105 protein-coding genes, 1 tRNA gene and 1 pseudogene (2 of these 107 only partly in view) are annotated in these 113,838 nt (G+C 70.8%); 47 read left to right on the forward strand and 60 right to left on the reverse strand.

Going from position 1 to position 113,838, the window contains the following annotated elements:
• Window positions 1-738 carry the 5' portion of a stage II sporulation protein M gene (locus SH922_RS15060; protein WP_393058468.1) on the reverse strand. 270 nt of this gene lie to the left of the window's left edge, so the window shows 738 of its 1,008 coding nt (coding positions 1-738); the start codon lies at window positions 736-738; its stop codon lies beyond the left edge, outside the window.
• A gap of 119 nt (window positions 739-857) precedes the next feature.
• Between SH922_RS15060 and SH922_RS15065 the strand changes: the two genes are divergently transcribed.
• Window positions 858-1,829 (forward strand): RDD family protein, encoded by a 972-nt coding sequence (locus SH922_RS15065; protein ID WP_393058469.1) that lies wholly within the window; start codon window positions 858-860, stop codon window positions 1,827-1,829.
• Here SH922_RS15065 and SH922_RS15070 read toward each other — a convergent pair.
• The 8 genes from SH922_RS15070 to SH922_RS15105 form a co-directional block, all read right to left on the reverse strand.
• Entirely contained in the window at window positions 1,826-2,437 is a 612-nt protein-coding gene (locus SH922_RS15070; RefSeq protein ID WP_393058470.1) for a hypothetical protein, read from the reverse strand. The two genes, SH922_RS15065 and SH922_RS15070, sit on opposite strands and share 4 nt — an antisense overlap.
• 215 nt (window positions 2,438-2,652) lie before the next feature.
• Window positions 2,653-4,110, reverse strand: a complete 1,458-nt coding sequence (gene ahcY / locus SH922_RS15075; RefSeq protein ID WP_393058471.1) for an adenosylhomocysteinase — start codon at window positions 4,108-4,110, stop codon at window positions 2,653-2,655.
• A gap of 251 nt (window positions 4,111-4,361) precedes the next feature.
• Window positions 4,362-5,396: a cation diffusion facilitator family transporter gene (locus SH922_RS15080; RefSeq protein WP_393058472.1), complete on the reverse strand. Its 1,035-nt coding sequence runs from the start codon at window positions 5,394-5,396 to the stop codon at window positions 4,362-4,364.
• An 88-nt stretch (window positions 5,397-5,484) separates the two neighbouring features.
• Window positions 5,485-6,687, reverse strand: a complete 1,203-nt coding sequence (gene manA, locus SH922_RS15085) for a mannose-6-phosphate isomerase, class I (protein WP_393058473.1) — start codon at window positions 6,685-6,687, stop codon at window positions 5,485-5,487.
• 136 nt (window positions 6,688-6,823) lie between these two features.
• A complete protein-coding gene (locus SH922_RS15090) occupies window positions 6,824-7,960 on the reverse strand; it encodes an SIS domain-containing protein (protein ID WP_393058474.1) in 1,137 nt (378 codons plus the stop codon).
• Between the two features lie 51 nt (window positions 7,961-8,011).
• Window positions 8,012-8,194 carry a Trm112 family protein gene (locus tag SH922_RS15095; protein ID WP_030927015.1) on the reverse strand — a complete coding sequence of 61 codons (183 nt, stop codon included), beginning with the start codon at window positions 8,192-8,194 and terminating at the stop codon, window positions 8,012-8,014.
• A gap of 845 nt (window positions 8,195-9,039) precedes the next feature.
• The gene (locus SH922_RS15100) at window positions 9,040-10,416 is read right to left on the reverse strand and encodes a phosphomannomutase/phosphoglucomutase (RefSeq protein WP_393058475.1); all 1,377 of its coding nucleotides are present in this window, start codon (window positions 10,414-10,416) and stop codon (window positions 9,040-9,042) included.
• 84 nt (window positions 10,417-10,500) lie between these two features.
• Window positions 10,501-10,878 (reverse strand): DUF3499 domain-containing protein, encoded by a 378-nt coding sequence (locus SH922_RS15105; protein ID WP_393058476.1) that lies wholly within the window; start codon window positions 10,876-10,878, stop codon window positions 10,501-10,503.
• A 344-nt stretch (window positions 10,879-11,222) separates the two neighbouring features.
• Between SH922_RS15105 and SH922_RS15110 the strand changes: the two genes are divergently transcribed.
• Entirely contained in the window at window positions 11,223-11,651 is a 429-nt protein-coding gene (locus tag SH922_RS15110; protein WP_362553231.1) for a metallopeptidase family protein, read from the forward strand.
• Between the two features lie 68 nt (window positions 11,652-11,719).
• Here the strand turns inward: SH922_RS15110 and SH922_RS15115 are convergent, their stop codons facing one another.
• The 3 genes from SH922_RS15115 to SH922_RS15125 all read right to left on the reverse strand — a co-directional run bounded on the left by SH922_RS15115 (window position 11,720) and on the right by SH922_RS15125 (window position 17,781).
• The gene (locus SH922_RS15115; protein ID WP_393058477.1) at window positions 11,720-13,249 is read right to left on the reverse strand and encodes a DUF5719 family protein; all 1,530 of its coding nucleotides are present in this window, start codon (window positions 13,247-13,249) and stop codon (window positions 11,720-11,722) included.
• A complete protein-coding gene (locus SH922_RS15120; protein ID WP_393058478.1) occupies window positions 13,246-17,142 on the reverse strand; it encodes a glycosyltransferase in 3,897 nt (1,298 codons plus the stop codon). The genes SH922_RS15115 and SH922_RS15120 overlap by 4 nt, the downstream gene beginning before the upstream one ends.
• Before the next feature lie 375 nt (window positions 17,143-17,517).
• Window positions 17,518-17,781, reverse strand: a complete 264-nt coding sequence (locus tag SH922_RS15125) for a WhiB family transcriptional regulator (RefSeq protein WP_018103995.1) — start codon at window positions 17,779-17,781, stop codon at window positions 17,518-17,520.
• Window positions 17,782-18,487: 706 nt separating this feature from the next.
• Here SH922_RS15125 and SH922_RS15130 point away from each other — a divergent pair.
• The 3 genes from SH922_RS15130 to SH922_RS15140 all read left to right on the forward strand — a co-directional run bounded on the left by SH922_RS15130 (window position 18,488) and on the right by SH922_RS15140 (window position 21,381).
• A complete protein-coding gene (locus tag SH922_RS15130; protein WP_393058479.1) occupies window positions 18,488-18,979 on the forward strand; it encodes a cysteine dioxygenase in 492 nt (163 codons plus the stop codon).
• Window positions 18,980-19,108: 129 nt separating this feature from the next.
• Complete coding sequence (cofD, locus tag SH922_RS15135; RefSeq protein WP_393058480.1) at window positions 19,109-20,065, forward strand: 2-phospho-L-lactate transferase; 957 nt, start codon at window positions 19,109-19,111, stop codon at window positions 20,063-20,065.
• Entirely contained in the window at window positions 20,062-21,381 is a 1,320-nt protein-coding gene (locus SH922_RS15140) for a coenzyme F420-0:L-glutamate ligase (protein ID WP_393058481.1), read from the forward strand. The genes cofD and SH922_RS15140 overlap by 4 nt, the downstream gene beginning before the upstream one ends.
• A gap of 107 nt (window positions 21,382-21,488) precedes the next feature.
• On the opposite strand, the gene SH922_RS15145 is transcribed toward SH922_RS15140, so the two are convergent.
• The 3 genes from SH922_RS15145 to SH922_RS15155 all read right to left on the reverse strand — a co-directional run bounded on the left by SH922_RS15145 (window position 21,489) and on the right by SH922_RS15155 (window position 25,162).
• Window positions 21,489-22,469, reverse strand: coding sequence for a DNA-3-methyladenine glycosylase family protein (locus tag SH922_RS15145; RefSeq protein ID WP_393058482.1), 981 nt, complete (start codon window positions 22,467-22,469; stop codon window positions 21,489-21,491).
• 89 nt (window positions 22,470-22,558) lie between these two features.
• On the reverse strand, window positions 22,559-23,650 hold the full coding sequence (locus SH922_RS15150) for a sugar phosphate nucleotidyltransferase (RefSeq protein WP_393058483.1): 1,092 nt from the start codon (window positions 23,648-23,650) through the stop codon (window positions 22,559-22,561).
• 138 nt (window positions 23,651-23,788) lie between these two features.
• Window positions 23,789-25,162 carry a peptidoglycan recognition protein gene (locus SH922_RS15155; protein WP_393058484.1) on the reverse strand — a complete coding sequence of 458 codons (1,374 nt, stop codon included), beginning with the start codon at window positions 25,160-25,162 and terminating at the stop codon, window positions 23,789-23,791.
• Between the two features lie 138 nt (window positions 25,163-25,300).
• On the opposite strand from SH922_RS15155, the gene SH922_RS15160 reads away from it, so the two are divergent.
• From SH922_RS15160 to SH922_RS15175, 4 genes are all read left to right on the forward strand, one after another.
• Entirely contained in the window at window positions 25,301-26,050 is a 750-nt protein-coding gene (locus SH922_RS15160) for a TIGR03089 family protein (protein WP_393058485.1), read from the forward strand.
• A 275-nt stretch (window positions 26,051-26,325) separates the two neighbouring features.
• Window positions 26,326-27,681, forward strand: a complete 1,356-nt coding sequence (locus tag SH922_RS15165) for an LCP family protein (protein WP_393058486.1) — start codon at window positions 26,326-26,328, stop codon at window positions 27,679-27,681.
• A 223-nt stretch (window positions 27,682-27,904) separates the two neighbouring features.
• The gene (locus SH922_RS15170) at window positions 27,905-29,671 is read left to right on the forward strand and encodes an LCP family protein (RefSeq protein ID WP_393058487.1); all 1,767 of its coding nucleotides are present in this window, start codon (window positions 27,905-27,907) and stop codon (window positions 29,669-29,671) included.
• Between the two features lie 49 nt (window positions 29,672-29,720).
• Window positions 29,721-31,433: an LCP family protein gene (locus tag SH922_RS15175; protein WP_393058488.1), complete on the forward strand. Its 1,713-nt coding sequence runs from the start codon at window positions 29,721-29,723 to the stop codon at window positions 31,431-31,433.
• An 82-nt stretch (window positions 31,434-31,515) separates the two neighbouring features.
• Here the strand turns inward: SH922_RS15175 and SH922_RS15180 are convergent, their stop codons facing one another.
• Window positions 31,516-32,547, reverse strand: a complete 1,032-nt coding sequence (locus SH922_RS15180; RefSeq protein WP_393058489.1) for a glycosyltransferase family 2 protein — start codon at window positions 32,545-32,547, stop codon at window positions 31,516-31,518.
• Between the two features lie 283 nt (window positions 32,548-32,830).
• Here SH922_RS15180 and SH922_RS15185 point away from each other — a divergent pair, with 283 nt between their 5' ends.
• Window positions 32,831-34,195: an LCP family protein gene (locus SH922_RS15185; protein ID WP_393063573.1), complete on the forward strand. Its 1,365-nt coding sequence runs from the start codon at window positions 32,831-32,833 to the stop codon at window positions 34,193-34,195.
• Window positions 34,196-34,244: 49 nt separating this feature from the next.
• Here the strand turns inward: SH922_RS15185 and SH922_RS15190 are convergent, their stop codons facing one another.
• Window positions 34,245-34,793, reverse strand: a complete 549-nt coding sequence (locus tag SH922_RS15190) for an acyl-CoA thioesterase (protein ID WP_393058490.1) — start codon at window positions 34,791-34,793, stop codon at window positions 34,245-34,247.
• Window positions 34,794-34,912: 119 nt separating this feature from the next.
• Between SH922_RS15190 and SH922_RS15195 the strand changes: the two genes are divergently transcribed.
• Entirely contained in the window at window positions 34,913-36,205 is a 1,293-nt protein-coding gene (locus SH922_RS15195) for an LCP family protein (RefSeq protein WP_393058491.1), read from the forward strand.
• Window positions 36,206-36,285: 80 nt separating this feature from the next.
• Here SH922_RS15195 and SH922_RS15200 read toward each other — a convergent pair whose 3' ends face one another.
• The 6 genes from SH922_RS15200 to SH922_RS15225 all read right to left on the reverse strand — a co-directional run bounded on the left by SH922_RS15200 (window position 36,286) and on the right by SH922_RS15225 (window position 40,127).
• A complete protein-coding gene (locus SH922_RS15200) occupies window positions 36,286-37,092 on the reverse strand; it encodes a class I SAM-dependent methyltransferase (protein ID WP_393058492.1) in 807 nt (268 codons plus the stop codon).
• The gene (locus SH922_RS15205) at window positions 37,089-37,565 is read right to left on the reverse strand and encodes a hypothetical protein (protein ID WP_393058493.1); all 477 of its coding nucleotides are present in this window, start codon (window positions 37,563-37,565) and stop codon (window positions 37,089-37,091) included. Before SH922_RS15205 ends, SH922_RS15200 begins: the two co-directional genes overlap by 4 nt.
• A gap of 45 nt (window positions 37,566-37,610) precedes the next feature.
• Entirely contained in the window at window positions 37,611-38,060 is a 450-nt protein-coding gene (locus SH922_RS15210) for a hypothetical protein (RefSeq protein WP_393058494.1), read from the reverse strand.
• Window positions 38,061-38,369: 309 nt separating this feature from the next.
• Entirely contained in the window at window positions 38,370-38,963 is a 594-nt protein-coding gene (locus SH922_RS15215) for a GrpB family protein (protein WP_393058495.1), read from the reverse strand.
• A 79-nt stretch (window positions 38,964-39,042) separates the two neighbouring features.
• Window positions 39,043-39,252 carry a DUF397 domain-containing protein gene (locus SH922_RS15220; protein WP_393058496.1) on the reverse strand — a complete coding sequence of 70 codons (210 nt, stop codon included), beginning with the start codon at window positions 39,250-39,252 and terminating at the stop codon, window positions 39,043-39,045.
• Window positions 39,249-40,127, reverse strand: a complete 879-nt coding sequence (locus SH922_RS15225; RefSeq protein ID WP_393063574.1) for a helix-turn-helix domain-containing protein — start codon at window positions 40,125-40,127, stop codon at window positions 39,249-39,251. Before SH922_RS15225 ends, SH922_RS15220 begins: the two co-directional genes overlap by 4 nt.
• Window positions 40,128-40,581: 454 nt before the next feature.
• On the opposite strand from SH922_RS15225, the gene SH922_RS15230 reads away from it, so the two are divergent.
• The 3 genes from SH922_RS15230 (at window position 40,582) to SH922_RS15240 (ending at window position 44,069) form a co-directional block, all read left to right on the forward strand.
• Window positions 40,582-41,538, forward strand: a complete 957-nt coding sequence (locus tag SH922_RS15230) for a helix-turn-helix domain-containing protein (protein ID WP_393058497.1) — start codon at window positions 40,582-40,584, stop codon at window positions 41,536-41,538.
• Window positions 41,539-41,754: 216 nt separating this feature from the next.
• Window positions 41,755-42,312 carry a TetR/AcrR family transcriptional regulator gene (locus SH922_RS15235; protein ID WP_393058498.1) on the forward strand — a complete coding sequence of 186 codons (558 nt, stop codon included), beginning with the start codon at window positions 41,755-41,757 and terminating at the stop codon, window positions 42,310-42,312.
• A 71-nt stretch (window positions 42,313-42,383) separates the two neighbouring features.
• A complete protein-coding gene (locus tag SH922_RS15240; protein WP_393058499.1) occupies window positions 42,384-44,069 on the forward strand; it encodes an alpha/beta fold hydrolase in 1,686 nt (561 codons plus the stop codon).
• 122 nt (window positions 44,070-44,191) lie between these two features.
• Here the strand turns inward: SH922_RS15240 and SH922_RS15245 are convergent, their stop codons facing one another.
• On the reverse strand, window positions 44,192-45,349 hold the full coding sequence (locus SH922_RS15245) for an acyl-CoA dehydrogenase family protein (RefSeq protein WP_363067658.1): 1,158 nt from the start codon (window positions 45,347-45,349) through the stop codon (window positions 44,192-44,194).
• A gap of 174 nt (window positions 45,350-45,523) precedes the next feature.
• Here SH922_RS15245 and SH922_RS15250 point away from each other — a divergent pair, with 174 nt between their 5' ends.
• The gene (locus SH922_RS15250) at window positions 45,524-46,867 is read left to right on the forward strand and encodes a UDP-glucose dehydrogenase family protein (RefSeq protein WP_393058500.1); all 1,344 of its coding nucleotides are present in this window, start codon (window positions 45,524-45,526) and stop codon (window positions 46,865-46,867) included.
• A 65-nt stretch (window positions 46,868-46,932) separates the two neighbouring features.
• On the forward strand, window positions 46,933-47,304 hold the full coding sequence (locus SH922_RS15255; RefSeq protein WP_393058501.1) for a VOC family protein: 372 nt from the start codon (window positions 46,933-46,935) through the stop codon (window positions 47,302-47,304).
• Window positions 47,305-47,323: 19 nt separating this feature from the next.
• Here SH922_RS15255 and SH922_RS15260 read toward each other — a convergent pair whose 3' ends face one another.
• Genes SH922_RS15260 through SH922_RS15270 form a run of 3 tightly spaced genes read right to left on the reverse strand, consistent with a single transcriptional unit; the run spans window position 47,324 to window position 50,201 of the window.
• Window positions 47,324-48,520, reverse strand: coding sequence for a dipeptidase (locus SH922_RS15260; protein WP_393058502.1), 1,197 nt, complete (start codon window positions 48,518-48,520; stop codon window positions 47,324-47,326).
• Between the two features lie 5 nt (window positions 48,521-48,525).
• Window positions 48,526-49,065, reverse strand: coding sequence for a 5-(carboxyamino)imidazole ribonucleotide mutase (purE, locus tag SH922_RS15265; protein WP_393058503.1), 540 nt, complete (start codon window positions 49,063-49,065; stop codon window positions 48,526-48,528).
• Window positions 49,062-50,201: a 5-(carboxyamino)imidazole ribonucleotide synthase gene (locus tag SH922_RS15270; RefSeq protein ID WP_393058504.1), complete on the reverse strand. Its 1,140-nt coding sequence runs from the start codon at window positions 50,199-50,201 to the stop codon at window positions 49,062-49,064. The genes purE and SH922_RS15270 overlap by 4 nt, the downstream gene beginning before the upstream one ends.
• Window positions 50,202-50,416: 215 nt before the next feature.
• On the opposite strand from SH922_RS15270, the gene SH922_RS15275 reads away from it, so the two are divergent.
• Entirely contained in the window at window positions 50,417-51,007 is a 591-nt protein-coding gene (locus SH922_RS15275; RefSeq protein ID WP_393058505.1) for a GtrA family protein, read from the forward strand.
• Between the two features lie 59 nt (window positions 51,008-51,066).
• On the opposite strand, the gene SH922_RS15280 is transcribed toward SH922_RS15275, so the two are convergent.
• Window positions 51,067-52,332: an ATP-binding protein gene (locus SH922_RS15280; protein WP_393058506.1), complete on the reverse strand. Its 1,266-nt coding sequence runs from the start codon at window positions 52,330-52,332 to the stop codon at window positions 51,067-51,069.
• 15 nt (window positions 52,333-52,347) lie between these two features.
• Window positions 52,348-53,025, reverse strand: a complete 678-nt coding sequence (locus SH922_RS15285; RefSeq protein WP_018524728.1) for a response regulator transcription factor — start codon at window positions 53,023-53,025, stop codon at window positions 52,348-52,350.
• Between the two features lie 421 nt (window positions 53,026-53,446).
• Between SH922_RS15285 and SH922_RS15290 the strand changes: the two genes are divergently transcribed.
• On the forward strand, window positions 53,447-54,943 hold the full coding sequence (locus SH922_RS15290; protein WP_393058507.1) for a peptide MFS transporter: 1,497 nt from the start codon (window positions 53,447-53,449) through the stop codon (window positions 54,941-54,943).
• 79 nt (window positions 54,944-55,022) lie between these two features.
• Here SH922_RS15290 and SH922_RS15295 read toward each other — a convergent pair whose 3' ends face one another.
• From SH922_RS15295 to SH922_RS15320, 6 genes are all read right to left on the reverse strand, one after another.
• Window positions 55,023-56,366 carry a hypothetical protein gene (locus SH922_RS15295; RefSeq protein WP_393063575.1) on the reverse strand — a complete coding sequence of 448 codons (1,344 nt, stop codon included), beginning with the start codon at window positions 56,364-56,366 and terminating at the stop codon, window positions 55,023-55,025.
• 38 nt (window positions 56,367-56,404) lie between these two features.
• Window positions 56,405-57,538: a hypothetical protein gene (locus tag SH922_RS15300; protein WP_393058508.1), complete on the reverse strand. Its 1,134-nt coding sequence runs from the start codon at window positions 57,536-57,538 to the stop codon at window positions 56,405-56,407.
• Complete coding sequence (locus SH922_RS15305; protein WP_393058509.1) at window positions 57,535-58,575, reverse strand: hypothetical protein; 1,041 nt, start codon at window positions 58,573-58,575, stop codon at window positions 57,535-57,537. Before SH922_RS15305 ends, SH922_RS15300 begins: the two co-directional genes overlap by 4 nt.
• A gap of 45 nt (window positions 58,576-58,620) precedes the next feature.
• Window positions 58,621-59,286: a peptidase gene (locus SH922_RS15310; RefSeq protein WP_393058510.1), complete on the reverse strand. Its 666-nt coding sequence runs from the start codon at window positions 59,284-59,286 to the stop codon at window positions 58,621-58,623.
• Between the two features lie 192 nt (window positions 59,287-59,478).
• Window positions 59,479-60,027, reverse strand: coding sequence for an ATP-binding protein (locus SH922_RS15315; RefSeq protein WP_393058511.1), 549 nt, complete (start codon window positions 60,025-60,027; stop codon window positions 59,479-59,481).
• Window positions 60,028-60,254: 227 nt separating this feature from the next.
• Window positions 60,255-60,623: an STAS domain-containing protein gene (locus tag SH922_RS15320; protein ID WP_393058512.1), complete on the reverse strand. Its 369-nt coding sequence runs from the start codon at window positions 60,621-60,623 to the stop codon at window positions 60,255-60,257.
• A 281-nt stretch (window positions 60,624-60,904) separates the two neighbouring features.
• Here SH922_RS15320 and SH922_RS15325 point away from each other — a divergent pair, with 281 nt between their 5' ends.
• On the forward strand, window positions 60,905-61,888 hold the full coding sequence (locus SH922_RS15325) for an RNA polymerase sigma factor SigF (RefSeq protein WP_393063576.1): 984 nt from the start codon (window positions 60,905-60,907) through the stop codon (window positions 61,886-61,888).
• Window positions 61,889-61,977: 89 nt separating this feature from the next.
• Here SH922_RS15325 and hutI read toward each other — a convergent pair whose 3' ends face one another.
• From hutI to SH922_RS15380, 11 genes are all read right to left on the reverse strand, one after another.
• Entirely contained in the window at window positions 61,978-63,165 is a 1,188-nt protein-coding gene (hutI, locus tag SH922_RS15330) for an imidazolonepropionase (protein WP_393058513.1), read from the reverse strand.
• Between the two features lie 53 nt (window positions 63,166-63,218).
• Entirely contained in the window at window positions 63,219-64,619 is a 1,401-nt protein-coding gene (locus SH922_RS15335) for a formimidoylglutamate deiminase (protein WP_393058514.1), read from the reverse strand.
• The gene (locus SH922_RS15340; RefSeq protein WP_393063577.1) at window positions 64,610-65,824 is read right to left on the reverse strand and encodes an allantoate amidohydrolase; all 1,215 of its coding nucleotides are present in this window, start codon (window positions 65,822-65,824) and stop codon (window positions 64,610-64,612) included. Before SH922_RS15340 ends, SH922_RS15335 begins: the two co-directional genes overlap by 10 nt.
• Before the next feature lie 17 nt (window positions 65,825-65,841).
• Entirely contained in the window at window positions 65,842-67,608 is a 1,767-nt protein-coding gene (hutU, locus tag SH922_RS15345) for a urocanate hydratase (RefSeq protein WP_393058515.1), read from the reverse strand.
• A 138-nt stretch (window positions 67,609-67,746) separates the two neighbouring features.
• Complete coding sequence (locus SH922_RS15350) at window positions 67,747-68,172, reverse strand: organic hydroperoxide resistance protein (protein WP_393058516.1); 426 nt, start codon at window positions 68,170-68,172, stop codon at window positions 67,747-67,749.
• Window positions 68,173-68,215: 43 nt separating this feature from the next.
• Window positions 68,216-69,661: a DHA2 family efflux MFS transporter permease subunit gene (locus tag SH922_RS15355; protein WP_393058517.1), complete on the reverse strand. Its 1,446-nt coding sequence runs from the start codon at window positions 69,659-69,661 to the stop codon at window positions 68,216-68,218.
• A gap of 221 nt (window positions 69,662-69,882) precedes the next feature.
• A complete protein-coding gene (locus SH922_RS15360) occupies window positions 69,883-71,007 on the reverse strand; it encodes a ferritin-like domain-containing protein (RefSeq protein ID WP_393058518.1) in 1,125 nt (374 codons plus the stop codon).
• 47 nt (window positions 71,008-71,054) lie between these two features.
• The gene (locus SH922_RS15365) at window positions 71,055-72,011 is read right to left on the reverse strand and encodes a diacylglycerol/lipid kinase family protein (RefSeq protein WP_393058519.1); all 957 of its coding nucleotides are present in this window, start codon (window positions 72,009-72,011) and stop codon (window positions 71,055-71,057) included.
• A gap of 38 nt (window positions 72,012-72,049) precedes the next feature.
• A tRNA-Leu gene (locus SH922_RS15370) sits at window positions 72,050-72,142 on the reverse strand.
• A gap of 90 nt (window positions 72,143-72,232) precedes the next feature.
• Window positions 72,233-72,940, reverse strand: a complete 708-nt coding sequence (locus SH922_RS15375; protein WP_393058520.1) for an SGNH/GDSL hydrolase family protein — start codon at window positions 72,938-72,940, stop codon at window positions 72,233-72,235.
• On the reverse strand, window positions 72,937-73,845 hold the full coding sequence (locus tag SH922_RS15380; protein ID WP_393058521.1) for a class I SAM-dependent methyltransferase: 909 nt from the start codon (window positions 73,843-73,845) through the stop codon (window positions 72,937-72,939). Before SH922_RS15380 ends, SH922_RS15375 begins: the two co-directional genes overlap by 4 nt.
• Window positions 73,846-74,078: 233 nt before the next feature.
• Here SH922_RS15380 and SH922_RS15385 point away from each other — a divergent pair, with 233 nt between their 5' ends.
• Entirely contained in the window at window positions 74,079-75,560 is a 1,482-nt protein-coding gene (locus SH922_RS15385) for an MmgE/PrpD family protein (RefSeq protein WP_393058522.1), read from the forward strand.
• A gap of 15 nt (window positions 75,561-75,575) precedes the next feature.
• Here SH922_RS15385 and SH922_RS15390 read toward each other — a convergent pair whose 3' ends face one another.
• Window positions 75,576-76,091: an RNA polymerase sigma factor gene (locus SH922_RS15390; protein WP_393058523.1), complete on the reverse strand. Its 516-nt coding sequence runs from the start codon at window positions 76,089-76,091 to the stop codon at window positions 75,576-75,578.
• A 206-nt stretch (window positions 76,092-76,297) separates the two neighbouring features.
• Here SH922_RS15390 and SH922_RS15395 point away from each other — a divergent pair, with 206 nt between their 5' ends.
• Window positions 76,298-76,903 (forward strand): TetR/AcrR family transcriptional regulator, encoded by a 606-nt coding sequence (locus tag SH922_RS15395; protein WP_393058524.1) that lies wholly within the window; start codon window positions 76,298-76,300, stop codon window positions 76,901-76,903.
• Between the two features lie 6 nt (window positions 76,904-76,909).
• On the opposite strand, the gene SH922_RS15400 is transcribed toward SH922_RS15395, so the two are convergent.
• The gene (locus SH922_RS15400; RefSeq protein ID WP_393058525.1) at window positions 76,910-77,614 is read right to left on the reverse strand and encodes an SGNH/GDSL hydrolase family protein; all 705 of its coding nucleotides are present in this window, start codon (window positions 77,612-77,614) and stop codon (window positions 76,910-76,912) included.
• A 117-nt stretch (window positions 77,615-77,731) separates the two neighbouring features.
• Complete coding sequence (locus SH922_RS15405) at window positions 77,732-78,691, reverse strand: bifunctional lysylphosphatidylglycerol flippase/synthetase MprF (protein ID WP_393063578.1); 960 nt, start codon at window positions 78,689-78,691, stop codon at window positions 77,732-77,734.
• Window positions 78,692-78,992: 301 nt separating this feature from the next.
• Between SH922_RS15405 and SH922_RS15410 the strand changes: the two genes are divergently transcribed.
• The 10 genes from SH922_RS15410 (at window position 78,993) to SH922_RS15455 (ending at window position 88,233) form a co-directional block, all read left to right on the forward strand.
• Window positions 78,993-80,606, forward strand: a complete 1,614-nt coding sequence (locus SH922_RS15410; protein ID WP_393063579.1) for an aldehyde dehydrogenase family protein — start codon at window positions 78,993-78,995, stop codon at window positions 80,604-80,606.
• 32 nt (window positions 80,607-80,638) lie between these two features.
• Window positions 80,639-81,781, forward strand: coding sequence for an acyl-CoA dehydrogenase family protein (locus SH922_RS15415; protein ID WP_393058526.1), 1,143 nt, complete (start codon window positions 80,639-80,641; stop codon window positions 81,779-81,781).
• A 14-nt stretch (window positions 81,782-81,795) separates the two neighbouring features.
• On the forward strand, window positions 81,796-83,100 hold the full coding sequence (locus SH922_RS15420; RefSeq protein WP_393058527.1) for an aspartate aminotransferase family protein: 1,305 nt from the start codon (window positions 81,796-81,798) through the stop codon (window positions 83,098-83,100).
• Window positions 83,093-83,602: a type II toxin-antitoxin system RatA family toxin gene (locus SH922_RS15425; protein ID WP_393058528.1), complete on the forward strand. Its 510-nt coding sequence runs from the start codon at window positions 83,093-83,095 to the stop codon at window positions 83,600-83,602. The genes SH922_RS15420 and SH922_RS15425 overlap by 8 nt, the downstream gene beginning before the upstream one ends.
• Window positions 83,602-84,087, forward strand: a complete 486-nt coding sequence (locus SH922_RS15430) for a hypothetical protein (RefSeq protein ID WP_393058529.1) — start codon at window positions 83,602-83,604, stop codon at window positions 84,085-84,087. Before SH922_RS15425 ends, SH922_RS15430 begins: the two co-directional genes overlap by 1 nt.
• A complete protein-coding gene (locus SH922_RS15435; protein WP_393058530.1) occupies window positions 84,084-84,644 on the forward strand; it encodes a flavin reductase family protein in 561 nt (186 codons plus the stop codon). Before SH922_RS15430 ends, SH922_RS15435 begins: the two co-directional genes overlap by 4 nt.
• Window positions 84,645-84,992: 348 nt before the next feature.
• Window positions 84,993-85,604 carry a hypothetical protein gene (locus tag SH922_RS15440; protein WP_393058531.1) on the forward strand — a complete coding sequence of 204 codons (612 nt, stop codon included), beginning with the start codon at window positions 84,993-84,995 and terminating at the stop codon, window positions 85,602-85,604.
• Window positions 85,605-85,665: 61 nt separating this feature from the next.
• Window positions 85,666-86,667: a beta-ketoacyl-ACP synthase III gene (locus SH922_RS15445; RefSeq protein WP_393058532.1), complete on the forward strand. Its 1,002-nt coding sequence runs from the start codon at window positions 85,666-85,668 to the stop codon at window positions 86,665-86,667.
• A gap of 73 nt (window positions 86,668-86,740) precedes the next feature.
• Entirely contained in the window at window positions 86,741-86,995 is a 255-nt protein-coding gene (locus SH922_RS15450) for an acyl carrier protein (RefSeq protein WP_393058533.1), read from the forward strand.
• Window positions 86,995-88,233 carry a beta-ketoacyl-[acyl-carrier-protein] synthase family protein gene (locus tag SH922_RS15455; RefSeq protein ID WP_393058534.1) on the forward strand — a complete coding sequence of 413 codons (1,239 nt, stop codon included), beginning with the start codon at window positions 86,995-86,997 and terminating at the stop codon, window positions 88,231-88,233. Before SH922_RS15450 ends, SH922_RS15455 begins: the two co-directional genes overlap by 1 nt.
• A 20-nt stretch (window positions 88,234-88,253) precedes the next feature.
• Here the strand turns inward: SH922_RS15455 and SH922_RS15460 are convergent, their stop codons facing one another.
• The 5 genes from SH922_RS15460 to SH922_RS15480 all read right to left on the reverse strand — a co-directional run bounded on the left by SH922_RS15460 (window position 88,254) and on the right by SH922_RS15480 (window position 93,788).
• Window positions 88,254-89,006, reverse strand: coding sequence for a BTAD domain-containing putative transcriptional regulator (locus tag SH922_RS15460; protein WP_393058535.1), 753 nt, complete (start codon window positions 89,004-89,006; stop codon window positions 88,254-88,256).
• A 71-nt stretch (window positions 89,007-89,077) separates the two neighbouring features.
• The gene (locus SH922_RS15465) at window positions 89,078-90,769 is read right to left on the reverse strand and encodes a nitrite/sulfite reductase (protein WP_393058536.1); all 1,692 of its coding nucleotides are present in this window, start codon (window positions 90,767-90,769) and stop codon (window positions 89,078-89,080) included.
• A 97-nt stretch (window positions 90,770-90,866) separates the two neighbouring features.
• Window positions 90,867-92,096 carry a hypothetical protein gene (locus tag SH922_RS15470; protein WP_393058537.1) on the reverse strand — a complete coding sequence of 410 codons (1,230 nt, stop codon included), beginning with the start codon at window positions 92,094-92,096 and terminating at the stop codon, window positions 90,867-90,869.
• On the reverse strand, window positions 92,093-93,103 hold the full coding sequence (locus SH922_RS15475; protein WP_393058538.1) for a hypothetical protein: 1,011 nt from the start codon (window positions 93,101-93,103) through the stop codon (window positions 92,093-92,095). The genes SH922_RS15470 and SH922_RS15475 overlap by 4 nt, the downstream gene beginning before the upstream one ends.
• A complete protein-coding gene (locus SH922_RS15480) occupies window positions 93,057-93,788 on the reverse strand; it encodes a hypothetical protein (protein WP_393058539.1) in 732 nt (243 codons plus the stop codon). The genes SH922_RS15475 and SH922_RS15480 overlap by 47 nt, the downstream gene beginning before the upstream one ends.
• Window positions 93,789-94,452: 664 nt before the next feature.
• Here SH922_RS15480 and SH922_RS15485 point away from each other — a divergent pair.
• From SH922_RS15485 to SH922_RS15515, 7 genes and pseudogenes are all read left to right on the forward strand, one after another.
• Complete coding sequence (locus SH922_RS15485) at window positions 94,453-95,136, forward strand: phosphoadenylyl-sulfate reductase (protein WP_393058540.1); 684 nt, start codon at window positions 94,453-94,455, stop codon at window positions 95,134-95,136.
• A gap of 88 nt (window positions 95,137-95,224) precedes the next feature.
• Window positions 95,225-96,142 carry a sulfate adenylyltransferase subunit CysD gene (cysD, locus tag SH922_RS15490; RefSeq protein WP_393058541.1) on the forward strand — a complete coding sequence of 306 codons (918 nt, stop codon included), beginning with the start codon at window positions 95,225-95,227 and terminating at the stop codon, window positions 96,140-96,142.
• Window position 96,143: 1 nt separating this feature from the next.
• Complete coding sequence (locus tag SH922_RS15495; RefSeq protein ID WP_393058542.1) at window positions 96,144-97,460, forward strand: sulfate adenylyltransferase subunit 1; 1,317 nt, start codon at window positions 96,144-96,146, stop codon at window positions 97,458-97,460.
• 11 nt (window positions 97,461-97,471) lie between these two features.
• Window positions 97,472-97,651: pseudogene (locus SH922_RS15500) on the forward strand (sulfate ABC transporter substrate-binding protein); the annotation flags it as partial.
• A gap of 33 nt (window positions 97,652-97,684) precedes the next feature.
• Window positions 97,685-98,485, forward strand: coding sequence for an ABC transporter ATP-binding protein (locus SH922_RS15505; protein WP_393058543.1), 801 nt, complete (start codon window positions 97,685-97,687; stop codon window positions 98,483-98,485).
• The gene (locus tag SH922_RS15510; RefSeq protein WP_393058544.1) at window positions 98,472-99,392 is read left to right on the forward strand and encodes an ABC transporter permease; all 921 of its coding nucleotides are present in this window, start codon (window positions 98,472-98,474) and stop codon (window positions 99,390-99,392) included. Before SH922_RS15505 ends, SH922_RS15510 begins: the two co-directional genes overlap by 14 nt.
• Window positions 99,389-100,177: a sirohydrochlorin chelatase gene (locus SH922_RS15515; RefSeq protein WP_393058545.1), complete on the forward strand. Its 789-nt coding sequence runs from the start codon at window positions 99,389-99,391 to the stop codon at window positions 100,175-100,177. Before SH922_RS15510 ends, SH922_RS15515 begins: the two co-directional genes overlap by 4 nt.
• Here the strand turns inward: SH922_RS15515 and SH922_RS15520 are convergent.
• Window positions 100,152-100,943, reverse strand: coding sequence for a BTAD domain-containing putative transcriptional regulator (locus SH922_RS15520; RefSeq protein WP_393058546.1), 792 nt, complete (start codon window positions 100,941-100,943; stop codon window positions 100,152-100,154). The genes SH922_RS15515 and SH922_RS15520 overlap by 26 nt on opposite strands.
• Window positions 100,944-101,644: 701 nt before the next feature.
• Between SH922_RS15520 and SH922_RS15525 the strand changes: the two genes are divergently transcribed.
• From SH922_RS15525 to SH922_RS15540, 4 genes are all read left to right on the forward strand, one after another.
• Window positions 101,645-102,067 carry a hypothetical protein gene (locus tag SH922_RS15525; protein WP_393058547.1) on the forward strand — a complete coding sequence of 141 codons (423 nt, stop codon included), beginning with the start codon at window positions 101,645-101,647 and terminating at the stop codon, window positions 102,065-102,067.
• On the forward strand, window positions 102,064-102,855 hold the full coding sequence (locus SH922_RS15530) for a transcriptional regulator (protein WP_393058548.1): 792 nt from the start codon (window positions 102,064-102,066) through the stop codon (window positions 102,853-102,855). The genes SH922_RS15525 and SH922_RS15530 overlap by 4 nt, the downstream gene beginning before the upstream one ends.
• 38 nt (window positions 102,856-102,893) lie before the next feature.
• Window positions 102,894-103,364, forward strand: coding sequence for a roadblock/LC7 domain-containing protein (locus SH922_RS15535; RefSeq protein WP_393058549.1), 471 nt, complete (start codon window positions 102,894-102,896; stop codon window positions 103,362-103,364).
• 85 nt (window positions 103,365-103,449) lie between these two features.
• On the forward strand, window positions 103,450-103,824 hold the full coding sequence (locus SH922_RS15540; RefSeq protein ID WP_393058550.1) for a hypothetical protein: 375 nt from the start codon (window positions 103,450-103,452) through the stop codon (window positions 103,822-103,824).
• A 456-nt stretch (window positions 103,825-104,280) separates the two neighbouring features.
• On the opposite strand, the gene SH922_RS15545 is transcribed toward SH922_RS15540, so the two are convergent.
• The 3 genes from SH922_RS15545 to SH922_RS15555 all read right to left on the reverse strand — a co-directional run bounded on the left by SH922_RS15545 (window position 104,281) and on the right by SH922_RS15555 (window position 106,479).
• Entirely contained in the window at window positions 104,281-105,126 is an 846-nt protein-coding gene (locus SH922_RS15545) for a MurR/RpiR family transcriptional regulator (RefSeq protein ID WP_393058551.1), read from the reverse strand.
• Window positions 105,127-105,275: 149 nt separating this feature from the next.
• Window positions 105,276-105,959 (reverse strand): hypothetical protein, encoded by a 684-nt coding sequence (locus SH922_RS15550; protein ID WP_393058552.1) that lies wholly within the window; start codon window positions 105,957-105,959, stop codon window positions 105,276-105,278.
• Window positions 105,952-106,479, reverse strand: coding sequence for a SigE family RNA polymerase sigma factor (locus SH922_RS15555; protein ID WP_393058553.1), 528 nt, complete (start codon window positions 106,477-106,479; stop codon window positions 105,952-105,954). Before SH922_RS15555 ends, SH922_RS15550 begins: the two co-directional genes overlap by 8 nt.
• Window positions 106,480-106,639: 160 nt before the next feature.
• Between SH922_RS15555 and SH922_RS15560 the strand changes: the two genes are divergently transcribed.
• Complete coding sequence (locus tag SH922_RS15560; protein ID WP_393058554.1) at window positions 106,640-107,068, forward strand: hypothetical protein; 429 nt, start codon at window positions 106,640-106,642, stop codon at window positions 107,066-107,068.
• A 19-nt stretch (window positions 107,069-107,087) separates the two neighbouring features.
• Here SH922_RS15560 and SH922_RS15565 read toward each other — a convergent pair whose 3' ends face one another.
• Window positions 107,088-107,849 carry an SDR family oxidoreductase gene (locus SH922_RS15565; RefSeq protein ID WP_393058555.1) on the reverse strand — a complete coding sequence of 254 codons (762 nt, stop codon included), beginning with the start codon at window positions 107,847-107,849 and terminating at the stop codon, window positions 107,088-107,090.
• A 147-nt stretch (window positions 107,850-107,996) separates the two neighbouring features.
• On the opposite strand from SH922_RS15565, the gene SH922_RS15570 reads away from it, so the two are divergent.
• Window positions 107,997-108,872, forward strand: a complete 876-nt coding sequence (locus SH922_RS15570) for a helix-turn-helix transcriptional regulator (RefSeq protein WP_393058556.1) — start codon at window positions 107,997-107,999, stop codon at window positions 108,870-108,872.
• 275 nt (window positions 108,873-109,147) lie between these two features.
• Here the strand turns inward: SH922_RS15570 and SH922_RS15575 are convergent, their stop codons facing one another.
• Window positions 109,148-110,563: a cystathionine beta-synthase gene (locus SH922_RS15575; protein WP_393058557.1), complete on the reverse strand. Its 1,416-nt coding sequence runs from the start codon at window positions 110,561-110,563 to the stop codon at window positions 109,148-109,150.
• Window positions 110,564-110,726: 163 nt separating this feature from the next.
• Here SH922_RS15575 and SH922_RS15580 point away from each other — a divergent pair, with 163 nt between their 5' ends.
• From SH922_RS15580 to SH922_RS15590, 3 genes are all read left to right on the forward strand, one after another.
• Window positions 110,727-111,782, forward strand: a complete 1,056-nt coding sequence (locus tag SH922_RS15580) for an SGNH/GDSL hydrolase family protein (RefSeq protein WP_393063580.1) — start codon at window positions 110,727-110,729, stop codon at window positions 111,780-111,782.
• Between the two features lie 246 nt (window positions 111,783-112,028).
• A complete protein-coding gene (locus tag SH922_RS15585; RefSeq protein ID WP_393058558.1) occupies window positions 112,029-113,249 on the forward strand; it encodes an acetyl-CoA C-acetyltransferase in 1,221 nt (406 codons plus the stop codon).
• Between the two features lie 394 nt (window positions 113,250-113,643).
• On the forward strand, window positions 113,644-113,838 hold the 5' end (the start) of the coding sequence (locus SH922_RS15590) for a hypothetical protein (protein WP_393058559.1). The gene runs 675 nt beyond the window's last position; only the first 195 of its 870 coding nucleotides appear in the window; it begins with the start codon at window positions 113,644-113,646; the stop codon falls past the right edge of the window.

Consider the following 113,838-nt stretch of genomic DNA (forward strand, 5'->3'; position numbering starts at 1 on the left):
CGGGCCTGGGTCGATGACCGTCCAGCCCAGGCGGAGGCCTGTGCCGGCCGCCACGAAGACCGCAGTGAGCTCCAGCAGCCCGTGCGGAAGGATCAGGCCGAGGAAGGTGTCGAGCCGGCCCGCCGACGACATCAGCCCGATGCCCACCGCGAGGTTGAGCACGTTGACGAAGAGGATCCAGATCACCGGGACGCAGAGGAACGCGCCCAGCACCAGGCACATGGCGGCGGCCTGAGCGTTGTTCGTCCAGACCTGGGCGGCGAACGAGGCCGCCGGGTGGCTGGAGTAGTACGTCTCGTACTCCCCTCCCGGGCTGGTCAGGCGGCGGAGATCCTCCGGGGCGGCGATGGCCGACTGAACCTCCGGATGGGTGCCGATCCACCAGCCCATCAGCGCGGCCAGGAGCACGGAGAGGACGGCGGTGGGTATCCACCAGTACCTGGAGCGGTAGACCGCCGCGGGAAAGCCCGCCGTGAGGAAGTGCGCGGCGTCGCGCCAGGAGGCGCGGCGGGTGCCGGTCACCGTCGAGCGGGCGCGGGCCACCAGCTGTGTGAGGCGCGCGGTGAGCAGCGGGTCGGGGGCGCTGGACTGGATCAGGGAGAGATGGGTCGCCGTGCGCTGGTAGAGGTCGACCAGCTCGTCGGCTTCCGCGCCCGTGAGCCTGCGCCCGCGGTGCAGGAGGTGGTCCAGACGGTCCCACTCGATGCGATGGGCGTTGACGAAGACGTCGAGGTCCATGGGCGGCTGCTGCTCCTGGCATGGGTGTGTACGGGTGCGTACAACTGCGGCGCGTTGCGGGTCAGCTTGGCAGACTGTGGCCCCGAGGGGCAGGGATGGTCGGCGAAGGGTGGGCGGCGATGAGTGAGCTCGTGACCGGGGACGCGGTCGTGCTGGGGTTGAGGACGGCGAAATTGCCGAGCCGGGCACTGGCTCTGGTCATCGATCTGGTGGCGGTCGGGACCGTGTTCGTGCTGGTGTCGATCGGGGTGGCCATCGCGACGGCCACGCTCGACGACGCAGCGGTGGCCGCGGTGACCGTCGCGACCTTCCTGCTTGTTCTGGTGGGAGCGCCCATCGCGGTGGAGACGTTCAGCCACGGCCGTTCGCTCGGGAAGCTCGCGTGCGGGCTTCGGGTGGTGCGGGACGACGGGGGTCCCATCCGGTTCCGGCATGCGCTGGTGCGCGGGGCGATGGGCGTGGTGGAGATCCTCGCGACGCTTGGCGTGGTCGCCTCCGTCGCGTCGCTGGTCTCGGCGCGCGGGCGGCGGCTCGGGGATGTCTTCGCGGGGACGCTCGTCATACGGGAGCGGGTTCCCGCGGGCAGGGCGGCCGCCGTGCCGCCTCCGCCGCCCTGGCTGGTCGGACGGTTCGCCGGACTGGATCTGTCGGCGGTCCCTGACGATCTGTGGCTTGCGGTGCGGCAGTACCTGACGCGGATGCACCAGCTGGATGCCGCCGTGGGACGGGTCATGGCGGAGCGGCTGGCCGGTGAACTCGCCGCGCGGACCGGGGTTCCGGCGCCGGCGGGTGTGCCCGCCGCAGCGTTCCTGGCCGCCGTGGTGAACGAACGGCAGGCGCGGGATGCGCGCCTGCCGTTCGCCGCAGCCCCTGGAACTGTCGGCGGTCCTGTCATTGCGAGGCCGCAGACCTGGACGGCGGACGCCACCGGCGTATCCGGCACGGTCGGTGCGGGTGCGGACGTGCCGTGGGGCTCCAACCGCGCTGCGGCCCCCGTGACTCACCCCGCTGCCGGGCCGGACAGTGCGGCAGCGGCTCCCGGGGTGGATCCGGGGCGGCCCTCCACTACCGGATTCGCGCCGCCCGCCTAGCGGTCCGAGGGCGGGGACTCCAGCTCTTCGAGCTCGATACCGGGGGCCGAGAGGACCACGTCGCCGGCGATGTGGACGGTGTGCTGCTCACCGGTGTCCAGGGCGCTGACCTGGTACGCGTCCACGGTCAGCAGGCCGTTGTCAGTGGGGTGCGCTTCACTGTTCACCAGGGCCCAGGACTGGTCGACGGTACGGGGGGCGAGCACCGGGTCCGTGAAGGTGACGATACGGAGTCGGGTCGGCGGGGAGGCGGGGGTGAGGCGCAGCAGGCGTGCGGTGGCGATGAGGAATGCGGGGGACGTGCCGCTGAAGGCGTGCGCGCGGACATTGCCTTCGGTGGCGTGGGCGCCGGTCGGGTCGGTGCGTACCCAGGTGACGCCTTCGAGGGCGGCGCCACGGACCTGCCAGCTCGCGGCATGGAGTTCGAGACGGATGGGGCGGCCGAGCTCGTCGAGAGTGAGGTCCACGGATCCGAGGTGATCGCCGGACGGGGCGGTCGTCTGGGAGACGTAGCGCCAGCCGGACGGGCCTGGTGCGCAGTGGAAGTGTTCTTCACCGAGGGGGGTGTGGTCGTGGAGATCGTGGAGCGAATATCGGCCGCGTGGCATGGGGTCCTTCGGGTTCCTCGGGCTGTGCGGGTGCGGTACGGCGCAGGCCCCCGACACGGGGGTGCGGGGGCCTGCGTTCGTAGCTGCTGCTGAGTCACCGGAGCTGCTGACGCGTGTGCGTCCGCAGGCACTGCGGGGTCTGCCGGTGGCCGGTCGTCACTGACCGGTGGTGGAGTGACCGGTCACCGGCGGACCGTCGCGAGTGGTGACGGGGCTCAGTAGCGGTAGTGGTCGGACTTGTACGGGCCGTCGACCTCGACGCCGATGTAGGCGGCCTGCTCGGGGCGGAGCGTCGTGAGCTTCACGCCGAGTGCGTCGAGGTGGAGGCGGGCGACCTTCTCGTCGAGGTGCTTGGGCAGCACGTAGACGTCGGTCGGGTACTCCTCCGGCTTCGTGAACAGCTCGATCTGGGCCAGGGTCTGGTCCGCGAACGAGTTGGACATCACGAAGGACGGGTGACCCGTCGCGTTGCCCAGGTTCAGCAGGCGGCCCTCGGACAGCACGATGAGGACCTTGCCGTCGGCGAATGTCCAGGTGTGGACCTGCGGCTTGACCTCGTCCTTGACGATTCCGTCGATCTTGGCCAGGCCGGCCATGTCGATCTCGTTGTCGAAGTGGCCGATGTTCCCGACGATCGCCTGGTGCTTCATCCTGGCCATGTCGGCGGCCATGATGATGTCCTTGTTGCCCGTCGTGGTGACGAAGATGTCGGCCTGCTCGACGACGTCGTCGAGGGTGGCGACCTGGTATCCGTCCATCGCCGCCTGCAGCGCGCAGATCGGGTCGATCTCCGTGATGATCACCCGTGCGCCCTGACCGCGCAGCGACTCCGCGCAGCCCTTGCCCACGTCGCCGTAGCCGCAGACGACGGCGGTCTTGCCGCCGATCAGGACGTCGGTGGCACGGTTGATGCCGTCGATCAGCGAGTGGCGGCAGCCGTACTTGTTGTCGAACTTCGACTTGGTGACCGCGTCGTTGACGTTGATCGCCGGGAACAGGAGGGTGCCGTCGCGGTGCATCTCGTAAAGCCGGTGCACACCGGTCGTGGTCTCCTCCGTGACACCACGGATCTCCGAGGCCAGCTGCGTCCACTTCTGCGGGGACTCACCGAGGGTGCGGTTCAGCAGGGTGAGGATGTACGCGTACTCCTCGCTGTCCGCCGTCGACGGATCCGGAGCCGCGCCCGCCTTCTCGAACTCCACGCCCTTGTGAACGAGGAGAGTGGCGTCGCCACCGTCGTCGAGAATCATGTTCGGACCACCGGTGGGGGTGTTCGGCCAGGTCAGAGCCTGCTCCGTGCACCACCAGTACTCCTCCAGCGTCTCGCCCTTCCAGGCGAAGACGGGGACGCCCGCGGGGGCCTCCGGGGTTCCGGCGGGGCCGACCGCGATGGCCGCTGCGGCGTGGTCCTGGGTGGAGAAGATGTTGCAGGAGGCCCAGCGGACCTCGGCGCCGAGGGCGACCAGGGTCTCGATCAGCACGGCCGTCTGCACGGTCATGTGCAGCGAGCCGGTGATGCGGGCGCCGGCCAGCGGCTGCGTGGCGGCGTACTCCTTGCGGATCGACATCAGGCCGGGCATCTCGTGCTCGGCGAGGGTGATCTCCTTGCGGCCGAAGGCTGCGAGGGAGAGGTCGGCGACCTTGAAGTCCTGTCGATTGGCGACCGTCGTCATAACGGGCTGCTCCTCGTGATGGGTCGAGGGTGGGTAGGGCGGCTCTGCGGCACGCGGTGGGCACACGAATGCCCGGGCGGCTCGCAGCGCAGTCCGTCGGAGGCCCTCTCTCCCTCGGCCGGTCCGGCGTACGGACCGATCGACCGCCATCAGCAGCGACGTCTGACACTGTCGTCGAATCTACACCGAACGGCCCAGCCGCTCCCAGCCCACCAGGGCCGGCAGCGGCCACAGAGGCCTGTCGGGTGCGGTCAGTGGCCGGATTCCGTGGGGTCGGCCGGGGTGTCGGGGGTGTCGCCGGGGGTGGCGTCGGCCGTCGGTTCGGCCGGTGCTCCGCCCAGCTGCTTGGCCGGGTTGACGCCGGCCGCGGCCGCTGCCGCGTTGTAGATGTCCGGCTCCAAGTAGATGACCCGGGCGATCGGGACCGCCTCGCGGATGCGGGACTCTGCGGCGTTGATGGCGTTGGCGACCTCGGTGGCCGTGTCGTCGTGCTGGACCGCGATCTTGGCGGCTACCAGCAGCTCCTCCGGGCCGAGGTGGAGCGTACGCATATGGATGACGCCGGTGACGGTTTCACCGTCGACGACCGCTGCCTTGATCTTCTCGACCTGGTCGGCGCCGGCGGCCTCGCCGAGCAGCAGGGACTTGGTCTCGGCTGCCAGGACGATCGCGATGACGATCAGCAGGATGCCGATGCAGAGGGTGCCGATGCCGTCCCACACACCGTTGCCGGTGCCGAGGGCCAGGCCGACGCCGGCGAGCGCGAGGACGAGGCCGATGAGCGCGCCCAGGTCCTCGAGCAGCACGACAGGCAGTTCCGGCGCCTTCGCGCGGCGGACGAACTGGGTCCAGGAGAGCGAGCCGCGGGTCTCGTTGGACTCCCTGATCGCCGTACGGAAGGAGAAGCTCTCGGCGATGATCGCGAAGACGAGGACGCCGACCGGCCAGTACCAGGCCTCGATCGCGTGCGGGTGCTTGATCTTCTCGTAGCCCTCGTACACCGCGAACATGCCACCGACCGAGAACAGGACGATGGAGACGAGGAAGGCGTAGATGTAGCGCTCGCGCCCGTACCCGAAGGGGTGCTGGGGGGTGGCCTCGCGCTTGGCCTTCTTGCCGCCGAGCAGCAACAGCCCCTGGTTGCCCGAGTCGGCCAACGAGTGGACGCTCTCCGCGAGCATCGACGACGAGCCACTGAACAGGAACGCCACGAATTTGGCCACTGCGATCGCGAGGTTGGCGGCGAGTGCCGCCACGATCGCCTTGGTTCCGCCTGACGCACTCATGGGTGCCTGGTGTCCCTTCTTCGGTGCTGCGGCTCCGGCGGCCGCGGTACGGCCGGACATTGTTGCAGTCGCTGGTGCGGACGGTACGTCAGGCCACCACAGTGGCACGGAACAAGGTGCCCGAACCGGACACTTCGGCCCTCTCGCCGGCCGGCACGAAGACCGATTCGCCCGGCACGAGGCCGAACTCGCCGGCCTTCGGCGCGCCTGCCGTGCAGAGCAGGATCTGGGGCGTGGCCGCGGTCAGGTCGACCGGGGCGGCGCCTGGCGAGAGGTCGAAGCGGGAGAGCCGGAACTCGTCGACCGGCGTCTCGTACAACTCCTCGCCGGACGGAGAAGCCTCGGGGCGCAGGACCCCCGGTTCGGTCGCCTCGAAGCGGACGACGCGCAGGAGTTCGGGCACGTCGATGTGCTTCGGAGTCAGTCCGCAACGCAGCACGTTGTCCGAGTTCGCCATGATTTCGACGCCCAGTCCGTCGAGGTAGGCGTGCGGAACACCGGCGCCCAGGAACAGGGCCTCTCCGGGCTGGAGTTGTACATAGTTCAGCAGCATGGCCGCGATGACCCCGGCGTCACCGGGGAAGTGGTGGGCGATGCGGGCGTACGGGGCGTAGGAGCCGCCGATCCGTTCGGCGGCGGCCGCCGCGGCCGCGACCGTCTCCGCCATCCCATCCGGGTCCGCGGTGAGGATCGCGGTGAGGACCTCGCGCAGGGCGGCCTCTTCCGGGCGGGCGCGCAGCAGGTCTGCGTACGGCTTGAGGGAGTCGACGCCCAGCCCCTCCATCGCCTCGGCCGCCTCGACGGGCCGGCGGAAGCCGCACAGGCCGTCGAAGGGGGTGAGCGCGCAGATCAGCTCGGGCTTGTGGTTGGCGTCCTTGTACGTGCGGTGGGTGGCGTCGATCGGCACGGACCGGCGCTCCTCGTCCGCGTAGCCCTGCCGGGCCTGGGCGAGGTCCGGGTGGACCTGGAGGGAGAGCGGTGCCCCGGCCGCGAGGAGCTTGAGGAGGAAGGGGAGGCGGGGGCCGAACTTCTCGACGGTGGCCGGGCCGAGTTCGCGGGCCGGGTCGGCGGCGATGACTTCGGTGAGGGCTTGTTCGACGAGTGCCGCCGCGGGGGCGTTCGGGACCTCGGCGGCGGCATCGGTGCGGGTTATCCGGGAAGGGGCTCCGGGATGGGCGCCCATCCACATCTCCGCCTGCGGCTCGCCGGTGGGGGCGACGCCGAGCAGGGTCGGGATGAGAGTGGTGGAGCCCCAGGCGTACGGGCGCACGGTGTTGGAGAGCCGGTCCATGGAATTCGTCCTCGGGCTGTGTGAGATGCGTGCGGTGCGAGATGCGTGTTCTGGGTGGTGCGGGGGGGGTGGTGCGTGAGTCTTCGCGGTCTGTGTGGGCTGGTCGCGGGGGCTGCGCCGGGCCGCGTCGCAGGGGTCAGGCGCGGGCTGACGAGGCCAGGGCCAGGTAGACGGCGGCGAAGTCGGTGACCGCGAGGAGTTCGGCGAGGGCTTCGAGCCTGCTGCCCTCCTCCGGTTCCAGCTCGCTGATCGCCGTGTCGTGGCCCAGGGCCAGCTCGCGGGCCGCGGGAGCTGCGCTCAGGCCGCCGGTGGGCCGGTCGCGGAGCAGGACGACCCGGGCGTGGAGGGGTTCGGACTCCTCGACCCGGTCGCGGAAGAAGTCGTCGGGGTCGGCCCCGGCGGCAAAGGCCCCGGCCAGCAGGGCACCGTGGGCGGGGAGCGCTTCCGGAAGTTCGGCCGCGAGTGCCGGACGGCCGGAGAGCTCGGCCAGGACTGCGGCGAACCTGCGCCCGACCGGGCCCGCGGCGTCACCCTCCGTCCAGACGAGAGGCAGGGTGTCCGCGAGTTCGGCGGCCAGCGTCTTGGCCGGATTGCTGTACGTGGCGATGGCGGGTCCGCAGCGCTCTGCCGTGCGGTCCAGGCGGTCCGCGACGCTCTGCAGCGTCTCCGGGGGCGCGGTGACCAGGCCGACCCTGTCGAGCAGGGCGAGCAGCGGGGTGAACAGGGCCCAGAGTGTGCCCGGGCCCGCCGCCGACGTCTCCGCGTCGTACTCGCCGTGCGGGGCGGAGGCCATCGGCACGACGAGGCCGTGCACGCCGTCGACCGCCTCGCGCAGCGGGGACTGCCGGGGGGCGACGGCCACGACGGTGCAGCCGCGGCGGTACGCCTGCTCGGCGAGGAGGGCGAGGCCCGGTTCGGACCCGTCCGCCGTGACGATGAGGAGCAGGTCGACGGAGCCGGCCCAGCCGGGCAGCGTCCATCGCATCGCGCCTGCGGCGGGGGCGACGCCGGTCGGGTGGATACGCGTGACCGGGGCGGAGGCCCCGGCCAGGGCCGCGATCAGGTCGGCGACGCCGGATGCGGCGGTGCCGGAGCCTGCGACCAGAACGGCGCGCGGGCGGCCCTCCGGGTTCAGCTCGGTGATCCCGGCCTCCGTCGCGTGGCGGGCGGCGGTACGGACCCGGGCCCCGGCCTCGGCGGCGCTGCGGAGCAGACCGCGGCGGTCGGCTCGGGCCAGGGCTTCCGGGGCGTCGAGCAACGACTCGTCGAGCATGGGGACGGTCCTCCGATCACGTGCCGATCACCGTGCGGGGTGGGGCCGGGTTTACGCGGGGCGGCGGGCCTCGTCGACGAGGAGGACGGGGATGCCGTCCCGTACGGGGTAGGCCAGGCCGCAGTCCGTGCCGGTGCAGACCAGTTCGGGGCTGTCGGCCGCCGACCGGTCGTCGAGGGGGGAGTGACAGGCCGGGCAGGCCAGGATCTCCAGGAGGCCGGCTTCGAGCGGCATGGAATGGGTCCCTTCGGGAGGGCAGGCGGGCGGGTGCGGTGTGAGTGGTGCGTGTTCCGGCTTTGCAGTTGATCTTGTTCGTGCTTCGCGCTTCGTGACTTGCGCTTCGTGCCTCGTGCCTCGTGGATCGGGCGAGGTCAGCCTACCGCTGGGGTGGCGGGGGCGCGGCCTGGCCCGGCCGGGTGGGCGGTGCGGGTGGCGGGGGCGGCGGAAGTCGCGGTGCGGTGTGTCGGGTGGGTGGGGTCGGGTGGGGTGCGCCTGCGGCGGGCCTTCCCCTACCCGCCCCTTCCCGTAACCGGGGCTCCGCCCCGGACCTCGCTCCTCAAACGCCGGAGGGGCTTGAGGGGGGCGGAGGGGCTGGTAGGGCATGAAGGCTAGAGGGGCCGGAGAGGCCCGGGGGTGGAATGGTTCAGAGGGCCGGAGGACCAGAGGCGGCAGCCCGGCCGAGCAGCCGAGCGGCCGAGCGGCCAGAGGCAGCAGACCGGCCGAGCGGCCGAGCGGCCAGAACTGCCGAGGGACCAGAGGAAGTGGAGCGCAAGGCCGCGGAGCGCAGGCGTGGTAGAGCGCAAGGCCGCGGAGCGCAGCGTGGTGGAGCGCAAGGGCCGCGGAGCGCAGCGTGGTGGAGCGCAGGGGCCGCGGAGCGCAGCCCGACCCTGAGCACCGGACAGCGCAGCACAGGCGGCCCTGAGTACCGGACCACGCAACGCAGGCGGCCCTGAGCACCGGACAGCGCAGCGCAGAGCCGCATAACAGCACAGAGCTGCCGAGCGCAGAAAAGGTGGACCGCAGAGCCGCGGAACGGCCGGGAGGGCGGAAGGGCACAGCTGTGCCCCGGAGGCGCTGGATCAGGCGGTCGGTGTGCGGCGGATCAGGGCCAGGACCTCGTCGCGTACCGCCGTCATCGTCTTGTCGTCGCCGGCCTCGACGTTCAGGCGCAGCAAGGGTTCCGTGTTGGAGGGGCGGAGGTTGAACCACCAGTCCGGGGACGTGACCGTGAGGCCGTCCAGGTCGTCGGTGGTCACGTTCTCGCGGGCGGCGAACGCTGCCCGTACGTCTGCGGTGCGGGCCTGCTGGTCGTCGACCGTGGAGTTGATCTCGCCCGAGTCGGTGTATCGGTCGTACTGGGCCACCAGGGCCGAGAGGGGTTCCTCCTGGCCTCCGAGGGCGGCCAGGACATGGAGGGCGGCGAGCATGCCCGTATCGGCGTTCCAGAAGTCGCGGAAGTAGTAGTGGGCGGAGTGCTCGCCGCCGAAGATCGCGCCGTGTGCGGCCATCTCCGCCTTGATGAAGGAATGACCGACCCGCGTACGGACCGGGGTGCCGCCGTGTTCGCGTACGACCTCCGGGACCGAGAGGGAGGAGATCAGGTTGTGGATGACCGTGCCCCGGCCACCGTTGCGGGCCAGTTCCCGGGCCGCGACCAGGGCGGTGATCGCCGACGGGGAGACGCCGGCGCCCCGCTCGTCCACGACGAAGCAGCGGTCCGCGTCGCCGTCGAAGGCCAGACCGAGATCGGCGCCCTCGGCCACGACCCTGGCCTGGAGGTCGACGATGTTCTTCGGGTCGAGCGGATTGGCCTCGTGGTTCGGGAACCTGCCGTCCAGCTCGAAGTACATCGGTACGAGTTCCAGCGGCAGGCCCGCGAAGACCGTCGGGACCGTGTGACCGCCCATGCCGTTGCCCGCGTCCACGACCACCTTCAGGGGGCGGATCGTCGACAGGTCGACCAGGGACAGCAGGTGGGCGGCGTAGTCGCTGAGCGTGTCGCGTTCGGTGACCGTGCCGGGGGTGGCGGCCGGCTGCGGTGCGCCGGTCTCCGACCACTTCTCGACCAGGGTGCGGATCTCGGCGAGGCCGGTGTCCTGACCCACCGGGGCCGCGCCGGCCCGGCACATCTTGATGCCGTTGTACTGCGCCGGATTGTGCGACGCCGTGAACATCGCGCCCGGCAGGTCCAGTGACCCCGACGCGTAGTACAGCTGGTCGGTCGAACAGAGACCGATCAGGGTGACGTCGGCTCCGCGGGCCGCCGCACCCCGGGCGAAGGCTCCCGACAGGGTGGGTGACGTCGGACGCATGTCGTGACCGATCACGATCGCGTCCGCGGACGTCACCTCGACGAACGCCGCCCCGAACAGCTCGGCCAGCGCCTCGTCCCACTGGTCGGGCACGACACCGCGCACGTCGTACGCCTTCACGAGCTGCGACAGATCTGCGGTCACGGGCCGGGCCTCCTGAGGTCTCTTCGGACCGCCAAACTACCCGGCGCCCGAGAACGCCTCATGCTCCGGGGAGGCGGTCCCGGCTCAGGAGTCGGGCGAGCGCAGCACGCGGAGGTGGCCCCTGCGGCCGACCTCCATCGGATCCGCGGTGCGCGGACCGCCGCCCCTGGGACCGTCGCCGCGGTCCTGCGGACGCGCTGCTTCCCGTACGGCGTTGGCCAGCGCTTCGAGATCGTCACCGCTGGGCCGGGTGGGGGCGGAAGGGTCGGAGAGCCGCACGACCTCCCAGCCGCGGGGCGCGGTCAGGCGCTCACTGTGCTCGGCACAGAGGTCGTAGCAATGGGGCTCGGCATAGGTGGCGAGCGGGCCGAGGACCGCAGTCGAGTCGGCATAGACGTACGTCAGTGTCGCGACGGCAGGGCGGCCGCACGCAGTGCGCGAACATCGACGTACAGGGCTCACGATGTTGGACGGTACCGCACTCTTGAGCGGGCTGCGACGACTCTCCCCCGGCTCACCCCACCGTGTCGCCCTGTGAGCTCGGGCACAGGCTCTTGCCGGGCAACTCGCCTGACCTGCACGGGAGGAGAGGGGCGCAGGTCCTGACCGCGACGATTCCGGTCATCACCCGGCACAAAAGCTGTCACGCGACAGGAAAACAGCGATCAGGAGCGGGGCCTGAAACGGGTCATCCCTTGGCCGGATCGTTCAGCAACGGACAGGGCGGCCTTCAGTAACGGACAGGCCGGCTCCCTCCCGGACAGTCACAGGCCCCTCACCCGGCGGAGGGTTACGCTGCGTCAGTGATGGACAGTCCCGTACCGCCCCACCCGTCCGAGCCCCGACCGCGACGCCGAGACCGGCACGGCCGCGGCATGCGTGGCCCCGTCGCCCCTCCCCAGGTGCCTCTGTCGGCCAGCAGAGCGGACAGCTTCCGCGATCTGGTGCAGGACTCGGTGGAGCGGCTGGAGCGGCGCTGGCCGCAGCTGGCCGAGGTCGACTTCGTGGTCCTCGACGTACCGGGGACCGTGGAGGAGACCGTTCCGCTGGGGAGCGCGCTGTCCGCCGAGAAGGAGCGGCCCGCGCAGATCGTCATCTACCGGCGCCCCGTCGAGATCCGTACCAAGAATCGTGACGAGCGTGCGCTGCTGGTGCACGAGGTCGTGGTCGAGCAGGTCGCTGAGCTGCTCGGGCTCTCGCCGGAGTCGGTCGATCCGCGGTACGGGCAGGAGTAGCCCCCGCATAACGGCGGGGGCGGCCCGGTTTCGCGGCCCGCCCCACGCAGTTCGCTCGTCGCGGCCCCTCAGTCGTCCAGGACCGACAGGTCCTGTTGGGCGGCCGGTACCTCGACCGTTCCCCGGTCGTCCGGCAGCGTCTGCACCGTGAACATCGGGATGCCGTCCATCGGGACCGTGAGCGTGCGGGCGGCGTGGACCGGGCCGCCCGACTGCGTCTCGACGGTCAGCGCGTACGTGCCCTTGAGTCCTGCCGGTACGGGCGGGGTGACCGCGACGGTCGTACCGGCGGCGACCTCGTACGTCTTGCTGACCGGTGTGCCGCCCTTGCTGCCCGCGGACGCCGTGACCTTCACGGTGCCGGCGGCGCCGGGGGCGGTGAGTGAGAGGACCGAACCCTTCGCCCGGTTGTCGGCGGCGGTCGCCTGCGCGCCCACCGGGCCGGTCGCCGGAATGTAGCCGACCTCCTGGTTGTCGCCCTTGCCACGGACCACCCGCAGTGCGGCCACCACCGGGGTGGCCTTGCCGTCCTCGGCGGGGCTCAGGACCAGGGAGCCCGCCTCGCCCCTGGTCAGGTCCTTCAGGTCGACTCCGGCGGTCATCTGCGACTTGACGTGAAGTTCCTCGTGGCCCGCCGGTGAGATCGCACCCGTCTTGCCGAGCAGCATGATCTTGAGGTCGGCGTCGTCCTCGCCGGGGGCGAAGGCCACGAGCCGCACCGAGGTCGCGTCCGCCGGGATGCCGGGCAGGACGAGGGTGCCCGCCGGCTCGGTGGAGGCGGCGAGCCAGTCGCTGCCGGTCTTGCTGTCCGCGGACCTCACGACCGCGCCGACGCGGCCGGTCCTGGCGGTGACGTGGACGGTCACGTCGTCTGCGGCCTTGCTGGTCAGCGTCGAGATGAGGACGCGGACACCGGACCGGGCGGGCACCGTGATGCCTTCGCCCACGTCGGACTTGAGCGTGCCGTCGGGGCCGTACAGCTCGATGTCGGCGAGGGCGGCGGTGTCGTCCGGATTGGTGAGGTGGACGTAGTCCTCGCGGGACTTCGCCGTGCTCGCGGCCGGGAACCAGAAGTCGGTGTCGGGTGCGGTACAGCTGACCCCGAGCAGGCCTCGGGAGTCGCCCGCCTCGACGGTGGTGGTCTGCTGGGCGGTCCAGCCGGGGGCCAGCCGGCCGGTGGCGGTGCCGACGAGTGCGGGGGCCTCCGCGCCGGACACCTCGGCGGTGGCCGGCTTGCCGGACTCCTTGAGGAGAACGACCGGCTTGTCCGGGTCCGCCTTCTTGGTCTTCTTGTTCTTGCTCTTCCCGGAGTCCTTCTCGTCGTCCTTCGCGGCCGTGGACGACAGGAGTTCGGCCGTACCGGCCGGTTCCGCCGCGGCACCGCTCTTCGCGGCCGGGGTGAAGGAGGTGTACTGCGTCTCCGCGAGGTCGGACAGGCCGGGGGCCGGGCAGAGCAGGCTGGAGCGCTCCACGGGCAGCCGTACGGCCGGCTTCGCCGTCGTCGTGCCCCCGTCGTCCGGCGCGGTGACCGCGGCGAATCCGGTGACGGCTGCGAGGGCGACGGCCCCGGCGATGAGGGACAGGCTGGTGGACTTCACTCGGACTCGCCTCGCGATGCGTTACCGGTCGGCCACGGGTTCTGGCCCGGGGCGGGGTTCCCGTCGGGGTTCTCGTCGGGGTTCTGCGGGTCGTACGCGCCCTGGTCGCCGTACGCCTGGGTGCCGTACTGGTCCGCGCCGTACTGGCCGGTGGTGTCGTACTGGCCGGGTTCGTACGGGGCGTTGCCGTACTGGGCGTTGGGGTCGTACGCCCCGCTGTTGTCCTGCTGGGCGTTGGGGTACTGGCCCTGGGTGTACGGGGCGTACTCGCCCTGCGGCTGCTGATAGCCGTACGGGTCGTAGCCGGCGGCCCCGTCGGGCTGCTGCTGCGGCGCGGCGCCGTACTGGCCCTCCTGGTACTGGCCCTCCTGGTACTGCGGGTAGCCGGCGCCCTGGTACTGCTGGGCGTCCCAGTCCCCGTACTGCTGCTCGGGCACCGCCGCGTACTCGCCGGTGTCGCCGTCGGCCTGCTGGGGGACGAAGACGCCCTGGCCGTCGTCGGCGCCGGGCGGCTCCGACGCTGTGGCCTGCGGACCGCTCTGCTGGGCGGGGATGTGCTCCGCCCGCTCCCCCGCTTCGGCGGACGCGCCTGCGTCGAAGGCCTCGCCGTCGTCGCCCTCGCCCTCCGCCAGCGCGGCCGCACGCAGCCTGCGGGCCCGGCGCCCCTCGCCGGCGACCGGCTCGGCGGGGACCGCCACATCCTCCTCGGGCAGGTCGTCGTCGATCTCCCGCCGGCGGCCCGGCAGGGCCAGCACCAGCAGGACCACGGTGAGCGCGCCCTGGACCCAGATCCACACGGAGTGCGTGAAGGGCGCCTCGTACGTGAGGTCCAGGGTGCCGCCCTCGGTGGGGAGCTCGAAGCCCTGCGCCCAGCCGTCGACGGTCTTGCGGGTCAGTGCCCGTCCGTCGAGCGTGGCCTGCCATCCGGGGTCGGCGGCGTCGGCGATCCGCAGCACACGGCCCGCCTTGCCCGGCGGGATCTTGGTGTGCGCCTCGACGGACTGGGAACCCACCGGGAGCGGTTCGTCACCGGCGGCCGACGGGACGATCATGATCCGGGCGACCTGGCGGTCCACCCACCAGAGCGCGCTGCCGTCCAGCTGGCTGAGGCGGCGGAGACCGGGGGTCGCGTCGAGGACCCGGCTCATCTGCTTCGGCGCCCCGTCCCGCACGAGCACGTAACGGATCGCGAAGCCGCTGAGCTGGGTGCCCTGGTCGGCGCCGGAGCCCGCGACCAGATTGGCGACGACCTTGTCGAGCTGGCTGTTGCCGCCGCCGGCCGCGGCCAGTTCGGCATCACCAAGCCGTGCGCCGGAGCCGCGGACCAGGGTGTACGAGACGGAGGTGGGCGAGGTGCCGCCGAGCACCAGGGTGCGCGACTGGTCCCGGTTGCTGCTCTCCTCGGCGACGAACGCGGGCACCTGCACCGGGTCGCGGCGCTCCAGGGGCCCCGCGGCGCCGCCGATCATCCAGCCGGCGGCGGCCAGCACGGGGGCCACCCCGGCCGCCAGCGCGATCAGGACCGCGACCGGCTGGCGCCAGCCGAAGCTGAGCTCGGCCACCCGGACCCGGGCACCGTCCGCGCCGACCACTGCGGCGGCGATGAGCGCGGCGCCGTAGACGAGCGTGGCGGGCCCCGCCCAGCCCGAGCCGTTGGCCAGCCCGGCGAAGGCCAGGGCCACCAGAGCGACGGCCCAGGCGCTCCGTACGGCGAACTGCCGCTCCCCGCGCAGCAGCGCGGCCAGTGCCGCGAGCACGATGCCGAGGAGCAGGACGCCGCCGGCCGCCTTGGGCCCGCCGGGGCTGATCCCGAGCAGGTCCAGTGCGGAGGCCGAGCCCGAACCGGTCTCCAGTCCCGCTTCCTTCAGGAAGGAGGAGGGGCTGGACAGGAGCGAGAGCGACCAGGGCGCGAGAACCAGCAGCGGGGTGCCGACCGCGGCGAGGAAGCGGAGACCGTAGGCGGTGATGTCGTTGCGGCGCAGCGCCAGCACACCGATGCCGAGGACCACGGCGAGCGGCCACACGATGGGGGTGAACGCCATCGCCGGCGTGAGCAGCAGGGTGTACGCCCAGGTGGCGCGCCAGCTGCCGCGGCTGTCGCCGCTGCCCCGCATGCCGTGTGCGGACACGGCCGCGCGGGCGATCAGCGGGAGCAGGACGGCGAGGACCGCGGTGCCCAGGCGGCCGGTCGCCAGGGCGCCGGTCGCGGCGGGCAGGAAGGCGTACGCGACGCTCGCCCAGGCCCGCAGCAGCCGCGAGGGGAGCAGCGGGCGGGAGACGAAGTACGCGGTGAGTCCGGCGAGCGGGACCGAGCAGACCAGCAGCAGGGTGAGCGCGAAGCCGGTGGAGCCGAGGAACAGCGCGGACAGCGCGGAGATCACGGCCAGGTAGGGCGGTGCGGTCTGGGTGCCGCCGGTGCCGACGGTGTGCCAGCCGTCCGCGTAGCGGCCCCACAGGTCGGAGACGTCACCGGGCGCGGGCAGCAGGACGCCGCCGGCCAGCGCGCCGCCGCCCAGGAGGCTGCGGCAGGCGACGAGGGAGACCAGGAGCAGGACGGCGAAGAGCACCGGGCCCGGCTTGCGCCCGACGCGCTTCAGCTTGGCGAACTGGTCGATCTCCAGGAAGTCGGCGTCGTCGCCGCCGGGACCGGACTCGACGGCGCCGTGCCGCGAGCCGCCGGACTCGGCCTCCGCGCCGCCGCCGAAGTTCCCGGCGACCTGCTCGACCGTCGCACGGACGGTGGCGCCGGGGGCGGGGAAGAGTCCGCGCAACTCGGCCGGGTCGACGACCCCCTTGCCGCGGCTGCGCCGCGCGCCGAGGATGCGGCCGGGCCTCAGCAGGGTGCCGAGGAGGCCGGTGACCTCGTCGAGCGCCTGGCCCGGCACCTTGCCGACGAGGTAGGCGAGCGTACGCAGCAGCGTGCCGAGCAGGAGCCGGAGCAGCACCCAGGGCAGCCGTTTGCCGGGGGCGTTGACCAGCATGGTGTAGACGGCGCCGGCCTTGTCGACACGGTGCGGGCTGGAGACGGAGCGGCCCGCGCAGTCGATGGGGCGGCGTTCGCGGGCGGACGCCTCGGCGTGCCGCAGGACGGCGTCGGGGGCGACCAGCACCCGGTGTCCGGCCATGTGGGCGCGCCAGCACAGGTCGACGTCGTCACGCATCAGGGGCAGCCTGCGGTCGAAGCCGCCGAGCTCCTCCCAGACGTCCCGGCGGATCAGCATGCCCGCGGTGGAGACGGACAGGACGGTGCGGACCTGGTCGTGCTGGCCCTGGTCCTGCTCGCGCCGGTCGAGGCCGGTCCAGCGGCGCCCGCTGTTGGCGATCGAGACGCCGACTTCGAGGAGTTGGCGGCGGTCGTACCAGCCGCGGAGCTTGGGGCCGACGATCGCGGCGTGCTGGTCGTTGTCGACGACGCGCAGCATCTCGGCGAGGGCGTCGGGTTCGGGGGCGCAGTCGTCGTGGAGCAGCCAGAGCCACTGCACCGGTTCGCCGTGCGGCAGCTCCGGCAGGTCGTAGGCGTCGTCGCGCCAGGACCTGGTGACGGGGTCCCAGCCGCTCGGACGCTTCAGGTACGGCAGGTCGTCCGGGGTGAGGACGCCGGCGGTGCGGCTCGCCTCGTCGACGGCGGTGCCGAAGCTCGTACGCCGCGCGAGGTGCAGGACGCGGTCGGCGCCGAGCGCCTCGGTGACCAGTCGCGCGGAGTCGTCGGCGCTGCCGGTGTCGGCGGCGACGACGTTCTGTACGGGGCGTTCCTGCCCGAGCAGCCCGGCGAGCGCGTCGGGCAGCCAGCGTGCGCCGTCGTGGGAGACGAGCACGGCGGTGACGACGTGCCGGGGGAACTCTGGGGCGGCGGCAGCCGCGTACGGCGCCGTTGCTTGGCTGTGCACGGACATCGAGGTACGGGCCCTCCGGCCGGGTCCGGGGGACGTCCCCCGGGGGCTGCATCGGTGTACACGCGCGCCCTGTCGGGTCGTTGGCGCGTCTCGGACGGGGCCCCACACTAACGGTACGGATAACCGGGGTGGCGCGGAGCGGTTGAACGAGGGCGGCGGCACAGCGGTGGAGGGCGGTCGGTGCCCAGGTCCGGCACGGTGGCGGAAGGGGCCGGAAGCGGGTCCGGGGGTACCTCCGCCGCAGTGCCGGAGGTACGGCGATGGCCCGCCGCCTGCGGGCAGGGTGCAGGCGGCGGGCCATGGACAGCCGGTCCGGGGAGCGGCACGCCCTCGGGGTTCGGCTTCTTGCGCCCGGGGCGTCTCGGAGCGGCCGGGTCAGACCGCGGCCTTCTTCAGGCGCCGTCGCTCACGCTCGGAAAGACCGCCCCAGATACCGAATCGCTCGTCCTTGGAAAGGGCGTACTCAAGGCATTCGGACCGGACTTCACAGGCGAGGCAGACCTTCTTGGCCTCGCGGGTCGATCCGCCCTTCTCGGGGAAGAAGGACTCGGGATCGGTCTGGGCGCACAGTGCGCGCTCCTGCCAGCCGAGTTCCTCGTCCGCGTCCTCGACCAGCAGTTGCTGGAACAGCTCGGTCATGTGCGCCCCTCGTCTGTCTCTTGCGTCCCCGTGATGCGGCCGTTATCGAATCGGCCGAACGACACGAGTGAAATTACAAGTGTGTAACTCCGGGCCAGTCAAGCTCAGATCTGCTATTAGGCCCGGGATTCACTCTGCGGAACCAAGCGTATGCGTAAAGTGTGCAAATCACCAAAAACCTGACATATGCCACGGTCTCGGCGGCGGCTTCACCTGCCACAGGGAAGAACCCCCGGAAGGGCGGACACGTTGCGATGCGATCACCGAAGCGATCAAGATCACAGTCGGGTCACAGGGGCGCGACTGCGTTTGCCACAGCGGTTGTTGCGCCACCTCTCCGGCGCGGGGGCTGCATAAACCTTTCTCCGCATGGAGTAACCGGATGAGGTGAAACATTACCCCCAAATCGGGCATTGGGTTGACATTCGGAGGTTCTCCGGTTCTCCTTGATGTCATGCCAGCGACCTCAGCCATGCGCATCACCCACGTCCGTGGGTTCCGCAGCGCTGTTCAGGCCCGCTGTTGCTGTTCCAGCTGTCTCAGCTGTTGAAGCCCCCGCGCTCCAGCCCGACACAGCTCATCCCGGACCCCCGGACCCTCCCCCACGCGGCTTCCCGCCTCTGCGGTCACCCGGTCCCTCAGGTCCTGCGACACCCCTGCATCCGCACTGCACGACTTGCACCCCTGCCGAGGAACCACCGCACCCATGAACAGCGACAGCGACCTCCAGATCGCCGGAGACCTCCTTGAGGTCCAGCACCTCCTGCGTCCCGCCCGCGAACACCCCGCCACAGTGGCGGAATTCGTCGGGCTCGCCCGCACCATCGCCGCCGACCGCTCCCAGTGGGCCCCGCTCGTCCGGTACGACACCACCACCCGCTGGTACCACCGGCTCCGCACCGGACCCGGCTACGAGGTCTGGCTGCTCAGCTGGATCCCCGGCCAGGGCAGCGGCCTGCACGACCACGGCCCGTCCTCCGGCGTACTGACCGTCCTGGACGGCGAACTGACCGAGCGTACGGAGCGCGGAATGCGGACGCTGAACGCCGGCTCGCAGCGCGTCTTCGCCCCCGGCTACATCCACGAGGTGGTCAACGGCTCCCTCGAACCCGCCGTCAGCCTGCACGTCTACTACCCGGGCCTGACCGACATGCCGATGCACGCCGCGCAGTGCGCCGCGGTGCCCGCCACCGCCTGACGACCCGCGGCCGGTTGCCGGGACGCGCCTGACTTCCCGCCGCCAATCGTCGGGCCCCGCCCGGCAGTCCCACCCGTCACCCGCCACCACCCCGACAACGATCGGGCGGCGCCTGACAGACTGTTTCGCATGCGCATTGTGGTTCTGGCCGGCGGTATCGGTGGTGCTCGTTTTCTGCGTGGCCTCAAGGAGGCCGCGCCCGACGCGGACATCACGGTGATCGGCAACACCGGTGACGACATCCATTTGTTCGGCCTCAAGGTCTGCCCCGACCTCGACACCGTGATGTACACCCTTGGCGGTGGCATCAACGAGGAGCAGGGCTGGGGCCGTACCGACGAGACCTTCCACGTCAAGGAGGAACTCGCGGCGTACGGCGTCGGCCCCGAGTGGTTCGGGCTCGGCGACCGGGACTTCGCCACCCACATCGTCCGTACGCAGATGCTCGGCGCGGGCTATCCGCTGAGCGCCGTCACCGAGGCGCTCTGTGCGCGCTGGAAGCCGGGGGTCCGGCTGCTGCCGATGTCCGACGACCGGGTCGAGACGCATGTGGCGGTCGATGTCGACGGCGAGAGCAGGGCCATTCACTTCCAGGAGTACTGGGTGAGACTGCGCGCCTCCGTCCCGGCACAGGCCATCGTGCCCGTCGGCGCCGAACAGGCCAAGCCGGCTCCGGGCGTCCTGGAGGCCATCGCCGGTGCCGACGTCATCCTCTTCCCGCCGTCGAACCCCGTCGTGTCCGTCGGGACCATCCTCGCCGTGCCCGGGATCAGGGAAGCCATCGCCGAGGCCGGGGTGCCGGTCGTCGGCCTCTCCCCCATCGTCGGTGACGCACCGGTGCGCGGGATGGCGGACAAGGTCCTCGCCGCGGTGGGTGTCGAGTCGACGGCCGCGGCGGTCGCCCGGCACTACGGTTCCGGGCTGCTCGACGGCTGGCTCGTCGACACCGTGGACGCGGGCGCCGTGGAGGAGGTGGAGTCCGCGGGCATCCGCTGCCGCTCCGTGCCGCTGATGATGACCGACGTCCCCGCCACGGCCGAGATGGCGCGGCAGGCGCTGGCCCTCGCCGAGGAGGTACGCGCATGAGCACCACTGCCCCGGACGCCGCGCCCTCCTTCCGGGTGTGGGCGCTGCCCGGCATGCCCGAGGTGCGGGCCGGGGACGACCTCGCGAAGCTGATCGCCACCACCGAGCCCGGACTGGCCGACGGTGACGTGCTGCTCGTCACCTCGAAGATCGTCTCCAAGGCGGAGGGCCGGATCGTCGAGGCCACCGACCGGGAGGCGGCGATCGACGCCGAGACGGTACGGGTGGTGGCGCGGCGCGGCACGCTGCGGATCGTGGAGAACCGGCAGGGCCTGGTGATGGCCGCCGCCGGGGTCGACGCGTCGAACACCCCCGCAGGGACCGTCCTGTTGCTGCCCGAGGACCCGGACGCCTCGGCGCGGGCGATCAGGGAGGGGCTGCGGGACACGCTCGGCGTCGATGTCGGCGTCGTCGTCACGGACACCTTCGGGCGGCCGTGGCGCAATGGGCTGACCGACGTCGCGATCGGCGCGGCCGGGGTGCGGGTGCTGGACGATCTGCGGGGCGGCCGCGACGCGTACGGCAATCCGCTGAGCGCGACCGTGGTCGCCACCGCCGACGAACTCGCCTCGGCCGGTGACCTGGTCAAGGGCAAGGCGGACGGGCTGCCCGTCGCGGTCGTGCGGGGGCTCGGCCATGTCCTGGACCCGGCCGACGCCGGTGGGGCCCGGGCGATGGTGCGGGTCGCGGCCGACGACATGTTCCGGCTGGGGACGTCCGAGGCGGTACGGGAGGCGGTGACCCAGCGGCGTACGGTCCGCGAGTTCACCGACGAACCGGTGGACCCGGGGGCGGTGCGGCGTGCCGTGGCCGCGGCGGTGACGGCCCCGGCCCCGCACCACACGACACCCTGGCGGTTCGTCCTGCTGGAGTCGCCGGAGTCGCGGACCCGGCTGCTGGACGCGATGCGGGACGCGTGGATCGCGGACCTGCGGCGCGACGGCAAGAGCGAGGAGTCGGTCGCCAAGCGGGTGCGGCGGGGCGATGTACTGCGCCGGGCGCCGTATCTGGTGGTGCCGTGTCTGGTGATGGACGGCTCCCACACGTACGGGGACGCGCGGCGGGACGGCGCGGAGCGCGAGATGTTCGTGGTCGCCGCGGGCGCCGGGATCCAGAACTTCCTGGTGGCCCTGGCGGGCGAGCGGCTGGGCTCGGCCTGGGTGTCCTCGACGATGTTCTGCCGGGACGTCGTGCGGGAGGTGCTGGAGCTGCCCGCGTCGTGGGACCCGCTGGGGGCGGTGGCCGTGGGGCGGGCCGCGGTGTCGCCTCCGGCGCGGGCCGGACGGGACGCGGAGGGGTTTGTCGCGGTGCGGTGAGGGTGCGGCCGGCGCGGGGGTGGTTTCGGGGCGCCGCCCCGGACCCCGGTCCTCAGTCGCCGGACGGGCTTGATTCGCCCTGGTACGCGAAGGGACCTGCCGGCTCGCTACAGCCGTGCGATGTTGCGCGGCTGCATGCGGGGCGCGCGGCGGGCCGGGGTGTTGTCCGAGAGCAGGATGAGGCGGGTGGCCCTGTGGCGCTGGCCCTCGTACGGTGCGAGCAGGGACAGCATCTCCTCGTCGTCGGCGTTACGGTTGCCGACCAGCGCATGGCCGACGATGCCGGGCAGGTGGAGGTCGCCGACCGTCACCGCGTCCGCCGCGCCGTTCGCCCGTTGCAGGGTCTCCGCGGCCGTCCAGGGGCCGATGCCGGGGATCGCCTGAAGGCGGGTCATGGCCTCGGTCAGCTCCATGGCTGCCGCCTCCTCCATGCGGCGGGCCACCCGGACCGCGCGCAGGATCGTCGCCGAGCGCTTGCTGTCCACACCCGCGCGGTGCCACTCCCAGGACGGGATCAGCGACCAGGTGCGGGCGTCCGGCATGACGTAGAGGCCGTACTCCTGCGGGCCGGGCGCCGGCTCTCCGTAGGTGCGCACCAGCAGCCGCCAGGCGCGGTACGCCTCGTCCGTGGTGACCTTCTGTTCCAGGACCGACGGGATCAGGGACTCCATCACCAGACCGGTGCGCAGCAGCCGCAGGCCCGGGCGGCGGTGGTGGGTCACGGCGAGCAGGCGGTGGCGCGGGGTGAACGCCGCCGGGTCGTCCGCCTCGCCGAGCAGGGTGGGCAGCTGGTCCAGCAGCCAGGACGCGCCCGGACCCCAGGCCGCCGCCTCGATCCGGCCCCCGCGGGCGACGACGTGGAGTGTGCCGGGGCCCTCGGGGGTGCGGCTGGCCCGGCGGACCGAGCCGTCGGCGGACATCCGGAACGTGGGGTCGGCGGGGCCGCGGCGCAGCGGCCCGAGGACGAGCCGCAGGTCGAGCGGGCCCTGCGGGGTCCAGTCACGGGTCAGCGGCGCCGGTACGGGCGTCGCCGTCTGGTGCGGGACGGCCGCGCGCGGGGCGCTGCGGGGAGCGAATCGTCCTGCCACGGGTGAGGTCCTCGGTAGTCGGGGCTGCCTGTCGAGGGTACGGCTGATTCAGGCCACTCGGGGAGTCCACGAGGGGGTGGCCGGTCCGGTCATTCGTCCGAGGAGAACCGCACCGAAGCGGCGGGCAGGTGCGCCCCGCACCAGATGCGGACGCCGTCGCGCAGTTCGTTGTCGGCGCCGACCTTGGCCCCGTCACCGACGACCGCACCCGCCAGCACCGTACGGCTGCCGATTCTGGCACCCGCTCCGACCAGCGAGTCCGTGATCACGGCACCCGGTTCGACGATGGCGCCCGCGAGCACGGTGGAGCCGTCGATTCTGGCGCCCGCGCCGATCACGGCGTCGGCGCCGATGACCGTACCGCCGGAGAGTTTGGCGTCGGGGGCGACGGATGCGGTGGGCAGAACAAGGCGGTCGCCGCACCGGCCGGGGACGGCCGGGGAGGGGGCGCGGCCGAGGACGAGGTCGGCGGAGCCGCGTATGAACGCCTGCGGGGTGCCGAGATCCAGCCAGTACGTGGAGTCGACCATGCCCTGAAGGTGTGCGCCGTCGGCGAGCAGTCCGGGGAAGGTCTCGCGTTCCACGGAGACCGGGCGGCCGGCCGGGATCGTGTCGATGACCGACCTGCGGAAGATGTACGCCCCCGCGTTGACCTGGTCGGTGACGATCTCCTCGGGCGTCTGGGGCTTCTCCAGGAACGCGGTGACCCGGCCGGTGTCGTCCGTCGGCACGAGGCCGAAGGCGCGTGGGTCGTCGACCCGGGTGAGGTGGAGGGAGACATCCGCTCCGGAGTCGGCGTGCGTGGTGACCAGGGCCCGGATGTCGAGCCCGGTGAGGATGTCGCCGTTGAAGATGAGGACCGGTTCATCCGGGCCGGAGGTGAGCCGCCGGGCGACGTTGCGGATGGCGCCGCCGGTGCCGAGCGGTTCGCGTTCGGTGACGTACTCGATGTGGAGGCCGAGCGACGAACCGTCACCGAAGTACGGCTCGAAGACCTCCGCCAGGTACGACGTCGCGAGGACGATGTGCTCGACCCCGGCGGCCCGGGCACGCGCCAGCTGGTGCGTGAGGAAGGGGACGCCTGCTGCCGGAACCATGGGTTTCGGGGTGTGCACCGTGAGCGGGCGCAGCCGGGTTCCCTTGCCGCCGACCAGGAGAATCGCTTCTTTTGCCTCTGTCACAGCACTGTCTCTGCTTCCTGCTGGGGCCGGGCCTGGTTTCGGCTGGCCAGTGTATGCAGACCGGTGGTGGGGTCCCTCGGTCAGCAGCCCGCAGCAGGTCTCCGGCGCGGCCGGCGCCGGTTCACGGCTCCTTGCGCGTCAGCGGCCCTGCAGCTTGGCCGAACTGGTCCGGGCCGTGCCGAGCTTCTTGTAGAGACGCGCTCCGGGGCATTCGGTTGCGAATCCGTCCCGGTGGCCGGAGATGACGTTGAGTTTGACCTTCTTGCCCTTCTTGTACTTGTTGCTGCCGCCCGAGGTCAGGGTGACCTTGCCCTTCGGGTTGGCGCCGAACAGGCCGAGCTTCCAGGCGGTGAGCTTGGAGACGGCGTTGACGGCGGCGGCCGGCGGGTTCGACTTGCTGAAGGTCCCGAGCACGGCGATGCCCATGGTGTTGGTGTTGAAGCCGAGCGTGTGTGCGCCCATGACGGCCTTCGTCACGCCTCCGGCGCGGCCCTCGTAGATGTTTCCGCACTTGTCGACGGCGAAGTTGTAGCCGATGTCGCGCCAGCCGCTGCTCTTGACGTGGTAGCGGTAGATGCCGCGCAGGACCGAGGGCGCCTGGGAGCACTTGTAGTTGTTGCCGGTGGCGCTGTGGTGGATGAAGGCGGCCTTGACGGTCTTGGTGTACGCGAAGCCGCTTTCGCGGAGCTTCTCGTCGGCGCCCCAGCCCTTACGGGTGATGATGCGCGGCCGGGGCCCGATGTACGGCTTGGCGGCGGGCGCGAAGCCGGCGGCCTCGTCGGTCTCGGCCCTGCTCAGGGCGGGGAGCACGGTGGCGTCGAGCAAGCCGGCCCGGTCGGCGCCCGCCGCTCCGGTGGCGGGGCTTTCCAGGGGGTCCGTGGCGGGCGTTTCCGCCGGCTCCGTGCCGGGGACCTGCTGCGGGTCCTTGCCGGGGTCGACGAGTTCGAGGTGCAGCCCGGCGGGCAGCGGTACGACCTCGGCGGCCTCGCCGGGGCCGGGGGTCTCGGGTCGCACCCGTACCTCGACGCCGTCGGAGTCGCCCACCCAGAGCGGGGCGGTGGAGCCGCGGGCGCCGGCGGAGTCGCGTTCGGCAGTGCCGACGTCGGCGGAGTGCTCGGCGTTGTGCGTCTCCAGGTCCTGCCAGTCGGACCACTGGCCGGTGCCGGTGGCACGGGTGCGGACCTGGGCGGTGCCGTGGAGTTCGGTGTTGACGTCGTCCCAGACGACGCCGACCAGGGAGAACGGCTGGACGTCACGCTCGGGCAGCCCTTGTTCGGCGGCTGCGGCGGAAGGTGCGCCGGTGGCCCGTACGGAGGGGGAGGCCAGCGGAGCCATGGCCAGGGACTGCGTCGAACCGGGCACTCCGGCCGGTTCGGACGCCTCGGCGGGAACGGATCCCGCAGTTGCCGGATGGGCGGGGGTGTCGGGGGCGGCGCCCGCGGGCGCGGCGAGCGGCAGTACGAGAGCTGCCGCGCAGGTGACACCAATGGAGGATGCAATGAAGGCACGCATACATATGATCCTGGGCATAAGCGAACCACTCCGGCGACCGGGATCTATCGAGGCAATTGACGACTCGTCTGCCGAACCGGTGTACCCGGCCGCGGCCGCACCCGGCCCCTCCCGGCACCGCCGCGTACCCTTCTGCGAATGAACGCCAGCGACCGCACCCCTGCCGACCTGCTGCGTTCCGCGCTCGCCGCGGACCCGGCCCGCCCCATGGTCACTTTCTACGACGACGCCACCGGAGAGCGCGTCGAACTGTCGGTGGCCACCTTCGCCAATTGGGTGGCCAAGACGGCGAACCTGCTTCAGGGCGACCTCGCCGCGGAGCCCGGTGACCGGCTCGCGCTGCTGCTGCCCGCGCACTGGCAGTCCGCGGTCTGGCTGCTGGCCTGCGCCTCGGTCGGCGTGGCCGTCGATGTACAGGGGGATCCCGCCGCCGCGGACCTCGTCGTCTCCGGGCCGGAGAGTCTGGACGCCGCACGGGCCTGCCGCGGCGAGCGGATCGCGCTGGCGCTGCGCCCGCTGGGCGGCAGGTTCCCGCAGGCCCCCGAGGGCTTCGCGGACTACGCCGTCGAGGTGCCGGGCCAGGGCGACCGGTTCGCCCCGTTCGCGCCCGTCGACCCGGATGCCCCGGCGCTGACCGTGGGAGGTGTCGGGTTCACCGGGACGGAGCTGGTCGCGCGGGCACGCGCGGACGGTGCCGCGCTGGGTCTCGGCGCCGGTTCGCGGCTGCTGTCGGGGCGTACCTACGACACCTGGGACGGCCTCAGTGCCGGGCTCTTCGCACCGCTCGCCACCGGGGGTTCCGTGGTGCTGTGCCGGCACATCGGACAGCTGGGCGAGGACGGGCTGGCCCAGCGCGTGGAGAGCGAGCGGGTCACCCGGACCGTGTGACGGCCGGGCGGACGGGCGCGCCGGGCCCGCGGCATCCTGCGCCCCGCGCCCCGTTCACCTGCGCGGGTCCGTCCCGTCTCAACACCGCAGTATGACAAGCGGCCTGAGGGCCACCCGTCCGGCCCAGCCTGGGCCGAGCCCTCCGGCCTGAGGACCGACTCCGGTACATGATCTGCGGTACAGACCACTCAGGCACAACCAAGCGTGAGGTTCAGCCGTCTACTTCTGCAACCGGCGGCCCAGCGCGCTGCCGAATATGAAGGATGGACGCAGACGTGACCGAAAGCTCCGGCACGCCGGCCGACCCCGACGACTCGGCCACAGGCGGGAACCGGACGCCCGACAAGTCGGCCGCGGACGGGTCGCCCGGTGAGGGACCCGGCGAGAAGCAGGTCCCGGGCAACGACTCCGAGGGCGCCCCGGGCGGTGAGACGCGCAGCGGGTCGGGCAGCGGGTCGTCGCACGGACCGCTGCCCGAAGGCTCCGGACCGGAACCGGCCCCGGACATCGTCGTCAAGCGCAGGCGTCACTGGCTGCGTTGGACCGCGCTCGGCGCCTCGTTCGTCGTGCTCGTCGCCGCGGGCGCCGGCTGGTGGCTGTACAAGAAGCTGGACGGCAACATCAGGACGGACACCTCCGCGGCCGCCGAACTCAAGGCGTACGAGAAGGAGCGTCCCGCCTCCGTCGTCCACGACGCGCAGAACATCCTGCTCATCGGCTCCGACAGCCGGGCCGGGGACAACCGCAAGTACGGCCGCGACGACGGCGGCAGCCAGCGCTCGGACACCACGATCCTTCTGCACCTGGCCGCGAACCGGAAAAGCGCCACGGCGATGTCCCTCCCGCGCGACCTGATGGTGAACATCCCGGAGTGCCACAAGCCGGACAAAACCGTGAGCAAGCCGCAGTTCGCGCAGTTCAACTGGGCCTTCGAGTTCGGCGGAACCGCCTGCACCATCCGCACGGTCGAGAAAATGACCGGCATCCGCATCGACCACCACATGGTCGTCGACTTCAACGGCTTCAAGAACATGGTCGACGCGGTGGACGGGGTCGAGATCTGCCTCAAGAAGCCGATCAACGACAGCGCCGCACACCTCAAGCTCCCGGAGGGCCGCCAGAAGCTCAACGGCGAGCAGGCCCTGGGGTACGTACGGGCCCGCAAGTCCATCGGCAACGGCAGCGACACCGAACGAATGGACCGCCAGCAGCAGTTCCTCGGCGCGCTGGTGAACAAGGTGCAGAGCAACGGGGTCCTGCTCAACCCCACCCGGCTCTACCCGGTACTGGACGCGGCCACCAAGGCGCTGACCACCGACCCGGGACTGGACAGCCTGAAGGACCTCTACGACCTGGTGCGCGGCATGCGCAACGTACCGACCGACAAGGTGCAGTTCCTGACCGTCCCCCGGCAGCCGTACAGCGCCAACAGGAACCGGGACGAACTGGTGCAGCCCGACGCGGACAGGCTCTTCAAGCAGCTGCGCGACGACAAGCCCGTCGCCGTCGTGCCCGCGGACCAGCTGAAGGATGACGGCGGAAAGAACGCTGACACCACCGACGCCTCCGGCCCGACCCCCACACCCACCTACTCGGGGAACAATGCGGCAACCGACCTGTGCAAGCAGTAAAGCAATGACCAAGCCGACATCAACGTTCGGCGTGCAATGGGAAGAATGCCCGGTTGTAAGGGGCGTGGAATATGTCACGCCCGTCGCCCGATACCGAACGAGACGGATAGTGTGACGCGATCCGGTGCTACCGGCCACCTGGCCGCGCACTTCCGGAGCGAAAGACTGAGCGCCTTATCGGGGGAGGCGCCTCGCGTGGCACCGACGGAGGACTCAAGCGACCGTGGATGCACAAGGCCGTGGGCGGGCGGAAGAAATCGATCCCGCAGACCAATGGGTTCTCAACCCGGACACCGGCGACTACGAACTGCGACTGAATCATTCCGGAGGGGATTCGGGCAGGGCGTCGGGAGTTTCGGCTCCGCGGAGTTCCGGGCGCAGAGGTGCTGTCCGTGAGGGCGACGGCGAGCGTCGCGGTGCGACGGGCGAGGGTGCGCGCCGCAGCCGTGAGGTGCCGCGCCAGGGCGGCCGCCGTTCGGCCTCCGGCCCGCGCGGCCAGGCGCCCTCCGATTCCGCCGAGAACAGCACGGGCCGGCGCAAGCGCAAGGCCCCGAAGGCCCGCCGCAAGAAGGCGCTGCTCTGGACGGGCGGAGTGATGGCCTTCCTGCTCGTCGGTGTCTCGGCCGGCGGATACATGCTGTACCAGCACTTCAACGGCAACCTGAGCACCGTGGACATCGGCGACCGCGGCAACAAGGACGTCATCACGGCCAACGCGCCCCTCAACATATTGGTCATCGGTACGGACAAGCGCACGGGCAAGGGCAACGAGGGGTACGGCGACTCGGGCAGCGTCGGCCACGCGGACACCAACATCCTGTTCCACGTGTCCAAGGACCGCACCAACGCCACGGCGATGAGCATCCCCCGCGACCTCATGACCAACATCCCGGACTGCAGGACCAAGCAGGAGGACGGCTCGGAGAAGACCATCCCGGGCACCCAGAACGTCCGCTTCAACACCAGCCTCGGACAGGACGGCCGCGACCCGGGCTGCACGATGGACACCGTCAAGGAGCTCACCGGGCTGACCGTCGACCACTTCATGATGGTCGACTTCAACGCGGTCAAGGAACTGTCCACGGCGGTCGGCGGCGTCGACATCTGCCTGGCCCACGCGGTCAAGGACGAGAAGTCGCACCTCGACCTGCCGGCGGGCCCGAGCACCGTTCAGGGCGAGCAGGCACTGGCGTTCGTACGGACCCGGCACGCCTACGCCAACGGGAGCGACCTCGACCGGATCAAGGGCCAGCAGCAGTTCATCGGCTCGATGATCCGGCAGATGAAGTCGGACGACACGCTCACCAGCCCGACGAAGCTGTTCAAGCTGGCGGACTCGGCGACCAAGGCGCTGACGGTCGACTCCGCGATCGGCTCGGTGCCGAAGCTGAGCAAGCTCGCCAAGGAACTCACCAAGATCGACACGAAGAACATCACGTTCGTCACGCTGCCGGTGATCGACAACCCGGCGGAGCCCACGCCGATCACGGTGGTCGTGGACCCGGTGAAGTCGCCTCAGTTGCTCACGATGATGCAGGAGGACACCTCGCTGACCGAGGTGGCCGCGCAGAAGAAGGCCGCCAAGAGCAAGCAGGACGCACTCCTCAAGGGAACCAAGGCGGCAGCGGCCGACGTCCGTGTCGATGTCTACAACGGCGGCGAGATCGGCGGCGCTGCTCAGCAGACCGTCAACTGGCTGCAGAACGACGAGGGCGTCCTGAAGTCCACGAACAAGGCCAACGCCCCGGCGAAGGCCGCCAAGACGACGCTCGAGTACGCGCCGAACCAGGCCGACCAGGCCCGGGCGCTCGCCGAGATGATGGGGCTTCCCGCCTCGGCGATGAAGCCGGGCACCAAGGACGCCGTAGGTCTGCAGGCGATGGTGCTGACACTGGGGGCGGACTTCAAGGGCGCGGGCACCCCCATCACCGGACCGGCGAAGATCGACATTCCGAAGGCCAGCGCCGACAAGGCAGAGTGCGCCAAGTGACACCAGGTCACTGCGCGATACCGCGAGTCTGAACAGCAGGGGGGTCCTGGTGGGACGGAGCAGTACGCCCGGGGAGGGGACGCGACCACGCGTCCGGCATGCCGGCCAACTCGGCTGGGACGACGGCCTGTACGAGGGCGAGGGCAGGGACGGGGACAGCGGCGGAGATGCCGCGAAACCGGACGCCGGTGAGAGCGGGAGCGGGGGCGGCGGCCATCGCGCCGCGAGCCACGGCGGACGCCGCGGCCGGCCCCGCCGCGCCCCCAAGCGGAAGAAGCACGGCGTACTGCGCTGGATAGCGTTCTCCCTCGCGTTCCTCATACTCGGAACCGGCGCGGCCGGTTATCTCTGGTACGAGCACCTGAACAGCAACCTCCGCAAGGGGGAGCGGAGTGCGGGCAACAGCGGGGCGAAGAAGAAGGCGCCGAACGCCGCGGGCCAGACCCCGCTGAACATCCTGCTGATCGGTTCCGACAGCCGCAACAGCGCGGAGAACCTGAAGCTCGGCGGCTCGAAGAAGAGCGTCGGCAACACCCCGCTCGCCGATGTGCAGATGCTGCTCCACGTGTCGGCCGACCGGAAGAACGCCTCGGTCATCAGCATCCCGCGGGACACCCGGGTGGACATCCCGGCCTGCGAGAACCCCGATACCCACCAGAAGTACGCCGCCACCAACGGCATCATCAATGAGTCGCTCCGCGGCGGCCCCGGGTGCACGCTGGACACCTGGGAGCAGCTCACCAAGGTCTACATCGACCACTGGATGATGGTCGACTTCGCCGGTGTGGTGGACATGGCGGACGCCGTGGGCGGCGCCTGGGTGTGTGTGAAGCAGAACGTCAACGACGTGTCCAAGCCGAACGTGCCCGGTGGCTCCCATCTGCGGCTGACGGCGGGCAAGCACAAGATCAAGGGCGAGGTCGCCCTGCAGTGGCTGCGCACCCGGCACGCCTTCGAGAGCGACTTCGGCCGGTCCAAGGCCCAGCACATGTATCTGAACTCCGTCATGCGTGAGCTGAAGAATCAGAACGCGTTCACGGACACCGGGCGCCTGATGAACCTCGCCGAGACCGCGACCAAGTCGCTCCAGGTCTCGGAGGAGATCGGTACGGTGAAGAAGCTGTTCGACCTCGGCATGCAGCTCAAGAACGTGCCGATGGACAAGCTGAACATGCTGACGATGCCGCGGATCCCCGACCCGAAGAACCCCGAGGCGCACGTCCTGCCGAAGCCCGGCGCCTCCGAAAAGCTCTGGGCGCTGCTGCGCGACGACCAGTCGCTCGATCCCAAGGACCGCGCCGCGGCGGCGAAGAAGGTGAAGGCCGGCCCGAAGGCCGGCGCTCCCGCCTCGCTCGGTGTGACCGTCGTCAACGGCACCCCCGGCGATGGCCAGGCGGCCACCGAGGGCCGTGCCGGGGTCGTCCGGGACATGCTGAAGGCCAAGGGCTTCACCGAGGCGGACACCTCGACCGAGCTCGGGTCCGCGCTGACGACCGAGGTGACCTATCCGCACAGCGCCGGCGCCCAGGGCAAGTCGGACGCACTGTCGGTCGCCAAGGCGCTGGGGATGCCGACCAGCGCCGTGACGGAGACACCGGACGGCGCGGGGCTGACGCTCACGGTCGGCTCGGACTGGCGGACCGGCTCCACGTTCCCCAAGACCGTGGAGGACGACAGCGACCCGCTGGAGGGCACCGAGTCGGTCAACGGCGCCAAGACGGACGACTGCATGGACGTGTACTGGCCGTACCGCCAGATGTAACGGACGCACGGGACATGTGAGAGGGGGCACCCGGTGAACCGGGTGCCCCCTCTCGTACGTCCGGGTGCGGTGTGCCGGCCGCTCAGGCCACCGGGGCGCCCGGCTCACGGACCGCCGGGCGGCGGCTGGCGATGACGCGCTTCGCCAGGGAGCGCGGGCTGGTCAGGAAGCCGTAGCCCCACGACATGTGCATGGTCGCCAGCGCGACCGGGATCTGTGCGCGCGCCTTCAGCGGCAGGCCCTTGCCCGCCGGGAGCGAGCCCGCGACGATGGCCGCGACGTAACCGGCCGGGACGACCAGCGCCCACGGGGTGACGGCGGCGCCCACCACGAGACCCGCCGCGATCGCGACGACCGCGGTCGGCGGGGCCAGGTAGCGCAGGTTGATCGAGCCGGAGTGGTAGCGGGCGACGACGTGGCGCCAGCGGCCGTAGTCCTTGTACTGCTTGGCGAGCGCCCGGACGGAGGGGCGCGGACGGTACTGCACCCGAAGCTCGGGCGAGAACCAGATCAGGCCGCCGGCCTCGCGGATGCGGAAGTTCAGCTCCCAGTCCTGGGCGCGGATGAACTCGACGTTGTAGCCGTCCGCCTGCTCCAGGGCCTCCCGGCGGAAGACGCCCAGGTACACGGTCTCGGCCGGTCCCGCCTGGCCGCCCGTGTGGAAGGCCGCGTTGCCGACGCCGATCTTCGACGTCATGGCGGCGGCGACGGCGTCCTCCCAGGCGTTCTCGCCCTCGGCGTGCATGATGCCGCCGACGTTCTGGGCGCCCGTCTCCTCCAGGAGCCGGACGGCGGTCGCGATGTAGTTCGGCGACAGCATTCCGTGGCCGTCGACGCGCACGACGACGGGGTGGCGGGAGGCCTTGATCGCGGCGTTGAGCGCGGCGGGGGTGCGGCCGGTGGGATTCGGCACGGTCTGGACCCGGGGGTCCTCCGCGACCAGCTCGGCGGCGATCTCGTCCGTACGGTCCGTGGACGGGCCGAGCGCGATCACCACCTCCATCTCTCCGGCGTACTCCTGCTCCAGGATGTGCCGGACGGAGTTCCGGAGGTGCCGCTCCTCATTGAGTACCGGCATGATCACGGAGACGGCGGGGTGCTGCGCGGCAGACATGTGGTCCTCGGGGGGTCCTCGGGGGCGCCGGGGGTCTCGCACCCCACCAGGCGGCGGTATTCGGCCGCCACGTTACCGCGAATGGGGGACGGCGGCGCGCGCCGCCCGCCTGCTGCCCGGGATGCAGATCCTATGGGCCTACCGTACGAACGGTCCCCCTTGCACCGCGGAGGTGTCCCCCGTGCCCACGCCGCACCGCTCCCCCCGTCCGCCGAGGCCGCGCGCCGCGCCCCCGCAGCCCGGACGGTCCAGGAAGAAGCAGGACGAGAGGCCACGCTGGGGCATGCGGGTGGCGACCACTCTCTCCGTCCTCGTGCTCGGCGCCGGCGGCATCGGCCACGCCGTGGTGACCAACCTGGAGTCCGGGATCGACCGGATCGACCCGTTCAAGGACATGAAGAACCGTCCCGCGGGCGGCAACGGCATGAATCTGCTGCTGGTGGGCACCGACGGCCGCGACAGGATCACCGCGGAGGAGAAGAAGAAGTACCGGCTGGGCGGTGCACCCTGCCACTGCACCGACACGATCATGCTGGTGCACCTGTCGGCGGACAAGGAGCGCGCCAGCGTCGTCAGCCTGCCGCGCGACAGCTACGCCGAGATCCCCGCGTACCGGGACCGGTCGACCGGCAAGGAGCGCGCCGCCCACCCGGTGAAACTGAACGCCGCGTACGCCGAGGGCGGGCCGAATCTCACCGTGCAGACGGTCGAGCACATGACGGGCGTAAAGATCGACCACTATCTGGAGGTCGACTTCACCAGCTTCATGACGACCGTCGACACCCTCGGCGGGGTGAAAATCTGCACCGCCCGGCCGATGAAGGACTCCTACACCGGTCTCGACCTCGCGGCCGGCACCCATGAGCTGGACGGCGGCCAGGCGCTCCAGTACGTGCGCTCCCGGCACATCGACGGCGCCGCCGACCTGGGCCGGATGCAGCGCCAGCAGAAGTTCATGGCCTCGCTGATCAAGCAGGCGACAAGCAGCGGGGTACTGCTGAACCCGGTGAAGTTCCGTGACGTCGCCTCGACCATGCTGCAGTCGGTACGGGCCGACAAGGGCTTCGGTACGGAGCAGATGCTGGACCTCGGCCAGGCGATGCGGGGCTTCACCGCGGCCTCGTCCGAATTCACCTCGGTGCCGATGGGCAACGTCGCGTACCAGGTCAAGGGCATCGGCTCGACGGTCAAATGGGACCCGAAGAAGTCGAAGCAGCTGTTCCAGGCGCTGCGGGACGACAAGCCGCTGACCGTCGCGCGGCCCAAGCAGGCGCCGGCGAAGAAGGTCGACGTCGCCCCGCAGCAGATCCGGGTCCAGGTCTACAACGGGACCCCGAAGGACGGCCTCGGCTCCACGGTCGACGCGGCGCTGCACGCCACCGGCTTCAACACCACCCGCGCCCCGCTCACCGCGACGCAGCGCGACCTCAAGCACACCCTGGTCACGTACGACCCGCGCTGGGACCGGTCCGCGAAGACGCTGGCGGCGGCGCTGCCGGGGGCCGAGCTGAAGGCCGTGAAGGGGCAGGGCGGCACGATGAAGGTGACGGCGGGTGCGGACTTCCGGAAGGTCGAGCGGGTCCGGGCCGAGGAGCCGGATCCGGGCAGGTTCGGTGCGGTGAAGGGCGACGAGGTGGTCTGCCCGTAGGGGCCCGGGGGCTGGTCCCGGGGGCCCCCGGGACCCAGGCCCGCCCTGTTCAGTCCTCGATGCCGTCGGCCGCGCGCTTCTCGCGCAGTTCCCTGATCGCGCGGCGCCTGGCCAGGCGGTGGGTGCGACGGATCTGCGCCTCCTGGTAGCGCCGGTTGTCGCGCTCCGTCTCCGGGAGGACGGGCGGCACCCGGCGGGGCTTGCCGTCCGCGTCGACCGCGGCGAACACCAGGTACGCGCTGCCGACCTGCTGGGCCGGGGTCGACTCGTTCCACCGCTCGGCCATGACCCGGACGCCGACCTCCATGGAGGAGCGGCCGGTCCAGTTCACCTGGGCGCGGACGTGAACAAGGTCACCGACGCGGACCGGCTCCAGGAAGACCATCTCGTCCATCGAGGCCGTCACAGCGGGGCCGCCGGAGTGCCGGCCCGCCACCGCGCCCGCCGCGTCGTCGACCAGCTTCATGATCACGCCGCCGTGCACCGTACCCAGCAGGTTCGTGTCGCTGCCGGTCATGATGTGGCTGAGGGTGGTCCGGGAGGCTGCGGTGGGCTTGCCCGGAATGTCGCTCTCCGGGCGCGGAGCCTGATCTGTCATGCCGTCCACCTTATGCGGGGGCTCGGAGCGCGTCGCAATGCATCAGCTTCGCAACAGCCCTGGTCCGATTTCCCTCACACCCTGTAATAGCAGTGGCCCCGACCTGCACACTGGATGGCATGAACGATTGGCCCGAGGGTTGGACCGACGACAACCGCAGCGGAAACCGCTACGGGCAGGGCAGCGCGAGCGACCGGCCCGAGAGCGCCCGCTCGATGCCGCACGTCCAGCGCCGCCCCGCCCCGCCCCAGCAGCGCCCCGCGCCGCCGAGGCAGCGGCCGGTGCCGCAGCAGCCCAGCGGCTACGGCGACGCCCCTGAGTACGACAGCGGCTACAACACCGGCCAGGTCTACGGCGGCGGCCAGGGCGGCCGCGGCGGTGGTCACGGCGGCGGACCCGGCGACGGCGGATACGTCCAGGGCCGGCCGGGGGCAGCGCCCGACTGGCGCCGCCGGATCAAGATCGGCGCACTGAGCCTCGTGGTCGTGGTGCTCGCCGTCTCCATCGGTACGTACTTCTGGGCGGACTCCAAGCTGAAGCGCGAGGTCGACCTCTCCAAGGTCATCGAGCGGCCGGAGTCGGGCGACGGCACGAACTACCTGATCGTCGGTTCCGACAGCCGCGAAGGCATGACGGCCGAGGACAAGAAGAAGCTGCACACCGGTTCCGCCGAGGGCAAGCGGACCGACTCGATGATGATCCTGCACGACGGCTCCAACGGCCCGACGCTGGTCTCCCTGCCCCGTGACTCGAACGTCGAGATCCCGTCCTTCGTCGGCTCCGACTCCGGCAAGAAGTACGAGGGCAGGGGCCGTACGACCAAGCTGAACGCCGCGTACGCCGAGGACGGTCCCGAACTCCTCGTCCGTACGGTCGAGTTCAACACCGGGCTGCACATCGACCACTACGTCGAGATCGGCTTCGGCGGCTTCGCCAAGATCGTGGACGCGATCGGCGGCGTGGAGCTGGACATCCCCAAGGCGTTCAAGGACAAGTACTCCGGCGCCGACTTCCCGGCCGGCAAGCAGACCCTCGACGGCCAGCAGGCCCTCGCCTTCGTCCGGACCCGGCACGCCTTCACCTCGGACCTGGACCGTACGAAGAACCAGCAGAAGTTCCTCGCGGCGCTGGCGAGCCAGACGGCGACGCCGTCGACGATCATCAACCCGTTCAAGCTGTACCCGACGATGGGTGCCGGTCTCGACACCCTCGTCGTCGACAAGGACATGTCCCTCTGGGACCTGGGCCAGATGTTCTTCGCGATGAAGGGCGTCACGGGCGGTGACGGCGCGTCGCTGAACATGCCGATCTCCGGCTCCTCGGGCGGCAACCTCCTCTGGGACAAGGCCAAGGTCAAGCAGCTGGTCGAGCAGCTCAACAACGACGAGAAGGTCACGGTCTCCGGCAGCTGAGACGGACGCACGACAGGCCCGGACGGTTCGCCGTCCGGGCCTGTGCCGTACGTGGCGGGTCCGCCCCCGCCCGAGAGGCCCTACACCCTCCCGTGAGCCAGCACGGCCACGTGCGGCAGCGCCAACAGCCCGTCCTCCGCGGCGAACTCCTTGCACATCACCTCGTACTTCTGCCTCGCCGCCGCCACACCCTCCGGTCCACGACTGGTGACCAGCCGGCCGGTCGCGGCGACGCCGGACGCGGGCCCGGCCCACCAGTCGTCGGCGTCGGCCCGGTGGTTCCAGGACAGCGATTCGCTCTGTACGTCACCGAGTCCGGCCGCCGTCAGCAGGGCGCCCAGCCCCTCCGGGGTACGCGGGAAGTTGTGTTCCTCGTCGACCGTGGCCAGCCAGCCGGGCCGGGTCAGTCCGGCGGCCTCGGCGGCGCGGCCGATCAACGCCTGGCCCGGGGCGTTCGGCACCTGCCAGATCGTGACAGCGATCCGGCCTCCGGGGCGGGTGATCCGGCGCAGTTCCACGAGGGAGTCCAGCGGCCGGCCGACGTGGTTGAGCACGAAGTTCGCCACGGCGGCGTCGAACTCGCCGTCGGGGTAGGGCAACTGGGGCAGCGAGCCGGTGCGCACCTCGACTCCGGGCGCCGCCCGCCGGGTGGCCGCGACCATGCCCGGTTCGGCGTCCACGGCCCGTACGACCGCGCCCCGTCCGACGGCCGCCACCGTCACGCTGCCGCTGCCGCACCCCACGTCGAGCAGCCGCGTCCCGGCGCCGGTGGACGCGGCGTCCAGCAGGGCGGGCACGGTATGGGCGCAGAGGTGGGCGAAGGTGCGGGCGTAGCTCTCGGCGCGTCCGTCCCAGATCCGCCGCTCGCTCACGTCGAACGCGGTCACCCGGCACCTCCGGTCGGGCCTTGCGGCTCCACTTCGTCCAGGTCCTCGTAGAGCGCGTCCAGAATCCGCCCCGTCGGCTTCCCCTCCGGCGACAGTTCGGCCAGACACCATCCGGGCAGTTGCGCCTCGGTCTCCGGCGGCAGTTCACCGTCCGCCGGATCGGCCAGCCCATAGAGGAGACCGAACGCGGTCTCCTTCGCCACCTCCCGGGCTATCTCCCCCAGTTCACCAGGGGTCAGCCCGAGCCGCACCGCCCGCTCCACGGCCCCGCTCGCCAGGCCCGCCTTCCGATAGGCCTGAACCCAGTCGGGGGCCGCCGAGCTCCACGCGTCGATGTCCTGCCAGACCATGCGCAGGAACCGGTACCGGGCCAGCTGAGGGATGTTCTCCTCGGCCTCCGAGTCGGCCCAGCCCGCGGCGTCGTCTGCTCCCAGCTCCTCGAACAGGCCGGTGAGCTTGTCGATGTCCGTCATGGACAGGGAAGGTACGCCACCGGGGCGCCCCGCCCGTCACTCGGTTCAGCCGAGCATGGAAGCGGCGATCAGCCCGACAACGACAGCGGCACACACCAGCACGGTCACGCCCCGTCCGCGCCTGCCCTTCCGGGTCCCCTGCCGCGGCCGGGCAGTCATCGGTGAGGGCCTCGCCCCCTCCGCCGCCCTCGAACCGGCCGTTTCGGCCAGCAGGCCGCGGCAGCAGGCCGCGAGACGGGTCATGTCGCCGTCGAGGGGGACGGTGGTCTCGGCGCGGGCCGGAGCGGTGGTTCCGCCGTCCAGGATGCGTCCGGCACGGATTCGCACCCGCCCGGACCCGTGGGAGGCGAGACTGATCCACCTGCCTGCGTCCTCGCCCCGGATCACCACGGTTCCGCCCCGTTCGCGGTAGACGGTGTGCCGCCGCCAGAGCAGCTTCCCCAGCGGTTCGGGGAGGTCGGACAGCATCGTCGCCTGCCGTCTGTCGTCGCTCAACGGCATGAGGCCGCCCGTCGGCTCATGGCGCGGGGACGCGTACGGGTGTGTCCCGTCCGCCTTCCGCGGGCCTCCACGGCCACGGCGGTACGTCTGTCGTTCGACCGGGGTCTGTGCCCCGGTATGTGCGTGGTCAACTCGCCGGTCCTTTCGGTCCACGCCGGTCGGCGTGATCACCGCTGGATTGTAGGCGTGAAGCAACCACGCACGCCTGCACGGAAATTGAGCGCCCGTGAGTCCTCTGTCACGGTTGCCCGGAGCTTCGGACGAACGCCCCCGACCGGGACCGGCTGAAGGTCCGTCCCGGCCCTACGGCCGCCAGCCCGTCGCCTGCGCCCAGCGCTCCGCCACAGTGACCACGAGGTCCACGACCGGGTCCTTGACGTCCGCGTACGTCCCCGTGTCCGGGACCGACGCGGCGAGCGTGCGTTTGAACGTCGCGTAGGCAGGCACGGACTCCGGGTGGCTCCGGAACCAGTCGCGGAAGAGCAGCGCGAGGCGCTCATTGGGCGAACCGGCCACCCGCACATGCAGGTTGACGTCCTCGGCAGCCGCCCCCGAACCCCCACGCCGCACCCACAGCCGCTTGCCCCAGCGCGCCGGACTGTCATCCAGGCCTGCGGGCACGTGGTCGCGCTCATACGGAGAGCGCCCGAACCCGAGTCGCGCCAAGGGCAGTTCGAAAGCGAGTGCCGCCGCCCCGAGATCCTCGACGCTCGCCTGGAGGTCGAAGACGGGCTTGGCCGTCATGCCGGGAATGGCGGTGGAGCCGATGTGCTCGACGCGCAGGGCCAGGGGGCCCATCTCCGCGCGCAGCCGGTCGGCCAATGCCTGGCCACGGCGCTCCCATGCAGGGTCGGCGGGGACGACTACGGGGCGGTCGGAGCTGGTTTCGTGGATCACCCGGCCGATTCTAGAAGGTCTCGGACGCCGCTGGACGACGCGGCGGGACGGCACTCATCGGCCGTGCGGGGCCGGCGGCTCAGCCCTCCGAGACGTACGCCGCGAAGTCCGTCCAGGCTCGCGGCTCGAAGGTGAGCCTGGGGCCGTGCGCGTTCTTGGAGTCGCGGACGTGGACCGTGTGGGGGGCGGCGGCGACCTCGACGCACTCGCTGCCGTTACTGCTGTCGCTGTAGCTGCTCTTGACCCACTTCAATGCGGAAGCATCCCCGGCAGACGACTTGCGGATCATGTCTCTCCCAGTACTTGCTCGATGAAGGCCATCGACTCCCGAGGGCTGAGAGCCTGGGCCCGGATCATGCCATACCGCAGCTCAAGGATTCGGAGCTGCTTCGGATCGGAGACGGGCCGGCCGCTGAAGGCCCCATCGGAGCGCCCCACCGCCGTACCGTCCCTGAACTTCAGCACCTGGATCTCCCCGTCGATTCCCGCATGCTCCTCGCGGTCCATCGGCATCACCTGAACCGTGACGTTGCGGGACTCGCCAACCTCCAGGAGGTGTTCGAGCTGGCGACGCAGAACCAACTTGCCTCCAAGCGGGCGCCGGAGCGTCACTTCTTCCTGGACAAACCCGAGCGTCGGGATGGGCGACCGCTGAAAGATTGCCTGCCGGGCCACCCGGGCGGCCACACCTCGCTCGACTTCATCCTGCGGGTACGCCGGCTGCCGCATCTCAAACAGCGCACGCGCGTACTCAGCCGTCTGCAACAGGCCGTGAAAGCTGCTGTTTCCGTAGGCCAGCAACTCCACCGCCTGAGCCTCCAGCTTCGCAAGCTCCCGCACCTTCTTCGGGTACCGGACCTCCGCCACGTCTCGCTTCATCGCCGCGACCTTCCCGCCCGCGCCGACTGCCTCGTCCACCCGGTCCAGGAACTCCGGCCGCGGGATCCGCCGCCCGCCCTCCACCTTGTAGACCAGGTCCTCCCCGTACCCGGTCGCGGCCGCGAGGTCGCCGGCCCGCATGCCCGCCGCCTCCCGCCAGGCCTTGATCTGGCGCCCCACCGCGGCGACCACCGCAGCCCCCGACTCGTCATCAGGATCAACCGCCCAGCCGGGCTCGTCCGCCCCGCCGTCACGCTGCTCCGTACCGTCGCCAACCACGCTCATGCGTGCCCCACTTCCGACGTGCGTGCCGTTCTTCCTCAACCGCTTCTGTTCCCGCACGTCACTCCGGACAGCCGGGACAGCACTGGACAAGACCCGGACAATCACCGTACGCAAGGGCTCGGTTGCCGGGCACGGTACGCAGATCAGTACCGTGACCGAATCCACCGGGTCGTGGACGCCCACGACTCCCTCGCCCACGACGCGGTGACCCACGACGCGGCTGCCCACGACGTCTAAAGGCTTTTAAAGAACTCAGGGAAATAACCCAACCAAACCCCACCCCACCCCCGTCCTGACCTGCGTCACTCGCGCGGGTGACAAATGGCAACTGGGCTGGATTTGGGACGGGTTGGCTGGCATATGCTCGCCGCGACAACCACAGAACTGAGACGGCCCCGGCCGGGACTGAGAATCCCGAGCAGGGGCCTGACCACGAGGAAGAAGACCCTTCCCGATGGATACCCCGCAGGTTATCGCGCCCCCGTGCGCCCCGCCCGGCTCCCCCGGCCCCCTTCCCGACGTCACGCCGACATCCGGCGTCATCCACGTCAACGTCCGCCACAGCTCCGGCTTCGTGATCATCGGCAACCACCTCGCCCAGCACGACGGCCTCTCCCTCATCGCGATCGGACTAGCCGTCCACATCCAGTCGCTGCCCGCCGGAGCGAAGGTCGGCATCAAGGTCCTCACCGACCGCTTCCCGGAAAGCGAAGCCCGCATCACGGCCGCCCTGCACGAGCTCGAAGCGACGGGCTACCTCCACCGCAGCCGCGTACGCCTCCCCGACGGCCGCGTCGTCACCCGCACGGTCTCGTACAACCGCCCGGACACCGCAGCACCGCCGGTCAGCACGCCGCGAACCGCACCCGAACAGGCCCCGAAAGCCGCCCAAACCCCTCCCGAATCCCCAACGGTGGCCCCGCCCCCGGATGAACCCTCACCGGCACCCGCCGCCACCGTCCGCGTACCGGCTCCCACCGCCCCCAGGACACCGCCCCCGCCGCTCCCCCAGCCGCACGCGCCCACCGCGCAGCTGACTCAGACGGCCGCAGCCGTCCTCGCCGACCTCCGTCGCCACGCGCCCCAACTCACCATCGCCGAACGCGACATCGAGGCCCTGACCCCCGGCATCGCCACCTGGCTCGAACGCCACACCCACCCCGCCACCATCCGCCACGCCCTCACCAACGACCTCCCCAACCCCGTCAAACACCCCGCCAAGTTCCTCCGCCACCGCATCACCACCCTCCTGCCACCCCCACTCCCCGGCACCACGGACCTCACATCCCCACCCCACCGCAGGACCATCACCATCCCGCTCCAGAACTGCGACACCTGCGACCGCGCCTTCCGCGCCACCGACCCCGGACACTGCCGCGACTGCCGAACCGATCTCCGGGAGACCGCTTAGCATGAACGTGACGCCCCTTGCCTCCGGGCACAGACGAGGAGCGCACGCCATGGCCATCGCCTCAGACGATGCACAGCGGGACTCGGCCCGTATCGGGCCATGCGCGAGATCGTCGAACCGCTGCAGGACAGCGTTCCCGGAAAGCTTGAGATCGCCAAGGAAGGGATCGACCGCCCCACGGTTGAAAGAATATGTAGATCGGTCTAGTTTGGCGGCATGGGACAGAAGGGCGCCGAGACGCGGGACCGACTACTGGACGCGACGCAGGAGTTGATCGAGGCCGGGGGCTACTTCGGCGCCGGGCTGAACAAGGTGATCGCCACCAGTGGCGCACCGCGCGGGTCGCTCTACTTCCACTTCCCCGGCGGCAAGGACCAGTTGGTCGGCGAGTCCGTCCGACGGGCAGGCCGGACGATCGGCGACGCACTGGGCGACCTGGCCGGCTCCGGCCCGTCGGCGGCCGAGTTCGTGGGCGGGATGCTGCGGCACCTGGGCGACCGGCTGGAGGAGTCGGACTGGCGCAAGGGATGCCCGGTGGCCGCGGTGGCGCTGGAGACGGCCGCCACGAACGACCCGCTCCAGGAGGCCTGTTCCGAGGTGTACGCCTCCTGGGAGGCCGCCCTGCGTGCGCAACTGGCGGGCCGTCCGGACGCCGACGACCTCGCCGTCACCGTCCTGGCCCTGATCGAGGGGGCCCTCCTGCTGGCCCAGGCGCATCGAAGCAGGAGGCCGCTGGACAGCGTCGCCCGCCAGATCGGCACCCTGTTGACCTGACACGGCCCGCCGCAACCGGCGGGCCGTTGCGCTGTCCAGAAAATATGTAGACCGATCTATTGAGGAGTTCCATGGATGCGATCGTCTTCGGTGCGACCGGCTTCATCGGCCGCAGCCTCGTGGCCGAACTGCTCACCCGGGGGCAGCGGGTGGCGGCAGTCGTACGCAACGACACCCTCACGCCCTGGCTGACCGCCCAGGGCGTTGACACCGGCGGGCTGGAACTCGTCGCCGCCGACATCACGCGACCGCTCTCGGGGCTGCCCGAGGTGCGCGACGTCTACAACGCCGCCGCCCGCTACGCCTTCGGCCTCGGTGTGGAGGAGGCGCGGGCCGCCAACGTCACCGGGGCGCTCAACGTGCTCGACTGGGCCGCCGTGCTGCCCGGGCTGCGGCGGCTGGTACACATCAGCGGGTACCGGGTGAGCGCGGGCGACGGACGTCCGGACCATGCCGCGCTGGGAGCGTACGAGGCGTCGAAGGCGGAGGGTGACTTCGCGGTGCGCGAGCGGGCCCGCGAGTCGGGGGTCCCGCTGACCGTCGTCAATCCCAGCACCGTGATCGGGCCCGGCCAGTATCTCGGTCTGGCCACCCTCGTCGAGGACCTGTGGAACGGCCGGCTGCCCGCGGTGCCCGGCGGCCCGGACACCTTCCTGCCGATCGTCACCATCGACTACTTCGTACGGTTCCTGGCGGAGGTCCCCGCATCTCCCCCGGGGGAGCACTACTGGGTGCTCGACGACACCACTCCCCTCCTGCCCGAGCTGATCGCCACAGTCGCCCGCCACACAGGAGTGAGGGCGCCTCGCCGAACCGTTCCCGTCGGCCTGCTGCGCCGCCTGCCGCGCACGTTGACCGGCGCCGATCCCGAGACGCTGTCCTTCCTGTCGGCCGACCGCTACCCGACATCCTCGGCCCGCGCGTTCGCCGCGAGCGCCGGTCTGGAGATGCCTCCGGCCGCCGACGCCCTGGGCGCCTGGGCCGACGACCTGGTGGCCGCCCGCTTCGGTGCCGGGTCGCCCCGGCTGAGCCCGTACGGCTTCCGCGACGTGGCAGGCAGCCGTACCTGGGTGGCCGGAGAGCGGCACGACCCCGCACACGTCCTGCTGCACGGGCTGCCGATGAACGCCGACCTCTGGGCACCCCTCGCCGCCCGGCTCCCCGGCCCTGTCCTGGCCGCCGACCTGCCGGGGCTCGGCCGCTCGGCGGCCACGAGCCGGTCGGTGGACGCGTGGCTGGCCGGCCTGATGAGCCCGGTCCGGACCCGCCCGGTGCTGGTCGCGCACTCCCTGGCCTGCGGGCCCGCGCTGCGCTTCGCCGTCGGCCACCCGGACCGCGTCAGCGGGCTCGTCCTCGTCTCTCCGTCGTTCCTGCAGGCGCCCGCCCCGCGGCGCGTCCGCTCGGGGCTCGCCGCGGCGATGATGCGGCGTATGTCCGCCGCCCGGCTGGCTCGGTCGCTCGGTGTCCCCGAGGGGCCCGAGGTGGAGAGCGCCGCAGCGGACCTGCGTCGTCGCGGGGTGGCGCGCCGGGTGGTCGCCGCGGTGCGCGCGGACGTCGCCGGGCGCCGGCAGTCACGGGCTCTGCTGGACCGGGTGAGTGTCCCGGTCCGGATCGTCGTCGGTTCGGCCGACCCCCTGGTCGTGCCGGCCGCACACCCGGTGGGCGAGATCGCCGGAGCTGGTCACTATCCCCAGCTGACCCACCCGTCCCAGCTCGCCCGTCACCTCGGGGCCGGTTCCGATCGCGTCGGGCGATGACACGCGATCCATGGGCCGGACCGGAGTTCCCCGAACAGCAGGACGCTGACCGGGGTTCCCCGAACAGCAGGACGCCCCGCACCCGGGACGATCCGGGTGCGGGGCGCGGGAACCGCTTGCCGCTACGGGAGGTTGCGGGCCATGACGATCCGCTGGACCTGGTTCGTGCCCTCGTAGATCTGCGTGATCTTCGCGTCGCGCATCATCCGCTCCACGGGGTAGTCCCGCGTGTAGCCGTAGCCGCCGAGCAGCTGGACCGCGTCCGTGGTGATCTCCATCGCGACGTCGGAGGCGAAGCACTTGGCCGCGGCGCCGAAGAACGTGAGGTCGCCGTCGAGGCGCTCGGACTTGGCGGCGGCCGAGTAGGTGAGCTGGCGGGCCGCCTCCAGCTTCATGGCCATGTCGGCGAGCATGAACTGGACGCCCTGGAAGTCGCCGATCGGCTTGCCGAACTGCTTGCGCTCCTGGACGTAGCCCTTGGCGTAGTCCAGCGCGCCCTGGGCGACGCCGAGCGCCTGGGCCGCGATCGTGATGCGGGTGTGGTCCAGGGTCTTCATCGCGGTGGCGAAGCCGGTGCCCTCCTCGCCGATCATGCGGTCGGCGGGGATGCGGACGTTGTCGAAGTAGACCTCGCGGGTCGGGGAGCCCTTGATGCCGAGCTTCTTCTCCGGGGCGCCGAAGGAGACGCCCTCGTCCGACTTCTCGACGACGAAGGCCGAGATGCCCTTGGAGCGCTTGGTCGGGTCGGTGACCGCCATGACCGTGTAGTACTCGGAGACGCCCGCGTTGGTGATCCAGCGCTTCACGCCGTTGAGGACCCAGAAGTCGCCGTCGCGCACGGCCCTGGTCTTCATGCCGGCGGCGTCGGAACCCGCGTCCGGCTCGGAGAGGGCGTACGAGAACATCGCGTCACCCTTGGCGAGCGGGCCCAGGTACTTCTTCTTCAGGTCCTCGGAGCCGGAGAGGATCACCGGGAGCGAGCCGAGCTTGTTCACGGCCGGGATGAGGGAGGAGGACACGCAGGCGCGGGCCACCTCCTCGATCACGATGACCGTGGCGAGCGCGTCGGCGCCGGCGCCGCCGTACTCCTCCGGTACGTGGACCGCGTGCAGGTCGGCGGCGGTGAGGGCGTCCAGCGCCTCCTGCGGGAAGCGGGCCTCCTCGTCGACCGCGGCCGCGAACGGGGCGATCTTCGCCTCGGCGAGCGCACGCACCGTCTCACGGAGCATGTCGTGCTCCTCGGCCGGACGGTACAGGTCGAAATCGGTCGAACCCGCCAAGACGCTCACTCCCCAAGATGCTAACTACCGTTAAGTAACCCAATTTTAGGCGCCTGCCCCGGCAAAGGCATACGCGCGCGGGCCGTGAGCTTCACGACAGCCTGAATGGGACGTTTCAAAGGCAGGACTATGCTCGTTCACCGCACGTCTGTCCGCATCTCACTGGAGCACTACATGGCCCTCAGGATCACTGTGATCGGCACCGGCTATCTCGGCGCCACCCACGCCGCGGCCATGGCGGAACTGGGCTTCGAGGTCATGGGGCTCGACATCGTGCCCGAGAAGATCGAGATGCTGTCCGCCGGCCGGGTCCCGATGTACGAGCCGGGACTCGAGGAGATCCTGGAGAAGCACGTCGCGGGCATCGAGGGCTCCACCGGGCGGCTGCGGTTCACCACTTCGTGGGAGGAGGTGGCGGAGTTCGGCGATGTGCACTTCGTCTGCGTGAACACCCCGCAGAAGCACGGCGAGTACGCCTGCGACATGAGCTACGTCGACAGCGCCTTCGACTCGCTCGCACCCCTCCTGACCAGGCCCGCCCTGGTCGTCGGCAAGTCCACCGTCCCGGTCGGCTCCGCGGCCCGGCTCGCGGCGCGGCTCGTCGAGCTCGCGCCCGTGGGTGAGGGTGCCGAGCTGGCCTGGAACCCGGAGTTCCTGCGCGAGGGCTTCGCCGTCAACGACACCCTGCACCCCGACCGGATCGTCGTCGGTGTGGAGAGCGAGCGGGCCGAGAAGCTGCTGCGCGAGGTGTACGCCGTGCCGGTCGCGGAGGGGTCCCCGTTCGTGGTGACGGACTTCCCGACCGCCGAGCTGGTGAAGACCTCCGCCAACTCCTTCCTCGCCACCAAGATCTCGTTCATCAACGCCATGGCGGAGGTCTGCGAGGCCGCCGACGGCGACGTGGTGAAGCTGGCCGAGGCGATCGGCCACGACGAGCGCATCGGGAAGAAGTTCCTGCGGGCCGGCATCGGCTTCGGCGGCGGCTGCCTCCCCAAGGACATCCGCGCCTTCATGGCGCGCGCCGGCGAGCTGGGTGCCGACCAGGCCCTGACCTTCCTCCGCGAGGTCGACTCCATCAACATGCGCCGTCGCGGCCACATGGTGGAGCTGGCCCGGGAGGCCGTGGGCGGCGACTCCTTCCTCGGCAAGCGGGTCGCCGTGCTGGGCGCGACGTTCAAGCCGGACTCGGACGACGTACGCGACTCACCGGCACTGAACGTCGCCGGCCAGATCCATCTCCAGGGCGGCCAGGTCACGGTCTTCGACCCGAAGGGCATGGACAACGCCCGGCGGCTCTTCCCCACCCTCGGTTACGCCGGCACCGCCCTGGACGCCGTGCGCGGCGCGGACGTGGTGCTGCACCTGACGGAGTGGCGCGAGTTCCGCGAGCTGGACCCGGAGGCGCTGGGCGAGGTCGCCGGCCGCCGCATCATCCTGGACGGGCGCAACGCCCTGGACCCGGCCGTGTGGCGCGAGGCCGGGTGGACCTACCGGGCGATGGGGCGGCCGAAGGCCTGAGCCGCACCCGCGCGCCGTCTCCGCCTCTCAGCCGACCGATCAGATCCGCCCAAGGAGGAAACGTCATGGCCATCGCCACACTGGGTGCAGTCGTCCTGGACTGTCCGGACCCCCTGGCCCTCGCCGGCTTCTACGCCGGGCTGCTGGGCGGAAAGGTCACCGTGATGGAGGACAACGACGACAGGTGGGTCGACCTCACCGGCGGCTTCGGCACGCCGCTCGCCTTCCAGGCCGCGCCCGGCTTCGTACCACCGCGGTGGCCGAGTGCGGACGGCTCGCAGCAGTTCCACCTCGATCTGAAGGTGGAGGATCTGGACGCGGCGGAGCGGGAGGTGCTGGCGCTGGGTGCGACGGTGCTCGACGCCTCCGACCGGAAGCGGAGTTTCCGGGTGTACGCCGATCCGGCGGGGCACCCGTTCTGTCTCTGCGCCAATTAGACGCCCGGCGCCCCAGGACTCAGACCGCCGGGCCGTCCAGCTGCTCGATCGTGGCGTGGGACGGGCTGCGGCGGGTGCGCAGGTCCCGGGCCACGTCCTCGGCGGCGCGCAGTACCCGTACCGCGTTCTGCCAGGTGAGCTTGGCCAGGTCGGCGGCGGACCAGCCGCGGCCCAGGAGCTCCGCGATCAGGTTCGGGTAGCCCGCGACGTCCTCGAGGCCCTGCGGGAGGAACGCGGTGCCGTCGTAGTCGCCGCCGATGCCGATGTGGTCGATCCCGGCGACCTCGCGCATGTGGTCGAGGTGGTCGGCGATCGTGGCCACGGTCGCCATCGGGCGGGGGTTCGCCGCCTCGAACGCGGCGTGGATCTTCATCGCCCGCTCGGTGGTGTCGAGGTGGTGCAGGCCCTGGGCGCGCATGTTCTCGTCCGCGGCCCGCGTCCAGGCGACGGCCTCCGGCAGGACGAACTTCGGTACGAAGGTCGCCATGGCGATGCCCCCGTTGGCCGGGAGCTGCGCGAGGACGTCGTCGGGGATGTTGCGCGGGTGGTCGCAGATCGCCCGCGCCGAGGAGTGCGAGAAGATCACCGGCGCGGTCGAGGTGGCGAGCGCGTCGCGCATCGTCGTCGCCGCGACGTGCGAGAGGTCGACCAGCATGCCGGTGCGGTTCATCTCCCGTACGACCTCGTGGCCGAAGGGCGAGAGCCCGCCGACGCCCGGGTCGTCCGTCGCCGAGTCCGCCCAGGCGATGTTGTCGTTGTGGGTGAGCGTCATGTAGCGGACGCCGAGGGTGTGCAGGGCGCGCAGGGTGCCCAGCGAGTTGTGGATGGAGTGGCCGCCCTCGGCCCCCATCAGGGAGGCGATGCGGCCCTCGGAGCGGGCCGTCTCCATGTCGTCGGCCGTCAGCGCGCGGCGCAGGTCGGCGGGGTGGCGCTCCAGGAGTTCGGCGACCGCGTCGATCTGCTCCAGGGTGGCGCTCACGGCGTCGTCGCCCGCCATGTCGGACCGTACGTACACGGACCAGAACTGGGCTCCGACTCCCCCGGCGCGCAGCCGGGGGATGTCGGTGTGCAGGTGGGCCGACTGGTCGGTGGCGATGTCTCGCGCGTCCAGGTCGTAGTTGACCTGTTCGCGCAGCGCCCACGGCAGGTCGTTGTGACCGTCGACGACGGGGTACTCGGCGAGGAGTTCCCGGGCCCGGTCCAGTCGGTCCGTCACCGTTCCTACTTTCCGAAGCCGAAGGAGTCGGGGCTCTGGACCTTGCTGCGCAGGCGCTTGCCCTTCTCGGTGGCCTGGTCGTTGAGGTCCTGCAGGAATTCGGTCATGCGGGTCTGCAGTTCGCTGTCGTGGGCGGCGAGGATGCGGACGGCCAGCAGACCCGCGTTGCGCGCGCCCGCGATGGACACGGTGGCGACCGGGATGCCGGCGGGCATCTGGACGATGGACATGAGGCTGTCCATGCCGTCCAGGTACTTCAGCGGGACCGGCACGCCGATGACGGGCAGCGGGGTGACCGAGGCGAGCATGCCGGGCAGGTGGGCGGCGCCGCCCGCACCGGCGATGATCGCCCGGAGGCCGCGGCCCGCGGCGTTCTCGCCGTACGCGATCATTTCGCGCGGCATGCGGTGGGCGGAGACGACGTCGACCTCGTAGGGGATCTCGAACTCGTCGAGGGCCTTGGCCGCTGCTTCCATGACGGGCCAGTCGGAGTCCGAGCCCATGACGATGCCGACGACCGGCGCGGTGGAGGCGGGGGAAGTCATTCGGTGATCGTTCCTCGCAGGTAGTCGGCCGCGTGCCGGGCGCGCTCCCGCACGTCCGCCAGATCGTCGCCGTAGGTGTTGACGTGGCCGACCTTGCGGCCGGGCTTCACGTCCTTGCCGTACATGTGGATCTTGAGCTGCGGATCGCGGGCCATGCAGTGCAGGTATGCCTGGTACATGTCCGGGAAGTCGCCGCCCAGCACGTTGGACATGACCGTCCAGGTGGCGCGCGGGCGCGGGTCGCCGAGCGGGAGGTCCAGGACGGCCCGGACGTGGTTGGCGAACTGCGAGGTGATCGCGCCGTCCTGGGTCCAGTGCCCGGAGTTGTGCGGGCGCATCGCCAGTTCGTTGACGAGGATCTGCCCGTCGCGGGTCTCGAAGAGCTCGACGGCGAGGTGACCGACCACGCCGAGCTCCGCGGCGATACGGAGGGCGAGCTGCTGGGCCTCGCCGGCGAGCTTCTCGCTCAGGTCGGGGGCCGGGGCGATGACCGTGTCGCAGACGCCGTCGACCTGGATGGACTCGACGACCGGGTAGGCGACGGCCTGGCCGTGCGGCGAGCGGACGATGTTGGCCGCCAGCTCCCGTACGAAGTCGACCTTCTCCTCCGCGAGGACCGGGACGCCGGCTCGGAAGGGGTCGGCGGCGTCCGCCTCGGAGCGGACCACCCACACGCCCTTGCCGTCGTAGCCGCCGCGCACGGTCTTGAGGATGACCGGGAAGCCGCCCACCTCCTCGGCGAAGGCGGCGGCGTCGGCCGGGTCCTCCACGATGCGGTGGCGGGGGCAGGGCGCGCCGATCTCGGTGAGCTTCGCGCGCATCACCCCCTTGTCCTGGGCGTGCACCAGGGCATCGGGGCCGGGGCGCACGGGGATGCCGTCCGCCTCCAGGGCCCGCAGATGCTCGGTGGGCACGTGCTCGTGATCGAAGGTGATCACGTCACAGCCGCGCGCGAAGGCTCGCAGCGTCTCCAGGTCGCGATAGTCGCCTACGACGACTTCATTCACGACCTGGGCCGCCGAGTCCTGAGCGGTGTCACTGAGGAGCTTGAACTTGATGCCGAGGGGGATGCCCGCCTCGTGGGTCATACGGGCGAGCTGACCGCCACCGACCATGCCGACTACCGGGAACGTCACTCCTCCAGGGTATCCGCACCGTCCGGGGCCACCCGACGATGCCCTGGGCCATGCCGTCCCGGCCGGTCCGCCGGACCGTCCCGGAAGGGGCTGTGGGGTGTCACGGCCTCGCCACACCTGTATCCCTACTCACAGGCAGGCGACCGGCCGCCTGGTTAGCATGGCTGGGTTGACGGAACCTGAAGCCGAACCGACAGACGGGCTGAGCGATCACCATGAGCGAACGGGGCGCACTGCGGACCCGGCTGGATCTGCTGGCCCGGGAGGTCGCCAAGTTCGGCGTGGTCGGCGCGGTCGGCCTGGTCGTCAATATCGCCGTATCCAACCTGCTGTGGCGGTACACGGACATCCCGACGGTGCGAGCGGGCCTGATGGCGACGGCCGTCGCGATCCTCTGCAACTACGTCGGCTTCCGCTACTGGACGTACCGGGACCGCGACAAGAGCGGCCGGACCCGGGAACTGACCCTGTTCCTGCTGTTCAGCGCGGTGGGTGCGGTCATCGAGACCGGTGTGCTGTACGTCGCCACGTACGGGTTCGGCTGGAACAGCCCGGTCCAGAGCAACGTCTTCAAGATCCTCGGAATCGGCATCGCGACGATGTTCCGGTTCTGGTCCTACCGGACGTGGGTCTTCCGGGCGCTGCCTGACAAAGACGTGGTCGTGAGCACGGAGGACGTGACCGTGATCACGGAGGACCTGGCCGCAAGCCCGGAGGACGTCGCACAGGCGGCGCGTGCCGTTTCCGTACCGGCTCCGGCTCCGGCCGCAGCGGTGCGGGTCGAGGCGGACACGGCCCGGCGCTAGAGCCGGGCCCGTAGGACGGCCACGCCGGACGGCCCCGTAGGACGGTCACGTGTGGCCGGTCACCTCACCGGGCGTTCCGGTTCCTCTCTGTCCAGGGCCACCTGGCTGAGGAACAGCGCGAAGACCGGGGGCTGCTGCTGGAGCAGTTCGAGGCGGCCGCCGTCCGCCTCCGCGAGGTCGCGGGCCACCGCGAGGCCGATGCCCGTGGAGTTGCGGCCGCTGATGGTCCGCTCGAAGATCCGCGCTCCCAGGTCGGCGGGGACCCCCGGGCCCTCGTCCGTCACTTCGATGACCGCCTGATTGCCGGTGACCCGGGTGCGCAGCGCGACCGTACCGCCGCCGTGCATGAGTGAGTTCTCGATCAGCGCGGCGAGCACCTGTGCGACCGCGCCCGGGGTCCCGACGGCCCGCAGCCCCTTCTTGCCGGAGCGGACGACGGCGCGGCCCTCGCTCCGGTAGGCCGGGCGCCACTCCTCGATCTGCTGCTTGACGATCTCGTCGAGGTCGAAGACGACGGCCGAGCCGGTCCGCGGGTCCCGGGCGTTGGTGAGCAGCCGCTGGACCACGTCCGTGAGCCGCTCGACCTGGGTGAGGGCGATGTTCGCCTCCTCCTTCACCGTCTCGGGGTCGTCGGTGACGGAGATCTCCTCGATCCGCATGGAGAGCGCGGTGAGCGGCGTACGGAGCTGGTGGGAGGCGTCGGCGGCGAGCCGGCGCTCCGCGGTCAGCATCCGGGCGATCCGTTCGGCGGAGGAGTCCAGGACGTCGGCCACCCGGTCCAGCTCCGGCACCCCGTACCGCTTGTGACGTGGGCGCGGGTCGCCCGAGCCCAGGCGCTCCGCGGTCTCGGCGAGGTCGGTGAGCGGAGAGGCCAGCTTGTTGGCCTGGCGTACCGCCAGGAGCACCGCGGAGACGATGGCCAGCAGCGCCACCGCACCGATGATCATCAGGGTGCGGCCGACCTCGCGGGTGACGGAGGAGCGGGACTCCTCGACAGTGACCTTCTCGCCGTGTTCGCCCTCCTCCGTGGCGGTGATCACACTGCCGCTGGGGCGTTCACCGACCTCGATGGGGGCACGGCCGGGCATCTTCACCAGGGCGTAGCGCTCGTCGTCGATCTGTTCGGCCAGCACGTCGGGGTTGATCCGCTCGGCGCCCAGGAGCCGGCTCTCGATCACGCTGATCAGCCGCAGCGCCTCGGAGTCGACACTCTCCTGGGCGCTGCTGCTGATGGTGCGGGTCTCGACGATGACGAGGGAGACGCCGAAGACGGCGATCACCACGAGCACCACGGCGAGGGTGGAGTTGATCAGACGTCGGCGCATGACTGCTTCTGTACGTCAGCTCTTCTCGAAGCGGAAGCCGACGCCCCGGACGGTGGCGATGTACCGGGGATTGGCGGCGTCGTCGCCGAGCTTCTTGCGGAGCCAGGAGATGTGCATGTCGAGTGTCTTGGTGGACGACCACCAGGTGGTGTCCCAGACCTCGCGCATCAGCTGGTCGCGCGTGACGACCCGGCCCGCGTCCCGGACCAGGACCCGCAGCAGGTCGAACTCCTTGGCGGTGAGCTGCAGTTCCTCGTCGCCCATCCAGGCGCGGTGCGACTCGACGTCGATCCGGACGCCGTGGGTGGCGGGCTGCGGGGCGGGCTCGGTGGCGCCGCGGCGCAGCAGGGCCCGGACCCGGGCCAGGAGTTCGGCCAGCCGGAAGGGCTTGGTGACGTAGTCGTCGGCGCCGGCGTCGAGGCCGACGACCGTGTCCACCTCGTCGGCGCGGGCGGTGAGCACCAGGACCGGCACGGTGTGGCCCTCGGCGCGGAGCCGGCGGGCGACTTCGAGGCCGTCCATCCCGGGCAGCCCCAGGTCGAGCACGACCAGGTCGATGCCGCCCTGGAGGCCGGCGTCGAGTGCGGTCGGGCCGTCTTCGCGGACCTCGACCTCGTAACCCTCCCGACGCAGGGCGCGGGCCAGCGGCTCCGAGATGGATGCGTCGTCCTCGGCGAGCAGTACACGGGTCATGCAGTGATGGTAGTCCGCGCGGACGACAAGGAGTGAGGTGATCCAAAACCCCTGCGGGTCTGCGACCCGTTCTTGCTCAGACCTTCGAATGTGGGACTGTGGTTGCACTTGGACCTGTGATCCATGTCTCAAGTCCTTCCATATCCCGCTCTGTCGTGTCGTATGGTGTTTCAACGCCTGTTGCACTACTCAAGGACCTTTGGGCAGCTATGAGCGCCGAGGGTCCTTCTTCATGTGCAGGGCTGGTACCCGCCAGCCCGGATTTTCAGTGAATGACCTGTGGGCCGGGCCCGGGACGCCGATGAGGGCGTTCCGGGCGTGGATCCCGATCGCGGTGGGCGTACCCGCGTCGGTGCCGGCCTCCCCCCACCGGGCGCATACCTCTCACGAGCGATGCGTCCCGAGCAAGCAAGGATCGATCATGGCGTCCAGCCTGACGAAGGACCCGGCGAGCACCGCGGTTGGCGAGAAGACCTTCTTCGGCCACCCCCGCGGCCTGGCCACGCTCTTCATGACCGAGATGTGGGAGCGCTACAGCTTCTACGGCATGAAGGCACTGCTCCCGCTGTACCTGATCGCGCCCGGCGGCATGCACATGAGTGCCACCACGGCGACGGCTATCTACTCCGTCTACATGGCGATGGTCTACCTGCTCGCCATGCCCGGCGGCTGGATGGCCGACCGCTTCTGGGGGCCGCGCAAGACGGTCGCCATCGGCGGCGGCGTCGTCATCCTCGGCCACATCACGCTTGCTGTGCCCAACTCGGCGACCTTCTTCGCCGGCCTGGTGCTCGTCGCGCTCGGCTCCGGCCTGCTGAAGGCGAACATCTCCACGATGGTCGGCCACCTCTACAAGGGCCCGCAGGATCCGCGCCGCGACGGTGGCTTCACGCTCTTCTACATCGGCATCAACCTCGGCGCCTTCCTCGCCCCGCTGACCATCGGCACCGTCGGTGAGAAGGTCAACTGGCACTTCGGCTTCGCGCTCGCCGCGATCGGCATGGCCCTGGGCCTCGCCCAGTTCATGCTCGGCACCCGCCACCTCAGCCCGGAGAGCGACGTCGTCTCCACCCCGGCGACGGACCAGGAGAAGCGCTCCGTCCTGCGCAAGGGCCTGGTGTGGCTGATCGTCGCGGGCGTGTTCTACACCCTGCTCGCCGTCACCGGGAACTTCGCCGACTGGGCGCTGCTGCCGATCACCGTCGCCGGACTGATCATCCCGATCGCCGTCCTGGTCCGCATGAAGCGCGACAAGGAGCTGACGGACACCGAGCAGTCCAAGCTGTCGGGCTACATCTGGTTCTTCGTGGTCGCCGCCGTCTTCTGGATGATCTACGACCAGAACGGCTCGACCCTGTCGATCTTCGGTGAGAACTCGACGACGAACAGCCTGTTCGGCTTCGACTTCCCGACGTCCTGGTACCAGTCGCTGAACCCGATCTTCATCATGGCGATAGCCCCCGTGGTCGCCTCGGGCTGGCTGTGGCTGAACAAGCGCGGCAAGGAGCCGAGCACCGCCGTCAAGTTCGCCTCCAGCCTCGTGCTGATCGGCATCTCCTTCGTCGTCTTCATGATCCCGCTGATCGACACCGCGGCCAACGGCGGCAAGGTCAGCCCGATGTGGCTGGTGTCGATCTACTTCATCCAGACCGTGGCCGAGCTCTGCCTCTCCCCGGTCGGGCTGTCGGTCACGACGAAGATGGCCCCGGCGAAGTACAGCTCCCAGATGATGGGTGTCTGGTTCCTCGCGGTCACCGCGGGCGACTCCGTCACCGGTCTCCTCACGTCCCCGCAGCTCGGGGTCGATCTGAACACCTCGGGCGCCGTCGCCTTCGAGGCGGTCCTCGCGGTCATCGCCGGTTTCGGCATCTGGATGTACCGCAGGAAGGTCACGAAGCACATGGGCGACGTGAGCTGATCCCTCGGTTCCACGCACAGGGGCCGCCGCACCGTGAGAACGGTGCGGCGGCCCCTTCCGTGTGCGTACGGGGCTCAGCTCACCGGCCCGCGCGCAGCCGGCGCCACGGGGTGAACGTGAACACCGCTCCGCCCAGCAGGATCGCCGTGCCGGCGACCAGGCCGAGTGCGCGCAGGGACCCGTTGTCCTCGGCCCCGGTGGCCGCGAGCCCGCCGCCGGACGCCGTGCCGCCGCCCGCCGCCGCAGCTCCGCCGGAGCCCGCGGTGTCACCTCCGGACGCACCGCCTTCCTGCGCGGTGGTGTCGAGTACGAGCGACGCCTGCGGGGTGCCCTTGACCGTGCACGGGATGTTGATCTTCTGACCGCCCAGCATGACGTCGATCGTCAGGGCGCCGGGTGTGAGGGTGGACTTGCCGGAGGCACCCGGCTTGTACGTGCCGGTCATGTCGGGCAGATTCACCGGCTTGCCCGTCTCCAGGGCTTCGGGGTTGCCCGGCCCGGTCACGTTGACGGAGCCCTTGTCGGCGCCGCCGATGACGATCTTCATGGACGGCTTGAGCGCGCCGGCGGGCAGCGGGGCCGGGCTGTTCATCACGCCCTTGGCGGTCTTGACCGTGAGCGCGTAGCTCCCGCCCTTCTTCTTGGCGTTGATCGTCACCTTGGAGGCGATGCCCTCCTCGGGACCCGGCGACTTGCAGGCGAAGTTCACGACGACTTCCTTGCCCGGGAAGTCCGTGGCACCGCCACTGCCGCCGGAGTCCGAACCACCGGCGGTCGTGCCACCGCTGGTGGTGCCGCCTGAGGTCGTGCCGCCGGAGGTCGTGCCGCCTGCCGTCGTCCCACCGGCTGTCGTGCCACCGGCTGTCGTGCCGCCCGCGGTCGTCCCACCGGCCGTCGTGCCGCCGGTGGTGCCTCCACCGCCGTCCGCGACCTTGATCGTCGCGCCCGGCTGGACCGTCTCCTTCGGGGTGCACTTGGTGTCCGTGGAGATCGGCTTGGAGACGTTGAGGGCGTACGCGTCCGGCGTCAGCGTCAGATCACCCGCCTTCTCCAGCTTCAGAGTGCCCTTCATGTCCGACACGACCATCGGGCTCTTTTTGGGGATCGGCGGATTCTGCCGCGGTCCCTCCATCTTCAGCTCGCCACTGGCGGCGCCGCCCAGCTTGATGGTGCCGGTCGGCTTGACGGTGTCCTTCTCGAGATCGAGCACGTCGGGATTGTCGGAGGCACCCTGGATCGTCTTCCACACGACCTCGACGGTGTCCCCGACCTTGGCCTCGGCCGGAGCGGTCAGCTGCACCTTGGTGGTGCCCTGGACGGGCGGCAGTCCGGAGATGGCCGGGGGTATGCACTCCGTCTTGTACGAGATGTCGGCGGCCTGGGCGGGGCTCGCGGCCAGCAGCATGCCCGCCCCGCCGATCATCATCGCGACTCCCGCCGCGACCGTCCTGCGTTGCGTACTCACGAATGTCCCTTCGTCGTCGGTCTGTGCTCTGACGGTGCGGAATCAGGGGTGAACCACGGCAGCGCGGCCGTGGTGGTGCTCGGGCCCGTCGCGGGCGCGGGGCCGGCGTCAGGGGCCGGGGAGCGCCGCAGCTTCGGGAACCTCACGGTCACGCCGGTGCGCGGGGACGGGCGCTGCCCCCGGCGGCCGGCCGCATGTGCGGGGCGCGGCCGTACCTTGTCGACGATCGCCATGCCGATACGGAACACGGCCGCGGGCACGACGAGGCAGAGCAGGATCCAGAAGAGCGTCACGCCCCAGGGGCGGCCGACCCCCCACGGCTGCTCGGCCAGCACCTTCGTGCCGTACTTCAGTGAGATCTGGTAGTCGCCGTGCGCGCCCGCCGTCAGCTCGACGGGCAGTTCGACACGGGCCTTGCGGCCGGGCTCGACGGTCCCCCGCCACTGCCGCTCCTCCCACTGCGTGGCGTAGACGCCGTGGGCGGTGCCGACCTGGAAGACCGGGTCCTTGACCGGCGCGGAGCCCAGGTTGCCGACCGTGAACACGAGCCGGCGGGACGGCGGGGCACCGAACCAGGTGAGGATCCCGCTGTCGCCCTCCAGCCGGGTGGCTGCGAGGACGGCGAGCTTTCCGTCGCCCGTCTGCTTCGGCAGCGCGGCGACGGGATGACCCGCGACCACGAACACCGTGTCGGCGAGGGCCTGTTCACCGGTGACGGTGGCGACATGGACCACGCAGGGGCACGGCACGGGCGGCTCGGCGACCGGAAGCTTCTTGGTGAAGGCGCCCTTCTTGTCGGTGGTGACGGCGCGGCCGTCCGCGTTGGAGCAGGAGTTGGTGCCGCCGATCACGCCGCGCCCGGGGGTGGACTGCCCGCAGATCAGCATCATGAGCAGGGTGTCGGGCCGCCAGCCCTTGCCCTTGACGGTGATCTCGCCGCCCTTGCCCGCCTGCTTCTCCGAGAGCGTGACCAACGGTTTGGGGTCCGCCGCGCCCGGGCTTTCGGCCCGGGCCCCGGTCGCGGTCAGCAGCAGGGCGGGCAGTATCGCGGCCAGCAGTACGGCGAGCAGCACGCCCGCCCGCCCGCGGCCGTCGCTCCGGAATGCCGCCGGTCCGGTCCGTCCAGTCACGATTCCGCTCCCGCCTTCACCAAGTGCCTCTCGTCGGAGTGCTGTTGAGGATCCGGAGCCGGGCCGGCCCCGTCGTGTGCGCCCCGCAGCGACCCTCGCCGGCGCCGGAGGCCGTACACGCCGGCGGCGACGGCGGCCAGGAGGAGCAGCGCGCCGCCGGTCACCGGTGCCCAGGGCACGAAGGCCGCCGAGACGGTCGCCTCGCCGTGCGCCCCGCCCGCCGCCGTGACGCGCAGCCGTACGGTGACGGAGTCGAGGGCGGGGGCGTCCCGCCACGGTTCGGTGAGCCGTACCCGCTGACCGGGCAGCAGTTCCACGGGCAGGGTGCGGGCACCGCGCCGCAGCAGGGTCCCGAACACCCCGTCCGCGCTGACGGACAGGCGCGGCACGAGGACCGCATTGCCCCGGTTGACCAGCGTGTAGTGGATGGTCCCGCCGCTCACCGTCACGTCCTCCACCGTGAGCGCGGCCAGCGTCGGCCCGCCGACCCGCAGCTGGACCCGTACACCCACCGAGCGGCCGCCGCTCTCGGCGACGATCGCACCGGGGTGGTCGCCGGGCCGCGCGTCCTCGGGCACGGTGAAGGAGACCGGCACATCGGCCCGGGTCCGGCCGGGCACCGTCACCTCGGTGCTCGCCGTCCGCAGCCAGGCCCCGGTCCCGGTGGATCCGTGCGCACCGCGCACCGCGAATCCGCCGTTCCCCGTGTTGTACGCGTCGGCGCCGCGCAGCCGTACGGTGACCGGCTCCGGTCCCGGGTTGGTGACCGAGAGCCGGTCCTCCAGGACGCTGCCGGGCAGGCCCTCCAGGTAGAAGTACGGTCTGCCCTCGCCCTGCCCGGGGCCGTTCGCCGCGGGCTGCGCCGTCCACGCCGGGCCGGCCGGGTGCTCGGTGGCACCGGCCACCGCCGCCATGGCGAGGGTGCACCACAGGGCGGCGAGCAGCGGCAGGGCACGGGCCAGGCGTCGCGCGGCGGACGGCCGTGCGGCGACAGGTCCTGGGACGAGGCGGGTGGCGTGACCGGTCAACGGCGGCATGGGCGGCTCCCTGGTGCGTGACGGCGGCGGCGGTTCGCGCGGGGTTCAGCCCGTGGCCCGCTGCCCCCGCCTGGTCAGCCACAGCACGCCGGCCGCACCGGTCAGCAGCACCGTGCCGCCGAGCGTGCCGAGCGCCACCGCCGAATCCAGCGGGCCGGTCTTGGGCAGTGAGTCACTGCTGCCCGATGTGCTCGTGCCGCCGCCCGCCGCGGTGACGTCGAGGGAGAGCGAGGGGCCCGGGTTGTTCGACGGGGTGCAGGTCGTCGTCGTACCGAGTGCCTTGATGGTGAGCACCCCGGCGGTGAAGTCGACCTTGCCGCTCTTCTTCGGGGTGTACGTCCCCGACAGATCGTTGATCTTGATGGGGGTGTTGGCGGGGATGGCCGCGGAGTTGGCCGCCCCGGAGACCTGGACCTGCCCCGGCTCGGCGCCGCCCACCTTGATCACCGCGCTGGGGTTCATCGCCCCTTTGCCCAGTTCGACCGGGCTGGAGGAGACCCCCTTCTGGAAGGACATGGTGAGCTTGTAGCCGCTGCCGCTCTTGACGCTCTTGATGTCGATGGGCGAGACGGCGGCCTTGTCACCGATCGGGGTCTTGCACTTGTAGTTGACGTCGACGACCGTCGCGTGGGCGGCGGGCGCGGCCAGCAGCACCACCGCGCTCGCCAGCCCGGACGCCAGCGCGAGAGCTGTTCGCTTCTGGTACGACACCTCGAGTTCCCCTCATGCCGGGAGTCGTCGTGCGCCGCTTCACTGCGGCGCAAATAACTGACGACACATCAGATTGGGCGCTCAAGGTACGCCTGGGGCCTTGTGGAGGGAAGACAAAGAGCGCGCCGGATCGGCGCGCTCTTCAAGGGGCGTACGAGCCCGGGGGGGCGAGCAGGGAAAGCCGCTCGGGGGCTATGCGGGGGCGGCCAGCTCCGCCCAGACGGTCTTGCCGGGCTCGCCCGATACCCGTAGGACTCCCCAGTCCAGGCAGAGCCGCTGCACGATGAACATGCCGTGCCCGCCGGGCCGGCCCGCCCGGTGCGGGGTGCGGGGTGCGGGCTGCCCGGCGCCGCCGTCGGTGACCTCCACCCGCAGGGCCTTCGGCGTGCAGGCGATGCGGAGCTCGTCGGGGCCGCCCGCATGCAGGCACGCGTTGGTGACCAGCTCCGAGACGACCAGCAGGACGTCCTCGGCGGCGGCACGGCGGTCGGCGGTCGAGGCGGGGAGCCAGCCCCAGTCATGGAGCGCCTGGCGGGCGAAATCGCGGGCCGTCGGCACGATGCCGCTGGCCTCCCGCAGTGACAGCGTGCGCCACTGCCGCTCCGCGGGCTCCACGTGCGCGGCGGAGGGAACGCCGGAACGCGCGTCCGCGCGCGTGCCCGCGTCGGCGTGGGCACCCACGCCTGCGCCCTCCGGCTCGCGGCCGAGGTCGCCCGGCGGATGCTGCCGGGTGGTGCTCATCAGCGCTTCACCTCACCGATTCACCATGTCGCCATCGAACAGATACAGAAACGAATATTGATACGGACACTGATACAGGTACCGCTCGGACACGCAGTGTGCAGGTCGCCCACGGCTCGCCGAGGGGTCTCCTGCCCGGCCGAATCGTGACAACACCCACTTCGCCTAAGCGGAGCGCGTGACACGGGCAACAGAAGGGGCGCCCGGGGCGTCGAAACGCGGCACGATCAGGCGTCCAGAGCCTCTTCGAGGGAGTCGTGGACGGTGAATACCGCCTCGGCCCCGGTGATCTCGAAGACCCGTGCCACCACCGGCAGCATTCCGGCCAAATGGACCCCTCCCCCGGCCGCCTCCGCCTTGAGGCGGGCACCGAGCAGCACATTGAGCCCGGTGGAATCACAGAATTCGAGCTGCGAGCAGTCGACCACCAGGCGCACACGCCCTTGCTCGACCGCGTGCTCCAGGGGCTCGCGCAGCAGGTCCGCCGTGTGGTGATCCAACTCACCCACCGGCGTGACAACCTCACTTCGGCCCTCGGTCCGGGCATCGACCTGAAGCCGACCCCGGTTCGCGCTGCCGACCGTCCCGCGGTCCATGCCCGTTCCTCTTCGCCTCGTCACTGTCCGCATCAATGCGCATGCAGATGAGTTGCAGCTGTCGCTGACGTTCTTGAAAGAGTACGCGTTCCGTGCGCCACGTGGTAGCCGAAGAACTCAACAAACCGGACATACAGCGTCAATTGGCGCTTGTAACGACCCGCAGGAACCGGGTAAGGGTAGGGGGACACCCAAAACACGGCCGGCTTTGGAGGCGCCGCTTCACCGCGGGAACACGTATGGGCATCGGCAGCCATATGCCGAGAACGATGGAGGAGACCATGTCACCCCGGCTCGACGAAACGCGTACCCACAACGCGACGTCAGCATGTCCTCAGGGACTGACCGAATCAGACTCCCCTGCTGCGGCCGTCCTGGACGGCACGCGCAACAGCACCACCAGCAGTGGCAGTGACACCAGCAGTACCCAGGACAACCGCAGCACCGAAGGCGTGACCGGCCTCGAAGGACTTCCCGAGATCCCGCCCTACTCCGAAGTGGGGCCGCTGGATGCCAGAGCCCTGTCGAAGACGCTCTTCGGCCGGCTGGAATCCCTCGAAGAGGGCACGCACGAGTACTCCTACGTACGCAACACGCTCGTCGAACTGAATCTGGCCCTGGTCAAGTTCGCCGCCTCCCGGTTCCGCTCGCGCAGCGAGCCGATGGAGGACATCATCCAGGTCGGCACCATCGGCCTGATCAAGGCGATCGACCGGTTCGAACTCAGCCGGGGCGTCGAGTTCCCGACCTTCGCGATGCCGACCATCATCGGCGAGATCAAGCGCTTCTTCCGCGACACCAGCTGGTCCGTGCGCGTACCGCGCCGCCTGCAGGAGCTGCGGCTCGACCTGGCCAAGGCGGGCGACGAGCTCGCCCAGCAGCTGGACCGATCGCCCACCGTGGGCGAGCTCGCCGACCGCCTCGGCATCACCCACGACGAGGTCGTCGAGGGCATGGCCGCGAGCAACGCGTACACCGCGAGCTCGCTGGACGCCAAGCCCGAGGAGGACGAGAACGAGGGCGCGCTGGCCGACCGGATCGGCTATGAGGACCACGGGCTCGAAGGCATCGAGTACGTCGAGTCCCTGAAGCCGCTGATCGCCTCACTGCCGGACCGCGACCGGACGATCCTCTCGCTCCGGTTCGTCGCCAACATGACGCAGTCGGAGATCGGCGAGGAGCTCGGCATCTCGCAGATGCACGTGTCGCGGCTGCTCTCCCGCACCCTGGTCAAGCTCCGCAAGGGACTGACCCTGGAGGAATGAGCGGGCACCCCGCAACGCACTTGCGGGGACTGCCGGATCAAGGACCTGCCTCGCCAAGGGGCAGGTCCTTCCGCGTTGGTGACGGCTGCTCAGCCGCTGCGCGGCGCCGCGACGCGCTCACCGCTCCGCCAGACCTCGTGGACCAGCGGTACGCCCGGCCGGTAGGCGAGGTGGACGTGGCTGGGGGCGTCGAGGACCACCAGGTCGGCGCGGACCCCCGGTGCGATCCGGCCGATGTCGCCGCGGCGCAGGGCGGCCGCGCCGCCCGCGGTGGCGGACCAGAGCGCCTCGTCGGGGGTCATGCCCATGTCCCGGACGGCGAGGGCGATGCAGAACGGCACGGACGAGGTGAACGAGGAGCCCGGGTTGCAGTCCGTGGAGAGTGCGACGGTGACGCCCGCGTCGAGGAGGCGGCGGGCGTCGGGCCAGGGGGCCCGGGTGGAGAACTCGGCGCCGGGGAGCAGCGTGGCGACGGTCTCCGACTGGGCCAGGGCGTCGATGTCGGCGTCGGTGAGGTGGGTGCAGTGGTCGGCGGACGCGGCATCGAGCTCGACGGCGAGCTGAACGCCGGGGCCGTGCCCGAGCTGGTTGGCGTGGACCCGGGGGTGCAGTCCCCTGGCGCGGCCCGCGGTCAGGATCGCCCGGGCCTGGTCGCCGTCGAACGCGCCCTTCTCGCAGAAGACGTCGATCCAGCGCGCGTACGGCGCGCAGGCGTCGAGCATCGGGCCGGTGACCAGGTCGACGTAACCGGCGGGGTCGTCCGCGTAGTCCGGGGAGACGATGTGGGCGCCGAGGAAGGTGACCTCGTCGGTGTGGCGGGCCGCGATGCGCAGGGCGCGGGCCTCGTCCTCGACGGTGAGGCCGTAGCCGGACTTGGTCTCGAAGGTCGTGGTGCCCTGGCGCAGTGCCTCTGCGAGGTAGCGGGCGACGTTGGCGGAGAGCTCCTCGTCGGTGGCGGCCCGGGTGGCGGCGACGGTGGTCCTGATACCGCCCGCGCTGTAGGCGCGGCCGGACATCCGGGCGTTGAACTCCTGGGTGCGGTCGCCCGCGAAGACGAGGTGGGAGTGGGAGTCGACGAAGCCGGGGATCACGGCCCGGCCGCCGGCGTCGACGGCTTTGTCAGTGGCGGGTGCTTTGCTTGATTCACCGGTCCAGACGACCCGGTCGCCCTCGATGACGACGGCCGCGTCCTGGATCAGTCCGAGGGGGGAACCGTCACCGAGGGAGGGGTCGTTGGTGACCAGTGCGGAGATGTGGGTGATGGCGGTGGTCGTCATCGGGGTGCTGCTCTCCTTACGCGAGGGCGGTGGAGGGTTCTCCGCCGGACTGCTCAGTGGTGCAGGGCCGCGATGGCCTTCGCGAGCGCTCCGGGGACGTCGCCGACCAAAGCGTGATGTCCGTCGCGGACGATGTGCCGGCCCGCGACCACGGTGTGGCGCACATCGGCTGCGGAGGCGGCGAATACGGCTGTTTCGGCTGCCAGTCGGGGCACCGGCCCCGCTGTCCTGACGGAGTCGAGGGCGACGGTCACGAGGTCGGCCGGGGCGCCCGGTTCGAGGATGCCCGCGTCGGGCCGGCCCAGTGCGGCGTGGCCGTCCGCAGAGGCGGCACGCAGGAGTGCGGCGGCCGTCCAGTGGCCGCGGGTCCGGGTGCGCAGGCGCTCGTTGAGCTCCATCGCGCGGGCCTCCTCGAAGAGGTCGATCACGGCGTGGCTGTCGCTGCCCAGCGAGAGCGGCGATCCGGCGCGCTGGAGGGCGACCGCGGGGCCGATGCCGTCGGCCAGGTCGCGTTCGGTGGTCGGGCACATGCAGGTGCCGGTGGCCGTCGAGCCGATGAGTTCGATGTCCTCGCCGGTGAGGTGGGTGTTGTGCACGCCGGTGGTGCGGGGGCCGAGGACGCCGTGGTCGGCGAGGAGCCGGGTGGGGGTGCGGCCGTGGGTGGCGAGGCAGGCGTCGTTCTCCGCGGTCTGCTCGGAGAGGTGGACATGGAGCGGGGCCTGCCGCTCCTCGGCCCACTGGGCGACAGTGGCGAGCTGATCGGCGGGGACGGCCCGCACGGAGTGCACGGCCGCGCCGATCAGGGCGTGTTCGTCGCCCTTGAGGAGGGCGGCGCGCTCCGCCCAGGCGTCGGCGGTGGTGTCGGAGAAGCGCAACTGGTGCTGGTCGGGCTTCTGGTACTGGGAGGGCCGACGGCCGAATCCGGCGGCGAGGTAGGCGGTGTCCAGCAGGGTGATCCGGATGCCGGCCTCGCGGGCTGCCGCGATCAGGGCCTCGCCCATCGCGTTCGGGTTGTCGTACGGGACGCCGCCCGGCGCGTGGTGCAGATAGTGGAATTCACCGACCGCGGTGATGCCGGCCAGCGCCATCTCGGCGTACACGGCCCGGGCCAGGTCGTAGTACGTGTCGGGGGTGAGCCGGGACGCGACCTGGTACATGATCTCGCGCCAGGTCCAGAAGGTGCCGGAGCCGACCTGGACGGTGGAGCGCAGGGCGCGGTGGAAGGCGTGCGAATGGGCGTTGGCGAGACCGGGCAGGGTGAGCCCGCGCAGCACGGTCGCGCCGGACGGCGGGGCGTCGACGCCGGTCCGCACACCGGCGATGCGCCCGTCGGCCACCTCCAGGACGACGTCCGGTTCGACATGGGTGCCGAGCCAGGCGTGGGACAGCCAATACGTCACGGTGGGAAGCCGGTGTTCTGCGGGCTTGCCCGTCACTTCCGTCGTCAGCGGCACGCGAGACCTTCCAGTACGTCGGCGAGTGCGATCACCCCGGCCACGCAGTCGTCCTCGGCGGCGTACTCGGCCGGCGAGTGCGAGATCCCGGTGGGGTTCCGTACGAACAGCATGGCGGTAGGGACCGAAGCGGACAAAATACCCGCGTCGTGTCCTGCTCCGGTGCCCAGCACGGGAACGTCGCGTCCGGTGTCCCGGATGGCGGAGCCCTTGAGGATCGCGCCCAGCTCGTCCCGCAGGGCGTGCTGGAACTCCACGACCGGCGTGAAGGACTCCCGTACGACGTCGAGGTCGATCCCGGCACGCTCGGCGTGCTCCCGGGCGGCCCGCTCGATACCGGCGACGACGGTGTCCAGGGTGTCCTGGTCGGCGGCGCGCGAGTCGAGCCAGCCGCGCACGAGGGAGGGGATGGCGTTGACGCCGTTGGGCTCGACGGCGATCTTGCCGAAGGTGGCCAGTGCACCGGTCAGTTCCGCCTCCCGGCGGGCGGCGAGCACCGTCTCGGCGTACGTGAGCATCGGGTCGCGGCGGTCGGCGAGCCGGGTGGTGCCCGCGTGGTTGGCCTCGCCCCGGAAGTCGAACCGCCAGCGTCCGTGCGGCCAGATCGCGGAGGCGATGCCGACCGGGTCGCCGGTGAGGTCGAGGGCGCGGCCCTGCTCGACGTGGAGCTCGACGAACGCGCCGATACGGGCGAGCCGTTCGGGGTCCGGGCCGATGGCGTCGGGGTCGTACCCGGCCGCCTCCATGGCCTGGGGCAGCGTGACGCCGTCGCCGTCGCGCAGCCGGTGCGCGGCCTCGGCGGTCAGCTGCCCGGCGGCGAGCCGGGAGCCGACGCAGGCGAGGCCGAAGCGCGCCCCTTCCTCGTCACCGAAGTTGGTGATGGCCAGCGGCCGGTTGAACTCCACTCCCCTGCGGCGGAGTTCGTCGAGCGCGGCAAAGGAGGAGACGACCCCGAGCGGTCCGTCGAAGGCTCCGCCGTCCGGCACGGAGTCGAGGTGCGAGCCGGTGACGACGGCGTCCCCCGCGAGGGGGTCACCGAGCCAGGCCCACTGATTGCCGTTGCGGTCCACCTCGCAGTCGAGGCCGCGGGCCTCGGCCTGCATCCGGAACCAGAGGCGGCAGTCGGCGTCGGCCCCGGTCCATGCGTAGCGCCGGTAGCCGCCGGACTCGGCGTTGCGGCCGATGTTCCGCAACGACGCCCACATCGCGTGGAAGGTGGGGCTCACGCGGCGGTCCCGCCCGTGCCGGACGCGTCACCCGTACCGGAGGCATCGCCCGTGCCGGACGCGGAGCTCGTGCCGGACGCGGAGCTCGTGCCGGAGGCATCGCCCGTGCCGCCCTCGCGCATCGGGACCCTGACCCCGCGCTCCGCGGCGACCGACTCCGCGATGTCGTACCCGGCGTCGACGTGCCGGATGACGCCCATGCCCGGGTCGTTGGTGAGCACCCGGCGGATCTTCTCGCCCGCCAGCTTCGTACCGTCGGCGACGGTGACCTGCCCCGCGTGGATGGAGCGGCCCATGCCGACACCGCCCCCGTGGTGGATCGACACCCAGGACGCCCCGGACGCCACGTTGACCATGGCGTTCAGCAGGGGCCAGTCGGCGATCGCGTCGGATCCGTCGAGCATGGCTTCGGTCTCGCGGTACGGCGAGGCGACCGAGCCGCAGTCCAGGTGGTCACGGCCGATGGCCAGCGGGGCGACCAGTTCGCCGCTGGCGACCATGTCGTTGAAGCGCTCGCCGGCCTTGTCGCGCTCGCCCTGGCCGAGCCAGCAGATGCGGGCGGGCAGGCCCTGGAAGTGGACGCGCTCGCCGGCCATCTTGATCCAGCGGTGCAGCGACTCGTTCTCCGGGAAGAGCTCCAGCATCGCCTTGTCGGTCCTGTGGATGTCGGAGGCCTCCCCGGAGAGCGCCGCCCAGCGGAACGGGCCCTTGCCCTCGCAGAACAGCGGCCGGATGTAGGCGGGCACGAAGCCGGGGAAGTCGAAGGCCCGCTCGTATCCGGCGAGCTGTGCCTCGCCGCGGATCGAGTTGCCGTAGTCGAAGACCTCCGCGCCGGCGTCCATGAAGCCGACCATCGCCTCGACGTGCCGGGCCATCGACTCCCGCGCGCGCTGGGTGAAGTCGGCTGGCTTCTCGGTGGCGTAGGACGCCATGTCGTCGAATTCGACGCCGAGCGGGAGGTAGGCCAGCGGGTCGTGCGCGCTGGTCTGGTCGGTGACGATGTCGATGGGGGCACCCTCGGCGAGCATCCTGGGCAGCAGCTCCGCCGCGTTGCCGAGCAGGCCGATGGAGAGCGGCCTGCGTGCGTCCCTCGCCTCGGTGGCCAGCTGGAGCGCGTGCTGCAGGTTGTCCGCCTTCACGTCCAGGAAGCGGTGCTCGATGCGGCGCTCGATGGCGCGCGGGTCGCAGTCGATGCAGATCGCGACGCCGTCGTTCATCGTCACGGCGAGCGGCTGGGCGCCGCCCATGCCGCCGAGCCCGGCGGTCAGCGTGATCGTCCCGGCCAGCGTCCCGCCGAACTTCTTCGCGGCGACGGCGGCGAACGTCTCGTACGTGCCCTGCAGGATGCCCTGCGTGCCGATGTAGATCCACGATCCGGCGGTCATCTGGCCGTACATGGTGAGCCCGAGGGACTCGAGGCGGCGGAACTCCTCCCAGTTCGCCCAGTCGCCGACCAGGTTGGAGTTGGCGATCAGGACCCGCGGGGCCCACTCGTGCGTCTGCATGACGCCGACCGGCCGCCCGGACTGGACGAGCATCGTCTCGTCCTGCTTGAGCGTCTGCAGCGTGCGGACCATCGCGTCGAACGAGCGCCAGTCGCGGGCCGCCTTGCCCGTGCCGCCGTAGACGACGAGCTTGTCGGGGTGCTCGGCGACCTCGGGGTCGAGGTTGTTCTGCAGCATGCGCAGCGCGGCTTCCTGCTGCCATCCCAGGGTGCTCAGTTCGGTACCTCGCGGTGCCCGTACGGGGCGGGGTCCTGACATGGCGGTGCCTCCTCGCGACTGTGAATTTTCTATTCACATCTTGAGTGGCTGAATAGCTCCAGTCAACAGGGCGCGGGCAGACAGCCGGACAGGCCGCACCCCAGGGGGAGGTGCGGCCTGTCCGGTGAGCGCGTGTGCTCAGGCGGTGACGATCGTGACCTCGATGTCGCCCCGGGTGACCTTGGAGTACGGGCAGATCTGGTGCGCCTTCTCCACCAGCCCGGCGGCCGTGGCGGCATCGACCGAGGGAATGGACGCCGTGAGCTCGGCGACGATCCCGAAACCGGCGTCGTTCTTGCCGATGCCGACCTTCGCGGTCACGCTGGAACCCGTGACGTCGATGCCCTTCATCTGGGCGACGATCCCGATCGACGCGTGGAAACACGCACTGTAAGCGGCCGCGAAGAGCTGCTCGGGGTTGGTGCCCGCGCCGCTGCCTCCCAGCTCCTTGGGCTGGCTCACGACGACGTCGAGCTTGCCGTCATCGGTGGAGATGCGGCCCTCACGGCCGCCCTCCGCGGTCGCCACACCGGTGTACAGGGCTTCACTTGACTTGATGGGCATTACGGAACCTGATCCTTCGTCCATGTCTGTCCCGCGGACAGAGCTAACTGGCGGTCTTCTCCTGAGGTGACCTCTGCGCGTCGGGCGCCGCGGCCTGGGCCGGGGCGGGATCGCTCTTGATGACGAGGCCGAGACCCGCGAGGCCGGTCAGGACCGTGGCGACCGAGCAGAAGAGGAGTACGTGCCCGTACGGGTCCGGCTTGTCGCCGGCGTCGATGAGCAGCGTGGCAAGGGTGGCGATACCGAATGCCCCGCCGACCTGGCGGGCCGTCTGGCTGAGACCGGTCGCCGCCGCGAACTTCAGCGGGGAGACCGAGAGAGCGGAGGCGGTCGAGGTGCCGGTCGTGATGGCACCCATTCCGGCCCCGGCCAGAATGCCCGTCGGCAGCCAGTACTCAAGGAACATGGGCTCGTCGGGAAGCGTGAAGGCGAGGAAGAACCCGGTGGCCGCCAGGATCACCGAACCGGCGACCACGATCGTTCGCGGACCGTACTTCGCCATCAGCTTTCCGGAGTACAGAGCCACGACGGTCGCAGTCAGCGCACCCGGGGTCACCGCGAGGCCGGCCTGCAGCTCGGACCAGTCCCAGACCGCGGTGACGTACAGGACGCCGACCAGCAGCCAGGCGAAGAGCGCCGCGCCGTAGAAGAAGGACGCGGCATTGGCCAGGGCGAACGTGCGGTTGCGCCAGAGCGCCGTCTCCATCGCCGGTTGGGGGTGGCGCAGGGAACGCGACACCGCGATGGCCATGGCGACCGCACCGACACAGAGGCAGGCGATGGTCTCGGTGCTGCCCCAGCCCCAGTCGCTGCCCTTCGAGATGCCCAGGCTCAGCAGCCCGATCCCGACACCCAGCAGCACCGTTCCGATGACGTCGGGTACGCGCGACTCCGCGGACCTCACCGTCTTCGGGATGATGCCGGAGCGGACCAGGAGCAGCAGTCCGATCGGAACGTTGATCAGGAACAGCGACCACCACCCGAAGGCGTCGACCATCACCCCGCCGAGCGACGGGCCGACGGTCGCGGCCAGCGCGGACGCGGCACTCCACTGCCCGATCGCCGCACGGCGACGCTCGGGCGGGCTGTCGACCAGGACGATGGCGAGCGACGCCGGAATCATGGCGGCCGCTCCCGCACCCTGCAGCGCACGCGCCACGAGGAGCAGGGGCAGGTTCGGCGCGAGCGCACAGGCCAGGGACATCACCGTGAAGACGGCGACACCGGCCCTGAACAGCGAGCGCCGGCCGAACACATCCGCCAGCCTGCCCGCGGGTGCCAGCAGGGCGGCGAAGACCGTGGCGTACACGGTGATCACCCAAGAAAGATCGGCCAGCTTCGCATCCTCGAAATCCTTGTGGAGATCAGGGATGGCCAGATTGACGATCGTCACATCCAGTACAGCCAAGAAGGTCGCACTGGAGGCCAGAAGCAGCAGGGGAAGGTACCCCGGCCTGGTATCAGCGCCAGCAGATCGAGCGCTCATCATCACACCTCCAACATACCGATGGTTGGAATGTATCCACGGGAGAGGTGCCTCGTCAACGGATCACACCATCCATCGGGCATCAGATACGCGCCATACTGCGGAAGTTGAGAAGATGCCGAGCCCTCGGACTCTTGATACCGTCGGTATGTTCGCAGGTGAGGGGCGGATTGACGCCGTCGATACGACGCGCCTTCCGCGCACCGGATCGACACGCCGGCGGCTCAGTCGGCCGTGTCCGACGCGCCCGCCGCCACCGCCGCGTCGACCTCGGCGACCCGGTCGGCGATCTCCTGGTCCTCCCGGCGCAGCCGCTCCCGCCGGCGCTCCTGGTCGATCAGTTCGGCCTGGGTCTCGTCGGCCTTCATCAGCTCGATCAGATCGCTCTTCGCCATGTCGAGGACGCCCATGTCCTCGTACGCCCGCTTGACCGCCGGCCCCCACAGGCCGATGTCCTTGACGCACGGCACGATCCGGGTGAACAGGCGGGAGCGGAACGCCTGCATACGGGGTCCCTTGTTCATGTACTCCATGCACTCCGCCATGTCGAAGCCGAGGTTCTCCCAGACCTCCTGCATGCGGAACCGGTCGCGCATCAGGTAGCAGCCCTCGACGACGAACTCCTCCCGTTCGGCCAGCTCCTTGGACGACAGCTGCGCGTAGTAGTCGCGCAGTGCGAGCCGGCCGAACGCCACGTGCCGCGCCTCGTCCTGCATCACGTAGGCGAGCATCTGTTTCGGCAGCGGCTTGTTGGTCTTGTCGCGCAGAATTCCGAATGCGGCCAGGGCCAGTCCCTCGATCAGCACCTGCATGCCGAGATAGGGCATGTCCCAGCGGGAGTCGGACAGTGCGTCGCCGAGCAGGGCCTGCAAATGGGAACTGATCGGGTATTCCATACCGATCTTGTCCTTGAGGAAACGCGCGAATATCTCGGCGTGCCGCGCCTCGTCCATCACCTGGGTGGCCGCGTAGAACTTCGAATCGAGATCCGGAACCGTTTCGACAATGCGGGCGGAGCAGATCATCGCCCCCTGCTCACCGTGCAGGAACTGGCTGAACTCCCAGGCGGCCATGTGCCGGCGCATTTCCTGGCGTTCCTTCTCGTTGAGCTTGCCGTACTGCCGCGAACCGTAGAGGGCCAGCGTGTTCTCGGGAGTACCGAGCGCGTCGTACGGGTCGACCTCCAGCTCCCAGTCGATGCGGGTGGTGCTGTCCCACTGCTTGTCCTTGCCCTTCTGGTACAGGTTCAGCAGGCTCTGGCGGCCGTCGTCGTAGTCCCAGGTGAAATGCGTGGTGCCGGCCATCGGCTGGGTCCAGCTGCCGCCGGTACCACTGGTCACGTCGTGCATGGCTCTCTCCTCCGTCTTCAGGGGTGATCAGCCCTGCCGACGGTGCGTCACTCCTCGGCGGACGGCGCGAGGACGGGGAGCACACCGGGCAGGATCTCGACAGTGCAGCGCGACGCGATGCCGGTTGCGCTCTCGCCGTCGTACTCGCACGTCAGCGAGGACCCGTCGGTCCGTTCCAGTACGAACCGCCTGCCGCGCGTGTAGACGACCTGCGGGCGGTCTACGTGGCTGCCGTCCTGGGTCAGGTGGAGCAGCTCCGGCAGGGGCAGGTCGCCGCTGACGACACAGATGTCGAGGAGTCCGTCGTCGAGCACGGACAGCGGCATGAGCTTGAACTGGCCCGACCGGTAGCGTCCGCCGCCGATGTTGGTCAGATAGGTGGGCCCTTCGTGGACCACGGTGCCGTCGACCGTGACCCGGAGGGGATACGGCGCGGCGGTGCGTACCGTCTCCGCCACGGCCAGCCGGTAACGGTCCCTGCCCGGTACGGAGCCGAGGCGGTTGGCGGCCTCCAGCACCTCGGCCACGACGCCCGTTCCCGTGCCGAGCAGCGCGAGGGTGCCGGTCTCCACGATCCGGGCCACGTCGACCCGGCGGATGCGCGGCCCGGAGGTGCCCAGGGCCGCGTCCAGGGCCTGTTCCCACGGCCTGTCGGACCAGATCTCACGGAAGACGGAGTTCGCCGTGCCGCCGGGGATGTTCACCAGCGCCGGCCCCCCGGTGGGGCCGTCGGGCCGGGCGAGCGACGCGCGCACAAGGCCCGCGGCCGTCTCGCGCGTGGTGCCGTCGCCACCGACCGCGATCACCACGTCGATGCCGTCGGCGGCCGCTTTGGCCGCGAGTTCCTCGGCATGGCCCCGGTATCCGGTATGGACCACGGTCACGTCGGTGACGTACCGCTCGCACCGGCGTACGACCGCTTCCGCTGCCATGCGGTCGGTACGGCCCGCGCCGGCCGTCGGGTTGAAGACGACCAGTCCGGTGCGTGCCCACCAACCAGGCATGCCGACCCCCCAGGTCTGTGCCGAGAACGGTTTCACAGCGGAGAGAGCAGGATTCGAACCTGCGTGGGCTCATGGAGCCCTGATGAGAAGCAAGCTCCTCATCCCCGTTGGGCCGCTACGGGAATCTCTCCTCGTACCCCGGAACGAGGCCCTGCGGCTCGCGTTCCGGGGTACGTCACTACCTTGGCAGCGCTCACTGAGATCTCACTGAGACCGCTCCCTCAGGGGCTTTCGGTCTCCGCCAGCTGTTCGGCGAGAGTGGTGACCACCGCTGTCGCCAGGACGGCGTGCCCGCGCATCGAGGCGTGCAGCATGTCCGAGCTGAAGACGTCCCGGCTGCTGCTGGTGGGGTGACTCCACATGTCGACCACCATCGCCCCGTACCGGGCGGCCACCGAGCGCACCTGCTCGTTGAACACCTGGATGCGCTCCCGCAGCCCGCCGCCGCCGAGCTGTTCGGGGAAGACCGCGGTGATGTCCTGGATCGTGAAGACGAAGACATCGGCGCCGGCCTCGCGCAGCGGGCCGATCAGCCCAGCCAGCTCCGCCTCGACCGTCTCGGCCGAGAAGTCCCGGCTCAGCATGTCGTTGCCTCCGCAGACGACCGAGACCAGGTCGGGCCGGAAGTCCAGCGCCGGCTTCAGCTGGCGGGCCCGGACCTCCGAGGCCCGCAGATAGCGCACCCCCAGATTCAGGTACTCCAGGCCGGGGTGTCGCCGCCTGAGCGCGGCTGCCACCCGGTCCGCCCACGGGACGTCCTGGTAGCCGGGCACCGCCTCGCCGAGCCCCTCGGCCAGGCTGTCGCCGAGAACCGCGAAACGGCTCCACGGCGCGGCCGTCAGCAGGGCGTCGATGTCCTGCGCGGACAGCACGTAGGGGTCCGACGCCTCTGATCCGTGGCGTACCGATCCGTTTTCCACCGAGGTCATGCCGCTTCTCCGTTTCCGGCCCGCTCGGCCGCCATCACACCCATGAAGTCGTCTCCGTTGCAGTACGGGTCGGACCCGCCGAACCGCTTGACGAGGTCGGGGACCCGCAGTTCCTCCAACGGCCAGAAGCCGGCCCGGCGGACCGCCTCGGCCGCCGACTGCGGGGTGAGGCCGGTGAGGTAGGGCTCGCCCTCCGCCCCCACCTTGCGGGCCATTTCGAGCGCGCCCCGGTACGGCGTCGTCCCGTCGATCACCGATTCGTCCATGTAGTCGAAGACGAGGACGCTGCCGGCCGTACAGATCTCGGCGAGCTCGGCGAGCGCCTGGTGCAGCGCTCCGGGCTGAAGGAAGAACGTCACGCCCAGCCAGCCGACGATGCACGGCTGCGCGGGATCGAACCCCGCCTCCGCCAGGGCGCCGACGAGGGAGCCGCCGGCCTCGAAGTCGTGCGGCACGTAGGTGACCGAGGGCGTGCTGAGCATCTCCTGCGCGAGCGTCGCCAGTTTGGCGCGCTGGGTGGCGGGGTGATCGACCTCGAAGTAGCGCAGCCCGTCGTAGCCGGGCATCCGCAGCGCTGTGGTGTCGTACCCGGCGCCGAGCATCACCACCTGCCGGACCCCGTCGGCCACGCTGCGGATCAGCTCGTGTTCGAAGAACCGCTGCCTGAGGAGTATCTCCGCGAGGAAACCGCCGTGCGCCTGGTCGATGGCTCCGAGCCGCTGCAGGGCTTCGTCGGAGGTCGCCGGCGGCGGCGGCTCGGTCACGAACAACGCGGCGAACCGGTCGTCCAGCAGCCTGCGGGACGGCTCGACGACGGCATCGGCCGCACGGACACGCGCGGTCAGGTGCGCCGTGTCGCTGGCCGTCCCCGAACGCATTCGGGTGGCCTCTTGTGGTGTGGGCATCGCATTCCTTCCGGCATCGGGAGAAGCAGGTCACGGACGCCTGCCGGGGCGTCCGGCCCGGGCCGTTTCCGCAACGGCGGCTGAATGCTTTACGCGTGACGGCCCCGCCCCCCTCAGAAGAGACGAATCCTGTTTCTTCCGGCGGCTCCATGAGGGATGGCGGGCACTCGCGCGTAACTCTCATGCAGCCTCAGTGGCGGACCGGCCGCCGAATGCGTCATGAAGGAGACGGGATGACCCTCACCGAGGAATTGTCAGAATGGGCCCACAGCCTGCGGTTCGACGATATTCCGCAGGACGTCGTGGAGATCGCGAAGCTGCAGATCCTCTCCCAGTGCGCGGCGATACGCGTCGGCGCCTCCCACCCGCTGGGGCGCCGGATGATCCAGGCGTTCGGGGAGCCGCTCCAGGACGACCCCCGGCGGTCCGCGTTCGTCCTGGCCGGGCTCGGTGCCTGGCTGCACTTCGACGACACCGCCTTTGCCGGCCACCTGTCGAACTCGACCGTGGCCGTCCCCATGGCGTATGCGCGGGCGCAGGGTCTGAACGGTGCCGGCCTGCTGACCTCCGTGGTCGTGGCCAACGAGTGCGCGGCCCGGATCACGGCCGCCACGACGCTGGGGCCGTTCCGCGGCCAGAGCGCTCCGTACACCCATGTCACCGGTGCCATCGCGGGGCGGCTGCGCGGCGAGGACGCGACCGCCGGCCGTTGGGTGAGCGCCCTGGGGCTGGGGCTCGGGCTGCCTCCGCGCACCGTCCCGGTGGGCTTCCTGGGGGGCGACGCGAAGGTCTTCAGCTCGTCCACGCCGGTCGCCGTGGGGCTCGACGCGTGCGATGCGGCGGCGGCCGGGTTCCGCGGCAGCCCGGAGATACTGGAGCACGCCGAAGGGTTCCTCTCGCGGTTCGCGACGGTCCCCCTTCCCGAGATCGTGACGGCGGGGCTGTCCGAGCGATGGCACACCCTCACCACCTCGTTCAAGCTGCACCCCGGCGGGCCCGGGATGGACTCGGCCATCGACTGCGCCTTCGAGCTCCACCGGGAGATCGGCACGGTGCGTGCCCAGGACATCGCGGAGATATCGGTCGACACCTCGCTGTACACGGTGCTGGTGAACCGGCAGGCCGGTGCCTATCTGCGCGGCCCGGACTCCCCCGTGAGCGCGCTGGTCTTCGCCCTGCCGTACCTCCTGTCCACGGCGCTGCTGACCGGCGATCTCACCGCCGAGGACTTCACCCCGCAGCGGCTCGCCGACGCCGACCGGTGGGCGGTGGCCGATCGCGTCCGGATCCAGCTGGACGAGGCGATGACCCACGACCTCTTCCACTGCGAGGTCCCGTTCGGCGAGGCGCTGCGGCAGGCGGGGCCCCGGGCCGCCGACTGGCTGAAGGTGTTCGGCGCCCGCTGGAAGGGCGACGGCCAGTGGCTCGTGGACCTGGTCGGCGAGCTGGAACCGCCGAGCAAGGACTTCGGCTCCAGCCGGAAGTCCACCCCGGCCCGGGTGACGGTGACGCTCACCGACGGGCGCTCCCTGACCAGGGAGCTCGATGTGCCGGCCGGGGCCGTGGGATCGGCCCACGCGGGGAACCTCACGGAACTGATGCGCGAGAAGTTCCTCACGGCCGGCGGCACCGCGGCCGTGGCCGACCAGCTGGCTTCGCTGGAATCGGCCTCCGCCGATGACGTCGCCCGGATGCTGCCGGCGGCCCTGGCCTGAGGACCGTTCGGTTCGTCAGCCGGTCAGGCTCTCCTCGTACCAGCGGCGCAGCCGGGCCCTGGCGCGGGTGAAGGCGCTCTCCGCCGCCTTGTCGGATATCCCGAGCCGGCTGGCGAACTCCCGGGTACTGATCCCGTTGACCCGGGCGAGGATCACCTCCTGCTCCCGCCCGGCCAGCCGTTCCACCTGACGCAGCACCCACGCCTCCTCGTGCGCGGCGCATATCTGCTCCTCCGGCCCCGCCGCCTGTTGCATCCAGGTCGCGCGCAGCAGGCGCCGGTGGCGTTCGTCGCGGCGGTGGACGTCGGTGCACAGGCGCAGGGTCACCGTGGTGAGGAACGGCCCGATCCGGTTCTCGTCGAGATTCCGGAAGGTCGCCGCGCGCAGGAGTGCCTCCTGCACGCAGTCCTCCGCCTCCTGCGCATCGGCGAGCCGCGACCGCGCGAGGCGCAGGATGCGGTCCCGGTGTGTCAGGAGGAGGGACCATCGCGTGGCCGCCACGTGTGTCACGGGCGGAGCGGTGGATTGCATGTGGGTGACCTCCTTGACCGGACCGGTCAGAGGAATACTCGGCAGGCTCCGGGCGGTCGCCCGCAGCGTTGTCGCACCTTGCGCCTGGGAGGTTACATTCCAACGGACGGTATGTCGATTGGTGGATGGGGCACTGTACTTCCGGTATGCGGCTGACGCGTCTATCGTGGATGGATCACACATGTCGCAGTACACGGACGATCCGGATGACCATGGCCAATCAGCGCACACGTCGTACTCAGGAAGAACGCTCCCGGACCACGACGAACGACCTGCTCGCCGCGGCCCGGAGACTGTTTGCCCGGGACGGATACACAGCCACGTCCCTGGACGCGATCTGCGAGGAGGTGGGTGCCAGCAAGGGCGCTCTCTACCACCACTTCAAGAACAAGCGCGAGCTCTTCCGCGCGGTGTACGAGGCGGAGCAGCACCGGCTTTCCAGCGCCATCGCCCAGACCTACACGTTCTACGACGACCCCTGGGAAGGGCTGTACCAGGGCATGCGGGAGTTCCTGGTCGAATCGATGGAGCCCAGCGTCCAGCGGATCACCCTCATCGACGCCCCGGGCGCGCTGGGCTGGTCCGACATGCGGGAGATCCGTTCCGACTGCCGGCGCATGATGGCCTACGGTCTCGCGCAGGCGCTCGGCAAGGACCACCCCCGCAGCGAGATCACGGCGATGGCCTCGATGATCCACGGTGCCGGCTGCGAGAGCGCCATGTCGATGGCTCACCGGGACAACAGCGACGAACTGCTGGAGGCCACGCTTCTCCAGTTCCGCAACATCTTCAAGACCTTCGCCCAGTCCTGACGCACCTCAGGCCCATTCCCTCAGCGAGCCGAGGTGGGCCCCCAGCGCGCGAACGACGGCGGCGGCCACGATCGCATGGCCCCGCATGGTCAGCCGCCGGCCGTCGGCGCCGTGGAGTCCGGGCCGTTTGCCCGCGGGATGCCCGGCGAGGTCCACATGGATGCCGCCGTGCTGCATCGAGACGGCGTGGGTGCGTTCGGCCAGCTGCCGCAGCCGGGTGCTCGGGGCGTCCTTGCCGCCCCTCGCCTGCGGTGCCCCCGCCCCGGCCGCATCGAACCAGCCCACCGTGAGGACATCACAGCCCGCGTCCCGCAACGGCCGGATGATCCGGCCGAGTTCGGCCCCGACGGTGTCGATGTCGAAGGAGGCGCGGAACGCGTCGTCGCCGCCCGCGGCCACCACGGCGAGGTCCCCGCAGAATTCCAGAGCCGGCTTGAGCTGACGAGCCCGGACCGCCGATGCCGGGAGGTCCCGATGTCCGAGGTTGAGGTAGGCGGCGGACGGCTGCACCGTACGCAGCGCCTCGGCGACCCGGTCGGCCCACCCGGCCCTGCGGTATCCGTGAACCGGCTCTCCCCGGCCCGTGGCGTCCGTGTCGCCGACCACGAGAAGGCGCCGCCACGGGGCGCCGGCCAGCAGCGGGGCCACCCGGTCCGCGTGGAGGCAGTGCGGGTCCTGGTCCTCTCCCACCGGTTCGGCATGCGATGCCACCTTCGGTCCTCCGCTCCGTCACGTACGCCGGCCCTCGCACGGCTGCCGGGCCGGCAGACCGACGCCTGCCCGTCCGGCCCCACCGTGCCAAGAGTTCCGCCCCGACGCAGCTTGTTTTCATACGGACTTGGTGACACGCAGGATCTGCCAGATCGCCCCGAGGCTGGCCCCGCGTTCGAAGGCGAGGTACTCGGGAAGGACGAGCTGCGGGCCCCATTTCTCCTTGTAGGCCAGCTGGGTGCCGGCCGGGTACACCGCTGCCCCGTGCTGGGCGAGCAGCCGCATGAACTTCCCCGTCAGCGGACTGGCGGACGGCACCTCATGCTCCGGATCGAGCCCGGTGAACGGCGTGAAGCCGAAGTGCAGCCACTGCGCCTTCTCTTCGATGAAGCGCTCCGTGGCATGCAGGTTGACCGCTTCCATCACCCCCGGCGGGGCGTCCGGCAGCCGCCGGCTCAGGTCATGCAGCTGACCGCTGCGGGACCCGAAGGCCGGGCTGTAGGAGATGTAGGCGACCGGTGCGCCGTCGATACGGCCGAGGAAGAGCCGCCGGTGCTCCTGGGCGGGCCCGCCGAGCTGCCCGACGAGGAACTCGATCTCCTTGACGTGCCTGCCCTTCGACCGCAACCACGGCCGGTCGATCTCCTCCAGCTCCTTCGCGCAGCTCTCCCAGGGCGCCTCGCTGACCTCCAGGCCGCTGCGCCTGGCCCGGGAGATCTTGTTGCGCAGCTTCACGAACCTGGTCCCCCGCAGGCTGAACGACGAGAGATCGAGGGAGTACGACGCACCGACCTGATTGATGGTGAAGCCGTGCTCCGCATAGAGTCCGACGTCCTCCCGCTGCACCTGTATGGCCACGATCCGGCATCGTTCGGACCGCGCGAAGGCGCGGAACCCGCTCAGCAGCCGGTCCTGGTCCCGCTCCGCGGCGAACACCCCGCCGAACTGCACCAGATACCGCCCGGAACGGCGGTAGGAGATGAGCCCGTCGACGCCGGGAACGGTGAAGTGCCGGTTCCCCTCGTTCAGCGCGAGGAAGGCACTGGGGTTCTCGCCGTGCGCCCGGAGACTGTTCAGACGGGCAAGGAACTCATCCGGACCACCCGCCTCCGGTGTTTCGCTCCGCCGCCGCTGTGATCGGTTCACCGCACCCACCCTCCAACGCCTGCCCATGAGTCGACAGAGGCTTTCAGGGCCGGGATGAAGCGTGCTGAGAACACGGTCTCAGCGCCCTCTCCGTACATTCTCAGCCCGCTTCGCAAGAGTCGCTCCCCGTACGCCAGCGTTCACCAGGAAGGCGGGGACCCGCGTGACCAGCGTCGATCAGACCGTTCCGAAACTCCGGGAGTCCGGCAGAAGGCCGGCGGGACCGGGGCAGATGCGCACCTTCTCCTCCTACGTCAACGGCACCGACCGGGACAGCGAGGACTGGGTATACGTCATCGACGCGGATGCACTGCTCGATGACGCGTTTGCCAGTCTCACCCTGAAGCGCAAGCTGGAACGCGGCCTCCTGGAGCCTGTCGGCCTCCCGCCGAGCGTGGTGGCGAAGATCGCCAAGGCAGACCGGAAGACCGTCCAACTGGCCCTGGAGGCAGCGGCCTCGGCCGCTCCCCTGTGGGCCGCGTTCCCCCTGGAGACCCGGCTGGAACGACTCGGCCGGCTGATCCACGCACGGATAGTCGACCGGGCCGAGGACATCGTCGACGTCCTCGTCCAGGAGGGCCACCCACTCGCACTGGCCCGGTGGCAGGTGTCGGGCATGCTCGACTGCTTCGGCCCGCAGTCGCTCGGCTTCTACCGGTCGCAGATGCTGCAGGAGTTCCGGGAGCGCGACAGGCAGCTGTCCGTGCGCCGGCTGCCGGACGGCGTGGTCTGTCTCAACCCGCCGCAGAACGCTCCGCTCTCCAGCTCACTGCTCGGGGTCACGTCCCTCATGGCGGGCAACTCCCTCGTGGTGAGGGCCCCGCGCAGCGCGCCGCTCGGCGCCATGTTCATCCTGCACGAGGTCGTGGTGCCCGCACTCGACGAGGTCGGCGCACCGCCGGGCACGCTCAACGTCGTGTGCGGCGACCCGGCGCCGATGCTCTCGGCCTGGCTGGACAGCCCGTACGTGAACGACATCATGTACTTCGGGAGCAGCGAGAACGGCCTCCCCTTCGAGGAACGGTGCGTCGCCGCAGGCAAGAAGCCCATTCTGGAACTGGCCGGCAACGACACCGTCGTGGTCTGGAAGGACGCCGACCTCGAACTGGCCGCCGAGGCGCTCACGGAGAGCTTCTACGGCTCCGGGCAGCTGTGCATGATCCCCAACCAGGTGGTCGTGCACCCCGATGTGGCGGAAGACCTGATCAAGCACGTCGTCCGGGCGGTGGGGCACGTACGCCCGGGGCACGCCTGGGAAGAGGACGTGCTGCTCACCCCGGTGCTCCGGAACGAGAAGTTCTTCGCCTGTCTGCGTGACGCGGTGGAGAAGGGCGCCGAGATCGCCTGCGGCGGGCACGCCATGCAGCTCGACGAGACCAGGGACCCGGCCGGGATCTTCCTGGAGCCGACGGTCGTCGTCGTCCGGGGAATGGACGGTGCCCGGGAGATCCAGGCCGTCCGCAGCGAGACGTTCTTCCCGCTGCTCCCCGTGGTGATCGCGGACCCCGAGCCGGACGACGTCCTGCTCGACCGGTTCGTCGACTACGTCAACTCCAACGCGTACGGACTGCGCAACTCCGTCTGGGCACAGGACTCATCGGTCGTCGACGCGTTCGTGTCCCGGATCAACAAGGGCGGGCTCCTCAAGGTGAACGACTCCCACATCGGGTTCCTCCCCTTCCTGCCCACGCACGGCGGTACCGGGCTGACCGGCGGTGTCTTCGGTGAGGCCAACTACCCCATCCTGCGGACCTCGCACCTCCAAGGGCTCAGCGTGAGCCTCGGGTCCCGCCCCAGGGAGGCCGTGTTCGGCGCCTGGCAGGCCAGGCAGTCCCGGAACCGCTGAATTCCATCAGCCGCCTACACGAGAGAATCCTCATGCGTTCATTGGATGCCGCACGCCAGATCTGCGAGGGCTATCTGCCGGGCCTGCTGGACCGTCTGGCCGAGATCCCGCTGGACGAACTGGAATCGCCGGACAACCCCTCGATCGAGATCTTCCGCGGCCACGGTGGCCCCGGGCTCGTCATTCCGAAGACCTACGCCGGAGCGGGCGCGGGACCGCTGGACGCACTGGCCGTCACCCGGGCCCTAGGCGCGGCCGCTCCCTCACTGGCCGTCGCGACCACGATGCACCACTTCTCGGTGGCCACCCTGTTCACCCTGGCCGAAAGCCTGCAGAGCAGCGGTGCGGAATGGGCCCTCCTGGAAGGCATCGCAGAACAGAACCTGCTGGTTGCCTCCGGATTCTCCGAGGGACGCCCGGGGCAGGGAATCCTCTCCCCGAACATGCAGGCGACCCGGGCCGAGGGCGGCTATCTGATCAACGGCTCCAAGAAGCCGTGCAGCCTCTCGCGTTCCATGGACCTGCTCACCGCCAGCGTCTCGCTGCCGGCCGCGGACGGTACGGACGAGCAGGACATGGCCGTCCTGCTCGTCCCCAAGGACGCGCCGGGCCTGACCGTCCACCCCTTCTGGGGGAGCTTCGCCCTGGCGGGGGCGGAGAGCGACGAACTGCGTCTCAAGGACGTCCTCATCAGCGAGCAGCAGCTGATGCGGACGGAGAAGACCGACGCGGGCCGCATGGACGCCCTGCAGACGGTCGGCTTCATCTGGTTCGAGCTCCTCATCTCGGCCTCGTACCTCGGCATGGTCAGCTCGCTGGTCGAGCGGGTCGTGCAGCGCGGACGGGGCAGCGACTCCGACCGGGCGCGGCTGATGTGCGGGCTGGAGAGCGCCACCCTCCTGCTGGAGAGCATGGCCCGGATGATCGTGGCCGGGGAGACCGGCAACGAGTCCCTGGCCAAGACCCTGGTGGCCCGCTACGCCGCCCAGGACGCCCTCGCGGCCTGTACGGGGCAGGCCGTGGAGCTGCTCGGCGGGATGGCGTTCGTCGGTTCGTCGGAGGTCGCGTACCTGGCGTCCGCCTCGCACGGCCTTTCCTTCCATCCGCCGTCGAGGGCCAGTTTCACCGAGCCGTTCCTCGACCACATGGCCGGCCGGCCGCTGAAGATCGTCTGAGGAGTCCGATGGCCATGTCCTCCACCGGGAAGAGCACGCAGGACGGCCTGTCACCGGGCCGCGAGGAGCTGGGAGAGCTGTACCGCCGGCGCCTGAACCGGGGGCGCGCGACGCTGGGCGAGATGTTCGGCGGTCACATCGAGACCCGGTCCCAGGGCGCCTGGGTGTACACATCCGAGGGAAGACGGTTCCTCAACTGCGGCGGCTACGGCGTCCTGTTGATGGGCGCCTGCCACCCCACGGTGATACGTCACGTGTCGGAGCAGTTGCACCGGCACCCCGTCGCCACCCGGGTGTTCCTGGAGCCCCAGGCAGCCCTGGCGGCCGACGCCCTGGTCGCCGTCGCACCACCCGGCCTGGAGCGCGTGCACTTCGCGGGCTCCGGCGCGGAGGCGGTGGAGACGGCGATCAAGATGGCGCGGACCCGCGGTCACCGGCGGCTGGTGTCGACCGTCAACGGCTATCACGGCAAGACCATGGGGGCGCTGAGCCTGACCGGCCGCAGCGTGTTCCAGGAGCCGTTCCGCCCGCTGCTTCCCGGTGTGGACCACGTGCCGTACGGCGAGACCGAGGCTCTGGAGAAACTCCTGTCCGGCATGCCCGGCGAGGCCTGCGTGATCGTCGAACCCGTGCAGGGCGAAGCGGGCGTCGTCATCCCGCCCGACGACTACCTGCCCCGGGTGCAGGAGCTGTGCCGCAGCTACGGCGCCTTCTTCGTCCTGGACGAGGTCCAGACGGGACTCGGCCGGCTCGGTACGTGGTGGGGCGCCGACAGGGCGGGGGTCACCCCGGACGCTCTGCTGGTCGGCAAGGGGCTCAGCGGCGGCGTGGTGCCGGTCTCCGCCGTCGTGGCGACGCCGGACGCGTTCTCGGTCTTCGACCGCGATCCGTATCTGCACACCTCCACCTTCTCCGGCGCTCCGCTCGCGATGGCCGCCGCCCGGGGCGCCCTGGCCGCGCTCCACGAGGACGATCTCGTCGAACGCTCCCGCGTGCTCGGCGAGGAACTCCTCCCCCGGCTGACGGAGATCGCCCGGTCCCACTTCGGCGGGATCCTTCGCGAGGTACGGGGCCGGGGCCTGCTGCTGGGCTTCGAGTTCGACCGGCCGGGAGTGGCGGGCGACCTGCTGATCGAACTGGTCGAGCAGGGCGTCGTCGCCAACCACTCGCTCAATTCCGACTTCGTGCTCCGCCTCACCCCGCCCGCGGTCCTGAACCGGGCCGAGACGGATTTCCTCTACGAGGCATTCGATCGCGCCTGCCGCCTGCGGGCCCCCTCCTACTCGGACCAGACGGAAGGCGATTCACCCCATGCGTAGTGCTCATGTGACCCTCGGCGTACCGGACGCGGACACGGGGACCGCCTTCAAGCGGGTGCGGGACTTCGCCCGCTACCCCGAACTCGTCGACGTCGTCCGGTCGGTGACCGTGCGGGGCGGCGGCGACAGCGCGGAGATCAGCGACTGGGAGGTCTACTTCCGCAACGGAGTGCTCCGTTGGACGGAGAGCGACCTGATCGATCCGGCGGCCCTCACCATCTCCTTCGCCCAGGTGGACGGTGACTTCGAGTCGTTCTCCGGCACATGGGCCGTCGTCCCCGACGGGGCCGGCTGCCGGATCAGCTTCGACACGGAGTTCGACTTCGGCATTCCCAGCCTGGCCGGCATCCTCGACCCGGTCGCCGAGAGGGTCTTCAAGGAGACCATCGCCCGAGTCGTACGCGGGCTGTTCCCGTCCGCCGAGGTGATCGGCGACCCGTCCGTCGCCCGCGCCCTCGAACAGAGCCTCGCGCAGGCCGCTCCGGGAGCGGGGAGGAACTGATGGACGCCAAGAACCTCTTCGAGACGCGGACGACGTACCGGCTCGTCCGGGCCGAGTACGCGCTGGGGCTCGTCGTCGCCTCGGTCCTCTTCTTCACACACCTGGACGAGATCCGCTGGCTGCCGTTCGTGGCGCTGTTCGTCTACATCGACCTCATCGGTTACATCCCGGGGGCCATCGCCTTCCACCGCAGCCGGTCGAAGAAGATCTCGCAGGTCTACTACGTCCTCTACAACGTCATGCACAGCCTGGTGACGCAGGGCCTGGTGACCCTGGCGTGGATCTGGCTGGCCGGTGCCGAGTGGGCCCTGCTGGCCCTGCCGATCCACCTCTTCGGCGACCGCTCGCTGTTCGGGAACTTCCTCAAGCCGTTCGCGCTGCCCTTCGAGCCCGTGCCGCACCCCTCGTACCTGCGTCTCAGGGACGAGGTCGAAGGGGCCGGGCGGAGCACCGCGGCAGCGGTCCGGGGTGCGGAGGCGACGTGATCGAGACAGTGACCGACCAGCAGGCCGGGACGCTCCGGGCCGGCCTGCCCGGAGAGGTACGGGAGGCGACGCACCGGATGGCCACCGGCGTCTCGGTCCTGACCTGCGGCGGCCCGGAGACGGTGGAGGGCGTCACCGTCAGCACGCTCGCCGTCGCCTCGCTCAAGCCCCCGGTGGTGTCGGTGGCGCTGCGGGAGGGCAGCCGGGGGCTCCACGCCCTGCTGACCGTCTCCCACTTCGTGGTCAACACCCTCGCCGGCCACCAGTCCGATGTGGCACGCCACTTCGCCTCCCGCGAACGGAGCAGCGGGACATCGCAGCTGCCCGACGCCAGCTGGGAGGGGCTCAGCTCGCAGGGCATTCCGCTGCTGCACGACGCGGTGGCCTGGCTGGAGTGCCGGGTCACCCGCACGGTGCGGGTCGGTGACCACCGGGTGGTCTTCGCCGGAGTGACCGGCTCGGCCCACCGCAACGCCACCCCGCTCGTGGGGCTGGCCGGGAAGCTCTACTCCGGCCCCTTCACCCACGACACATCCGATTCGGAGAGGGACCAATGACCGACCCCAACACCGTTCCGTCCGAGGCCGACTGGGAGAGCGCACCGTCACTCGTCGACGGCGCGATGGAACTCCAGCTCACGGCCGAGACCTGCGATCTGCAGTACTGGCTGCGCTCCGTGCCCCAGGGAACGCTGCGGGGCCAGGTGCTCGGGCACGCCGAGGACTCCCGGCCGCTTTCCGTCGTGTCCGAGCCCGGCCCGCTCAACAGCGCCCTCACACAGGAGCTGGCCTTCCGCTCCATCGCGGAGGAGAAGGCCACACGCGCCATCTCGTACCTGGTGGCGCTCGCACCCGACAACCCCTCGCTTGAGTTCTACGCGACGCAACTGCTGGACGAGGCCCGGCATGCCATGGTCTTCCGCAGCCATCTGCTGGAGCTGGGCATCGGGGCGGCCGACCTGTGGACCTCGATCGAGCGGCTGGCCGGCGACGACAGCAGGCGGATCCTCGTGCCGCTGGAGGGAGTTCGGCCTGCGCGCCCTGCGCGACCAGCAGGACTTCATCGGCGGCGTCGTCATCCTGACGGTGCTCGTCGAAGGGGTGCTGGCGCCCTCGGCCGAGCTCAGCGAGCGCAAGTGGCGCATCCTCGACCCCGGGGCCTCCGAGGTGGAACGCGGTGCCGGGATCGACGAGATCCGTCATCTGACCGTCGGCAGCTCCATCGCCCGCGAGTACCTGCTGGCGCACCCCGAGGAGAAGCCCCGGATCCTGGAGCTGATCCAGGAGGGGTACGCCCTCTGGGAGAAGCTGCCGTCGAACGAACTGGTCCTGCGCCGCGAGGAGCTCTTCCAGCAGGGGCTCGAACAGCACGCCGGTCTGGTCGGCGACTACGAGATCTGGCCGGGCCGCAGGCTGGTGGACACCACCGCTCAGGAGCGCGCGGAGACCGCACACGAGTGGTCCGCACGCATGCAGCGCACACGGATGGTGTACATGGGGCTGGAGGAAGCCCTGTGACAGCCGTCCGGCGGGCGGACGACACGGCCCGGAGCGTTCCGGCAGGCCGGGCGGGTGCCCTGTGAGCCGCTCCGCCGTGCTGTGCGGTCTGGGCTCGTGGCTGCCGCCCCGGTGCGTGACGAACGACGAACTGGCCGAGGAGCTCGACACGTCCGACGCCTGGATCCGCAGCCGTACGGGTATCGGGCAACGCCATGTCGCCGACGCGTCCATGGCCACGTCGGATCTCGCTGTGGAGGCGGGGGCCCGCGCGCTGAAGTCCGCGCAGATCGGCTCCGTCGATGCCGTGATCCTCGCCACCGCCACGCCGGACCGGCTGTGCCCCGCCACCGCGCCGGGCGTGACGGCGCGGCTGGGCCTGGGCCGGGTGCCCGCGTTCGACGTGGCCGCGGTGTGCACGGGTTTCCTGTACGCCCTCGCCACCGCGGCCGGACTGATCGCGGCCGGGACCGCCGACCGGGTCCTGGTCATCGGTGCCGACACGTTCTCCCGCATTCTGGATCCCGCGGACCGGTCCACCCGGGCGATCTTCGGCGACGGAGCGGGGGCCGCGGTCCTGCGGGCCGGGCAGCGGCACGAGCCCGGCGCGCTCGGTGCGGTGCAGCTGGGCAGCGACGGGTCGGACGAGGACCTCATCCGTATCCCGTCGGGCGGCTCCCGCGACCCGTTCCGCGCCGCGACCGCGCACGAGGCCGACCCGTACTTCCGCATGGCGGGCCGGGCCGTCTTCCGCCGGGCCGTGGAGTGCATGGCGGAGTCCTCGCGCCGTGCACTCGCCGGGTCCGGCTGGGCGGTGGGCGACGTCGACCGGGTCGTCTCCCACCAGGCCAACCTGCGCATCATGCACGCGCTCGCCGACCAGCTCGTGCTGGACCGTGAACGCTGCGCCATCCATCTGGACCGCGTCGGCAACACCTCTGCCGCGTCCGTTCCGCTGGCCCTGGCCGACGCGGTCGCGGGCGGCACCGTCCGGCCCGGCCACCGGCTCCTGCTCACCGCGTTCGGCGGTGGTCTGACGTGGGGTGCCTGCACTCTGCGCTGGCCCGAAGTCGAGCCGGTCTGACGATCCGGCGCCACCCCTGCGGACCTCGCCGGGACTGCACACCGACCACGTGAACCCGAAGGAGAAACCCCTCATGAGTGACACCTACGACCGCCTGGTGACCCTGCTCGTCCGCGTCTGCGGCCTGGAGGCGGAAGAGATATCCCCGACCGTGACGTTCCGCGCGCTGGAGGTCGACTCGCTGGCCCTGGTCGAGCTGGGCCTGGCCGCGCAGCAGGAGTTCGACACCCCCATCGAGGACGACGACCTGGAGCTCGACGCCACGGTCGCCGAAGCCGCGGCCATGGTCGAGCGGAAGCTGGCGGACTCCATGGGAGTGACCGGCTGATGGCCGACACCAGGCCTCCTTTCGACGCCGCGGTCACCGGGATAGGCATGGTGACCGCGGCCGGTATCGGCACCTCGGCGTCGTGGAACCGAATCTGCCAGGGCAACAGCACGGCCGCCGTCCGGGTGCCCGCCCTGGCCGGCACCCGGGCGGACTTCGGCTGCGCGGTGCCCGACTTCGACGCGGCAGCGTCCCTCGGGCGGCGCAAGGCGTTGCGGCTCGACCGCAGCAGCCAGTTCGCGCTGGCCGCCGCGGCCGAGGCGCTGGCCGACTCCGGGCTGGACACCGCGACCTGGGACGGTGCACGGGTCGGCGTGGTGCTGGGCAGCGGCATCGGCGGCGCCGCCACCTGGGAGAAGCAGCACGACGTCCTGCTGGAGCGGGGCTTCAACCAGGTGTCACCGATGCTCATCCCGATGCTCGCCGTGAACATGGCCGCCGGGTACGTGGCCATGGAGTGCGGCGCGCGGGGACCCAACTTCGTCACCGCGACGGCCTGCGCCTCGGGCACCACGGCCGTCGGAACAGCCCGTGAACTGCTGCGCTCCGGTATGTGCGACGTCGTCATCACCGGCGGTACGGAGGCCTGTCTGGTGCCGTCCATCGTCTCGGGGTTCAGCCAGATGGGGGCGCTCTCCTCCCGTACGGACGCCCCGGGCGACGCCTCCCGCCCCTTCGACGTGGACCGGGACGGCTTCGTGCCCGCCGAGGGTGCGGCCGTCCTGGTGCTGGAGCGGCCCGCCGACGTACGGGCCCGTGGCGGCCGCATCCACGCCATGGTCAGCGGGTACGGGGCATCGGCCGACGCCCATCACGCCACCGCCCCCGATCCCGAGGGAAGGGGGGCGGAGCTGGCCCTGCGGACGGCACTGAGGGACGCCGGGCTGGAAGCGGCGGACATCGCCCACGTCAACGCGCACGGCACGTCCACGCCGCTCAACGACATCACCGAGGCCCGGCTGATCAGCCGGGTCCTCGGCGACCGTCCCGCGGTCACCTCCGTCAAGGGCGTGGTGGGGCATTCACTGGGCGCCGCCGGCGCCATCGAGGCGGCGGTCACCGCCCTGTCGGTGGAGCACCGGCTGGTGCCTCCGACGGCGAATCTGCAGAGTCCCGACCCGGCCGTGGACATCGATCTGGTGGCGAAGGTCGCGCGCGAGGTACCCGCCGGAGCGGGGGTGAGCAACTCTTTCGGGTTCGGCGGACAGAACGCGGTGCTCGTCCTCACCGCCGGCTGAGCTGCACGCCCGCTTCCGCGTCAGGCCTGGGACAGGATCTCGTCGAACGTGTCCCGCAGCTGGGCACCGGGTTCCAGTCCCAGGTCGCGGACCAGCCGCTGCCGGGTCCGGCTGTAGGCGTTGATGGCCTCGCACTGCCGGCCCGAACGGAACAGCGCGGTCATCAGCTGGCGGCAGAAGTGCTCACGCAGCGGGTGACGCATGTGCAGCCGCTCCAGCTCCGGTATGGCGACCTGATGCATGCCGAGATCGAGCTGCGAGTCGATCCGCCGCTCCTGGGCGATGAGCCGCGTCTCCTCCAGATGGGCATACGCCATGCGGCAGATGAGCCCCTGCCCGGTGTCGTAGAGCGCGGGGCCGCGCCAGAGCGCCAGTGCGCTGTCCAGCGTGGCGAGCGCCGATTCCGGGTCGCGTTCCAGCAGCGGGGCCGCTCCTTCGACGAGCGCCGTGAAGCGCAGCGCGTCGACGTGGGTCCCGGGCACCTGAAGGCTGTAGCCGGCCGGGGTCGTCTGGACGAGTCCCCGGAGACTCTCCTGTCCGATACGGGTCACCAGCAGGCGGCGCAGCCTGGCGATGTGCCCCTGGAGGGAGTTGACGGCGTCCCGCGGAGGGTGCTCCTCCCACAGTTCGTCGATGAGTTCGTCCCTCGACACGACCTTCCCCGGGGACAGGGCCAGGACCGCGACGATCGCCCGCAGCTTCTCGCCGGGCAGTCTGAATCGCACGTTGTCGTCGTCGATGATCTCCAGGGGGCCCAGCAGGGCGATGTGCATGGATCGTTCCTTCCTCACAGAAGTAACTGCGCCGATTCCGGCGACGGGAGCGGACAGCGCACCCGGTGACGTCATCTGAGCTCTTCCTCGGGAGCGCTGTCGGCCCAGTGCGCGAACGACTCGTCCGCGTCGGACCGGCCGGCCAGATAGCGCAGGGCCAGCCGCTCGATGTAGTCCGGCAGTTCGTCCGCCGTGACCTTCAGGCCGCGGAGTTTCCTGCCCACCCGCCCGTCGCTGTCGCGGGACAGGGCGAGCGAGCCCCCGAGGTGGACCTGGAAGCCGTCGACCTGGCTTCCGTCCGGTCCGTTCATCACCTGTCCCTTGAGGCCGATGTCCGCGATCTGGGTGCGGGCACAGGCGTTGGGGCAGCCGTTCACATTGATGCTGATGTCGATGTGCTGGTCGCGCAGGCGCTGTTCCAGTTCGGTGATGACGGTGGCCGCCCGCTGCTTCGTGTCGACGATCGCGAGCTTGCAGTACTCGATGCCGGTACAGGCCATCGTGTTGCGCCGCCACCCGGAGGGCTCGGCCTCCAGCCCGAGGCCGCGCAGCGCACGGACCAGCGGCTGCGGCTGCGCCACGTCGAGGACCAGCAGCTTCTGGTGCGGCGTCAGGCGGATGCGCGTGGAGCCGTGAGCCCGCGCGACGTCCGCCAGGGCCGCCAGCATGGTGCCGGACGTCCGGCCCACCACCGGAGCGGCGCCGACGTAGTAGCGGCCGTCGCGCTGGCGGTGGACGCCGATGTGGTCGATGGGCCGGTCGGGCAGCACCGGCGGCGGCCCGTCCTCGAGACGGTGGTGCAGGTACTCGTCCTCCAGTACGGCGCGGAACCGCTCGACGCCCCAGTCGGCCACCAGGTACTTGAGCCGGGCGCGGTTGCGCAGCCGCCGGTAGCCGTAGTCCCGGAAGAGCCGGGTCACGCCCTCCCACACCTCGGGCACCCGGTCCAGCGGTACCCACGCCCCGAGACGCTGCGCGAGCATCGGGGCGGTGGACAGGCCGCCGCCGACCCGGATGTCGAAGCCGGGTCCGTGTTCGGGGTGCACCGCGCCCAGGAAGGCCAGGTCGTTGATCTCGTACGGGACGTCCGCCAGCCAGGTGACGGCGGACTTGAACTTCCGCGGCAGGTTCGACAGTTGCGGGTCGCCGACGAACCGGGCCGTGATCTCCTCGATGGCCGGGGTGGCGTCGATCAGCTCGTCCTCGGCGATGCCGGCCACGGGGCTGCCGACGACGACGCGCGGACAGTCGCCGCACGCCTCAGTCGTGGAGAGCCCGACCTTCTCCAGGCGGCTCCAGATCTCGGGCATGTCCTCGATGCGCACCCAGTGCAGCTGGATGTTCTGGCGGTCCGTGATGTCGGCGGTGTCGCTGGCGAACTCGGTGGAGATCCCGGCGATCACGCGCAGCTGGGCGAGGTCGAGGCGCCCGCCGTCGATCCGCACCCGGAGCATGAAGAACTCGTCCTCCAGCTCCTCCGGCTGCAGCGCTGCGGTGCGGCCTCCTTCGATGCCGGGCCGGCGCTGCGTGTAGAGCCCCCACCAACGGAAGCGGGACCGCAGGTCGGCCGGGTCGATGGTGGCGAATCCGCGGTGCGCGTACACCTCCTCGATCCGCTCCCGCACCCGCAGCGGGTCCTCGTCCTTCTTGATCTCCTCGTTGGAGTTCAGGGGTTCACGTTGTCCGTACGCCCACTGGCCCTCGGTGCGGGTTGCCGCCGGCCTCACACGCGCCGACGGCGCGCCGTCCGCTCTGTCCGTCATCCTCGGTGCCTCTCTGCGAATGGGTGGGGTGAACCGGGCAGCGGAGATGGCCCGGGCGACGGGCGAGACGGCCGCCGTCCGGACCGTTTCCGCGTGATCACAGCCTGAGCGGAGCCGAGACGGGAATGATCATTCCGCCCGGCAGCCACTCCGCGCCCTTGTGCTCGTGCGCCGGCATGCCCGGCACGTTCACCTCGGACGCGGCGAACAGCCGGACCGGCGACCCGGGTTCCTCTCCTCGCTCGGCCGCCCACGCCTCGTATCCGGCGGCGCTGGGCAGCTCTCCCGGAAGGCGCCGGGACAGCGCGGAGAGATAGGCGTTCGGTGCGGCGTCCCGCGGCGCGTACCGCAGCGCGACGACCTGTCCCGCGCTGGAGGTGAGCAGATCCGGTGAGAGCAGCCAGGGCGCCAGGTAGGTGCCCCGTGCGACCATTCCCGCGTCGTCGACCGCGCGCAGGACCGTTTCCGCCCCGGCCCAGCCCGACACGATGACCACGGGGCGACGGGCCTTACCGGGGGCCGTCACCTTCATCTTCTTCCGGGCGGCAGCCGCCCGTACCTGTGCGGCGGCCGACCGGCTCCGTGCTGATCCGTCCTCCACCAGGGCGATCGCGGGCTCTCCCCGCTCCGCCAGGAAGTGCACGATCGCGCGGAGCGCGGAGGCGTCCTGTGCCGTGAGCCGGTCCGCCGGGCACGCCTCCAGGGGCTCGTCGCGCCCCGCGAGTACCGCTCCGACCGCGGCGCCGGCACATTCGGGGCCGTCGGCGCCGCGCAGCGCCGCGGCCGGTCCGCCCGCGCTGCCGGTGTCGACCTTCAGGGACCCGTTGCGGGCCCCGGCCGACACGTACAGCGTGCTGGCGCCCTCCGGCAGCTCCACGCCGACCCATGACCGGCTGGATCCCGGCCGCAGGGTGCCCGCCGCGAGTGCGTCGGGGCTGAGCCCGGCCGAGGCCTGGGCCTCGCCGATTCCCACGAGGTTGAAGCCGGGCCGGTTGGGCACGACCACGACCGGCACCTGCTTGCCGCTCAGTTCCACCTGCTGCACCAGCGGCACACCCGGCGTCGTGGCCGTCTGCGCCCGGTCGTCGTTCCCGGTCACGGTCATCCCCAGCAGGACCACACCTGCCACGACCGCGGCGGTCACGCCGATGACGGTCGAGCGCCGCCGCAGCCATCCGTACCGGAGGAGCAGTACGACCACGGCCGCGCCGGCCGCCAGCAGCAGTGCCCCCAGCGGGATGGTTTCGGCGGCTCGCATGGACAGTCCCAGCTGCCCGTGGCGAAGGGGGCCCGCCACGGGCAGCTGGAGCGAGCTGGCAGTCGTCACCGCAGGACGCCGTCACTCACCACGAAGAGCACACCGTGCGGTCGTGCCTCACCGAAGTCGCCGTGCGGCCAGGACTTCCTGTTGAAGCTCACACAGGGGGCTCCGGTCACCTCGTCGCGGAACCTGGTGTCCATCGCGATGCCGGCGGTGCCGCCGAGGTTGAACATGCACACCCGGTGGTCACCGTCGCCGCCGAACGCCCCGGCCAGGAAGTAGTTGGCCGTTGCCACCCGCTTGACCCTGGTGGCCTCGCGGTAGGTGCCGTCGTAGGTCCTCTCGAAGTTGTCCATCGCGCCCCAGTGCGGGCCGCCGTCGGTGGTGTCCCGGATGGGCACCGTGCCGACGAGTGCGGGACAGTCCGACTCCTTGCCGCCGTCGTAGACCTCACTGAGCTCGTCGATGCTGCACTTCGTCGCCGTGCCGCCGGCGAGGAGCTTCTGGATGTCCAGCACGTAGACCATGCCGGTCGTCCGGTCCAGGGGCTCTCCGTACGGCTTCGACGAACCCATGACGGTGTGGAACAGGTAGCGGTCGTCCGGACTGACCGCCAGCCAGCTGGAGTTGTCGCCGCCACCGGTGAGCGAACCGTCCGGGTGGAAGGTCTTGTACGCCGTGGTGTCGTCGAGCACTTCCTTCCACTTCGGCTCCGGCACCGTGATGTCCGGTGTGTAGAAGACCGCTCCACCCGTCATGGACGAGACGAAGGCACCCTTGTGGCCCGGCTTGTTGGTGAGCGCGGTCTCCATGAGCACGCGGGACTCACCGAAGATGGGGTCCTTCTCCTGAGCGGCCCTGGGCCCGTCGGGCACCTTCGTGACGGAACGCAGTTCGGGATCGCTGCGGTCGCTGATGTCGAAGACCCGTACGGTCTGCCGCGCCAGGTCCTCACGCAGCTCGACGTCGGGCTTCACGAAGTTGCGGGCTTCCACGAAGTCGCTCGCCACCATGATGCCGAGGTCCTCACGCACCGCGATGCCGTGCGGGTTCGCACAGCTCGCCTCGGTCATCGTCGGGCACGTTGCCGCACTGCACCGGGTCCTCGCCGCCCTTGACGGCCGCGGGGATCTCGGCGAGCGTCTTGCCGTCCTTGCCGATGTGGACGATCTCACCGGGCGATCCCGCCGCTCCGTTGCCCTCCCGCACCTCGCCGTTGGTGTACGTACAGGGGCCGGTGACGTTCGGCCCGCCCATGTACGTGCCGTACGCGGTGCCGTCCTCGAGCACCTGGTAGGCGTCGGGAAGCGTGCCGCACGGGGTGTCGGTGGAAGTGTTGACGCCCACGACGCTCAGGGCGGGCAGCGCCTTGGTGTCGAAGACGAACGTCGTGTCGGAGAGGATGCCTCCGGCGTACAGCCGGTCGCCCTTGTGCCACACGTACTGCATGTGGTGCGGCTCGTTGCCCTTGCCCGGCCCCATCGTGACCGTGTTGACGACGTCGCCGTAGCTGGGTGAGCCGGGCGTCGCGTCGATCACGGTGAGGAAGTCCGGCGCCGTCGTGTCCGCCGGCCCAGCCCAGGCGAGGAGCCACTCGCGGCCCTTGCCCTTGGCCGTGGGCAGCAGGTGATTGGTCGCCGTGTACGTCGTTCCGTTGGACGCGGTGAATCGGGACGTCGACTCGGTCACCGTCCGGCCCCGGGAATCGTCCGCGGACTGGGCGGGCCGGCCCGCCGCGGTGAGCAGGCTGGTTGTCACGCCCACGGCCATGACACACACGAGCGCGCGTCGCGTGAACCCCCGTGGGCGTATTCGGGGAACTCTCATTCCGTAAGTGCCTCTCTCCTCGGTCTTTCGAACGCCCCGACGGCCGCGGACACGACTGATTACCGTGCCGACAGCCGAGGCGATCCCAGAATGCGGTGCGCCGCGCATTCCATACGCGTACGGGGCAGCCGCTCAACTGGTCAGTGAATGATTCACCGGTACTATCGCAGAAGCCGCTGACTCAGCACTGACATGATGCAGATTCCACCATTCCACTTTCCCGGAACCGGCCGCCAAGTGGGGATTCTTCTGCGGTCAGCGGTATGTCAGCGTCATGTATGCGGCCGTTGCTAGTGTGGCCACATTCGACGGACCGGCTGAATCCCGGCACTCCGCCCGCTCACCCGTTGTTCGCCGTATCGCAATTGACACAGCATGCAGCACGGGACAGGGCACAGATTCTCTTCGCATCAGGAGAACTCGTGACTGAGCACACAAGGACATTCACCTGCCAGTACTGCAGTGAGGGAATTCTGGTGCCGTCCGGAGAAAACCGCGTGAAATGGGAATGCCTGTCCTGCAGGATGCCCGTCACTCTGTCCTTCATGGGACTTCTCGGCCACATCATGCAGAGCGTGCCCCAGGGGGCCGGCGAATGACCGGTCCGCAGGAGCTGGCCGTGCGTGCGGGCCGGGAGCTGGAGGACGCCTCCGCGCAGGAGGTCCTGGAGTGGGCGACCGCGACGTTCGGCAAGCGGTTCTGCGTGACGTCGTCGATGGAGGACGCGGTCGTCACCCACCTCGCCTCACGGATCCTGCCCGGGGTGGATGTGGTCTTCCTCGACACGGGTTACCACTTCCCCGAGACGATCGGCACGCGTGACGCGGTGGAGGCGGTGATGGACGTCAACGTCATCACGCTGACGCCGCGCCAGAGCGTGGCCGAGCAGGACGCCGAGTACGGGGCGAAGCTGCACGACCGCGACCCGGACCTCTGCTGCGAGCTGCGCAAGGTCAGGCCCCTCGAAGAGGGACTGACCTCGTACACGGCCTGGGCCACCGGGCTGCGCCGCGACGACTCCCCCACCCGGGCGAAGACGCCGGTGGTCGGCTGGGACGAGAAGCGGCGGAAGGTCAAGGTCTCGCCGATCGCCCGCTGGACGCAGGACGACGTCGACGCGTATGTCGCCGAGCACGGGGTGCTCACCAACCCGCTGTTGATGGACGGTTACGCCTCCGTGGGCTGTGCTCCCTGTACCCGCCGGGTGCTGGAGGGCGAGGACGCACGGGCCGGCCGCTGGGCCGGGCGCGGCAAGACCGAATGCGGGCTGCACGACTGATGACGACTGATCAGGAGACTTCGATGAGCGTGACGGAGACCGGGGGCATCATCCGTACGCCCCGCCTGTGCGGCCCCCTGGGGCTCGGATGACGACGGCCGCACCACGGAGGACCACGCTGCCGCACCTGGATTCGCTGGAGTCCGAGGCGGTGCACATCTTCCGTGAGGTTGCGGGGGAGTTCGAGCGGCCGGTGATCCTGTTCTCCGGCGGCAAGGACTCGATCCTGATGCTGCACCTGGCACTCAAGGCGTTCGCGCCCGCGCCGGTGCCGTTCACGCTGCTGCACGTGGACACCGGGCACAACTTCCCCGAGGTCCTGGAGTACCGCGACCGCACGGTCGCCGAGCACGGACTGCGTCTCCATGTCGCCTCCGTCCAGGAGTACATCGACGCCGGGAAGCTCCGCGAGCGCCCCGACGGCACCCGCAACCCGCTGCAGACCGTGCCGCTGACCGAGGCGATCCAGCAGCACCGCTTCGACGCCGTGTTCGGCGGCGGCCGACGCGACGAGGAGAAGGCCCGCGCCAAGGAACGGGTCTTCTCGCTGCGCGACGAGTTCTCCCAGTGGGACCCGCGCCGCCAGCGCCCCGAACTGTGGCAGCTCTACAACGGCCGCCACGCCGCGGGCGAGCACGTCCGGGTCTTCCCGATCTCCAACTGGACCGAACTCGACGTGTGGCAGTACATCGAGCGCGAGGGCATCGAACTCCCCCGGATCTACTTCGCCCACGAACGCGAGGTCTTCAACCGCTCCGGCATGTGGCTGACCGCGGGCGACTGGGGCGGCCCCAAGGACCACGAAACAGTCGAAACCCGCCAGGTCCGCTACCGCACGGTCGGCGACATGTCCTGCACCGGCGCCGTCGACTCCGACGCCACCACCCTGGACGCCGTGATCACCGAGATCGCCGCCTCCCGCCTCACCGAGCGGGGCGCGACCCGCGCCGACGACAAGATGTCCGAGGCCGCGATGGAAGACCGTAAGCGCGAGGGGTACTTCTAAAATGACCACACCCACCCAGCTGGCCGACCAGCTGTCGACCACGACCCTGCTGCGCTTCGCCACCGCCGGGTCCGTCGACGACGGCAAGTCCACCCTCGTGGGACGGCTCCTCCACGACTCCAAGTCGGTCCTCACCGACCAGCTGGAAGCCGTCGAGGACGCATCCCGCAAGCGCGGCCAGGACGCGCCGGACCTGGCACTGCTGACCGACGGGCTGCGGGCCGAGCGCGAGCAGGGCATCACCATCGATGTCGCCTACCGCTACTTCGCCACCACCCGGCGCCGGTTCATCCTGGCCGACACCCCGGGCCATGTGCAGTACACCCGCAACATGGTCACCGGCGCCTCCACCGCCGAGCTGGCCGTCGTCCTGGTCGACGCCCGCAACGGGGTCGTCGAGCAGACCCGCCGGCACGCCGCCGTCGCCGCACTGCTGCGCGTCCCGCACGTCGTACTGGCCGTGAACAAAATGGACCTGGTCGACTACGCGGAGCCGGTCTTCGCCGCCATCGCCAAGGAGTTCACCGCCTACGCGGCCTCCCTCGGCGTCCCGGAGATCACCGCGATCCCGATCTCCGCACTGGCCGGTGACAACGTCGTGGAGCCCTCCGCGAACATGGACTGGTACGGCGGCCCGACCGTTCTGGAGCACCTGGAAACAGTCCCGGTCAGCCACGACCTCACCGCCTGCCACGCCCGCTTCCCCGTCCAGTACGTCATCCGGCCGCAGACCGCCGAGCACCCCGACTACCGCGGCTACGCCGGCCAGATCGCCGCCGGAGTGTTCCGCGTCGGCGAACCCGTCACCGTCCTGCCCTCCGGCCGCACCTCCACCATCGCCGGGATCGACCTGCTCGGCGACAGCGTGGACATCGCCTGGGCACCCCAGTCGGTCACGCTCCGCCTGACCGACGACATCGACGTGTCACGCGGCGACCTGATAGCCCCGGCCGGCGACGCACCCGCCATCACCCAGGACGTCGAGGCAACCGTCTGCCACGTCGCGGACCAGCCACTCACCGTGGGCCAGCGGGTACTGCTCAAGCACACCACCCGCACCGTCAAGGCGATCGTCAAGGACATCCCCTCCCGGCTCACCCTCGACGACCTCTCCCAGCACCCCGCCCCCGGACAACTCATCGCCAACGACATCGGCCGCGTCGTCGTCCGCACCGCGGAACCCCTCGCACTCGACGCCTACGCCGACTCCCGCCGCACCGGCTCCTTCCTCCTCATCGACCCGGCCGACGGCACCACACTCACCGCCGGCATGGCGGGCACCTCCTTCGCCACCGGGGAAGAGGAAGCCCGGTCGTGACCCGTGACGGCGTGACCGTGCTCGACGACCCCCTCGCCGCCACACTTCGGACCCAGACCGAGCGCGCGGTGCGGGCCGGGATGATCGAGAGCCCGGACCTGAAGGGAATCTACGACCTGCGACCGCTGAACAGGGTCCTGCGCGCCCAGGGTCTCCACCCCGTCGACGACACAGGGCTCGGCGTCGAGTAACTCCCCTTCCGCAGCTCGTACGGAGATGCCCTCATGATCACTGCTCTGCCCACGTCCACCGCCCCCGGCGGCAGCACCGAGACCACCGCCTACGCGGCCCGCCTGTCCCTCGTCTCGAAATCCTTCGGCCGCTCCTCCTCTGCGCAGCCGGTGCTCGACAGGGTCTCGCTGGATGTCGCGCCGGGCGAGTTCGTCACGCTGCTCGGGGCCTCCGGCTGCGGGAAGTCGACTCTGCTGAACCTGGTCGCCGGGCTCGACGAACCGACCTCGGGCACCCTGAGCGTTCCGGACGGCCGCCCCGCCCTCATGTTCCAGGAGCACGCGCTCTTCCCCTGGCTCACCGCGGGCAAGAACATCGAACTCGCCCTGAAACTACGCGGGGTGCCGCGCGGCGAGCGACGGGAGAAGGCCGACCGCCTGCTGGCCCTCGTCCGGCTGGACGGGGCGCACGGCAAGCGGGTGCACGAACTGTCCGGCGGGATGCGCCAGCGCGTCGCACTGGCGCGGGCGCTGGCCCAGGAGAGCCGGCTGCTGCTGATGGACGAGCCGTTCGCCGCACTCGACGCCATCACCCGGGACGTGCTGCACGACGAACTGACCCGCATCTGGCGCGAGACGGGCGTCTCGGTCCTCTTCGTCACCCACAACGTGCGCGAGGCGGTGCGCCTCGCCGAACGGGTCGTGCTGCTCACGTCCCGGCCCGGCCGCATCGCCCGCGAGTGGACGGTCGGCATCGAGCACCCGCGCCGCATCGAGGACACCGCCGTGGCGGAACTGTCCGCCGAGATCACCGAACAACTGCGTGGGGAGATCCGCCGCCATGGCCGGCACTGATCGCCCGGGCCCCGGACGGGCCATCGCCCAGGAAAGCGACGGCGCGGACGGACTGGCCCGTCTGGAGGCCGGACTCGACGCGCTGGACACCCGTCCGCGGACGGTGCGCACGCCACTGCGTACCGTCCTGCTGCGCAAGGTGCTTCCGCCGCTCCTGTCCGTCACGCTGGTCCTACTGCTCTGGCAACTGGCCGTCGCCCTCCACCTCAAGGAGACGTACCAGCTTCCCCCGCCGCTCGACGTCTGGGAGGCGCTCGCCAAGGAATGGCGCAGGGGAACCGTCCTCGACGTGGTCTGGCAGAGCGTGACGCGCGGAGGGGTGGGCTTCGCGATCTCGCTCGCCATCGGCACACCGCTCGGACTGCTCGTCGCCCAGACACCGTGGCTGCGGGCGGCGATCGGTCCGATCCTCTCGGGGTTGCAGTCCCTGCCCTCGGTGGCCTGGGTCCCGGCAGCGATCATCTGGTTCGGCCTCAGCAACACCACCATCTACGCCGTGGTCCTGCTCGGTGCCGTCCCGTCCATCGCCAACGGGCTCATCGCCGGAATCGACAGGACACCTCCCCTCTATCTGCGAGCGGGGCAGGTCATCGGAGCACACGGCCTCAGCCGGATCCGTCATGTCCTGCTGCCGGCCGCGCTGCCCGGGTACGTGGCCGGCCTCAAGCAGGGCTGGGCCTTCTCCTGGCGCTCCCTGATGGCCGCCGAACTCATCGCGTCCTCACCCGACCTGGGGGTGGGACTGGGCCAGTTGCTGGAGACCGGCCGGGCCTACCAGGACATGCCCCTGGTGCTCGGTGTCATCGTGCTGATCCTGGGGGTCGGCATCGGTGTGGAACTCCTCGTCTTCTCCCCGGTCGAACGTCATGTGCTGCGCAGCCGTGGACTGTTGGCGAGGTCCGGATGAGCCGGGCGGGTGACGCGCCGCGGCGGTGGCCGGTCGCGCTGGCGGTGATCGCGCACGGCAGCCGCGACCCGCGCCACCGGGCGACGGTGCGCGCACTCGTCCGGCGGGTGCGGGACTTGCGTCCGGGGCTGCGGGTGGCCGCGGGCTTCCTGGACCACTGCCCGCCGGGCGCCGTCCCGACGCTGGAGCGGCTGTACGACGAGGGAGTGCGCTCGGCCGTGGTGCTGCCGCTGCTGATCACTCAGGCCTTCCATGCCGGGACCGACTGCCCCGCCCTGCTGCGGGAGTCCGCGGCCCGCCGCCCGGACCTGTCCCTGCGGCAGTCGCGGGTGCTAGGCCCGCACCCCCTGCTGATCGCGGCTCTGGAGCGTCGCCTCGCGCAGACCGGGGTCACCGCCGGGGACCGTCCGAAGACCGGGATCGTGCTCGCCACCGCGGGCAGCTGCGATCCGGAGGCGAACGCGGATGTCGCAGCAATCGCGCGGGAGTGGCGGCACACCGGTTGGTGCGCCGTGCGGCCCGCGTTCGCCTCCACCGCCCCTCCCGGCACGGCGGATGCCGTCCGCTCCCTGCGTGCGGACGGCATCCGTCAGGTGGTGGTCTCCCCCTGCTTCGTGGCACCCGGAATGCTGGCGGACCGGGTCGCACGCGAGGCGTCTTCGGCGGACCTGCTGGCTCCGGTACTGGGCGATGCCCCGGAGATCGCCGCCCTCGTCCTGCACCGCTACGACGAGGCGCGGGCAGACCGGCCGGCTCGTGCTAGGTCAGCAACGGGTCATGCGTGAGAATGGCCTTCTCGTACTGCCGCAGCGCCGGAGTCGGCTCGATACCGAGGCTCTCCACGAGATTCCTCCGGCAGGCACGGTACACATCGAGTGCGTCACGCTGACGTCCCGTCCGGTAGAGCGCCCGCATGAGCAACATGCAGAACTTCTCGTGGGTGGGGTTCTGTGCGTAGAGCTCCGCCAGCTCGGGAAGAACCTGCGCATGCCTGCCCACTTTGAGCTCCAGCTCGTAGAGGAGTGTCAGGGCCGAATGACGGGACTCCACGCACTTGGCTGTCGCCGCCTGGCAGATCGGGCCTCCGGCCAGCCCTCCGAAAACCGGACCACGCCAACGGGAAAGGGCCCCCCGGAGTATCTCGATTCCGGTTCGCGGATTGAGGGATTCCTCTTTCTCGAGCAAATCCTCGATGGAATCCAGGAAGACGTAGGCATCGATTTCCGAACGGTCGGCCCTGAACAGGTACCCCGAGGGGCTGCTGACCACGCGCGGTCCCGCACCCGCCGGCTCCAGTGCGCCCAGGCTGCGGCGCACCCTGCTCACCTGGGCCTGCAGGGCGTTCTCCACCTTGGCCGGTGGCGTGTTTCCCCAGAGCTCCCGGACCAGAGCCTCGACCGTGACGAGAGCTCCCCCCGACGCGAGCAGCGCGGCCAGCAGCGTCTGCTGCATCACGCCGCTGGGCCGCAGCACGCACTGCCGGCCCTCGTAGACCTCGATGACCCCTAGTACTGAGAAGTACACTGCTCCGCCCCCGTGGATGCCGTGCATGAAAAAAGGTGCCCTGCGACTTCCCCGGGAAGGGGAAGGCGGACACCGTTCAGATCTGCCTCGGACAGTGCTGCATCCGGACAATTACCGATACCTCCGGCAGCCCATACCCGCCAGGGTCTTCTTATACCGATGAGATCCTTACCGTAGAACTGGCGCACCGAATCCCCCATTGATCGAGAACGCTTCTTCAGCCCGTACCCCCCGGACGCCCCACCCTTAGTCCAATTCGAAACAATTAGCCGAGACCAATTCATTCGCCGGGACGAGCGCAAGGCTATCCGAACCTTCGTGCGATACTAATAGGCCATCTCGGCGGGCGTCAATCGGCTCAAGAACTCTGACGCAATTCCGTATACATGGAGTTGCGTTTTAGGGGTTGCGGCCGACCGGCGCGTAATGCCCTCCGCCCGCCCCGCCCGGCACGGGCGCCTCCTGCGCCCCACCTCCCGGAACGCCGCGGCCCAGCCCTCCGCCGCCGCGATCCGGAGGGCGTCCCACCGCCCCGGACCGCGGGAGACCGAGCGGTGGACGGTTGGCCGAATCCACCATCGGCGGTCAGAGACATCCGGCCACTCGCATGCGCCCCCGTACCGTACGCGGCGCATGTACCTATGGAAAATGCCAGAACTCCCACCTGGAGTAAGCACGTTGCGTAATCTCTGGGTCACAGCCGCACGCAGCGTCGGAGGGGAGTCCGCGTGCCCGGAATCGACGAGTGCCTGCTCGACGTCATGAGACTGCCCGGTGCCCGTGGCGCCGCCGTGGTCGACTGGACGAGCGGTCTCGCCCTCGGCACCATCGGCGACTCGCCCAACGGCGATCACGAGGCCACCGCCGCGGAGACGGCGGAGGTGGCACGCATGGCGGCCGAACAGCCCGCCTTCGCGGCCGGCTTACCGGAGGCACCGACCGCCGCGTCCGGTACGGACGTCACGGGAACGCCGCCGCCGGTCGAGGACGTCATCGTCACGACCCGCACCGGCTACCACATCCTCCGGTTCGTCGAGACGGACTTCGACAGCAGCGTCTTCCTCCACCTGTGGCTGGACCGCGCGGAGGGCAATCTGGCCCTGGCCCGGATGCGGCTGGGCGAGATGGCCCAGCGGCTGGTCCTGGCATGAGAACGACCGCCCCCTCGACCGCCCCCGGTCCGGCCGCCGTCCCCTCGCCCATGCTCCAGCGCCTCGCCGCCGAACAGGCCACCGGCGCCCTGATGCGCGACCGCGGCACCCTCTACCTGGCCGACGGCAAGGTGGTGCACGCCGAGAGCCCGGCCACTCCCGGCATCGACGTCCTGCTCACCCGGGGCGGCTCGCTGCACCGCGAGGGATGGTGGGACGCGGTCGCCCAGGCCGGTGCCGGGCAGCGCGTGGGTCGCTACCTCGTGGACAGCGGCAGAGTGCCGGGCGGCGCCCTGGAGCTGTGCCACCTGGGCGCCCTGTACGACGCGGCGTTCTTCGCCCTCGCCCCGACCCGGACCCCGGCCCGCTTCCGCTACGGGGTGGCCCACTGGATCGGCCCGGTCCGCCCCGTCCCCGTGGACGCCGTGCAGCGCGAGACCCTCCGCCGCCGGGAACTGCTGGACCGGATCTGGCCCGAGGCGGTGACCGACAGCGCCCCGCTCGTACGGACCGGCCACCCCTCCGACTCCCCTGTGCCGCCGCGCCAGCGCCGCGTACTGGAGCTCGTGGACGGAGTCCGTACGGCGACGGACATCGCACAGGAACTGGGCAGGTCGGCGTTCCACACCCTGGTCGACCTGCGGCGGCTGGCGGCCGCCGGACTGGTCGCGGCGGTACGGGAGACGGCGGACCCGTCCGCTGCCGGCCGGATCACGCTCCCCGAGGTCACGGCCGACCCCGACGTCGCCCTGTTGCGCCGGCTCCGAGACGCATTGGAGGCCCTGTGATACGCGCGCTCAGACAGCGTGCCGGGAGGAGACAGCTGATGGTGCCCGAGGCCGAAGTGCAGGATGTCCTGGCCGAGCTCCAGCGGTTACGGGCCCGGGTTCCGCTCCTCTCCGGCGCCCTGGCGGCCAGCACGGACGGACTCGTCCTGGCCCACGACACCCCCGGGGTGGAGGCGGAGGGCGTCGCCGCACTGACCGCGGCCGCCCTGGGGGTCTCGATCCGGATGACGGAGGCGACCGGCCGGGGCGGCTTCCGCGAACTGCTCGTACGCGGCGAGACGGGTTACATCGCGACGTACGCCGCCGGCTCATCCGCCGTACTGACCCTGCTCGCCGAGGACCGCATCAACGTCGGCCGGCTCCATCTGGAGGGCCGCAGGTCCGGCTCCCGGATCGGCGAGCTCGTCGACGGGGCCTTGGAGCGCGCCCCACAGCCCGCACCCGGCCCCCGGGCGCCGGTGCCCCGCACCCCGCAGCCGCCCGGCCCCCTGCCGCACCGCACGACATGACCCGCAGGACCCCCCGCACGAGCCCGGCATGACCCAGAAACGGAACCGGTCGCCCCGACCGGTCAGGGAAAGGAAACGAGCACTCATGGCGAACACCGAAGCGTCACTGAAGGAAGCGATGTCGTCCATCGAGGGCACCACCGGTGTCGCCCTCGTCGACTACACGAGCGGCATGGCGCTGGGCACCCTCGGCGGAGGCAAGGACTTCAACCTGGAGGTCGCGGCCGCGGGCAACACCGACGTCGTACGGGCCAAGCTCCGCACCATGGAACACCTCGGCATCCAGGACGAGATCGAGGACATCCTGATCACCCTGGGCACCCAGTACCACCTGATCCGGCTGCTCAAGACCCGGGGGAACAACGGCCTGTTCCTCTACCTGGTGCTGGACTCCAGCCGGGCCAACCTGGCCATGGCCCGGCACCAGCTGAAGAAGATCGAGGCCGACCTGGACATCTGACCCCGAGCCGGCGGGAGCGCCGCGCCCCGGTCCTTGGTGCGGGGTTCCGTCCTCAATCGCCGGACGGGCTTGGGTGCGGGTTGCCCCGCGGGGGTGCGCCTGCCCGGTGGGTGGGGGTGGGGCCCCTCCGGGGCGTCTCCTCAGAAATGGCGTGTGCACCCGGTGACGCGGGGGACCCGGGTCGTACGCCATTTCCTGCGGGGACTCCCCTGCACGGCCCCACCCGGCCTCGCCCGCGTCTGCACACCGGCCCTGCGACTGCCGCAGACGCGAGGCGGCCGGGTCCGGGGCCGTGCAGGGGAGTCCCCGCAGGACGACGAACAGATACCCGGGTCACGCCGCGTACCCGCGGAACGTTCGTCGTTTGAGGAGACGCCCCGGAGGGGCCCCGGACCCCCCCCACCACGAGGGACCGCGCCGCCCCGCGGGCAACCCGCACCCCGGACACGAGACGGCTCACTCGACGAACAGGCCCCGCGCCGCCGCCCGTGCGTCGAACTCCTCCAGCCTGGCCTGTGCGTCGGGCAGGTCGTCGCACATGGCCTCCAGCAGCACCCGCCCGAGCAGCATGGGCGCACAGGCGGTGTCGAAGGCGAGCCCCGTTCCGACGGCGGCGGGGATCAGCAGATCGCTGTGCGCAGCCACCGGGGCGAAGGCGGAGTCCGCGACCGACACCACGGCAAGACCCTGCTCCCGTGCGTAGGCGAGGGCGTCCACGGCCTCGCGGGGGTGGCGGGGCAGCGCAAAGCAGATCAGCGCACTGGCACCGGCCCGCCGGGCCGTGTCGATCCGGTCGTGCAGCATGCTGCCGCCCTCGTCGAGCACCCGGACGTCGGGGTGCACCTTGGCGGCGAAGTAACCGAACCCCCGGGCCTGGGAGGAAGCGGCACGCAGCCCGAGCACGAGCAGCGGGCGCGAGGCGGCGAGCAGCTTTCCGGCCCGTTCGACCGGCCCCGGATCGGCGAGCAGTTCGGCGAGGTGGCGCAGATTCTCGATCTCGCCGAGCACTGCCTGCTGGTACTCGTTGTACGTGTCCTCCCCGCCGCCCTCGACGGCTCCGGCCGGGGCGACCTCGCGCAGGTGCCTGCGCAGCGCGGGATAGCCGTCGAACCCGAGGGCGACGGCGAACCGGGTGACGGAGGGCTGGCTGACCCCGGCCAGTTCGGCCAGTTCGACGCTGGAGAGGAACGGGGCGTCGCCGGCCCTGCGCACCATCGAGTGCGCGATGCGCCGCTGCGTGGGCGTGAGCCTGCGCCCCTCGAACAGCAGCTGCAGACGTGCGGCCGGGCTGCTCACGCTCATCCTGTCCCCTCGGTAGATCCGTCGCGCCGGGATCCGGCACCGACGAATCCATTCAGCCAGCAAGCCGTCTGCATGTCCATATGCAGACGGCTTGCCGGCGGCTCGTGCCCGCTCCGCCAGGGCAGCAGGGTGCGGATCGGACGGATCCCTCAGCGGGCGGCCCTGCCGTCCAGGACCTCGATGACCGACACCCAGGAATTCCAGCGCCGGACGGTGACCCGCATGGTGCGACCGTCCTTCACCGTGCCGGACCACGCGCTGCTGCCCGTCTCCCCTTCGTCCACGGTCGGTGGCGCGGACGTCAGACCGCACGCCGTCATCGCACCGCGCAGCCGCGTCAGCTGTTCGCGCGCGGTGGCTGCGTCGTCGTACGTGATGAGGCGGTGCTGGGCCAGGGCGTCGTCGCGGCCCTGGTACTGCAGGCTGTACCGCTTCTGATCGGGCTCGTCCGTGGTGGCGAACGAACCGGGGCATGCCTGGTCGAGACCCACCTGCGGCAGCGGGCCGCCCTGCGGTCCGGCGTCGGTCGGCAGACCCTCGTTCGCCTTCCAGTGCCACTGCGCGTACCCGGGCAGTTCGTCCGGCTCCCTCATCCGGACCACCCCATCCGTCAGGAAGGGATTCTGCGGAGCAACGGCGACCGTGCCGTGCCCCGTCTCCGGGGACTCCGGCAGAACGACGGCGCACACTCCGGCAGTCACCAGTACGGCCGCCCCCGCCATCGCCCGGACCGCACGGCGGCGGGTCCGCCTCCGCCGGCCCTGCGTGCGGATCTCCTCGGCGGCGGGCAGCCGCACCGCGACGCCCTCCAGCAGTTCCTCCACATCAGCCATGGCGGACACTCCCCTCCCGCTCGGCACCGAGCATCGTGTCGGCGAGCCGTTCGCCGAGAATCCTGCGGGCCCGGTGGAGCCGGGTCCGTACCGCACCGCTCGACATGCCCGTCTCCCGGGCCACTTCCTCCACCGGGAGGTCCAGCAGATGGTGCAGAACCACGGCCTGCCGCTGGTCACCGCTCAGCTTCCGCAGCGCCTCGACCAGCGCCACCCGGTCCTCCGAGAGCCCCGGCACATCGGTGGCCGCGCCGTGCCGGAAGTGCGCCCGCACCCGGTTGCGCGTCCTGCGCCAGGTACTGATCCCCAGTCGTACGGCCACCGTCCGCACCCAGGGCAGCGGGTCGCCCCCCGCGGTCACCTTGTCCCACCGCTGCCACGCCCGCACGAACGCCTCCTGCACCGCGTCCTCAGCCTCACCCAGGTCCCCCGTCACGGCATAGACCGTCGCGATCAGGCGCTTGGCGGTCGCCGCATAGAACGCGTCGAACGCGTCCGCATCCTCGGATCCTGCTGTCATTGGCCCCCGTCCGTCCCTTCGCGTACCACGAGAACTGCTTCTTCCCTATACACGCGTCGGCGGGGCCGGATGTTACGCACCACTTTCCGGGCCGGCCCGGTGGGAAACAGGGGGGTTAGCCCCACTGACCCCGGGCGTCCCCGCTTCGTACCGTGGAACCATGGACGCACCCGACACCGAGCTCAAGAAGGAGCTCAAGGCCACCCTGCAGGCGCGCAGCGAGCTGGGGGCCGAGTACGAGTCCGCGCTCGTCGAGTCGTTTCTGGAGAAGGTCGAGCAGCGGCTCGACGGCACGCTCGACCGCCGGGTCCGGCGGCATCTCGCGGAGCAGCAGATCGTCGTCGCCCGAGGGGCGCGCGCTCCGGAGCCTCAGCTGGGGCACTTCGGTGAGCGCTACGGGTTCGGGATCATCTCGCTGGTCCTGGCGATCCCGCTGTCCGCCATCGGTGTCGCGAACGCGGGCATCGAGGGGCTCGTCGTGGCCTGGCTCGGCATCGTCGGCGTCAACGCCTTCCAGGCGGCCCACGGCGGACGGCTGTTCAGGCGCCGGGAGAAGGAGCGGCGGCCGGCGTCCGACTGGGAGGACTGAGCGGGCGGACCGGCGGGCACTACGCCTGACGGGTCGGCAGGACCACCAGCTGGCGCAGGTTGATGTGGCGTGCCCGGCTGGTCGTGTAGGCGATCAGGTCGGCGATCTCGTCGCTCGACAGTCCGCCGAGCGCGTCGAACATGCCGTCGAGCTGGCCACTGAGTTCCGCGTTGTCGACGTGTCCGGCCAGTTCGGAGTCGGTGAGGCCGGGCTCGATGTTCGTGACGCGGACGTCCCGCGGCCCGAGTTCGGTGCGCAGCGAGGCCGACAGGTAGGTGAGCGCGGCCTTCGTGGCGCCGTACACCGCGTAGTTGGGGAACGTGATGTGCGCACCGATCGACGAGATGTTGACCAGGTCGGCGGTGCGGCCCTCGGCCGCGGCCGCCACCAGGTCGGCCGTGAAGGCCCGGATGATGCGCAGGACGCCCGTCACGTTGGTGTCGATCATCCGCTGCCACTCGTCGGCGCGGCCCGCGTCGACCGGGTTCGGCAGCATCACACCGGCCGCGTTGACCACCAGGTCCACCCGGCCGAACTCCGCGTGCACCCGCTCGGCGGCGGCGTCCACGGAGGCCTGGTCGGTGACGTCGGCGGCCACGGCGAGCGCCTGGCCGCCCTCGGCGGTGATCTTGGCGGCGAGCTCCTCCAGCCGCTCCGCGCGGCGGGCCAGCAGCGCCACCCGGACCCCCTGGGCGGCGAGCAGCCGCGCGGTCGCGTTCCCCATGCCGCTGGCGGCTCCGGTGATGACGGCGGTGCGGCCTGCGAGCGTTGCGTACGACATTCCGTACTCCTTGAGGTGATGCCGCCGGGGCGTCTCCCCGGCCTGGTCCCCACTCTGTGACGGCGCGCGCCGGCTACCCAGGGCTGCGTCTTTCCTGGGTCCGCCAGTACCAGGCTGGGAGACGGCCGGTCTTCTACGATCGGCGGCATGGACGGCGACCTCGGAGACTTCCTCCGCTCACGACGTGCCCGCATCCAGCCAGGGGACGTGGGGCTGAACTCCTACGGCAGAAGGCGCGTCCCCGGGCTGCGGCGCGAGGAGGTGGCCCAGCTCGCCGGGGTGAGCGTCGACTACTACATCCGGCTGGAGCAGGGACGCGGCCCCAGCGTCTCGGACGCCGTGCTCGACGCGATAGCCCGGGTGCTCCGGCTGGACGGGACGGAGCACACCTACCTGCGCACGGTGGCCCGCCCGGGGCCACGCACGGCGACGCCGGCCGCCAGGCAGCGGGTACGGCCGGGGCTGCGGCTGCTGCTGGACACCCTCGACCGGGCGCCCGCCTTCCTCCTGGGCCGCCGGATGGACGTCCTGGCGTGGAACGCGCTCGGTAACGCGGTCGTCGGCTTCTCCCGGATGCCCGCCGCCGCACGCAACATGCCGCGCCAGACGTTCCTCGAACCGGCGGCACGAGAGCTGTACCCGGACTGGCCGGCCGTCGCGGCGGAGACGGTCGCGTATCTGCGACTGGACGCGGGACTTCACCCCGACGACAGGCAGCTCGCCACCCTGGTCGGCGAGTTGTCGATGAAGAGCGAGGACTTCCGCCGGCTGTGGGCGGACCACCAGGTGAAGGCGAAGACGTACGGCGTGAAGCGGATCGACCACCCGGTCGTGGGCGCGCTGACGCTGCCTTACGAGACGCTCGGCGTGCCCGGCGACCCCGACCAGTCCCTGGTGGTCTACACCCCGGAGCCCGGTTCGGAGACGGCTGAACGCATCGCGCTGCTGGCGAGCTGGGCGGCCGCGCCGCAGGCGCACGACGGGGAGGAGAACGCCGGGGACGCGAGTGGTCTCCGCGCATAGATGTGTCGCGGGGACCGCCGCACCCCCGGTTTCCCAGGGGGCGGGACGACGGCGGTCCCCGCGAAGGACGCGTTCCGGGTCAGGGCCGGTCTCGCATCCGGGCGACGGTGGAGGTCCGGGAGCCGCTCCGTAGTCCGTGTCGCCGTATCGGTGCCGGCGGGTTTCCCTGCCGACACCCACTAATCTGCCCGAGCCGTGTTAAGCCGGTGCTGCGGCCACGTGTCGCGCTCGTACCGTTTTCACGAAGCCCGCGTTCCGGTCGGGCCCGGGCACCCCTACGGCTTGGCGGTGGTGGAGGCCGTCGCGTCCTTGGCGAGGAACGCCAGCAGGTCCTGCCGGCTGACCACGCCCTTCGGCTTGCCCTCCACCAGCACGATCGCCGCGTCCGCCGCGCCCGTACCGCCGAGCACCGCCATCAGCTCCTCGACCGCCTCGCCGGAGCCGACCTGCGGCAGCGGCGGCGACATGTGCTTCTCCAGCGGGTCGGTGAGCGAGGCCTGCTGGGCGAAGAGAGCGTTCAGCAGCTCCCGCTCGACGACCGAGCCGATGACCTCGGCCGCCATCACGTCCGGGTGACCGGCGCCGGGCTTCACGATCGGCATCTGCGAGACGCCGTACTCGCGCAGCACGTCGATCGCCTCGCCGACGGTCTCCTCCGGGTGCATGTGGACGAGCGTCGGGATCGGGCCCGCCTTGTAGTCGAGGACGTCGGCGACACGGGCGGACGGGCCGGTGTCCTCCAGGAAGCCGTAGTCGGCCATCCATTCGTCGTTGAAGATTTTGCTCAGGTAGCCGCGGCCGCTGTCCGGCAGCAGCACGACGACCACGTCGTCGGGCCCGAGCCGCTTCGCGACCTCCAGGGCGCCGACGACCGCCATGCCGCAGGAGCCACCGACCAGCAGGCCCTCCTCCTTGGCGAGGCGGCGGGTCATCTGGAAGGAGTCCTTGTCGGACACGGCGACGATCTCGTCGGTGACCGTCCGGTCGTACGCCGAAGGCCAGAAGTCCTCGCCGACGCCCTCGACCAGATACGGCCGCCCGGAGCCGCCGGAGTAGACCGAGCCCTCCGGGTCCGCTCCGATGACCTTGACGGCGCCGCCGCTGGCCTCCTTCAGATAGCGGCCGGTGCCGCTGATCGTGCCGCCGGTGCCGACCCCCGCCACGAAGTGGGTGATCTTCCCCTCCGTCTGCTCCCACAGCTCGGGACCGGTGGTCTCGTAGTGGGAGCGCGGGTTGTTCGGGTTGGAGTACTGGTCGGGCTTCCAGGCTCCGGGCGTCTCACGGACCAGCCGGTCGGAGACGTTGTAGTACGAGTCCGGGTGCTCGGGGTCGACCGCCGTCGGACAGACGACGACCTCGGCTCCGTAGGCGCGCAGCACATTGATCTTGTCCGTGGACACCTTGTCCGGGCAGACGAAGATGCACTTGTAGCCCTTCTGCTGCGCGACGATCGCCAGGCCGACGCCCGTGTTGCCGCTCGTCGGCTCGACGATCGTGCCGCCGGGCTTCAGCTCGCCGCTCTGTTCGGCGGCCTCGATCATGCGCAGGGCGATCCGGTCCTTGACCGATCCGCCGGGGTTGAAGTACTCGACCTTGGCCAGGACCGTCGCCTGGATTCCTGCCGTGACACTGCGCAGCCTCACCAGCGGGGTATTGCCTACGAGGCTGATCATCGAATCGTGGAATTGCACCGTGTACTCCGGGGTCTCCGAGATGGTGCCGCAAGAGTATGCGTACGGGCACGAGATTGGGCGAAGCGATTGAACAAAGGCCACTTGGGGGCAGTTAGCTCTGTGTACGACGGTGAGGCTGCAGGGCAACAAGGAGGTGGACCGGACTGTGTCGAGGGCAAGGGTGGCACGGCGGATCGCGGCGGGCGCGGCCTACGGCGGTGGCAGCGTCGGGCTGCTGGGCGCCGCGGCAGTGGGCGTCCTGCTGGCGGAGGTCCAGCTGGCGAAGCGGCAGGTGGGAGGCGGCACCGCACCGGTGCCGCCGAGCGCGGACGGGCGGTACGGGGTGGCGTTCGCCGGCCCTGCGGACCCGCTGCGGTTCGGGCTGCTCGGGGACTCCACGGCGGCCGGGCAGGGGGTGCGCCGGGCCGGGCACACCCCGGGGGCGCTGCTCGCCTCGGGGCTGGCGGCGGTGTCGGAGCGGCCGGTGGACCTGCGCAACGTCGCGCAGCCGGGCGCCCGGTCGGACGATCTGGAGCGGCAGGTCTCGCTGCTGCTCGCGGACCCGTCCCGGGTGCCGGACGTCTGCGTGATCATGATCGGCGCGAACGACGTGACGCACCGGATGCCCGCCACCCAGTCGGTGCGCTGTCTGACGACGGCGGTGCGCAGGCTGCGTACGGCGGGGGCCGAGGTCGTCGTGGGCACCTGCCCGGACCTGGGCACGATCGAGCCGGTCTACCAGCCGCTGCGGTGGCTGGCCCGGCGGGTGAGCCGGCAGCTGGCGGCGGCCCAGACGATCGGTTCGGTGGAGCAGGGCGGGCGCACGGTCTCGCTGGGCGACCTGCTGGGCCCGGAGTTCGAGGCGAACCCGCGGGAGCTGTTCGGCCCGGACAACTACCACCCGTCGGCGGAGGGCTACGCGACGGCGGCGATGGCGCTCCTTCCGACGCTCTGCGCGGTGCTCGGACTGTGGCCGGAGACCGACCGGCTGGACGGGGCCCGGCGCGAGGACATGCTGCCGGTGGCCAAGGCGGCCTCCCAGGCGGCCAGGGAGGCCGGTACGGAGGTCACCGGGGCCCGGGCGCCCTGGGCGCTCCTCAAGCACCGCAGGCGGCGGCGTCTGCCCGCGGCCACGGAGCCGCACCCGCATCCGGAGATGCACGGGGAAGCGGGCGGCTCCACCCGGGTGGAGCCGCGTCCGGGCACCGACACGGACAAGTCGTCCCGGCATGCCTGAGGGCCCCGCGGGGGCTCCGCGACAGCGAGGCGCGGAGGCTCCGCGACAGCGAGGCGCGGGCGCCGCGACGGCGGGGAGCGGCCCCCGCGCCGGAGGCGGGAACCCGGCCCCGCCTCCGGCGAACTGAGCGGTTGCTTAGAAAAGAGGCCCGCATCACACGCCCGGTCAGGTGACCTCAGCAGTACGTCCGGGTAACTTCCAGAGCAGTCCTGCCAGACAGCCTTCCAGCCCTCATGGAGCCGCGTGATGCCCGAAGCCGTGATCGTCTCTGCTGCCCGTTCGCCCATCGGCCGGGCCTTCAAGGGTTCGCTGAAGGACCTGCGCTCGGACGACCTGACCGCCACGATCATCCAGACCGCCCTCGCCAAGGTCCCCGAGCTGGACCCGAGGGACATCGACGACCTGATGCTCGGCTGCGGCCTCCCCGGCGGCGAGCAGGGCAACAACCTGGGCCGCATCATCGCCGTACAGATGGGGATGGACCACCTTCCCGGCTGTACGGTCACGCGCTACTGCTCGTCCTCCCTGCAGACGAGCCGCATGGCGCTGCACGCCATCAAGGCGGGCGAGGGCGACGTCTTCATCTCCGCCGGTGTCGAGATGGTGTCCCGCTTCGCGAAGGGCAACTCCGACAGCTGGCCGGACACCCACAACCCGCTCTTCGCCGACGCCGAGGCCCGCACCGAGGCCCGCGCCGCGGAGTCCGGTGCGAGCTGGCACGACCCGCGTGAGGACGGCCTGGTCCCGGACGCGTACATCGCGATGGGCCAGACGGCGGAGAACCTGGCCCGGATCAAGGGCGTCACCCGTCAGGACATGGACGAGTTCGGTGTCCGCTCGCAGAACCTCGCCGAGGAAGCCCTGAAGAACGGCTTCTGGGAGCGCGAGATCACCCCGGTGACGACCCCGGACGGCACGGTGGTCTCCAAGGACGACGGCCCGCGTGCGGGCGTCTCCCTGGAGGGCGTGCAGGGCCTGAAGCCGGTCTTCCGCCCCGACGGTCTGGTCACGGCCGCCAACTGCTGCCCGCTCAACGACGGTGCCGCGGCGCTCGTGATCATGTCCGACACCAAGGCGCGCGAGCTGGGCCTGACCCCGCTCGCGCGGATCGTCTCCACCGGCGTCTCGGGCCTCTCCCCCGAGATCATGGGCTACGGACCGGTCGAGGCGAGCAAGCAGGCGCTCAAGCGGGCCGGGCTGACGATCGACGACATCGACCTGGCCGAGATCAACGAGGCGTTCGCCGCCCAGGTGATCCCGTCCTACCGCGACCTGGGTCTGCCGCTGGACAAGGTCAACGTCAACGGCGGCGCCATCGCCGTCGGGCACCCCTTCGGCATGACCGGCGCGCGGATCACCGGCACGCTGATCAACAGCCTGCAGTTCCACGACAAGCAGTTCGGCCTGGAGACCATGTGCGTGGGCGGCGGCCAGGGCATGGCGATGGTCATCGAGCGCCTGAGCTGAGCTGAGCCGCAGGGCACGAGCGGCTGAACCGAGCCGAATCGCCGCGGGGGCGGGCCGGGCCAGGTCGGCGCCCCGGCCCGCCCCCGCAACCGCCACTTTTTCGTGACGCTCCGGATCCACCGGATCACCGGCCATCGGCGCCCGCCGGGCCCACACCGCCCTGCGGGCCCTTCGGCCGGACGAAGTGGCCGGTTCCGAGCCCCGACCGTGACCGAATCTCCCCCAGGATGTGACCTATCTCCTGGGGGAGAGTCATTCCCGCAGGTCACACCGGCATCAGGGTTAAACCCCAGGCCCAAAGACCTGTCCAATTCGTGACGTAATGCACTGACACATGGTGTCGGTACAGGACAAGCTGATGTAGGAAGTCGGGGGATCGATTGAAACCGGGAGTATGTCAGTGAGCGCCATGCCTCTTGCCCTGTTGCTGACCACCGCCGCTGCCACGGCCGTGGGCACCGCCGCTCTGCACGCCGCTCACGGGCTGCGTCAGCAGGTATCCGCCCTGCGCAGAGAGCTGGCCGACGGCCGCGCCCGCAGTGCTGCCGTACCCGCTCAGAGCCGTAACGAAGCCACCCCTGCCGCAGAA

It is taken from the genome of Streptomyces sp. LN549 (assembly GCF_043203805.1).
Taxonomy (GTDB): domain Bacteria; phylum Actinomycetota; class Actinomycetes; order Streptomycetales; family Streptomycetaceae; genus Streptomyces.

Coding starts and splice junctions, on each gene's coding strand:
- SH922_RS15255 (WP_393058501.1), top strand. CDS start 46,933: ATGGCCATCGCCACACTGGGTGCAGTCGTCCTGGACTGTCCGGACCCC.
- SH922_RS15240 (WP_393058499.1), top strand. CDS start 42,384: ATGGATGCGATCGTCTTCGGTGCGACCGGCTTCATCGGCCGCAGCCTC.
- SH922_RS15295 (WP_393063575.1), bottom strand. CDS start 56,366: ATGATCGGCGGGGCGGGCATGCTGCTGGCCGCGAGCCCCGCCCAGGCC.
- SH922_RS15540 (WP_393058550.1), top strand. CDS start 103,450: ATGGCGAACACCGAAGCGTCACTGAAGGAAGCGATGTCGTCCATCGAG.
- SH922_RS15235 (WP_393058498.1), top strand. CDS start 41,755: ATGGGACAGAAGGGCGCCGAGACGCGGGACCGACTACTGGACGCGACG.
- SH922_RS15185 (WP_393063573.1), top strand. CDS start 32,831: ATGCGGGTGGCGACCACTCTCTCCGTCCTCGTGCTCGGCGCCGGCGGC.
- SH922_RS15080 (WP_393058472.1), bottom strand. CDS start 5,396: ATGAGTGCGTCAGGCGGAACCAAGGCGATCGTGGCGGCACTCGCCGCC.
- SH922_RS15110 (WP_362553231.1), top strand. CDS start 11,223: ATGGACAGTCCCGTACCGCCCCACCCGTCCGAGCCCCGACCGCGACGC.
- SH922_RS15350 (WP_393058516.1), bottom strand. CDS start 68,172: ATGCCCATCAAGTCAAGTGAAGCCCTGTACACCGGTGTGGCGACCGCG.
- SH922_RS15565 (WP_393058555.1), bottom strand. CDS start 107,849: ATGTCGTACGCAACGCTCGCAGGCCGCACCGCCGTCATCACCGGAGCC.
- SH922_RS15545 (WP_393058551.1), bottom strand. CDS start 105,126: ATGAGCGTGAGCAGCCCGGCCGCACGTCTGCAGCTGCTGTTCGAGGGG.
- SH922_RS15130 (WP_393058479.1), top strand. CDS start 18,488: ATGAACAGCGACAGCGACCTCCAGATCGCCGGAGACCTCCTTGAGGTC.
- SH922_RS15395 (WP_393058524.1), top strand. CDS start 76,298: ATGACCATGGCCAATCAGCGCACACGTCGTACTCAGGAAGAACGCTCC.
- SH922_RS15285 (WP_018524728.1), bottom strand. CDS start 53,025: ATGACCCGTGTACTGCTCGCCGAGGACGACGCATCCATCTCGGAGCCG.
- SH922_RS15505 (WP_393058543.1), top strand. CDS start 97,685: ATGATCACTGCTCTGCCCACGTCCACCGCCCCCGGCGGCAGCACCGAG.
- SH922_RS15485 (WP_393058540.1), top strand. CDS start 94,453: ATGACCGGTCCGCAGGAGCTGGCCGTGCGTGCGGGCCGGGAGCTGGAG.
- SH922_RS15460 (WP_393058535.1), bottom strand. CDS start 89,006: ATGCACATCGCCCTGCTGGGCCCCCTGGAGATCATCGACGACGACAAC.
- hutU (WP_393058515.1), bottom strand. CDS start 67,608: ATGTCAGGACCCCGCCCCGTACGGGCACCGCGAGGTACCGAACTGAGC.
- SH922_RS15520 (WP_393058546.1), bottom strand. CDS start 100,943: ATGCACGGCATCCACGGGGGCGGAGCAGTGTACTTCTCAGTACTAGGG.
- SH922_RS15315 (WP_393058511.1), bottom strand. CDS start 60,027: ATGAGCACCACCCGGCAGCATCCGCCGGGCGACCTCGGCCGCGAGCCG.
- SH922_RS15585 (WP_393058558.1), top strand. CDS start 112,029: ATGCCCGAAGCCGTGATCGTCTCTGCTGCCCGTTCGCCCATCGGCCGG.
- SH922_RS15365 (WP_393058519.1), bottom strand. CDS start 72,011: ATGCCTGGTTGGTGGGCACGCACCGGACTGGTCGTCTTCAACCCGACG.
- SH922_RS15510 (WP_393058544.1), top strand. CDS start 98,472: ATGGCCGGCACTGATCGCCCGGGCCCCGGACGGGCCATCGCCCAGGAA.
- SH922_RS15195 (WP_393058491.1), top strand. CDS start 34,913: ATGAACGATTGGCCCGAGGGTTGGACCGACGACAACCGCAGCGGAAAC.
- SH922_RS15250 (WP_393058500.1), top strand. CDS start 45,524: ATGGCCCTCAGGATCACTGTGATCGGCACCGGCTATCTCGGCGCCACC.
- SH922_RS15560 (WP_393058554.1), top strand. CDS start 106,640: ATGGACGCACCCGACACCGAGCTCAAGAAGGAGCTCAAGGCCACCCTG.
- SH922_RS15160 (WP_393058485.1), top strand. CDS start 25,301: ATGAACGCCAGCGACCGCACCCCTGCCGACCTGCTGCGTTCCGCGCTC.
- SH922_RS15390 (WP_393058523.1), bottom strand. CDS start 76,091: ATGCAATCCACCGCTCCGCCCGTGACACACGTGGCGGCCACGCGATGG.
- manA (WP_393058473.1), bottom strand. CDS start 6,687: ATGGACCGGCTCTCCAACACCGTGCGCCCGTACGCCTGGGGCTCCACC.
- SH922_RS15410 (WP_393063579.1), top strand. CDS start 78,993: ATGCGCACCTTCTCCTCCTACGTCAACGGCACCGACCGGGACAGCGAG.
- SH922_RS15070 (WP_393058470.1), bottom strand. CDS start 2,437: ATGCCACGCGGCCGATATTCGCTCCACGATCTCCACGACCACACCCCC.
- SH922_RS15550 (WP_393058552.1), bottom strand. CDS start 105,959: ATGGCTGATGTGGAGGAACTGCTGGAGGGCGTCGCGGTGCGGCTGCCC.
- SH922_RS15225 (WP_393063574.1), bottom strand. CDS start 40,127: ATGAGCGTGGTTGGCGACGGTACGGAGCAGCGTGACGGCGGGGCGGAC.
- SH922_RS15425 (WP_393058528.1), top strand. CDS start 83,093: ATGCGTAGTGCTCATGTGACCCTCGGCGTACCGGACGCGGACACGGGG.
- SH922_RS15325 (WP_393063576.1), top strand. CDS start 60,905: ATGTCACCCCGGCTCGACGAAACGCGTACCCACAACGCGACGTCAGCA.
- SH922_RS15530 (WP_393058548.1), top strand. CDS start 102,064: ATGAGAACGACCGCCCCCTCGACCGCCCCCGGTCCGGCCGCCGTCCCC.
- SH922_RS15320 (WP_393058512.1), bottom strand. CDS start 60,623: ATGGACCGCGGGACGGTCGGCAGCGCGAACCGGGGTCGGCTTCAGGTC.
- SH922_RS15450 (WP_393058533.1), top strand. CDS start 86,741: ATGAGTGACACCTACGACCGCCTGGTGACCCTGCTCGTCCGCGTCTGC.
- SH922_RS15180 (WP_393058489.1), bottom strand. CDS start 32,547: ATGTCTGCCGCGCAGCACCCCGCCGTCTCCGTGATCATGCCGGTACTC.
- SH922_RS15415 (WP_393058526.1), top strand. CDS start 80,639: ATGCGTTCATTGGATGCCGCACGCCAGATCTGCGAGGGCTATCTGCCG.
- SH922_RS15190 (WP_393058490.1), bottom strand. CDS start 34,793: ATGACAGATCAGGCTCCGCGCCCGGAGAGCGACATTCCGGGCAAGCCC.
- SH922_RS15230 (WP_393058497.1), top strand. CDS start 40,582: ATGGATACCCCGCAGGTTATCGCGCCCCCGTGCGCCCCGCCCGGCTCC.
- SH922_RS15125 (WP_018103995.1), bottom strand. CDS start 17,781: ATGACCGAGCTGTTCCAGCAACTGCTGGTCGAGGACGCGGACGAGGAA.
- SH922_RS15555 (WP_393058553.1), bottom strand. CDS start 106,479: ATGACAGCAGGATCCGAGGATGCGGACGCGTTCGACGCGTTCTATGCG.
- SH922_RS15280 (WP_393058506.1), bottom strand. CDS start 52,332: ATGCGCCGACGTCTGATCAACTCCACCCTCGCCGTGGTGCTCGTGGTG.
- SH922_RS15495 (WP_393058542.1), top strand. CDS start 96,144: ATGACCACACCCACCCAGCTGGCCGACCAGCTGTCGACCACGACCCTG.
- cysD (WP_393058541.1), top strand. CDS start 95,225: ATGACGACGGCCGCACCACGGAGGACCACGCTGCCGCACCTGGATTCG.
- SH922_RS15455 (WP_393058534.1), top strand. CDS start 86,995: ATGGCCGACACCAGGCCTCCTTTCGACGCCGCGGTCACCGGGATAGGC.
- SH922_RS15465 (WP_393058536.1), bottom strand. CDS start 90,769: ATGACGGACAGAGCGGACGGCGCGCCGTCGGCGCGTGTGAGGCCGGCG.
- SH922_RS15220 (WP_393058496.1), bottom strand. CDS start 39,252: ATGATCCGCAAGTCGTCTGCCGGGGATGCTTCCGCATTGAAGTGGGTC.
- SH922_RS15095 (WP_030927015.1), bottom strand. CDS start 8,194: ATGCCGCTCGAAGCCGGCCTCCTGGAGATCCTGGCCTGCCCGGCCTGT.
- SH922_RS15430 (WP_393058529.1), top strand. CDS start 83,602: ATGGACGCCAAGAACCTCTTCGAGACGCGGACGACGTACCGGCTCGTC.
- hutI (WP_393058513.1), bottom strand. CDS start 63,165: ATGACGACCACCGCCATCACCCACATCTCCGCACTGGTCACCAACGAC.
- cofD (WP_393058480.1), top strand. CDS start 19,109: ATGCGCATTGTGGTTCTGGCCGGCGGTATCGGTGGTGCTCGTTTTCTG.
- SH922_RS15090 (WP_393058474.1), bottom strand. CDS start 7,960: ATGCTCGACGAGTCGTTGCTCGACGCCCCGGAAGCCCTGGCCCGAGCC.
- SH922_RS15275 (WP_393058505.1), top strand. CDS start 50,417: ATGAGCGAACGGGGCGCACTGCGGACCCGGCTGGATCTGCTGGCCCGG.
- SH922_RS15340 (WP_393063577.1), bottom strand. CDS start 65,824: ATGTGGGCGTCGTTGCGGAACATCGGCCGCAACGCCGAGTCCGGCGGC.
- SH922_RS15290 (WP_393058507.1), top strand. CDS start 53,447: ATGGCGTCCAGCCTGACGAAGGACCCGGCGAGCACCGCGGTTGGCGAG.
- SH922_RS15355 (WP_393058517.1), bottom strand. CDS start 69,661: ATGATGAGCGCTCGATCTGCTGGCGCTGATACCAGGCCGGGGTACCTT.
- SH922_RS15205 (WP_393058493.1), bottom strand. CDS start 37,565: ATGACGGACATCGACAAGCTCACCGGCCTGTTCGAGGAGCTGGGAGCA.
- SH922_RS15475 (WP_393058538.1), bottom strand. CDS start 93,103: ATGACCGAGGCGAGCTGTGCGAACCCGCACGGCATCGCGGTGCGTGAG.
- purE (WP_393058503.1), bottom strand. CDS start 49,065: ATGACTTCCCCCGCCTCCACCGCGCCGGTCGTCGGCATCGTCATGGGC.
- SH922_RS15380 (WP_393058521.1), bottom strand. CDS start 73,845: ATGCCCACACCACAAGAGGCCACCCGAATGCGTTCGGGGACGGCCAGC.
- SH922_RS15065 (WP_393058469.1), top strand. CDS start 858: ATGAGTGAGCTCGTGACCGGGGACGCGGTCGTGCTGGGGTTGAGGACG.
- SH922_RS15535 (WP_393058549.1), top strand. CDS start 102,894: ATGGTGCCCGAGGCCGAAGTGCAGGATGTCCTGGCCGAGCTCCAGCGG.
- SH922_RS15305 (WP_393058509.1), bottom strand. CDS start 58,575: ATGCCGCCGTTGACCGGTCACGCCACCCGCCTCGTCCCAGGACCTGTC.
- SH922_RS15120 (WP_393058478.1), bottom strand. CDS start 17,142: ATGTCCGTGCACAGCCAAGCAACGGCGCCGTACGCGGCTGCCGCCGCC.
- SH922_RS15140 (WP_393058481.1), top strand. CDS start 20,062: ATGAGCACCACTGCCCCGGACGCCGCGCCCTCCTTCCGGGTGTGGGCG.
- SH922_RS15570 (WP_393058556.1), top strand. CDS start 107,997: ATGGACGGCGACCTCGGAGACTTCCTCCGCTCACGACGTGCCCGCATC.
- SH922_RS15375 (WP_393058520.1), bottom strand. CDS start 72,940: ATGACCTCGGTGGAAAACGGATCGGTACGCCACGGATCAGAGGCGTCG.
- SH922_RS15515 (WP_393058545.1), top strand. CDS start 99,389: ATGAGCCGGGCGGGTGACGCGCCGCGGCGGTGGCCGGTCGCGCTGGCG.
- SH922_RS15420 (WP_393058527.1), top strand. CDS start 81,796: ATGTCCTCCACCGGGAAGAGCACGCAGGACGGCCTGTCACCGGGCCGC.
- ahcY (WP_393058471.1), bottom strand. CDS start 4,110: ATGACGACGGTCGCCAATCGACAGGACTTCAAGGTCGCCGACCTCTCC.
- SH922_RS15360 (WP_393058518.1), bottom strand. CDS start 71,007: ATGCACGACGTGACCAGTGGTACCGGCGGCAGCTGGACCCAGCCGATG.
- SH922_RS15155 (WP_393058484.1), bottom strand. CDS start 25,162: ATGCGTGCCTTCATTGCATCCTCCATTGGTGTCACCTGCGCGGCAGCT.
- SH922_RS15440 (WP_393058531.1), top strand. CDS start 84,993: ATGCCATGGTCTTCCGCAGCCATCTGCTGGAGCTGGGCATCGGGGCGG.
- SH922_RS15385 (WP_393058522.1), top strand. CDS start 74,079: ATGACCCTCACCGAGGAATTGTCAGAATGGGCCCACAGCCTGCGGTTC.